The following is a 113,643-nucleotide window of genomic DNA, read 5'->3' as shown; positions in this document are numbered from 1 at the left end:
GAGCCGGGCATCGTGCCCCGGCCGTACGCGAGTGAAACCCTGAGCGGTCGTTAGTCTGCCGGTGAAAAACCGCGAATGACGGCCCGTTGTCCAGCCGTCCGCCTGCTCCATGTCCACTGCCCACGACTGCGGACGCGCCGAGCCGGCACCGGTTCCCACCACTCCGTTCGGTTCCCCGGCTCAGCTGCCGGGGCGCCCACCTCCACCCCAAGGAATGTCCAGATGCCCACCGGCCAGGTCAAGTGGTTCAACGAGACGAAGGGCTTCGGCTTCCTGTCGCGCGACGACGGCGATGACGTCTTCGTCCACAGCAAGGCGCTCCCCGCCGGGGTGAGCGTGCTCAAGCCGGGTCAGCGGGTGGAGTTCGGGGTGGTCGCCGGGCATCGCGGCGAACAGGCGATGTCGGTGACCCTGCTGGACGCGCTGCCCTCGGTGGCCGCCGCACAGCGCCGCAGCGCCGACGACATGGCACCCATCGTGCAGGATCTGATCACCACGCTGGACGGCATCCTGCCCGGGCTCCAGCACGGCCGCTACCCCACCAAGCCGGCCGGCCCGCAGCTCGCCGCCCTGTTGCGCGCGGTGGCGGACCAGTTCGACGTCTGAGGCCGGTCGGTCCCAGACGTCGAACCGGCCTTCCCCCGAGCCGGGCGCTCAGGGGAAGGCCAGCGCGTCCGGTCCGACCGGCGGGACCAGGCCCTCGGCCGCCGCCCTGGTCAGCAGCCCGCGCACGGCGGCGTAGCCGGCCTCGCCCAGGTCGGCGGTGAATTCGTTGACGTAGAGCCCGATGTGCTGGTCGGCGACGGCCGGGTCCATCTCCTGGGAGTGCGCCAGCACGTAGTCGCGGGAGGCCTGCGGGTCCTCCCAGGCGGCCCGCACCGAGTCGCGGATCGTGTCCGCGATCTCCCGCAGCCGGGCCGCGCCCAGCGAGCGGCGGGCGACGATCGCGCCCAGCGGGATCGGCAGGCCGGTCGTCCGCTCCCAGGCCTCGCCCATGTCGGCGAGCTTCTCCAGGCCGTACTGCTGGTAGGTGAAACGGGCCTCGTGGATCACCAGGCCGGCGTCCACCCGGCCGTCCCGGACGGCGGGCATGATCTCGTGGAACGGCAGCACGACGATCTCGCCGAGCCCGCCCGGCACCGCGTCGGCGGCCCAGAGCCGGAACAGCAGGTACGCCGTCGAGCGCTCGCTCGGCACCGCGACGGTCTTGCCGCTCAGGTCCCCGGAGGCACCCGGCCGGGTCAGCACCAGCGGCCCGCAGCCGCGTCCGAGCGCCCCGCCGCAGGGCAGCAGCGTGTACTCGTCCAGCACCCAGGGCAGCGCGCCGTAACTGATCTTCAGGACGTCCAGCTCCCCGCGCTCGGCGAGGCCGTTGGTGACGTCGATGTCGGCGAAGAGCACCTCGGGCGCGTCCGCGCCGGGCACCAGGCCGTGCGCCCAGGCGTGGAAGACGAAGGTGTCGTTGGGGCAGGGGGAGTACGCGATCCGCAGTGGCTCAGCCACCGTCCACCTCCAGGAGCAGCTTCTCGTACGGCAGGGCGGCGAAGGCCCGCTCCAGCGCGCCGAGCGCCTCGCCGATCCGCCAGGCGGAGCGGTCGCGCGGGCCGACGGCGTTGGAGACGGTGCGCAGCTCGCAGGCCGGAACGCCGAACCGGGCGGCGGCCTCGGCGACCCCGAAGCCCTCCATCGCCTCCGCCGCCGCGCCCGGGTGGCGGGCGCTCAGCTCGTCGGCGCGGGCGGCGCTGCCGGTGACCGTGCTGACCGTCAGGACCGGGCCGGTGACCGCGCCGGTGGCGGCCGCGAGCAGCGCGACGGCGGCGGGCGGCGGGGTGTGCAGGACGGTGCCGAAGCCGAGCGCGGCGACGTCCAGGAAGCCGTCCGGGGTCTGCGCCCCGAGGTCGGCGGCGACGATCGCGTCGGCCACCACCACGGCGCCGACCGGCGCCGTCGGGGCGAAGCCGCCGGCGATCCCGGCCGACAGCACCAGCGGGTGGCGCCCGACGGCCAGCGCGCCGGCGGTGGCCGCGGCGGCCGCGGCCGGGCCGACACCGGCGGTCAGCACCTCCACCCGGCCGGCCGGAGCGCCGCGCAGCACCGCCTCGGCCTCGGCCGCAACGGCGACGACGACCAGCAGCCGGGCGTTCGGCTGCTGGTCGTCGGAGGCTGCGAGGCGGTCGGTCACTGCTGCGACGGGTCCTGGCCCTGCGAGGGGTCCTGACCCTGCGACGGGTCCTGCGACAGCGGCGAGGCGGCCGGCAGCGCGTTGTTGCGCAGCGTCACGAACCAGACGGCGATGATGTTCGGCTGCGCCGAGTTGGCGGTCTTCGGGTCGAACTCGACGACGGTGAGCGTGGTGTCGCGGGTCGAGGTGAGGACGTTCACGGCCGGCTGCAGGCCCGAGAAGGTGTTGTCCTTCTGCTGCTTGGCCAGCGGGGTGCCGCCGCCCTGGCTGCTGCTGCCACCGTTGGTGTAGGCCTGCCAGCCGTTCTTGGCGGTGTCGGGGTCGACGCCCACGCCGATCTGGTCGGCGGTCGAGACGTTGATGACCGGGAACTTCCCGATCGACTTCGCCAGCGCGCCACAGGCCTTGTTCGTGGCGTCGTCGAACGGCTTGCCCGCGTTGTAGCAGGAGGGCTCGTACGCGTGGGAGTTGCGGCCGACCGTGACGGTGGCGCGGCTCCCGACCGGAGCGTTCTTGCTGGACGCGTAGGCGATCGAACCGCCGAGCGTGCCGGCGCCGATGACGACCACGGCGCCGAGACCGGCGATGACACGGGTGCTGAGGCTCATGGCACGAAGGCTACCCAACTCTGCCGATCACGCGACGCGGGGGTGCGGTGCGCCGCTGCGAACCCCCGACCGGAGCAGTGCGACGACCGTCCACAGCAGCACGGTGGCGAGGATCGCGGCGGCGATCGACAGACCCAGCGTGCCGTTCAGCGGCAGCAGGATGCCGAGCGTGCCGCCGGCCACCCAGGAGAGCTGCATCAGGGTCTCGGAGCGGGCGAACGTCGAGGTCCGGACCGCTTCGGGGACGTCGCGCTGGATCAGCGCGTCCAGCGCCAGCTTGGCCAGCGAGCCCGCCACCCCGGCGACCGCGGCCACCACCAGCATCGTCACCAGGCCGTACCAGAGGGCGGAGGCGGCCGCCGCGGTGGTGGCCAGCAGCAGCATCGAGGTGATGGTCACCTCCGAGCCGCGGGTGCGCAGCCACGAGCCGAGGACCGAGCCCAGCGCGTTGCCGACGCCCGCCGCGACGGCCACCAGGCCCAGCGCGGCGGTCGGGGCCAGGCCGCCGACCGGTTCGGCGCGCAGCAGGAAGGCCAGAAAGAGCATCAGGAAGCCGGAGAGGCCGCGCAGCGCGGCAACCGCGCGCAGGCCGAGCATCACGGCCGGGCCGACCGTGCGCAGGCTGGCCTTCGGGCGTTTGGCGGGCGCGGCCGACCCGTCCGCGAGCTCCGGCAGCGGGGTGGGAGAGGCGTGCAGCACGGCTCGCTCCTCGCCCTTGGCCGAGTCCACCTGGTGCGGCAGGTGAAAGGCCATCAGGGTGCCGATCACGAAGACCAGGAAGGCCCCGCGCAGCGGCCAGGAGGGTCCCAGGAGGTGTAGCAGGCCGCCCACCGGGGCGGCGATCCCGGTGGCCAGCAGACCGGCCAGGGTGACCCGTGAATTGGCCTTGACCAGGGTCACCCGAGCCGGTTTGAGCCGGGGGACGACCACGCTGCGCACCACGCCGTAGGCCTTGGAGGCGACCAGGCAGCCGAGCGCCAGCGGGTAGAGGGCGAGGTTGCCGCTGGTGATGGTGCCCGCCATCGTCCAGGCGAGGACGGCGCGCCCCAGCATCGACATCGCCATGGCGGCCCGCCGGCCGTGCGGCACGCGGTCCAGCAGCGGGCCGATCACGGGGGCGAGCAGCGCGAACGGGGCCATCGTGATGACCAGGTAGAGCGCCACCCGGCCGCGGGCCTCGCCGGTGGGGACGGAGAAGAAGATGGTCGAGGCGAGGGCGACGGTGATCAGCATGTCGCCGAAGGAGTTCAGCGCGTGCAGCTCGATCAGTTTGGCCAGGCCCGACTCGCCCGCGCCGTCGGCGGAGGTGGCCTTGCGGATCCGGCGGCCGGTGCCGTGCACCACCCGGCCGGTGGTCAGGCCGGCGGCGGAGGCGCCGCGGACCAGGACGTTGCGCCGGGCCTCGACATCGACGGGCGCCGCCGCGAGGTCGGAGTCGGCCGCTGAGTCGGGCGCTGAATCGGCCGCTGAGTCGGGCGTGTCGAGTGGGTCGGATCCGGTCCGGGGCGCCGGGGAGCCGTCCTCCGGCTGTGGATCCGTAGCGTCCACAGGGGGGACCGAGGTCTGCTGTCGCGGCACGGGCACCGGCTCCGCCGCCGGTCCGTCGCCCCCGTCTGCGGGAGCGGCCTGTTCCGACCTGGCAGGCGGTGAAGCGTGCAGGGCGTGCTGCGACGGGGTTTCGTCCGCCACACAGGCAATCCTGCCTGACAATCCCGCGTGCGACGAGAGATTCCGCTTCACTCGGCGCGGCTCGGCCCCTCGGTGCACACCCGGATGCCCTCGAAGACCGCTCCGGGAACGCCCGGAGCCCGGTCGTGGCCTGCCCGTCAGCCGGGTCGCATCCGGGTCGCCCCCGGGTCGTGGGCAGGTCGCGGGCCGGTCGCGGGCGGGTTGCGGAGTGGTCCCGGACTTCCCGGACTGTCGCCGGAGCCGGGGCGACGGGTAGCCTGCACTACGCGTACCGCTGCCTTGGTGATCGCGCAGGGGGACGGACGGTATCGCCCGACGGCGGCGCGGTCGGTCCACGGACCGGTACCGGTTCGCGCAGAATAGGGAGCGGTACCACGAGCGAGTGGTACCAGCGGTTCGTCCGACACGACGCCATGCCCGGGGGGTTTCCCGCACCCGGCGGCGGGCACGTGGGCGACGGCCGCGACTGCCCGGCACCGGCCCGGCCGGGTCGCCGGCGATAGGCTGCAGGTAAGAGACTGGGAGAGAACCGACGCCGTGAGTGCTGCGATGCGAAGCCGTACCCCCGATCGGCTCTGTGCCGAGGCCGTCGAACTCGCCAGGCAAGCAGCGGTCGACTCGGTCGGCGCAGAGGCCGTCGGCGCCCACCTGGGGGTGCAGGCCGAGGGCGAGCGGGTCGTCACCCACACCTTCGAGTGCGTGGACGCCGCCTACCGGGGTTGGAACTGGGCGGTCACCGTGGCGCGCGCGCCGCGCTCCAAGCTGGTGACCCTGGACGAGACCGTGCTGCTGCCCGGACCGGACGCCGTGCTGGCGCCGCAGTGGGTGCCGTGGAGCGAGCGCCTGCGCCCGGGCGACCTCGGCCCCGGTGACCTGCTGCCGACCGACGCCGACGACCTGCGCCTGGAGCCCGGCTGGACCGGCGAGGACGAGCCGGCCCCGAACTCGGCGATCTTCGACGGCGACGACGACCTGGAGGTCTCGGACCCCACGGTCCAGCCCGCCCCGGCCCGCGCGGAGATCGGCGCCATCGCCGCCGAACTGGGGATGTCCCGTCCCCGGGTGCTCTCCCGGCTCGGCCTGCACCTGGCGGCCGACCGCTGGGAGAAGACCCACGGCGCGCAGACCCCGATGGCACAGTCCGCGCCGGCCGCCTGCACCAGCTGCGGCTTCCTGATCGCGATCGGCGGCTCGCTGGGCCAGGCCTTCGGCGTCTGCGGCAACGAGTACGGTCCGGCCGACGGCCAGATCGTCTCGCTGGCGTACGGCTGCGGCGGGCACTCCGAGGCGGTCGTGCTGCCGGCCCCGCCGGTGCCGTCCGAACTGATCCTGGACGAGCTGATGGTCGAGCCGATGCAGCTTCACCCGGACCGCGCCAGCGGCTCGGTGGAGCCCGACGCCCCGGCCGAGGAACTCGGCCACTCCTGACACCCGGGCGCTGCGGGCCCCGTTGGTCGGCCGGCCTGTCCGTTCGAGGGAGAATGCCCCCGACGGCAGGTCAGGTGTGACAGACGGGGAAGGCGGCAATCCAGTGGAGCCTCGCATCATCGGCAGCGGCGACGAACAGGCCGCCGACCACTTCGACACGGCGGCCCTGCGGCGCCGGGTTCTGGACGCCTGGGCGGCCTCCCCGGCGCGCTTCCGCGAGGACGCCAACGCCGAGGAGGAGTTGGCCCTCGGCGGCTACCGCGACCGGCTGGTCGTCGAGCTCGCGCAGAACGCCGCGGACGCCGCCGGCCGGGCCGGCGAGGGCCCGGGCCGGCTCCGGCTGACCCTGCGGGACGGCGTGCTGGCCGCCGCGAACACCGGTGCCCCGCTGGACGCGGCCGCGGTCGAGTCGCTCTCCACCCTGCGCGCCTCCTCCAAGCGCGCCGACGCGAGCCCCACGGTGGGCCGGTTCGGTGTCGGCTTCGCGGCCGTGCTGGCCGTCAGCGACGAGCCCGTACTGCTCAGCACCCAGGGCGGGGTGCGCTGGTCACTCGCCGCGGCGCGCGCGCTGGCCGACCAGCGGGCCGGTGAACACCCGGAGCTGGCCGAGGAGTTGCGCCGCCGCGACGGTCATGTCCCGCTGCTGCGCCTGCCGTTGCCCGCCGAGGGCGAGCCGCCGGCCGGCTACGACACGGTGGTGCTGCTCAAGCTGCGGGACGCCGCCGCCGAGGATCTGACCCGCCGCCTGCTGGACGGCATCGACGACGCGCTGCTGCTCACCCTGCCCGGCATCGCCGAGGTGGTGGTCGAGACCCCGGACGGCCGCAGCCGCACCCTCACCCGTTCGGCCGCCGAGCGGACCGAGCACGGCCTTGGCGTGGTCACCCTGACCGACCAGAGCGGGGAGCGCGACGGGGAGCAGGGTGGCAGGTCCGTCTGGCAGACCGTCACCGCCACCGGCGCGCTCCCCGCCGAGCTGCTGCTCGACCGCCCGGTCGAGGAGCGGGCCCGCCCGTACTGGACGGTCACCTGGGCCGTCCCGGTCTCGGCGGCCGGTACCCCGCAGCCGCTGCCGGTGGCGCCGGTCCTGCACTCGCCCACCCCCAGCGACGAACCGCTCGGCGTCCCGGCCCTGTTGATCGCCTCCTACCCGCTGGACCCGACCCGTCGGCACGTCGCGCCCGGCGCGCTGGCGGACTACCTGACCGAGCGCGCGGCCGACGCCTATGCCGAGCTGCTGCGTGCCCGTGGGGCCGACCTGGGCTCGCTGGCGCTGGTGCCCGGGCCGCTCGGGCAGGGCGCGCTGGACAACGCGCTGCGCGCCGCGATCCTCGGCCGGCTGCCCGGCACCGCGTTCCTGCCGCACCCGGCCCCCGTCGAGGAGGGCACTCCGGCGCTGCGCCCGCGCGACGCCACGCTCGTCGAGGGGGCCGACGGCTCGGTGGTCGAGGCGCTGGCGCCGATCTTCCCCGGGCTGCTGCCGGCCGGTCTGGAGCGCCGCTCGGAGCTGCGCGCGCTCCAGGTGCGGCGCATCGCGCTGGCCGACGTGGTGGACCAGCTCGGCGGCCTGGAGCGCGAGCCGTCCTGGTGGCGCAGCCTGTACGCGGCGCTGCTCGGCGCCGATCCGGAGGCGCTCGGCGCGCTGCCGGTGCCGCTGGCCACCGGCCGTACGGTGACCGGGCCGCGCCGGGTGCTGCTGCCCTCGGACGCCGCCGACTGGGCCGGCTACCCCGGCTACCCCGAGTCGCTGGCCGAGGCGTTGGAACGCCTGGACCTGCGCCTCGCGCACCCCGATGCCGCGCACCCGCTGCTGGCCAAGCTGGGCGCGGTCACCGCGACCCCGGCCGGGATCCTGCAGACCCCGGAGCTGCGGGCCGCCGTGGCGCGCTCGCTGGAGAACGGCGAGGACGACTACCAGGCCGCCGCCGAACTGGCCGACGCCGTCCTGGCGTTGGTGAAGGCGGCGGAGGCCCGGCCGGGCGACCACCCGTGGCTGGCCCGGCTCGCGCTGCTCGACGACGAGGGAGAGCTCTCCCGGGCCGGCGAGTTGATCCTCCCGGACAGCCCGCTGGCCCGGCTGGCCCGCCCGGAGGACGCGCCGTACGTCGACGAGGAGCTGTTGGAGCGCTGGGGCGCCGAAGTCCTCGCAGCGGTAGGCGTGTTGAGCAACTTCGTGCTGGTCAGGGCGGAGGACGTGGTGCTCGACCCGGACGACCTGGAGCGGCTGGACCCGACCGCACCGGCCGACCGGGCGGCCGGCGGCGCGCCGACCGGCCTGCTGGACGAGGCGCCCGACGGCCTCGCGGAGTGGTGCGAGGACGTGCTGGAGGCCCTGCACGCGGACGATGTGGAGTACGGAGTGCCGCCGGTGGCCGCCGAGTTGACGGCCGTGCGGGACCTCGACCTGGTGGACGAGGAGGCCTGGCCCGAGGCGCTCGCCGTGCTGGCCCGCCCGCCGTACCGGGACGCCGTGGTCACCCCCGTCCGGGTCCTGCTGCCGGGCGGCACGTACACCGACCTGCCGCCGTACACCGCCTGGTGGCTGCGCGACCACCCGGTGCTGGACGGCAAGGAGCCCGCCGGGCTGCGCGCGGCCGGCGCCGACCCGCTGCTGCGCGGCCTCTACGACGAGGCGCGCACCACGCTGGACGAGCAGTTCCTGCACGCCCTCGGGGTGCGCACCACCCTCGCCGCGCTGCTGGCCGAGCCGCACGGCCCGGACGAGTTGCTGGACCGGCTGACCGACCCGCAGAGCGAGGTCTCGCACCGCCAACTGCACGGCATCTACTCGGCGTTGGCGGCCGCGGACGATGTCGAATCCCTCGACACCGTCCGGGCGCTGCCGCCGCTGGACGAGCAGAGCGGACGGCGTCCGGCGCACACCGTGCTGGTGGACGCCACCGAGGCGGTCGTCGCCGACGCCCCCGACCTGGTGCAGCTGCTGCACCCGTACCCGTTGCTGCCGGTCGCCCCGGCGTTGGCGGCCGCCCTCGCCGAGCGCCTGCACGTCTCGCTGGCCAGCGAGATCGCGGGCGGCCGGGTGCTCTCGGAGGGCGCGCTGCACCGGGTCCCGGCGTTCGTCCGGGAGTTGCTGCCCGGATGCCCGGCCGCCTACGAGGAGCACGACGAGCTGCTGGTGGTCGGCCCGGACGGCGAGGAGGCGGCGGTGGACTGGCGCTGGGACACCTCGGCCCCGGCCCCCGAGCTGCCGTACGACCCGGAGACTTCCGAAGTAGCGGACGAGGACGACGAGTTCGAGGTACCGCCGGTGCCCGGGCTGCTGCACGCGGCCACCCCCGAGGGGCTGGCGGCCGGGCTGGCCTGGTCGGTCGGGCAGTGGCACCGCAGGTTCGAGGTGCTGGCCGCGCTGACCGAGCCGGACCGCGCCTACGAGCTGTCGGCCGCACGGGACTTCGAGTCCTGAGCACTACTCCTTGAGGCTGCGTCGAATGAAGATCCAGACCAGTTCGAGCAGCAGCCCGGCCGTCACCGCGATGACGACGCCGGTCCACGGGTCCCGGGTGCCGACCAGCTTCAGCTGGAAGAAGTCCGAGAGCCAGGGCACGGTCAGCACCAGGGTGAACAGCCCGCACATGCTGCCGATCAGGGCGAGTCGCCACCAGGTGTACGGCCGGGCCACGATCGCCAGCACCCAGATCGCCACCAGGAAGAGCGTCAGGGTGGCGACGCTGGTGTCGGCGGTCAGGTTGGTGTCGTGGTCGGAGCGGGCCAGCGCGTACGCGGTGAAGGTGGCGGTCCCGGCGATCACGCCGCCGGGCACCGCGATCCGCAGCACCCGCTTCACGAAGCCGGGCTTGGCCCGCTCGGTGTTGGGCGCCAGCGCCAGGAAGAAGGCCGGGATGCCGATGGTCAGCGCGCTCAGCACGGTGGAGTGCCGGGGCAGGAACGGGTACGGCGACTGGGTGAAGACCACCAGCAGTGCCAGCAGCACCGAGTAGACGGTCTTCACCAGGAAGAGGCTGGCCACCCGTTCGATGTTGCCGATCACCCGGCGGCCCTCGGCGACCACCGACGGCAGCGTGGCGAAGCGGTCGTCCAGCAGCACGATCTGCGCGACCGCGCGGGTCGCCTCGCTGCCCGAGCCCATCGCCACGCCGATGTCGGCGTCCTTGAGCGCCAGCACGTCGTTGACGCCGTCGCCGGTCATCGCCACCGTGTGGCCGCGCGACTGGAGGGCGCCGACCAGGTCGCGCTTCTGCTGCGGGGAGACCCGGCCGAAGACGGTGGTGCGCTCCACGGTGTCGGCCAGTGCCTGCCGGTCGTCCGGCAGCGTCCGGGCGTCCACCGGGTGGTCGGCGCCGGGCAGGCCCAAGCCGGTCGCCACCGCGCCGACCGAGACCGCGCTGTCGCCGGAGATCACCTTGGCGTCCACCCGCTGGTCCGCGAAGTAGCGCAGGGTCTCGGCGGCGTCCGGGCGAACCCGCTGCTGGAGCACCACCAGGGCCAGCGGCTGGAGGTCCTTGGCCGGGTCGGGGGCGTCCAGCGCGACGGGTGTGCGGCCGAGCAGCAGCACCCGCAGACCCTGGGCGCCCAGTTCGTCCACCTCGGTCAGCGCCGGGTGGCCGTCGGGCAGTAGGACGTCGGGCGCCCCGAGCAGCCAGCTGGCCTCGGTGCCGCCCGGCTCCAGCAGCTGCACGCCGCTCCACTTGCGGGCGGAGGAGAACGGCGCGGCCTCCAGTACCCGCCACTCCTGGCCGTCCGGCGCGCCCGAGCCGTAGGCGTCGATGACCGCCTGCATGCTGGCGTTGGGCCGGGCGTCCGCGCCGCCCATGGCGCCCAGCGCGCGTTGCAGCACGGCGGGTTCGGCCGGCCGGTCGGCCGCGCTGCCCAGCGGGCGCAGCTCCAGCACGTCCATGCCGCCCTCGGTGAGGGTGCCGGTCTTGTCCAGGCAGACGGTGTCCACCCGGGCCAGGCCCTCGATCGCGGGCAGCTCCTGCACCAGGCACTGCTTGCGTCCCAGTCGCACCACGCCGATCGCGAACGCCACCGAGGTGAGCAGCACCAGGCCCTCGGGGACCATCGGCACGATGCCGGCCACCGTGCGCCGGACCGCCTCGCGCCAGTCGTTGTGCTCCACCGACCACTGGCTGATCACCAGGCCGATCGCGGTCGGCACCAGAAGCCAGGTGATGAACCGCAGGATCGTGTCGATGCCGCTGCGCAGCTCGGACTTGACCAGGGTGAACCGGCTGGCCTCCTCGGCCAGCTGCGCCGCGTACGCCTCGCGGCCCACCTTGGTCGCCGTGAACGCCCCGGCGCCGGCCACCACGAAGCTGCCGGACATCATCGGGTCACCCGGCTGCTTGAGCACCGGGTCGGGCTCGCCGGTGAGCAGCGACTCGTCGATCTCCAGGCCGTCCGCCTCGCTGACCAGGCCGTCGACGATCACCTTGTCGCCGATGCCGAGCAGCACGGTGTCGTCGAGCACGATCTCGGCGACGGCCACCTGCTGCGCCTGCCCGTCCCGGCGGACCTCGGGCCTGGCCTCGCCGATCAGCGCCAGGCTGTCCAGGGTCTGCTTGGCGCGCACCTCCTGGACGACGCCGATCGCGGTGTTGGCGACGATCACCAGGCCGAACAGGCCGTCCTGGATCGGGCCGACCACCAGGATGATGCCGAACAGCACGCCGATGATCGCGTTGAAGCGGGTGAAGACGTTGGCCCGGACGATCTCGGAGATCGACCGACTGGAGCGCACCGGGACGTCGTTGACCTGGCCGCGCGCGACCCGCTCGGCCACCTCGGCGGCGGTCAGGCCGTGCCGCCTGCCCTGGCCGGGACGGCTGGCGTGGGCGCCGGGTTCGCTCCCCGCAGGCGCGCTCGCGTGGGCGGGGCCGGGGTCGGCGGTGTCCTCCGCAGGGTGCGTCATGGCACCGACTCTACGGGCGGCAAATGTCCGGTGCGTGCTACTTGAGTCCGATTTCGGGCCGTCCGAGTGGCCGGGGCTACGGCTCCTCGGTGGCGCCCGCAGCGGTGGCCGCGCGGTCGCGCAGGATCGCCGCCCGGCGGGCGCGGCAGTACCAGAGGCCGATCAGTCCGAGCAGTCCGCCGCTGAGGCAGATCCACTGCCAGTTGCCGTGTCCGTGCCCCTGAGCCTGCAGGGTGCTGTGGAACGGGAGCAGGACGACGAAGCCCAGGAACCAGAGCGCCGTGCCCGCGCCGACGATCGCGACGTCATTGGTTTCCAGCGGCGGGGGCGAGGGGCGCAGCGCGATCTTCGGCATGAGGCCCAAGCGTACGGGGGGCCGCGTCCGGCTGTCCGGCCCGGCTCCGGGTTCTACGCGCGAAGATAGCGCGTGCACGACCCGCAATTCATACTTGGAGACCCCCACCTCGTACACGCGCCCCCTCCTTCTGCGCCCCCACCAGAGGACATCGCATGCCATCCGTGGCCCAGCCGACCACTGAGTCGCCCGAGCCCCACCAGCAGGCGCCCCACACGCCTGCCGGCGTCCTGGACCGCTACTTCAAGATCTCGGCGCGCGGTTCCAGCCTCCCCCGGGAGATCCGCGGCGGTGTCGCCACCTTCTTCACCATGGCGTACATCCTGGTGCTGAACCCGATCATCCTGTCCAGCGCCGTCGACATGCACGGCACGCACCTCGGCACCGGCCAGCTGGTCACCGCCACCGCGCTCACCGCCGGGCTCACCACGCTGCTGATGGGGGTGATCGGCAACGTCCCGATCGGCCTGGCCGCCGGCCTCGGCGTGAACACCATCGTGGCGCTCCAGCTGGCCCCGAAGATGACCTGGCCGGACGCCATGGGCATGGTCGTGCTGGCCGGCTTCTGCATCATGATCCTGGTGGCCACCGGGCTGCGCGAGCGGGTGATGAACGCCGTGCCGCTCGGCCTGCGCAAGGCGATCGCGATCGGCATCGGCTTCTTCATCACCCTGGTCGGCCTCGTCGACTCCGGCTTCGTCAGCCGCATCCCGGACGCCGCGCACACCACCGTCCCGCTGGAGCTCGGCTCCACCGGCCACCTGGTGGCCTGGCCGGTGCTGGTGTTCATCCTCGGCCTGCTGCTCACCATGGTCCTGATGGTCCGCAAGGTGCCCGGCGCGATCCTGGTCTCGATCGCGACCATGACGATCGTCGCGCTGGTCATCGAGAAGCTCGCCCACATCCCCGGCGAAGCCTGGGGACTGACTGTTCCCAAGTGGCCCGGCAACCCGGTCTCCGCGCCGGACTTCTCGCTGGTCGGCAAGGTCAGCCTGTTCGGCGGCTTCCACGAGGTCGGCATCCTGACCGGCGTGCTCTTCGTTTTCACGGTGCTCATGTCGTGCTTCTTCGACGCGATGGGCACCATCCTCGGCGTCGCCGACGAAGCCCACCTGCTGGACGCCAACGGCGACCTGCCCGGCATGAGCCGGGTCCTGATGGTGGACGGCGTCGCCACCGCGCTGGGCGGCGCGACCTCCTCCTCGGCCAACACCTGCTTCGTCGAGTCCACAGCCGGCGTCGGCGAGGGCGCCCGGACGGGCTTCGCCAGCATCGTCACCGGCGCGCTCTTCATGGTCGCGCTCTTCCTCACCCCGCTGGCCACCATGGTCCCCGCCCAGGCCGCCACCCCGGCACTGGTCTGCGTCGGCTTCCTGATCCTGGCGAACTCCATCCGGGAGATCGACTGGAACGACTACACGATCGCGATGCCGGCCTTCCTGACCATGGTCCTGATGCCGTTCACCTACTCCATCACCAACGGCATCGGCATGGGCTTCATCGCCTTCTGCGTCCTGCGCATCGCCACCGGCCGCTGGCGCGAGGTCTCGCTGCCGCTGTACGCGGTGGCGGCGGTGTTCGTCTTCTACTACATGCTCCCGGCCCTGGGCCTGGCCTGACGCATGCCGGTGGCCCCGCACTCCCTCTCGGGGTGCGGGGCCACCGGCGTTTGGGCCTGCGCGTCGTGGTCCGGGGAGTGTCTGGTGTGATGGGGGTCACGGGAACTGGCCTGTGGTGGCCGGACAAGCCTGGGTGTGGACTTTTCGATGCACGAGCGGATCAGAGCCGGGGATCCCGGCGCCTTCCGGCAGTTGTTCCAGGAGCATTCGCGGGCGGTCCTGGCGCATGCGGTCCGGGTGAGCGGGGATCGGGCCGGCGCCGAGGATGTCATGGCGGTGGTGTTCCTGGAGGCGTGGCGGCTGCGGGAGAAGTTGCGCGATGAGGGGACCACGCCGCGTCCGTGGCTGATGGGCATCACCGTCAATGTGCTGCGCAACCGGGCCCGGGCCGCTCGGCGGCATGCGGCCGCGCTGGCCAGGATGCCGGTCGCCGAACCCGCGCCGGACTTCGCCGACGAGCTGGTCAGCCGTCTCGCCGACCATGAGCAGTTGCTGGCCGCCAAGGCGGCGCTGGAGAAGCTGCGTCGGGGGGAGCGCGAGGTGTTCTCGCTGTGCGTGTGGGCCGGGCTGAGTTATCCCGAGGCCGCCGAGGCGTTGGGGATTCCGGTCGGCACCGTGCGCTCGAGGCTTTCCAGGGCCCGCACGCGGTTGCGTGCGCTGGCGGAGAAGGAACTGCGGCAGGCGTCGAGAACTCCTCGGGAACCCCTGCGGGCAGCCGGACAAGTACAGGGTGGCCGGATGGTTCCGGCCCGGTCGGACAAGGAGTGGACCAGATGACCAGCATCCCGAGGCGGCAACAGCCGCTCGACGACGCGGAGTTGAAGCGGCTGCTTCCCGCGGCTGGAGCACCGGCCGCCCCGCTCGGCCGGCAGCGCCAGATGGAGGAGTTCCTGATGAGCGAGATCACCCGTACCCCCGAAACCGCCGCACCGGTCCGGCCCGAGGCCAGGAGCCGCCGCCGGCTGCTGATCGCCCTGCCCGCGACCCTGGCGGCCTTCGCCCTCGCCGCGACCGTGGCGCTCACCACGCAGGGCGGTCACGCGGCCGGCCCCGCGACGGGTGAGCACGTCGCGGCGCCTGTCGTCCAGATCGCGGTCGGCGACACCGCGGCGCTGGCGGGCGCCGTGCAGCGGATCTCCACGGCCGCCCAGGCCACGCCCGACCTCGTCCTGCGCCCGGGACAGTTCGTCTACATCGAGAGCACCGTCTCCTACCTTTCGAGCACCGTCGACGCCGACAGCGGCGCGTCGAAGGTGTGGGTCGACAAGCCACACCAGCGGCAGGTGTGGTTGTCGGCCGACGGCCGCACGGGCTGGCTCACCGAGGAGGGCAAGACCCCGGCGGGAGGTGTGACGCTGGATTCGGGCACCGGCGCCTACCTGAACGCCCCCTCCTACGACTACCTGCGCACCCTTCCCACCGATCCGCAGGTGCTGCTGCAGAAGATCTACGCCGAGACCAAGGGGGCCGGCAACGGGCCGGACCAGGAGGCGTTCGTCACCATCGGCGACATGGTCCGCGAGCAGGCCGTCCCCGGCAAGCTCGCCGCCGCGCTCTACCAGGCCGCCGCCCGCATTCCCGGGGTCGTCCTGGTCGACAGTGCCACCGACGCCGCCGGGCGCACCGGTATCGCCATCGCCCGCACCAACAGCACCACCGGCTCGCGCGACGAGATCATCTTCGACCGCACCTCCTACGCCTTCCTGGGTGAGCGCAGCGTCCAGGTCACCGAGGTCTCGGGAGTCAAGCCCGGCACGGTCACCGCGAACACCGCCGTTCTCAAGCGCGCCGCCGCCGACGCCGCAGGCCACCAGCCCGGCAACGCCCAGGCCTGACGCGCTCTCGCCCGCCGCCCCGACCCACATCGCGGTCGGGGCGGCGGGCGGCTGCGTGTGCGGGCTGGTGTTCAGCGGCAGAGCGAGCCGGGGTACCTGCGCTGTTCGCCTGTGGGCGTCTCGACCACCAGGGACTGCGACTCTGTCCAGAACCGGTGGCCGGCAGGGATGAAGACGGGCCGGTCCAGGTGGAACCAGCCGACCCGCGTGGCCAGCAGGAGGCGGGGGGCGATCGGGCGCCTTCCGTCGAGGTCCATCGGACCATGATGGTGCAACGGGCGGTTCGGCGTCACCCCGGTTCGGCCGGGAAGTGCTGGAGCGCGGCGAGGAGTTGGGCGGCGGTGGCGCGGTGGTTGGTGCGGGCGGCGGCGGACATCGCGGTGGCGGCCTCGGCAGGGGTGGCCCACGGGGGGACGACCAGGAGGAGGAAGTGGTCGTCCAGGCCGCGGGTGATGCTGATGGTGTGCTCGCTGGCGGAGAACCGGCCGATGTGGACGGCCAGTCCGTCGATCGTCAGGCTGCGGGAGATGTCGTCCCAGGCGGCGGTGTCCAGGCCGACGCGCGTGATGTGGCCGAGGTGCGCCGTCAACGCTGTGACCAGGCCCGGAAGTTCGGCATGGATGTCGCGTGAGCGGGGCCACCAGGCGCCGTCGAACATGCCGTTGCGGGCGAGGGTGGGCTCCAGGCTCAGGCGGGGTCGGGGCGGCAGCGGGAAGAGTGGGGACAGGTGGCGGTGGGAATAGCGGTGGGTGGTCCGGTCGGCGCTCTTCGACACCATGCAGTGCCGCCTGTCTCGGCTCCTGCGGGGCCGACTCTGCTGCCCAGGGCGACATCGGCGCTCTCGCCGACATGCGGGAGGTCCTCGGGTGCCCCCAAGGCTACTCCGCCGCGACCCCCGGCGGAGGGGCGGCGTGGGGGACGTGGAGTGCTTCCAGGACGGTCGGTGCGGTCCAGGTGCCGGCGGCGCCCGGGCGGGTGGCGAGGTAGTCGGCGCTGCGGGCGGGGGACCAGCCGTGGGCGTCGTGCAGGCCGGCGGCGAGGTGGCGGAGGTAGCCGGCGGCGGGGGCGTTGAGCGGGGTGGCGGGGCTGGGGGCGGTGAGGGTGAGGACGGGGATGCCGTCCAGGTGGCCCGGGCAGAGCAGCGTTTCGTAGCGGCCGGGGCCGAACTGGTCGCGGCCGGTGGCGAGGACGGTGCGCAGGTCGAGATCGCGGCCGGGCGGGTGGCGCATCTCCTGGGCGGCCAGGTCGGAGAACTGCTCGGCGCTCAGCAGGTAGGCGCGGCCCGGGGTCTCGTCCGGGGCGAGCGGGTCGTGGAAGGCCATGCCGCCGGTCCAGACGCCGGACTCCCCGGCGAAGTACAGCCGGCCGGGCAGGACGACCGCTTCGGTCCTGCGGGGCGGGCGCGGGTCGCGGCAGCCGGGGTTGCGGTGCGCGCCGCCCGGGGGCACGCCGCCGGCCAGGTAGCAGGTCAGCCGGTCGAGGTGCATGTTGGAGCCGTAGGCCGCGTACCAGACGAGTTCGGTTGAGGTGGCTTGAGTTGAGTGATCGTCATCCTGCTTGAAGGGGAGCACGTTTCGTCCAGGGGTGGGCGGGAAATGGCCTTCGCAAACGGAGCTGTGAGAACCACGGGGTGAAGGGCGGGCGCGGCGGCCGGAATTGGCCGTGCGGTGCTCTGCCCATTCTTCGATGTGCGTAGCACAGTGAGGTGCGGGCACTGTGCCCGGTGAAGGTAGCGGGAGGGGGCACGGACTGATGGTGCGATGGGACCCAGCCAGGATCAACGAGGCGGACTTCCTGCCGGAGCCGTTCCAGACGGCCGACCAGGCGTCACTTTCCGGACAGCGGATGACTCTGCGCTGGTACCGGGGACTGATTCTGATGCTGGTCGCGGCCGCCGCGGTCGGAGCGGTCACCGGACCGGGCAAGCTGGGGAAGACCGACCTGGCGCCACTGGTCTCGGTGGCCGCCTTCGCGGTGGCCGGATTCTTCTGGGCCCGGCTGCGGCGGCACAATCCGCAGGCCGGGTGGTACGAGGCGCGCGCGGTCGCCGAGTCGGTGAAGACGCTGGCCTGGAAGTACACCGTCCGGGCGCGTCCGTTCGGCGGCCCCGCGGACTCGGCCGAGGTGGACCAGGAGTACCTGGGCCAGGTGACCGACCTGCTGGAGGCGTTCCAGGACTCCGGTGCGATCCCGCACGGCGCCGTGGCCGAGATCACCGACGGGATGCGGGAGTTGCGCGCGGCCGGGCTGGTTGAGCGGCGGCTGCTGTACATGCAGCTGCGGGTGCAGGGCCAGCGCACCTGGTACCTGGCGAAGGCGGACGCCTGCGAGTCGCAGTCGGTTTCCTGGGGGCTGGGCACGGCGGCGCTCATGATCGTCGGTGGCGCGGCGGCGGTGGCAGAGGCGCTGGGGGCGCTGTCGGTGCAGATCTTCGGGGCCTGCTCGGCGGCAGCGGCGGCGATGATCGCGTGGACGCAGCTCAAGCAACTGCGGCCACTGGTCTCGGCGTACCAGCTGGCGGCCAGGGAACTCGACGTGGTGTACGGCAAGTTGTCCACACTCGACCCGAACGAAGCGGACGCCGAGGCCGGTTGGGCACGGCTCGCGGGCGACGCCGAGGACGCGGTCGCCCGTGAGCACACCAGCTGGCGTGCGCGGCGGGCCTTCCCCCGCTGACAGTGTGGAGGCCGGGGGAGGCCCGCCGGGCGTGCGGGGTTGGTCAGGAGAAGATGACCGAGCGCAGGGTGAAGCGGTCGCTGCGGCTCCTGTAGGGGTTGATCGCGTCGGAGTCGCCGGTGCAGTTCAGGCCGGTCCAGGCCGTGGCCACGGTGTCGGTCTGGTTCTCCGGGTGGAAGGCCGCCGGGTAGGCCTCGTCCATGACCTCGGGGAGGTTGATGCACACCCGGCTGTCCGGGTCGATCAGCTGCCCGATGTGCGGGGCGTCCGGAGAGTCGTACCGGTACTGGAAGGTGCCGTGGGCGCTGGCGGCCGCCGAGGCCGAGCCGGGGATGGAGAGGACGAGGCCGATCGCGCCGAGGGTGGCCACGACGGAGTTGCGCAGACGCATGAGGTGATCCCTTTGAATGGCATACGGGTGAATCGGGATCACCTTAGAGCGGGGCGAATCGGACGAAACGGTTCTGCCGATGAGCACTGCGTGTCGGAATGGTGGACACGGGGTGAGGGGCCCGCAGTGCGATGGAAAGCGCTGACGGGCCCCTCGGGTGTGGCTGCTTAGCTGAGCGCCTTGATGGCGGCGTCGTAGTCGGGCTCCTCGGTGAGCTCGCTGACCAGCTCCGAGTAGATGACCTGGTTCTCGCCGTCCACGACGACGACGGCGCGGGCCGCGACGCCGGCCAGCGGGCCCTCGGCGATGGCGACGCCGTAGGCGCCCAGGAACTCCTGGCCCCGCATGGTGGACAGGGTGACCACGTTGTCCAGGCCCTCGGCGCCGCAGAACCGGCCCTGCGCGAACGGCAGGTCGGCCGAGACGCAGAGCACCACGGTGTTGTCCAGGCCGGCCGCCAGCTCGTTGAACTTGCGGACGGACGCCGCGCAGGTGCCGGTGTCGACGCTGGGGAAGATGTTGAGGATCTTCGTCTTGCCGGCGTAGGCGTCGAGCGACACGTCGGAAAGGTCCTTGGCCACCAGCGAGAAGGCCGGTGCGGTGGTGCCGGGGGCCGGGAAGGTGCCCGTGACGCTCACCGGGTTGCCCTTGAAGTTGATGGTGCTGCTCATGGAGGCTGCTCCTGGAAGAAGTAGAGAAGTGGGGCGGTGGACGCCCACGTGGTCCCGGCGGGAGCCGCGTGCACGCGGTGCGTCCAGGAGCAGCCAATCAGATACCCGTACTGCCTGTGGATGGATGTTCGTATAGTGGCAGTCCCGCACACGGACCCGCCTGATGTGTCGTGCGGACTTTCACTGGTCCCGCTTGGGCACGATGCTGGCCGCCAGCACCACCGCGACCACCGTCCACAGGGCGTAGACCGTCCAGGCGCCGCCGAGCGTGGACGGGTAGGGGGCGCCGATCTCCCGTCCGGGCATCAGCAGCCGGGCCCACGCGTTGAACGGCAGCACGTTGGCGAGGAGCGCGGCGAAGGTGTTCCCCTGCAGCTGGTGATCACGTGCGCGGTGCGAGGAGGTCGACTGCGGCCGGGGGCCCGGTCAGATGGTGCCGAAGACGCCTGCGGCGGTGGCGGAGACGAAAGCGGCCCAGGCGGTGGCGGGGAAGAGGAGGGCGGGGCCGTGCGGGTCCTTGGAGTCGCGGACGGGGGTGAGGTGGGGGATGCCGGTGGCCACCTCGACGCAGTTGCCGCCGTTGTCGCTGCTGTAGCTGCTCTTGTGCCAGGTGACGGGGAGCTTGCTCGCGCTGGTGGTCATCTCAGGTCCTTTGCGGCGGCAGCGATCAGGTCGATCGACGCGTCGGGCGACAGGGCAACGGCTGTGAGCAGATCATAGGTGCGCTCGGCGGCCTTGACGTCGGCGGGATCGGCCAGGATCTGCCCTTGCAGGAAGCCGTCCACGTAGACGACCCCCGGCCCTTCGTCCAGCGTGAGAGCGGAGAACGAGCCAGCCAACCCGGCGTGCACCCCTGAGGCGAAGGGAAGCAGCTGAATCACCGTGCCCGGCTCCTCCGCTGCTGCGATGACGCGTTCCAACTGCTCCCGCATGACCTTGGCCCCGCCGAGCGGTCGGCGCAGGATGAGCTCGTCGAGCACGACCCACAGCTCGGGGCGGTCGTCGCGCGTCAGGATGTGCTGTCGCGCGAGACGAGCGGTCACCTGCTCCTTGACGACGTCGTGGTTCTGCCGACGGGCGCCGAACACCGCTCGTGCGTAGGCCTCGGTCTGAAGCAGTCCGGGGATCACCTGCACCTCGAACGACCGGATCGCCGTCGCCGCCTCCTCCAGGTCCACGAACGGCCGGAACCACGCCGGGTACGCGTACTTGATCACCAGCGGCCACAACCGCTGGAAGTGGTCCTCCAGCCCGAACGTGTCGTCCGCCAGCTTCGACAGTTCCTTCGTCGGCAGCCGCGTCCCCGCCTCGATCTTGTTGAGCAGCGACGGCGCCATCAACGCCTGCTTGGCGAATGCGCGCTGCGAGATTCCGGCCTTCTCCCGCTTGCGTCGCAAGTCGGTTGCGTAGAAAGCGAGTACGGATGACGTCGGGTCAAGAAGGTCTGCCAGAGACATGGTTGCGCCCCTACCTGATTGACGGTGGCGAGGTCAACGGCCACGCCCCCGGAAAGCGTAGACCCGGAGAGCGACTCCTGACATACAGATAGTGAGGGTGGGGTCAAGACGAGTGAACGGACAGGAAGATGACGTCGAAACTGACCAAGCACACGGCCGAAGCGCGGCAGGACGCGGCGGACGCGCTGGAGGAGTTGCTGGACGCGCTGCGGTTCTCCAGCGTCCCGCTGGTGTCGGTCGCGGTGGACTGGCATTCGGCCAAGTTCACCGGCCGGTACCTGATCGACCTGGGGGCCACCCGTCCGGATGTGGCCCGGCGGATGGCGAAGGTTCTCCGGGCGGGTGCCGCACATGTCGAGCCCTGACAGAACGCGCGCCCGGACCAGAGGCGGCCTGGCCGCCTCGCTGCTGCTGATCGTCGCCAGGGCCCGGCTGTCCGGGCCGAAGCCGTGCCCGCTGGCCTGGCCCGACTGCCCGTTGTGCGAGGTGATCTGAGCCGATGAGCCGTAGCAGCTCGATGACCATCCGCACCTACCGGATCACCGGCACCGGCGAGCGGATCGAACTCTCGCCCCGCGAGGAGGTCGACGCCGAGCGGCCGTCGCACGACCCGCTGAACTGGCCGGTCTGCGCGTGCCCCCGGCACCGCGACGAGCCGGTGCAGCAGGGAGCCTGACGCCTGACGTCGAGCGCGCGGACCGGCCGGTCGCGAGGGCGGCCGGTCCGCGCGGGGACGGAAAGCGGGAGTTGATCGCAATGAGTGACGGCCTGCCCGCTGGTGGAACCACCGCGAGCGGCTGCGGGCGTTCATGGAGGCGGAAGAGCGGGCGTAGTCAGCTGGTGGCCGCCGCACCCTGCTGCGCGGTGACGGCGTGGTACGCCTGGAGCGCCAGCGCCGAGACGGTGTCCTTGTCGGGGGTGGCGGGGCTGGCCGTGTAGACGGTGATGACGGTGTTCCCCACCTGAACGTAGATTCGCGCCAGGGCGTTGCCGTACTTGTCGAGCGCCGTCTTCACGAAGACCTTGCTGTTCGGTAGCTGCGGCGCCGAGGAGGTGTTCGCGTCGAAGTTGGCCGCATCCGAGGTCATGCGCGAGTCGTAGAAGCTCTCGGCGCCCTTCGAGGTGGCGAAGCGGATGAGGTAGATGTCGACGAACGCGCTGGTGTCGCTCATCCAGGCGCGTCGGGCCGCGAACTGAAGCCCGCGTGCGGCCTCCGTCGTATGGGCCTTCGCCTGGCTCGCCGGGGAGAAGAGGCCGTCGACGAACTGGTCGGCGGTGAGGGCGCCCTCCGGCTTGCCGTCGTCGAACTGCTTGGAGTCGGCAGGTGCGGGCGGGAGGTCGGCCACCAGTTTCGCGATGTCCGCGCTCGACGGTGCCGCGACGGTGGTCGGCGCAGCGGACGCGGAAGCGGACGTCGGCGCGGAGGCGGCCGCGCTGCCGGCCGGGCTCGGCTCGGCGTGCGTGGCCTGTGCGGTCGCGGTGGTGTGGGCGGCGCTGGTGCAGCCGGCGGCCAGGAGCAGCAGGAGCGCTGACGCGGCGCCGACGAGGGGCTGGTGGAGCGTGGTCGAACGGCGGAGCATGCGGGTGGAGCCTCCGGTGGCGGCGCGCGGTGGGGCGGGACGCCCGAGTCTCCCGCAGGGCAGGGGACGTCCGCCGACCGGGGTGCGTGCACGCACGTGACAGGAGTCACCGCAGGGACACGGGTAATGGATTTTCGTTAGACAGGGTAATGACGTAGTCTAAGGATCATGCCCGCCGAGATGTCCGAGGGCGACCTCGCAGCTGTCAGTCAGCTGAGGTCGTCCGTGATGCGCCTTGCCCGCCGCTTGCGGCACCAGCACGTGGAGCAGTCGCTCAGCCCGACCGAGATGGGTGTGCTGGGCACACTCGCGCGGTGTGGGCGGGCGACTCCCGGTGAGTTGGCGCGGCGGGAGCACGTCCAGCCGCCGTCGATGACCAGGATCATCGCGATGCTGGAGGAGAAGGGCCTGGTGCGGCGTGAGCCGCACCCGGACGACCGCCGGCAGGTGGTGGTCAGCATGACGGAGCAGGCCGAGGAGATCCTCAACGAGAGCCGCCGGCGTCGCAACGCCTGGCTCGCGGAGCTGGCCTCCGGGCTGACCGAGGAGGAGTGGGAGGCGGTCCGAGCGGCCGCGCCCGCGCTGTACAAGCTCGCGCACCTGTAGCGCGGGGGGAGAGAACGACCGAGCAGGGCCGGACAAAGGGGAGACGCATCACCGAAGCAGGACCCAGCAGCAGGACCATGCGCGCGGCACAGGCCGCGCACCGAGGGGAGAAAGACGTGACACCGCCGGCCGCAGCCAGCGCCGCAACCCGTCCCGACGACACCACCGCCCAGACTTCGAACACTCCGGTACCGACGGCCTCCGCCGCGATACCCGCGCCGGTGAATCTGCCCGGCGACGACGACCCCTGCGAACGGGCCGCGACGGCACCCACCGTCGCATCCGGCCCCACCGGGGCTTCGTTCACCCGACCGGGGGGCATGTTCTCCTCGCTGAAGGTGCGTAACTACCGCTATTTCTTCGCCGGTCAGATCGTCAGCAATACCGGCAGCTGGATGCAGCGCATCGCCCAGGACTGGCTGGTGCTGAGCCTCACCGGCAGCCCGCTCGCGGTCGGCATCACCACCGCGATGCAGTTCCTGCCCACCCTGCTGCTCGGCCTCTTCGGCGGAGTCCTCGCCGACCGGATGCCCAAGCGCCGCCTGCTGATCGTGACCCAGGGCCTGATGGGCCTGCTCGCCGCCGGTCTCGCCGTCCTCACCGTGACGGGCGTGGTGACCGAGTACTACGTCTACGCCTTCGCGCTGCTGCTCGGCCTGGTGACGGTGGTGGACACCCCGACCCGGCAGGCCTTCGTCTCCGAGATGGTGGGTCCCAAGGACCTCAGCAACGCGGTCAGCCTGAACGCGGCCAACTTCCAGACCGCCCGGCTGGTCGGCCCGGCGGTCGCCGGTCTGCTGATCGCCGCGGTCGGCAGCGGGTGGGCGTTCGCGCTCAACGCGCTCTCGTTCGTCGCCGTGATCGGCGGACTGCTGGCGATGCGGACCAGCGAGCTGCGTCCGATCGACCGGATCCCGCGCGAGAAGGGCCAACTCCGTGAGGGCCTGCGGTATGTGAAGGAGCGTCCGGACCTGATGTGGCCGCTGGTGCTGGCCGGTTTCATCGGCACCTTCGGCTTCAACTTCCCGACCCTGCTCTCCGGTTTCGCCTACGACACCTTCCACGTCGGCCCGGGCCAGTACGGCCTGCTGAACACCGCGATGGCGCTCGGCTCGCTGGCCGGCGCGCTCTACGCCGCCCGCCGCGGCGCCCCGCGGCTGCGCTGGCTGACCGGTGCGGCACTCGGCTTCGGTGTGCTGGAGGTGCTGGCCTCGGCCGCGCCCGGCTACTGGAGCTTCGCGGTGCTGCTCACCCTGGTCGGGATCTGCGGGCTGACCTTCAACACCGCGGTCAACTCCTATGTGCAGCTGGCCACCGACCCCGAGATGCGCGGTCGGGTGATGGGCCTGCTGGTGCTGGTCTTCACCGGCGGAACGCCGATCGGCGCGCCGGTGGTGGGCTGGGCGACGTCCGTCTACGGTCCCCGGATCGGCATGCTGGCCTGCGGGCTGGTCTCCGCGCTGGCCGCGACGGTGATCGGCCTGGTGCTGGCGCGCTGCGCCGACCTGCGGCTGCGGGTCGACCTGCACCGTCAGCGGACCGGCCGGGTGGTGGCCTTCGTGCCGCGCGGCGAGAGCCGCGTCCGGGAGCTCGCGACCGCCTGCTGACGGCGAAGCACGGTGCGCACAGGGGAGGGGGCTTCCCCTGTGCGCACAACCCGGGGCGGAGAATGACGACATGAAACTCTTCGTGGCGGTGCTGCCGCCCGCCGACGCGGTACGGGAACTCGCCGCGGTGCTCGCCCCGCTGCACGCGCTGCCGGGTGCCGACCGCTGGCGCTGGACGGCGCGCGACGGCTGGCACCTCACGCTCGCCTTCCTCGGCGAGGTCGCGCCCGAGCAACTCCCGGGCCTGGAGGGCGCGCTGTCCCGCGCTGCCGCACTGAACCCGGCGCACCGGCTGCGGCTGGCCGAGGGCGGGCGGTTCGGCGACCGGGCGCTCTGGGCCGGTGTGGCGGGGGAGACCCGGGTGCTGCGGGCGCTGAGCGAGGACGTCCGCCGGGCGGCCGAGGAGGCCGGCTGCGGCCTGCCGCAGGACGAACCCGCGTTCCGTCCGCACCTCACGCTGGCCCGCACGGCGGGCCGCCGGTCGGCGGTCCCGTCCACGCACGGCCGGGTGGCCGAGGCGGCGGACCTGCTGGCCGACTTCCGGGGCGGCGAGTGGACGGCCGACGAACTCCACCTGATGCGCAGCGAGTCGGCCGGCGGACGCTCGCACTACACGACGGTGGCCAGCTGGCCGCTGGGGTGACCGCCTAGCGCCGGGGCGGCCAGGCGCGCATGGCCGCCTCGGCGACGCCCTCCAGCTCCGTCCGGTCCGCGCCGTCGCGGGCCTGCTGGGACATGCCCTGGATCACCGCGCCGGTGAACCGGGCGAGTGCGGCCGGGTCGCTCTCGGCCGGCTCCTCGCCGCACTCGACGGCGGCGGCGATCCGGCGCTCCAGCTCCGCGATGGCGGCGTTGCGGATCTCCCGTAGCGCCAGCCGCACCCCCTGCGACCCGCAGTTGACGGCCGCGCTGACGATCAGGCAGCCGTGCGGCCGGCCGGGCAGCGAGTACTCCCTGGCCGCCTCGCGCAGGAGCCGGGCGATGCCCGCGCGCGTGGTCGGCTCCTCCTCCAGCGCGCGGCTGCTGAACGCCCCGAAGGTCTGCTGGTAGCTCGCCACGACCTCGTCGAAGAGCGCGCGCTTGTCGCCGAAGGCGGCGTACAGGCTGGGCGCCCGGATGCCCATGACCTCGGTCAGGTCGGCGATCGAGGTGGCCTCGTAGCCCTTCTCCCAGAAGAGCGTGGTGGCCTGTGCCAACGCGGCCTCGCGGTCGAAGGACCGGGGGCGGCCGCGCGGGGCTCTCGTCGTCATGTGAGGAGTCTATGCGGGCCGCCCCGCAAATCTGTATCGACCGCTACAGAGATCGTGCTACGGTCTTATCTGTAGCGACCGATACAAAAAAGGGGTGTGGACGCCTGGGCAAGCTCTCCGGCCGTACGGCACTGGTGACCGGCGGCAGCAGGGGGATCGGGCGGGGCATCGCGCTGCGCCTGGCGCAGGACGGCGCGCTGGTCGCGGTCCACTACGGGAGCAACGCGGTGGCCGCCAAGGAGACCGTGGAACAGATCACGGCGGCCGGCGGCGAGGCCTTCGCGATCGGCGCCGAGCTGGGGGTGCCGGGCGACGCAGCGGCGCTCTGGGCGGCGTTCGACGCGGGCCTCGCGCAGGCCGGCGGCCGTCCCGGGCTGGACATCCTGGTCAACAACGCGGGCATCGGGCTGCTCGCCACGATCGCCGAGGTGACCGAGTCCGACTACGACCGGGTCTTCGCGGTCAACGTCAAAGCGCCGTTCTTCGTCATCCAGCAGGGCCTGGGCCGACTGCGGGACGGCGGGCGGATCATCAACATCTCGTCCGGCGTGGCCCGGATCGCCTTCCCGGTGACCAGCGCGTACTCGCTGACCAAGGGAGCGATCAACACCCTGACCCTGACGCTGGCCCAGGAGCTCGGCGCCCGCGGGATCACCGTCAACGCGGTGGCCCCCGGCATCGTCAGGACCGAGATGAACCCCGCTCTCGCCGACCCCGCGACGCTGGCCCAGTACTCCGCCCTGTCGGCCCTCGGGCGGGTCGGCGAGCCGCAGGACATCGCCGACGCGGTGGCGTTCCTGGCCGGCGACGACGGCCGCTGGGTCACCGGGCAGGTCCTGGACGCCACCGGGGGCTCGCATCTGGGCGTCTGAGCCGTGCGGGTACCCTCGTTGACTGTGGACCCCAAGACTCGTATGCGGATCGTGTCCGGCGCGCTGGCGCTGCTGCTGGTGGCTGTGGTGATCGGCGCACTGATCGGCAAGTGACGGCAGCGACGACGACGGGCCGCCGCCTCGGAAGCGAGGCGGCGGCCCGTCGGTACGACGCGAGGCGTCAGAGCTGGTCGACCACGTAGTCGATGCAGGCGGTCAGCGCCTGGACGTCGGCCGGGGTGATCGCCGGGAACATCGCGACGCGCAGCTGGTTGCGGCCGAGCTTGCGGTACGGCTCGGTGTCCACGATGCCGTTGGCACGCAGTGCCTTGGCGATCGCGGCGGCGTCGACCGACTCGTCGAAGTCGATCGTGCCGACCACCTGCGAGCGCTCGGCCGGCTCCGCGACGAACGGGTTGGCGAAGGACGACTTCTCGGCCCAGCCGTAGAGGTGGCCCGAGGATTCAGCCGTTCGGGCGACCGCCCAGTCGAGCCCGCCGTTGCCGTTCAGCCACTCCAGCTGGTCGGCCAGCAGGAAGAGCGTGGAGATCGACGGGGTGTTGTACGTCTGGTCCTTCGACGAGTTGTCGATGGCCGTCGGCAGGTCGAAGAACGGCGGGATGTAGCGGCCGGAGGCGGCGATCTCGGCGGCGCGCTCCAGGGCGGCCGGGGAGAAGGACGCGAGCCAGAGGCCGCCCTCGGAGGCGAAGGACTTCTGCGGCGCGAAGTAGTAGACGTCGGTCTCGGTGATGTCCACCGGCAGGCCGCCGGCGCCCGAGGTGGCGTCCACCAGGACGAGCGAACCGGCGTCCGCGCCCGCCGGGCGGCGGATCGGCATCGCGACGCCGGTCGACGTCTCGTTGTGGGTCAGCGCGTAGACGTCCACGCCGGCCTCGGCGACCGGCAGCGGGTGGGTGCCCGGCTCGGACTTGACGACGGTCGGCTCGGCCAGCCACGGGGCCGCCTTGACGGAGGAGGCGAACTTGGACGAGAACTCGCCGAAGTTCAGGTGCTGCGACTTCTCGCGCACCAGCCCGAAGGCGGCGATGTCCCAGAAGGCGGTGGAGCCGCCGTTGCCGAGCACCACCTGGTACCCGTCGGGGAGCGAGAAGAGGCTGCTCACGCCCTCGCGCACGCGCTTCACCAGGTCCTTGACCGGAGCCTGGCGGTGCGAGGTGCCGAGAAGTGAGGTACCGGTGGCGGCGAGGGCACTCAGGGCCTCGGGGCGCACCTTGGACGGTCCGCAGCCGAAACGGCCGTCTGCGGGCTTGATGTCAGCGGGGATCTGGATCTGGGCCACGACGCGCAGCCTACTGGCTCGCTCGACGACTGTCCGCCGTTTGTCCGCTCGTTGAGATGTGAGATGCGCACGGTCCCGGCTCCTGCGAGTGTCGCGCGAGCCGGGACCGAGTCAGGGCATAGCCGCAGGTCAGTGCGCGATGGACTCGTAGCCCTCGATCTCGCGCGGGCTGCGCGGACCGGGACCGATGTAACGCGCGGCGGGGCGGACCAGGCGGCCCGTGCGCTTCTGCTCCAGGATGTGCGCCGACCAGCCGGCCGTCCGGGCGCAGGTGAACATCGAGGTGAACATGTGCGCCGGAACCTCGGCGAAGTCCAGCATGATGGCGGCCCAGAACTCCACGTTGGTCGCCAGGACGCGGTCCGGGCGACGGTTGTGCAGCTCCTCCAGGGCGGCCTTCTCCAGCGCCTCGGCGATCTCGAAGCGCGGGGCGCCGAGCTCCTTGGCGGTGCGGCGCAGCACGCGGGCGCGCGGGTCCTCGGCGCGGTAGACGCGGTGGCCGAAGCCCATCAGTCGCTCGCCCTTGTCCAGTGCCTGCTTGACCCACTTCGTGGCGTCGCCGGTGCGCTCGATCTCCTCGATCATGCCCAGCACGCGGGAGGGCGCGCCGCCGTGCAGCGGGCCGGACATCGCGCCGACCGCGCCGGAGAGCGCGGCCGCGACGTCGGCGCCGGTGGAGGCGATGACGCGGGCGGTGAAGGTGGAGGCGTTCATGCCGTGCTCGGCGGCGGACGTCCAGTAGGCGTCGATCGCCTTGACGTGCTTGGGGTCCGGCTCACCGCGCCAGCGGATCATGAAGCGCTCGACGACCGTCTCGGCCTTGTCGATCTCGCTCTGCGGGACCATCGGCAGGCCCTGGCCGCGCGCGGACTGTGCGACGAACGAGAGCGCCATGACGGCGGCCCGGGCGAGCTCGTCGCGGGCCTGCTCGGCGGAGGTGTCGAGCAGCGGCTTCAGGCCCCAGACCGGGGCGAGCATGGCCAGCGCGGACTGCACGTCGACACGGATGTCGCCCGAGTGGACCGGGATCGGGAAGGGTTCGGCGGCCGGCAGGCCCGGGTTGAACTTGCCGTCCACCAGCAGGCCCCAGACGTGCCCGAAGGAGACGTGGCCGACCAGCTCATCGATGTCGACACCGCGGTAGCGCAGTGCGCCGCCCTCGCGGTCGGGCTCGGCGATCTCGCTCTCGAAAGCGACGATTCCCTCAAGCCCGGGTACGAAATCGGACATCAGGCGGCTCCTCAGTGACGCGACAGGCCACCCGCCGTGGTGGGGGCGGGCATGGCCAGTGACCGTTGGTGGATGGCACTCGGTGCCAGAGTGACAGGCACTGGGTGCATTGCGCCATACACCACCACGGTGATGTTCCCCAAAGGGCCGCTTTCTCAGCCTCCGGACCCGGTTTCGACCGGGGATCTTCCGGTGCGAAACGGGCTGTTCCGGACAACTCCCCTGGGGGTGGGCGGTCGAGCGGTGGCGAGACACCATATCTCTCGATGTCGAGATTCCATAGGCGGAGCGCCGCCCGCTGCTTGTCGTACGGGATGATGTTGGCGTGCAGACCCCGGAACGCGCCCAGCCCGCGCCCCTGAGTACCGTGCCCGACCTCGATGCGATGCGCCGTCAGTACGCCTTGGCCGGCCTGGCCGAGGAGGACCTGGCGGCCGACCCGATCACCCAGTTCGCCCGCTGGTTCGCCGAGGCGGAGCAGGTCGCCATGGTCGAGCCCAACGCCATGGTGCTCTCCACCGCGGACGCCGAGGGCCGGCCCAGCTCGCGGACCGTGCTGCTCAAGGGGCTCGACGAGCGGGGCTTCGTCTTCTTCACCAACTACGGCAGCCGCAAGGGCGTCGAACTCGCGGCCAACCCGAACGCCGCGCTGCTCTTCCCCTGGCACTCGATCGACCGTCAGGTGATGATCACAGGTTCGGTCGAGCGCACCGGGCGGGATGAGACGGCGGCGTACTTCCGGACCCGGCCGCACGGCTCCCAGCTCGGGGCCTGGGCCAGCGAGCAGTCCAGCCCGGTGGCCTCCCGGGAGGTGCTGGAGCAGCGCTTCGCCGAGCTGGTCACGCGCTACCCCGAGGGCGAGGGGGTGCCGGTGCCGCCGTTCTGGGGCGGCTACCGGGTGGTCCCGCGTACCGTCGAGTTCTGGCAGGGCCGACTGAACCGGCTGCATGACCGGCTGCGGTACACCGCGACCCCCTCCGGCTGGGAGGTGGAGCGGCTCTGCCCGTAGGCCTGCCGTTGGGCCTACCCTCAGAGCCCGTCGAGACACGAGCTCCCGAGAGCGCTCGAACCCCTGCGCAAACGCCGCAGCCCGGTCCACACTGGGGTCGGTGGTCCGTGCGAGCGGGGGGCAACTGTGGAGCCTTACTTCTTTCTGAGCTACGCGCGGGCCGACGACGTCGGGCCGGAGATCGGTGCCTTCTACCAGGACCTGCGGACGGAGCTGGCCCGCCGGGATCCACAGGCGGCCGCGCAGCCCAGCTTCCGTGACGTGGAACGGATCCGCCTGGGGGCGGACTGGGAGCGGGTGCTGGCCGGCGCGATCGCGGGCTGTCGGTCCATGGTGGCGCTCTACTCGCCGTCCTACTTCGCCAGCGTCTTCTGCGGCAGGGAGTGGACGGCGTTCCGCTCGCGGGTCACCGCGTTCGGGGAGGAGACCGGCTGGGACCCCCAGGCGCTGGTCCCGGTCCTCTGGGAGCCGATCCCGGCCGAGCTTCCGGCGCCTGTGGCCGAACTCCAGTACAGCGAGCCGGCGATGGGCGAGCGCTACGCCGCGCTCGGCCTGCGTGCCCTGATCCGCGAGGATCCGCACGGCGAGGACTACCGGCGGGTGATCGACGTGCTCGCCGGCCGGGTTCGCCTGGCGGCGAGCAGGGCACGGCTGCCGGGCCTGCCGGGCCTGAACCTGAGGGAGTATCAGGGCGTGTTTCCGGTGGGCGCCCCGGACGTGCCCCGACAGGTCTTCGTCAGCTACGCGCCCGCCGACCGGCTCTGGGCGGACTGGGCGGTGGCCGAACTCGCCACGCTCGGCTACCAGGCCTCGCTGAACAGCGTCGCGGCGCCGGTGGCCGACGGGCTGCCCGAGCTGGGCCGGGTGCTCGACTGCCGGGGCCGGGTGCTGGCCCTGCTCTCCCCGGACTACCTCCGATACCCTCGATCGGGTGAACTCTGGCGGGCGCTGGGCGACCACCACCAGGCTCCGGGCCTGCCCTCGTTGATCCCGATGCTGGTCCGGCAGATCAGGGGACCGCTGCCCGAGCCGTTCGCGGGTCGGGCGATCACCGATCTGTTCCCGCCCTCGTCCGCGCAGGCGCCCGACCGGCTCGTCGAGGCTGTCGGTCGGCTGTCCGCCAAGCCCGCGGCAGGCGGACCGGCTCCCACCCGGGCGGGCCTGCCCGGCGACCTTCCGGCGGCCTTCGACGGTCCGGCGCGCAACCCCGCCTTCACCGGTCGGGACGAGGTGCTGGAGTCGCTGCGGGACGGGTTTCTCGCAGAGGGCGCGCCGGCGGTCCAGGTGCTGCTCGGCATGGGCGGTGTGGGCAAGACCCAGACCGCGACCGAGTACGCGCATCGTTTCGCGGCCGCGTACGACGTGGTCTGGTGGATCGCCGCCGAGCAGCCCGAGTTCATCGCACCCCGGCTGGCCGAACTGTCGCCCGAACTCGGCCTGGGGAGCCCGACCGACAGCGCCGACGCCGCGAGCCGGGTAGTGGAAGCCCTGCGGGCCGGCCGCCCGCACGGCCGGTGGCTGTTGATCTTCGACAACGCCGGCCCCCCGGAGGAGCTGAAGCACTGGCGTCCGGCCGGGCCGGCCGGCGGCCACATCCTGGTCACCTCGCGGGACCGGGCCTGGGCACGAAAGGACGGCTCGCTCGAACTCGGCGTCCTCAGGCGGCAGGAGAGCCTGCGGTTGCTGGGACGGCTGCATCCGGGACTGGCCCCCGACGCCGCCGAGGCGCTGGCCGCGGGCCTGGGCGACCTGCCGCTGGCGATCGTCCCGGCGGCCGCCTGGCTGCAGGAGAGCGGCATGCCGGTGTCCGGCTACCTGGAACTCCTGGAAGCCACCGCGACCGAAATACTGGAGCGCACCTGGCTGCCGGACGGCGACTATCCGCGCTCGGCGGCCGCGACCTGGCTGCTCTCCCTCGAGGAGCTCCGGCGCGCCAACCCCCCGGCCGCCGAACTGCTCGAACTCTGCGCCCACTTCGGGCCCGATCCGATCCCCACCCGACTGCTCTTCGGCTCGCTGCTGGCCCGCACACTGCGGCAGGGGACCGACGACGCGGGCTCCCGGATGAACATCGGTGAGCTGGTCAAGGCGATCCACCGCAGCGGCCTGGCCAGGGCCGCCCCGCGCAGTGAGACGCTCACTGTGCACCGCCTGGTGCAGGGGGTGATCAGGGGTCAGGTCAGCGGCGAGCGGCGGGCGGAGTTGCGTCGCACCGTGCAGTCCGCGCTTGCCGAGGCGTGCCCCTCCGACCCGGACCTGCTCGACAACTGGCAGGCGTACGCGGAGCTTCTGCCGCACCTGTGGCCCTCCGGCGCGGCGGACAGCGCCGACCCCGAGGTGCGCCAGTGGGTGGTCGACGCGGTTCGCTACCAGTACAAGCGCAGTCTCCTCGGACAGGCGCGCCAGCTGGCCGAGCGGACCCTGGCGCGGTGGGAGCAGACGACGGACCAGGGCCCGCAGGCCGCCGATGAGCCGCACGTTCTCCGACTCCGGGTACAACTCGCCAATGTGCTGCGCTCGTTGGGGAAGTACCAGGAGTGCTATGCGATGGATCAGGACGCCGTCGAGCGGATGCGCCGGGTGCTGGGACCACAGCACCCGCAGACCCTGTTCGCGCAGGGGAGTCTCGGTGCGGACCTTCGGGCGCTCGGCAGGTTCCAGGAGGCGAGGGAGCTCGACCGGGCCACCCTGCCCGCCATGCGGGAGGCCCTGGGCGTCGAGCATCCACGAGTCTGGGTGATGGTCAACAACCTTGCCGTGGCGGAGGATCTGGTCGGTGAACGGAAGGCCGCGCTGGAGCTCTTCGAGCTGTCCTTCCGCCATCAGGTCCGGTCGTCCGGTGCCGCGAGCCTCAACTCGCTCAGTGTGGCCTGTAACTACGGGCGGGCGCTGCGTGAGAGCGGTCGGCTGCGGGAGTCGCTGAGCCTGCTGCAGGAGACGGAGGAGACCTGTCGCCAGACCGTCGGCGAGCGGAACCTCACAGCACTGCACGCCCGCCGCCACCTCGCCGCGACTCTCTACCGGCTCGGGCGGTTGGCGGAGGCCGCCGAGTTGGGGAGCGAGGCCTACCGCAGCAGCACCGAGGCCCTCGGAGCGGGCAGTCCCGAGGCGCTGACCGCCGCCGGGATCTTCGCCGCGGTCCTGCGCGCGCAGGGCGAGAGTGGCCGCGCCGCGGTGATCGCGGACCTGTCCTACCGGCAGTGCCGGTCCCAGTTCGGTGAGTCGCACCTGCTGACCTCGGTGATCGCCGTGAACCTCTCGGTGCACCTGCGAGCCACCGGGCGAGCCGCGGAGGCCAGGGAACTCTCCCGGCAGGCCATGGAGCAGCTGCGGGTGGAGATCGGTCCGGAGCATCCCTACCTCGGTGCGGTGATGGTGAATCACTCCACCGACCTGGCCCTGGCGGGCGACCGGGTCGCGGCGGCCCGGCTCGGCGGCCGCGCGGCCGACCTGTTGACCAGCGTGCTCGGACCGGACCACTACGACGCCCTGACGGCGACCTCGAACCTCGCGCTCGACCTGGCCGAGACAGGTCACTCGGACCGGGCCGACGGCCTGCGGGAGGACTGCCTGCGGCGGGCCCGCGCGGCACTGGGCGAGTATCACCCGATCACCCTGGCCGTGGCCGCTCGGACCCGCCTCGACATCGAGATCGAACCCTGCGCGATCTGAGGGGAGGACGCACGCGACGAGCGGCGCGCGGACACCGGCGAGCCGCGAGCTGATCATGTCTACGCCGGATGGCGGAGGGCCGCGTCACCCCGCTGGGTGATTTCCACCGCTACCCCGCGCGGGTACGGTGTGCTGGCCCGGCTCGACGGTGCAGCTCGAAGCGACGAGCGCGCCCGGAGTGTCAGGAATTGCCCCGATGCGGTGAGTGGCTATCCCGTGGCTGGCAGCTACTTTGATGTTCAGGTGCTGCGGATCATCCTGGCACCCTTGGCTCTACCCGCGCCCGATGCCTTCGAAGCGCATCAGTTCTGAGAGGAACTCAGATATGCCAACCATGCTGGACGTCAAGCCCGTGGACCAGTCCCTGCAGCCGGCCGTCCGGATGCCACTGGTCGAGCTGTCGGCACTGGGCGCCGACCGGATCACTGCCGCTCTCCACCGCGCCCTGCCGAGCGCCGAGGAGAGCCGGGCCGACGTGGCGGCCTTCAACTCCTCGATCTGACCGGGTCGAGGGACGCGGCGGCCTGACCGGCGCTTCCGCGGTGCTGTCCGCACCGTCCAGACGACACGTCATCTCCTCCTAGTGGACGCTCATATGACGCTCTATCCGGTGCCGTTCTCGCAATTCGTGTTGAAGGTCCACAGTCGATGCGATCTGGCCTGTGACCACTGCTACGTCTACGAGCATGCCGACACCAGCTGGCGTGGCAGGCCTAGGGCGGTCGCTGCGGAGGTGCTCGATCGAACGGCCGAGCGGATCGCGGAGCACGCGGCCAGACACCGACTGCGAACCGTCCACGTCGTCCTGCACGGCGGGGAGCCCCTGCTCGCCGGCCCGGTGCTGCTGCGCCGGGCCGCCGAGAGTCTGCGTGCCGCCCTGCCCTCCGGGTGTGCGCTCGACCTGCGGATCCACACCAACGGGGTCCAGTTGGACCAGGCGTTCTGCGAACTCTTCGACGAGCTGGGCATCCGCGTCGGAGTATCCCTGGACGGCGGTGCGGCTGCGAACGATCGCCATCGCCGCTATGCCGACGGTCGCAGCAGCTACTCCCAAGTAATCGCAGCGGTTGGCCTGTTGCGTCGCCCCGAGTTCCGTCATCTGTACGCGGGCCTGTTGTGCACCATTGACGTCGAGAACGATCCCGTCGAAGTGTACGACGCACTAGTGGAGTTGGAACCGCCTCGGATCGACTTCCTGCTCCCGCACGGAACGTGGGAGAACCCGCCCGCACGCCCGACAGGTGCCGGCCCGCATCCCTATGCGGACTGGCTGCTGGCCGTCTACGACCGCTGGGAGGCGCAGGGTCGTCCGGTGCCGGTGCGGACTTTCGACTCCGTTCACCGAACGCTGCGCGGGAAGTCCAGTCTCACCGAGTCGCTCGGTCTTGACCCGTCGGACCTGGTCGTCATCGAGACCGACGGTACCTTCGAGCAGGCGGACAGCCTCAAGACGGCCTACGACGGCGCTGCGGGCACTGGCTTCGATGTCTTCGCGCACAGTCTGGACCAGGTCGCCGAACACCCCGGCATGATGAAGCGCCAGTCGGGCCTGGCCGGGCTGAGTGAGACGTGCCAGGCGTGCCCGGTGGTGCGCAGCTGCGGCGGCGGCCTCTACGCCCACCGTTGGCGCGCCGAAACGGAGTTCGACAACCCGTCGGTGTTCTGTCCGGACCTCCTGGCGCTGATCACCGCGATCCGCGACCGGACCGACCGCACGCCGGTGCTGCCCGCTCAGGCCGCCGCGCCGGAGGGTCTGCGGCCGCCGGTGCTCACCGAGCGCCAGCTCGACCAGCTGGCCCACGGCCACGGCGACGGGGCGACCGTACGTGCCCTGGCAGGGGCCCAACTCGGCCTCAGTCGAGGGCTGCTGGCGGCCGTCGCCGATCGCGCCGGGGCCGCCGCGCCGGCCGGCGCCTGGGAGCTGCTCACCGCACTGGACGCCGAGGCGCCACAGGCCGTGGACACCGTCCTCGCCCACCCGTACGTACGGGCCTGGGCGAGCCGTTGTCTCGTCGGTGAGGCCGGCGCGGACCCGGGGGGACTGGCCGAGATCGCCGCCGCCGCCGCGCTGCGGGCAGGCACCCCCGGCTCTCTGCGCGTGCCGATCCGCGACGGCGCGGTGCACCTGCCCACGCTGGGCCGGGTGATCACCGGTGGCAGCGGTCGGGCCCTGGTCGAGTTCCGGCAGGCGGACGGGCAGGTGGACGAGCGAGCGGGCGGACGGGTGCGCTTCAGCGTCTGGACGCCGGACGGCACGGCCGTCCACGTCGCCCCGGACGGGGTGGGCGAGGAGCGCTGGCAGCCGCTGCGGCGCGTGCGGGTGCTCGACGACTGGACGGTCGCTCTGGAGGACGTCGATCCGCAGCGGGACAGCCACCTGCGACCTGTGGAGCAGCGGATCTCGGCTGCCGCGCTGGCCGACTGGACGGGCGCCCTGCGGGAGGCATGGGAGCTTCTCGGCCGGGACATGCCCGACTACGCCGTCGGCATCGGGGCGGGCCTGGGAACGATCACCCCGCTCGTGCCCGGACCCGCAGGCCGGGAGGTCAGCGCCGCCGCCCGACAGGCGTTCGGCGCGGTCGCCATCGCCCGGCCCGCCACCTCGCCGATTCTGGCCATGTTGCTCGCGCACGAGTTCCAGCACGTCAAGTTGGGAGCGGTGCTGGACCTCTACGATCTCTACGATCCGGCCGATGCAGGTCGGTACTACGCCCCCTGGCGCTCCGACCCGCGCCCGCTGGAGGCCCTGCTGCAGGGCACCTACGCGCACCTGGCGGTCACCGAGTTCTGGGGGACCAGGGTCGCCGCCTACGACGGTGTCTCCGGTGAGGCGGCCGAGCGCGCCCGCAGCAGCCTGGCCGTCTCGCGCGCCCACACCGACCGTGCGATCGACAGCCTGCTCGACTCGGGGGCGCTCACCGACCTGGGGCAGAGGTTCACTACCGGCATGCGGGCAACCGTGGCACCCTGGTTGGACGTTCCGGTCGGGCACGAAGCGCAGGCGCAGGCCCGTCGAGCGGCGGCGAGTGTGGCCGAGTGGCAGGGCGGGCGGATCGCTCCGGCGGCGGCCGGGAGCTGAGACACGGGCTCTGAGAAGGGGGCGTCGATGTACTCCGTCGAACAACTGGCCGAGCAGCTGTGTGCGTTGGGCCTGTCCGAGGACACCGGGATCGTTCAGGTGCATGCCTCGCTGCGGGCGGTCGGTCCGGTGGCGGGTGGCTCTGCCGGCGTGCTGGCCGCACTGCGGTCCGCGCTGGGCCCGCGGGGAACCGTCACGGCCTTCGCCGCGACACCGGAGAACTCCGAGACCTCCCGGCTGGACGCGGGGGTGACCGGTGGCCTGAACGAGGCCGAACTGGAGGCCTACCGCGAGGCGATGCCGGTCTTCGACCCGCTGACCTCTCCTTGTTCGCCGACCATGGGGCGACTCTCGGAGGAGATCCGCACGACGCCGGGCTCACTGCGCAGCAGCCATCCGCAGACCTCGTTCACAGCGGTCGGGCCGATGAGCGCCGAGCTCCTGGCGGACCACCCGCTCGACTGCCACCTCGGGGAGCGCTCGCCGGTCGGGCGGCTCTACAAGGAGGGGGCCTGGGTACTGATGCTCGGAGCCCCGCTGACCCGGTGCACCGTCTTCCAGCTCGCCGACTACCGCACGCCGGGGGCGCGTACGAAGAGTTACGGCTGCAAGATGCGGGGCGCGGACGGCGTACCCGCCTGGGTGCGCTTCAAGGCACTGCACCTGGACGACCGGCACTTCCCGCAGATGCTGGAGACGACCCGCGCGGAGTTGACCGAGGCCAGGGAGGGCCGGGTCGGGGATGCCGCGTGCGTGCTGCTGCCGGTCGTCCAGGCGGTGGACACGACGGCGCGGTGGCTGGATCACCACCCGGAGGTCTTCGGCGCTTGACCGGATGGTGCCAATGGGCTGACACCTGCCCGGTGGGTGACGCATGATCAGAGGGTGGGACTGGTCCGGGTATTCCGCCGGGGAAGCCGACCTTCCTACACTGTAGGCCCCTCGAGCGGTACTCGGTTCGTTCGACGGGTCCAGGGGGAGGCGTGTGTGAACAACGCTGTGGGCGGACAGAAGGCCTCGGCGAAGCCGCACTTCTTTCTGAGCTACGCGCACATGCCGGCGGTCGGATCGCGCAACCCCAACCTGCGGGTGGCCCGGTTCTACCAGGACCTCTGTGAGGCGGTCCTCCAGCTGACACCGCTGCCGACCGCCGATCCGGTGGGTTTCATGGACGAGACCATGCACCAGGGCGACAACTGGGCGGCGATGATCTCCGACGCGCTCGCCACCTGCCGGGTCTTCGTCCCGCTGTACCATCCGCGGCTCTTCCGCAGCACGCCCTGCGGCCAGGAGTGGTACACCTTCGCCCAGCGCTCGACCGGCCCCTCCGGTGGCCCGGCGCTCAACTCGGCGATCGTCCCGGTGCTCTGGGTCGGGATGCGCGAGGAGGCGCTGCCGCCGGTGGCCGGGGCCGTGCAGTTCAAGCACTCCAGCTTTCCCCAGGAGTACGTCGAGGACGGGCTCTACGCATTGATGGCGCAGCGCCATCACCGGGAGAAGTACGAGCAGGTGGTCTACAAGCTGGCCCGCCGGATCGTCGAGGTGGCCCTGGAGACCGTGGTTCCCGTGGTGGAACCGGTCGACTTCACCACCAACCCGTCGGCCTTCCCCGGTCAGTCGGCGGCCGATCAGCTCACCATCGCCGTGCTGTCGTTCAAGGACACCGAACTTCCCGGCAACCGCGACCCGGCGTACTACGGCGCGGGCCGCACCGACTGGCAGCCGTACCAGCGGGGGGCCGCCACCGCGCTGGCCGAGCAGGCCGCGCAGCTTGCCCGGCAGTGCGACCTCAACCCCACCATCCACGAGTTCGACGCCGCGGCCGGCCGGTTGATGGATCTGGACCGGCCCGGCGGGCCGGGCGTGGTGCTGGTGGACCGCTGGGTGCTGTACGACCCGGTCCGTCGCGAACTGGTACGGGAGTTCGCGCGCCGCAACCCGTCCTGGGTGACTGTCATAGAGCCGTGGAACCGGGACGACCCGCAGTGCGTGGCGGAGAACGCGGTCCTGGCCGCCCTCAGTGACGAGGTGCTGCGCCAGCGTGGTCGCCCTGCCAAACCCTCCTTCCGGCCGCCGGTGGCGGACGACGGTGAGTGGGAGGGGATCCCCACCGCACGGGAGTTCGGCGTGGCCTTCCAGCACGCCGCGTTCAGAGCACAGAAGGCCTTCAAGGAGCGCGCCCTGCCGCGACCCTCCAGCAGTACCAGCAGGTCCCGCCCACGACTGCGGGACGCCTTCGGGCCGGTCCCCAGACCGGCCCTGGGCAGGCTGCCTGAGACCGAGACCGACGAGGACGACAACGGAGGAAACCATGACGTCTGAACGGACCCGCAACCTCCGGGTGGGTGGGCGGAGTTCGGCATCGCCGCTGCGCACACCCGGTTCCTCCGTCCCGGCCGAGGAGGACCGTCAGGGGCGGATTATCACGTTCTACTCCTACAAGGGTGGCACCGGGCGCACCATGGCCCTGGCCAACACCGCGTGGATCCTGGCCGCCAACGGGTTCCGGGTGCTGACCGTGGACTGGGACCTGGAAGCGCCCGGGCTCGCCAAGTTCTTCCACCCCTTCCTGGACGCAGCGGAGTTGGAAGAGGCGTCCGGGGTGATGACCCTGATCAACGACTACCGCGAGGAGGCGCTGCGGGAGACCGAACTGCACGCCGACCCCCTCTCCGAGCCGGAGCGCTACCAGCAGGAGCTCGACGACATAGGCCACCACCCCGGCTGGCATCTGGACTTCGCCAAGGTCGCCGGGCACACACTGCCACTGTCCTGGGGCGGCTTCCCGGCCGGCGGCAGCATCGACTTCCTGGCGGCCGGCCGGCAGGACCGCGACTACTCCGGCACGCTCGGGAGCCTGGACTGGGACCTCTTCTACGAGCGCTTCGACGGCGGCCAGTTCTTCGACGCACTGCGCGCCGACATGCGCAAGCGCTACGACTACGTGCTGATCGACAGTCGGACCGGTCTCTCCGACACCGCCGAGATCTGCACCGTGCAGATGCCGGACGACCTGGTCGTCTGCTTCACCCTGAGCGACCAGAGCATCGACGGTGCATCGCGGATCGCCCAGCACATCGCGGACCGCTACCGGGACCGCGGCATCCGGATCCTGCCCGTCCCGATGCGGATCGACGACTTCGAGAAGGACAAGGCGGACGCCGGGCGTGCCCTGGCCCGGGTGCGCTTCGACGGGCTGCCCTCCGGCCTCACGGACGAGGAGCTGGTGCACTACTGGGGATCCGTGGAGATCCCGTACCGGCCGTTCTACGCCTACGAGGAGATCCTGGCCACCTTCGGCGACAAGCCCGGTACGCCGACCACGATGCTCTCCGCCTGCGAGCGGCTCACCGACATGATCGCCCAGGGCCGGGTCTCCTCGCTGCCGCTGATGGACGAGGAGGTGCGGCTGCGCTACATCGAGGCGTTCACCCGGCGTCGTCCGGCGGTGCTCGCCGACATCTACCTCAGCTATGTGCCCGAGGACCGGATGTGGGCGGACTGGATCGAGCACGTGCTGACCGCCGCCGGCTTCCGGGTGCTGCCCCGGGATGTCGGGGCGGGCTCCGACACCCGGGCCGAGACCGAGCGGTCGGTGGACGCGGCGTTCCGCACCGTCGCAGTGCTATCGCCGGCCTACCTGCGCTCGCCGCAGGCCCGCGCGCTCTGGGAGTCGGTGGTCGGTTCGGACCCCTCCGGCACTCGCCGTCAGCTGATCCCGGTCCGGGTCGGCTCCACCTCGCTGACCGCGCCGTTCAGCAGCCGCAACCCGGTGGACATGGTCAACCTCAAGGAACCTCAGGCCCGTTCGGCACTGGTGAAGGCGCTCGGGCGGGAGGAGGCGCCGAATATCGACCCGACCAGCGGGCCGAGATTCCCCGGCACCCAGCCGGCGATCTGGAACGTCCCGCCGCGCAACAGCTTCTTCACCGGCCGGGCCGAGGTGCTGGAGCGGCTGCGCAACCAGCTCGACGGCCGGACCACCGCCGTGCTGCCGGTGCCGCAGACGCTCTACGGGCTCGGCGGCGTCGGCAAGACCCAGGTGGCCCAGGAGTACGCGCACCGGTTCATGGCCGACTACGACCTGGTCTGGTGGATCTCGGCCGAGCAGGAGGAGGAGATCCAGGGTCAGCTGGCCGAACTCGCCCGCAAAATGGGCAAGGCCACCAATGAGCCGGTGCAGCTCGCCGCCGACATCGCGCTGGAAGCGCTGCGCCGCGGGGACCGGGCCGAGCGCTGGCTGCTGATCTTCGACAATGCCGACGAACCCTCGGAAATCCGGCGGTACTTCCCCGGCAGCTCCGGCCACATCCTGGTCACCTCGCGCAACCAGGCCTGGTCGACCCACGCCGACGCGCTCACCATGGACGTCTTCACCCGTGGCGAGAGCATCGACCACCTGACCCGGCGCACCGACGGGGCGCTCAACCGCGTCGACGCCGAGGCGGTCGCGGAGGCGGTCGGTGACCTGCCGCTGGCCGTCGAGGTGGCCGGCGCCTGGCTCAAGGCGACCGGCACGCCGGTCGCCGAGTACATCTCGGCCCTGCAGACCGAGGCTGCCCGGGTGCTGGAGCTCGACCGCCCGGCCGGCTACCCGATGACGGTCGGCGCCACCTGGCGGGTCTCCATCGCCCGGCTGCGCGGACAGTCCCCGGCCGCCGCCCGGATGCTGCAGCTCTGCGCGTACTTCGCGCCGGAGCCGATCTCGATGAACCTCTTCTACAGTGACCAGATGATCCGGGCACTGGTGCCCTACGACCCGGGTCTGAGCGACAAGTTCCTGCTCGGCCGGGTGATCCAGGCGATCGGCCGCTACGCGCTGGCCAAGGTGGACGCCGGGGCCAACAGCATCCAGGTGCACCGACTGGTCCAGGAGGTGATCCGCTCCGAGATGACCCCCGAGGAGCAGACCGACACGGTCCACGAGGTCCACCGGATCCTGATCGGGGCCCGCCCGGTGGTCGGTGACACCGACGACCCCGCCAACTGGCCGACCTTCGAGGAGATCTGGCCGCACCTCTCGCCCTCCCGCGCACACGACTGCGACGAGTCCGACACCCGGCAACTCATGATCGACCGGGTCCGTTACCTCTGGAAGCGCGGGGAGTTCGCACAGGCCCGGCGGACCGGCCATCTGCTGGACGAGGCCTGGACGGCCAAACTCGGCGAGGACGACCGGCAGACCCTACTGCTGCGGTTCCAACTCGCGAACGTGATGCGCTCGCAGGGCCAGTACGCCGCTGCCCTGGAACTGGACGAGAACACGCTGGAGCGGCAGAAGCGGGTGCTCGGCGACCAGCACCCGTACACGCTGATGACGGCGGGTTCACTCGCGGCCGACCTGCGGGCGCTCGGCGACTTCGACCGGGCGAGGTCGCTCGACCAGGAGACGCTGGAGCGGTTCCGCGAGCAGTTCGGCGAGGACAACCCGCGCACGCTGTCCTGCGCCAACAACCTCGCCATCGACTACCGGTTGGTCGGCGACAGCGGGGCTGCCCAGGAGCTGGACCAGGACACCCTGGACCGCCGCTCCCTGGTGCTCGGGCCGCGCCACCCGTACACCCTCTCCAGCAAGTCGAACCTGGCCCGCGACCTGCGCGAATCCGGTGACTACGAAGGCTCGGTGACGATCCACCGGGAGGTCGCCGAAACCTTCGCCGAGGTGCTGGACATCGACGTGCCGGAGATCCTGCGCAACGCCAAGTCGCTGGCCGTCTCGCTGCGCAAGGCGGGCCGGCAGGCGGAGGCGCGCCGGCTCACCAAGGAGACCTACGAACGCTACCTGGAGCGCTACGGGGAGAACGCGCCGGACACCCTGGCCTGCGCGCTCAACCTGGCCGCCGACTACAGCGCGGGCGGCGACAAGGACGCGGCCCGTGACCTGGCCCGCCAGGTGTACGTGGGGCACCAGCAACTCTTCGGCGAGCAGCATCCGTTCACCCTCGCCTGCGCCAACAACCTGGCGATCTACCTGCGCGGCAGCGGCAGCGTGCACGAGGCGGTCGAGCTCGGCCTGGAAACGGTCGGCACGCTGCGGCGGGTGCTCGGGCCGGATCACCCGTTCACCCTGAACAGCATGATCAACCTGGCGAACGCGCACGGTGACCTCGGCCACTTCGCGGAGGCCGAGGAGCTGGAGCAGGCCGCCTACCGCGGGCTCTGCGACCGCTACAGCCCGCGCCACCCCGACGCGGTCGCCTGTCAGGCCAACCTCGCCATCACCCTGCGCGGGGCCGGCCGCGGCAACCAGGCGGCCGAACTGCGCTCGCGCGCGGTGGCCGAGCTGATCCGCCAGCTCGGGGAGGAGCACCCCAACACCATCTCCGCCCGGGGGTGGAAGCGGATCAACCGGGACCTGGAGCCACAGCCGGTGTAACGCTGTGACGGTGCAACGCTGTTATCCCGCCGCCCACTTCAGGGCGGCGGTCAGCACCCGCAGGGAGCCGAAGTGGGCGGCGCCGGGCTCCAGGAAGAGCGTGGCGTCGGGGATGTGGGCGGCCAGCCAGCGGGAGTGGCCGACCGGGGACCACATGTCGTCGGCGCCGTGCCAGAGCCAGGTGGCGGCGGCGACGTCCTGCACCTTGAAGCCCCAGTCGGTGGTGAAGGCGAGGATGTCGTCGATCCAGCCGTCGGCGTTCTGCCGGAACGCCTCGCGGTAGTTGCTCTGCAGCATCCGGCGGATCCCCGCGTCGGAGACCACCAGCCGGTCGGTGCTGGAGAGTTCGCGGCGCAGGCCGGCCAGCAGGGCGGCCGGGTCGTCGAGGATCCGGCGGGCCCGCAACTGGATGGTGGCGGCGATCCGCTGGTGGTCGCGTTCGGCGGCGCGGTAGTCGCGGACGTTGGAGGCGGTCATCCCGGCGTACCAGTCGAGGTCCTCGGCGTCCCAGGGGGCGAGGCTGACCAGCGCGGCCACCCGGTGCACCCGCTCGGGCAGCAGGGCTCCGCAGGCGAGCGCGTGCGGGCCGCCGCCGGAGCGGGCCACCACGGCGAACCGGCCGAGCCCCAACTCGTCCGCGATGGTCTGCACGTCGACGGCGGCCGCGGCGACCTGGCGGCCCCGCAGCCGGTCCGAACTGCCGTAGCCGGGGCGATCGAAGGCGATCAGCCGGACGCCCAGGTTGTAGAGCACGGTGCTGCGCGGGGTCGGGCCGAGCCTGCTGCCGGGAGTGCCGTGGAGCAGGAAGACCGGCTTGCCGGTCGGATTGCCGAAGGTCTGTACCGCGAGGGTGCGGCCGTCGGCGGTCTTGACCAGTTGCGGCTGCACGCCGGGGACCTCCAGAGCTCGGAAACGGGGGAACGGTCGGTTCAGTGGTCGAGGCCGCGGACCTCGCGGCGGGCCTGCCAGGTGGTGTGCTCCCGGGAGACCGCGTCCTCGGCGTCCCGGGCCAGCCGGGCCCAGACCTCCTCGGCGTCCTCGCCGGCCAGGTCGAGCTGGGCCAACTGGGCCCGGACCAGTTCGAGTTCGTCGGCGGCCAGCCGGTAGGCGACGGCCAGCGGGCGGTACTGGCGCAGCTGCGACCAGGCGGTGATCGAGGCGGCGACCGCCGAGACGGTGCCCAGCGCGTCGTAGCCGAACCAGCCGAGCGCGCGCAGCACCGCCAGCCCCAGGCCGAGCAGCGGCAGCACGATGCCGAGCAGCCCGGTGAGCCGGCCGGCGTTGTCGCAGTACCGGGCCTTGGACTGGTACCAGTCGTGCTGGACCTGGACCCGCTCGCGCAGGTACACGTCGCGCCGCACGGCGAGCGGCTGGTCGCGCAGACTGCGCATCCCCACGGTGACCTCGGGCTGCGCCGCGGCCGTCGCGGGCACCGCCCTGCTGTGCTCGAACCCGCGCAGGATGCCGCGCAGTTGGAGCCCGTAGAGGCCCTCGGCATCCGGCAGGGTGGTCGGCGGTGGCTGATAGGCGTCGGCTCGGACGGCGAACTTCCAGGCCAGCGTCTTCACCGACTCGGCGGCGGCCCGGCCCTCGTACCAGAGGCCCTGCGGGTTCTGCCGGCTGATCACCACGGCCACCGCGACGGTGGCCAGGTAGGCCACGGCGGCCGCCCAGGCGTAGGGCCGGCCGTCGGCCGAGCCCGCCGCCGCGGCCGCGGTGAGCAGGATGAGCTCCCAGCGGGCCAGCGCGACCGAGCGCCGCTGGCCCTGCAGGGCGGCGGCGTCGGCGGCGCGGAAGACCGCGGGCAGTAGCTCCGCCTCGCTGACGAAGCCTGTGGATCGTGCGCCGGCTGCCATCCGGACCCCCCGTTGCGCGTCGTGTGTCTCGACGCAGACGTACTGCCCTCGGCGGAGGGCGGGTACGCCTGGCGCCCGGCCAGTATGGGCGCTCGGCGGCCGCGCGCACAGACCTGTACGCGCCGTTCTGCGGACTCCCGGGGAGCCCGGGCGGGGAGTGCGGTCGGGCGGTCGGGAGAGGCTCGGGAGGGCGGCCGGGAGGGCGATCGGACGGCGGGTCAGAAGGTGTAGAAGATCCGGTCCGCGTTGTCGGCCATCAGCTTGGCGTTCCAGTCCGTGCCGCCGTCCACGTTCCCGGACCGGAACAGCGGGGGAGCGCCACCCTCGCCGGCCAGTGCCCGGTCGGCCAGCCGGCCGACCGCCGAGGCGACCACGGCCTGCATCAGCGCGCTGGTGACGATGGTGGAGACCGGGCCGAAGCTCGTCTCGGCGCCCGGGTGCGTCAACTCGCCGTCGCCGACCGCGATCTTGTTGTCGAGCACCACGTCGCAGTGGTCCTTGAGGAAGGTCCCGGACGGGTGCTGGGAGGTGACCTGGCCGGGATAGGCGAGGGAGGTCACGCCCACCACGTGCAGGCCGCGGGCGCGGGCGTGCGCGGCCAGCTCGACCGGCATGGTCTGGCGGCCGGAGAGCGAGATCAGGAAGAGCAGGTCGCCGGCGCGCGCCGGGGTGAGGTCCAGGGTGGCGGTGGCCAGGCCGGAGACCCGCTCCAGGGCGCTGCCCAGCGGCGCGGGCATCACGTTGACGCCGGTCATCCCGGGGACGTTCAGCAGATTGATCGGGACCAGTCCGCCGGCCCGGTACACCACGTCCTGGGCGGCCAGTGAGGAGTGTCCGGCACCGAAGGCGAAGATCCGGCGGTCCTCGGCGACCGCGTCGGCCAGCAGAGCGGCGGCCCGCTCGATGTTCCCGGCCTCCTCGGTGCGGACCCGCCGGAGGTGGGACACCGCGGCGTCGAAGTACTGTTCGACGAGGTCACTCATGAGGAATTTCCCTACCGCCAGTGGAGAAAGCTACGGCGAGCACCGTGAGGCCTGGAGCGTCCCGCTGTCAACAGGGACGAAACGGCCCGGGAACAAGCCCGCGCGGCTTCTGTTGTCAGTGCGGTACGTCAGAATTGGCGGTGAGGACACCGAGGAACGGAGCCAGCGGCGATGTCTGGGCTGATCGACACGACTGAGATGTACCTTCGCACCATTCTGGAGCTGGAGGAAGAGGGCATCAACCCGATGCGCGCCCGGATCGCCGAGCGCCTGGAGCAGAGCGGCCCCACGGTCAGCCAGACCGTGGGCCGGATGGAGCGCGACGGCCTGCTCCAGGTCGCGGGGGACCGTCACCTGGAGCTCACCGAGGAGGGCCGGCGGCTGGCCGTGCGGGTGATGCGCAAGCACCGCATCGCCGAGTGTCTGCTCGTGGACGTGATCGGCCTGGAGTGGGAGCAGGTGCACGAGGAGGCCTGTCGCTGGGAGCACGTGATGAGCGAGACGGTGGAGAAGAAGGTGCTGGCGATGCTCGGGCACCCCACCCAGTCGCCGTACGGCAACCCGATCCCCGGCCTCGACGAGCTCGGCGACACCAAGGCCGAGGGCGAGGGCTTCGACTCCGCGCTGGTGACCCTGGACGCGCTGCAGCCCGGTGGCGAGGGCGCCGACGTGGTGGTGCGCCGGATCGGTGAGCCGATCCAGACGGACGAGGCGCTGATGCTGCGGCTGCGGCAGGCCGGGATCCGTCCCGGAGCGACCGTCCGGGTCTCGGCGGCCGTCGGCGGCGTGCTTGTGGGCAGTGGCGAGAGTGCGGCGGAGCTCGGCAAGGACATCGCGGCGCACGTCTTCGTCGCCCAGTGCTGATCGCCCAGTGCTGATCCCCTAGGGCGTTACGCGGCACTGGCACGGCTTCGGCATGGCAGCGGAGCCCGGCACGTCCCCACGTGCCGGGCCCCGCGTTTCCCACCCCGCCCCCCCGTTCCCTCCCGTCCCCCCGCATCCCCTCCGTGCCACGCCCGGCTTCCCCGTCCTGGCGTCCCCTCCGGCTCCCCCGGCCCCTGTTTCCCCCCGCTCTCGCCGACTCCCTGACTGCCCCTTTCCTGTGCTTTTGCGCCGTCCCCTCTCGGAGCAATTCATCCCCTCGGTCGATCATGGCAATCCTTGAGTGCTGTCACTCGTACGAGCGGCTTGCCCGGCCGAACGCCGGGTACATCGGTGTCTTATCCGGAGGTGTGCCGTCCGGGTGGGCCGGAAGCGGGCATGCCGACGGTGGACCTGGAGGCCAGGTCCACCGTCGGAGGCGGCTGATGACGCCGCGTCAGCGCACCGCGGCCGGCTGGGAGGGCGGGGCGGGCTGGGCGATCCGCGAGGCGGGCGCCTCCCGTCCGCAGGCGTAGGCCAGCGGGCGGATCAGCTCGGCGGTGTCCGGCAGCCAGCGGTTCAGCTCGGACGGCGCCAGCGCCCACTGCGCGAAGCTGTACGGGCCGACCCGGGACGGCGGCGCGACGATCCAGTCGCCCTCGCCGCGCGCCAGCAGGTCCAGCCGGCCGGGTCCCCAGCCGAGGCCGCGGAGCATGTCCGGAAGCTTGGCCAGCACCCCGGGCAGCACCAGGAAGAGCAACCGGCGCCCGGTCTGGCCGTGCGGTCCGGCCAGACCCGGTGCGGGCGGGGCGGCGACCACCGGGCCGAGCTGCAGGCCCATCCGCTCCATCCGGGCCAGCGCGAGGCAGCCGGCCATCTCGGGCACGTCCAGCACGTCGAACGAGCGCCCGGTCGGCAGCAGGATCGAGGCCTGCGGGTTCTCCGTCCACCAGCGGCGGACCACGCCGGGGCCCGCGCTGGCCCGGCGGCGCCAGTCCTCGGTGGTGGGGTGGGCGCCCGGCAGGGGGCAGTGCGGATCGCCGCAGGAGCAGCGCAGCGGGCCGTCGTCGTCGATCAGCCAGCTGCCGGGCACGACCTCCCAGTGCCGCTCCTCCGCGTATCTGACCGCCTCGGTCAGGAGCTGGGGGATCGGTTTGCCGTCACTGCCCTGTGCCGGGGCTCCGGGGGTCTCTTCCACGTGCTGCTCAACTACCGGCCGTGGAGCGGGTTACGGGCGGGCGCCGGGTGGTCTGCCGCGAGCGCGGAATGTCACCCGAACCGGTGAGCGGCGGGTGGGCCGGGAACTCCCCGGGGGGATGGCGCGACCTGGCGCGCAACCTGGCGTACGCCGGGCGTTGGGACTGCGTCGGGGTGGCGTTCGGCAGCTGCCGGACGGTGGGCGCAACGGGGGCGCACAGAAGCATTTTTGAGGGCGCGCATGGGGAACAGGTCGTCCGCATGGGTATCCCGATGGTGTTGTTGATCGCTAACCTGGCCTCAAGTTCCTGCACTGGCCGGGTAGTCGGCGCGCCGCGAGTCTGCCGGACATCGGACTTCGGACGACAGGCGGTCGGCATCAGAGCAGCAGAATCGACGCCCGACGGCCAGAGCCGGCGGGCGCTGGGGAGGCGAAGCCCATGGCCGCGAGACCACTCGTCGCACGACAGCCCAACGAGCGTCTGCAGTCGCTGATCCAGGAGGCGAGCTGCTCCAACGCGGGACTCGCCCGCCGGGTCAACCTCTGCGGAGCCGAACACGGGCTCGACCTGCGCTATGACAAGACCTCGGTCGCGCGCTGGCTGCGCGGCCAGCAACCGCGCGGCCAGGCGCCGTCGGTGATCGCCGAGGCGCTCGGCCGCAAACTCGGCCGGGGTGTCACCGTCGACGAGATCGGGATGGCCGACGGCAAGAACCTCACCTCGGGCGTCGGACTCCAGTTCGCCGCCACGCTGAGCGGTGCGCTGGAACAGGTCTGCGAGCTCTGGCGCAGCGACGTCAGCCGCCGCGACTTCCTCAACGGCGCCACGGTGGCGGCCTCCGCGCTGGTGGAACCCAGCCGGGACTGGCTGATCACCCCGCCCGACCCGGTGGTGGCCCGCACCGGCGGCCCCCGGGTCGGCCTGTCCGACGTCGCCGCGATCCGGGCGACCACCGAGATGCTGGTCGACCTCGACCACCGGTTCGGCAGCGGGCACGTCCGGCCGGTGGTGGTGCACTACCTGAACAGCGTGGTCTCCGGCCTGCTCGGCGGCGGCTACCGGGAGGAGACCGGGCGTCAGTTGTTCGCCGCGGTCGCCAGGCTGACCGAACTGGCCGGCTACATGGCGGTGGACACCGGGCAACCCGGCCTCGCCCAGCGCTACTACATCCAGGCGCTGCGCCTGGCCCAGGCGGCCGACGACCGCGGCTACGGCGGGTACGTCCTGGCGGCCTCGATGAGCCACCTGGCGGCCACCCTCGGCAACCCGCGCGAGATCGCCCAACTGGCCAGGGCGGCCCAGGAGGGCGCCCGTTCGGTGGCCACCCCGACGGCGATGGCGATGTTCTACGCCGCCGAGGCGCGCGGCCACGCGCTGCTCGGCGACGCGCGCTCCTGCGAGCTGGTCGCCGCGCGGGCCGTGGAGGCGATGGAGCAGCGCAAGCCCGAGGACGATCCGGACTGGATCGCGCACTTCGACGAGGCCTACCTGGCCGACGAGTTGGCGCACTGCTACCGCGACCTCGAACAGGGCAGGCAGGCCGAGCGGCAGGCCCGGATCGCCCTGGACCTGCACCCGGTGACCCGGGTCCGGCGGCGGGCGGTGGACCTGGTGCTGCTCGCCACCGCGCAGCTCCAGCAGCGCGAGATCGAGCGGGCCTGCGAGACCGGGGCGCAGGCGGTCCGGCTGCTCAACGGGCTGCGCTCGAACCGTGGCGTGGAGTACCTGGACGAGTTCCGGCGCAGGTTGGAGCCGTTCCGGGACCACCGGGTGGTCCGCGAGTTCCAGCAGCGGGCGGACGCGGAGGCGGCGTGAGCGAGTGCTGAGCGGGTGCTGAGCAGGCGCTGGGCGTCCGACCGGCGTCCGCTGAGCGTCCGCTGAACGGACGCCGGTGACCGGGTGGCGACGACGGGGGCCCGGTGACCGGAGGTTGACTGGTTGTCGACCGGATGCGACGAGGGGAACACCTGCCCGCGTAGTCACCCGTGACGGTGAACCGGTAGCGTGGGTAGGACGTTCCGAAGAAACCAGCAGCAGTGGTCCGCCGTCACAGCGAGCGCGCGGAAGAACCGAGGAAGGCCCGGGTGCGGATACCGGAAAGACAGGGCAGGCGGCGAAAGGCCGTTCGGTCGTCCCTGGCTGTCCTGGTGTGCTCGCGGCCGTGCACAGGTGAGGAATCGCGTTGAGCCAGCGCCGCTCGTATCCCAATTCCGGTGACTTCAACCTGGACGACCTGTTCCGGCCGGAACCGGCGTCCGGGGAGTCCCCGGCCCAGCAGCCGCCCCCGTTCGCCCCGCCGGGCCCCCCGCCGGGCGCCCAGGGCAGCCAGGGCACCCAGAGCGGACCCGAGTACTACGGTCCGGGACCCGGCACGCCGGCCCAGCCCGCAGGCGGCGCGCCGTGGGGCGAGCAGCCCGCGGCGTACGGCACCGGGGGAGCCGTCCCCGAGCCGGCACCGGAGACCCAGTACCTGCCGCCGTACCCGACCGGCGACCCCGGCGCCGGGGCCGGTGGCGGGCATCCGTTCGGCGAGCAGCAGCAGCCCCCGCCGCCGTCCTACGGCGGGCAGCAGAGCTTCGGCGGCCAGTCCTTCGGGGGCCAGCAGTCCTACGGCGAGCAGCCGCAGCAGTCCTATGAGCCGCAGCAGTCCTACGAGCACCAGTCGTACGGCGGCCAGCAGCAGCCCCCGCCGCCGTCCTACGGCGGGCAGCAGGGCTTCGGCGGCCAGTCGTACGGGGGCCAGCAGCCCTTCGCGGAGCAGACCGCGCAGCTGGGCCGGTACCCCGGCCAGGGCGCGGGCGAGCGGGGCGGCGAGGGCCGTCCCTCGCGCAAGGTGGTCATCGGCGGGGTGGTGGCGGCCTGCGCGCTCGGCGGCATCCTGGTCGGCGTGCTGCTGAGCGGCGGGAGCAGCAGCCCGGGCAAGAGCCACCCGGCCGCCAGCGGCTCCCCGAAGACGTCCGCGAGCAAGTCCACGGGCACCGGCAGCCCGTCCGCGCTGAGCCCCGAGGCGACCACCCAGGCGCAGGCGCTCTCCACCTTGCTCGGTACGGCGAACGCCAGCCGTCAGGCCGTGATCGGGGCGGTCTCCTCGATCAAGAACTGCGACAAGCTGCCGGACGACCAGACGGCGCTCACCCAGGCCGCCGCCCAGCGCCGTCAGCTGCTGACCAGCCTGGCCGCGCTCAAGGTGGACAAGCTGCCGACCGGGTCGCAGCTGGTCGACCAGCTCAACCAGGCCTGGCAGGCCTCGGCGAGTGCCGACGACGCGTACGCGGCCTGGGCCGGCGACCTGGTGGCGGGCTGCGACCCGGCCAAGCCGCAGGACAACGCCCACCACACGGCGGGTGACCAGGCGAGCGGCACCGCGAGCACGGCGAAGAAGCAGGCCTCCACGCTGTGGAACGCGATCGCGAGCCAGGCGGGCCTCCAGTCGCTGGGCGACACCCAGCTCTGAGCGCACGGACAGCGCGCTGTACGAAGCCGTACGGCGCGCTGCGCGGGTGTTACCGGCCGGGTGCCACCGGCCGCGTGCTACCGGATGGTGTCAGGACCCGGCCGGGGGCTTGCCGCCGGTCAGCACCCAGCGGACGTCCACGAACCCCGGCTGCTGGGCGACCAGCCGGCCGCCCTGCACCTGCTGGAAGGTGACCGAGGTGTTCACCAGCCGCGGCGCGCTCGCGCTCGCGAGCATGTTGGTGAGCCCCCAGTTCAGCGGCGGGGTGGCGCCGCCGGTGGTGAACTGGTCGCCGCTGTCCAGCACGCCGCGCAGCGCCTTCGGGGTCACCGGCTGCCCGGACAGCTTGTCGATCGCCTGCTGGAAGACCTGGTAGGCGACCCAGGTGGTCTGCACGCCCGGGTCCGCGTCGTCGACCTGGGCCTGGCCGTCCGCGTACTTCAGCAGCGTGGTGCGCAGCGGGGCCCAGACGGTGGACGACTCCGGCGGGTACCAGCCGGTCACGTACGCGCCGCCCAGCGGGCCGCCGTCGCCGCCGGTGGAGTCCACCACCGACTGCTGGACGCTCCCCACCACCGAGGCCAGCCGGGTGTCGGTGTGCGGCATCCGGCGGAACGAGTCCAGCAGGGTCTGGGTGGGCACCGGGCTCAGGGCGGCGGTGACGCAGTTGCCGGCCCGGTCGTCGCCGATCGCCTTCTGCGCGGTCCCGGTGTAGTCGGTGGACTTCTCCTGGGCCGGTACGTCCAGCAGCTTGACGCCTGCCGGCTTGAGCGCGCCGGCCAGCACGCCGACCAGGCCGTCCCCGGCGGGGGTGTCCGGGCGGATCAGCGAGACGCCGTGGCAGCCCGCCGCGACCAGCTGCCGTCCGCTGCCCGCGACCAGCGCGGGCAGGCCGCCGTCCACGGGGTAGGAGACCGGGCTGGTGAACTCGGGGGAGGAGAGGCCGTAGCCGCCCAGGTAGGGGATGCCGGCGCCCTCCAGCGCGGGCATGAAGCTGTCGCCGAACTGGCTGTAGGAGCCGATCACCGCGACCACGTTCGCGTCCACCGCCTGCTTGGCGCACGCCGTGGCGCCGTCGGCGGTGTTGTGTTCGTTACAGGTGAGCACCTTGATCTGGTGGCCGGCCAGGCCGCCCTGGTCGTCGATGCCGCGGCCGATCGCCTGGGCCAGCTCTGTCATGCCGGGCCGGTCGGCGGTCCCGGTGTCGGACGGGGACCAGGTCATCACGGTGACGTCCCCCCTGCCGCTGGCGGCGTCCGCGGGGCCGCCACAGGCGGAGGTGGAGAGTAACGCGGGGAGCAATACGGCCGCGGCGGCGAGCGAGGCGGCGGTGCGGTGGCGCGGAACGGGCGTCATCTCGGCCTTCCCTGCTGAGCTGGGCCCCCTCGGCAGCACCAGCGAAGGCTCCAGCCTTGACGCGGCGCTGCACGGCCGGAGGGCGGCCAGGCGAACGGGCGGACAACCCGTCGGGAACTCCAGGGGTGGACGCGTGTAGAACTCGCACTCGACCGGAACGTACGATCCCTTGCCATGGCGTTCAGCACAGAATCTTCGGACAGGTCTGCTCGAAACCCTTCTCGTACGGGGCGCCGCTCCAGCACGATGGGCGGCATGCCGCTCAACGATCTGCCCTGGTGGCGCTGGCGCGCCCGGTTGCGCTCCGCCCTGCACATGCTTGCCGACCCGGTCTTCCAGCAGGACTACTGGGTGGCCGGCCGGGACGGCTTCGGTGACGTCACCGATGCCGTCTACCGCCTCGTCGAGGACAGCTGGCTGGACCGCTGGTCGGCCGAGAAGTACATCGGCACGGTGGTCCGCGACGCGGACGAGGCCGCGCTGGTCGACGCCGCGGTGCTGCGAGTGCTGCGCATCCTGCACGAGGTGGGGGCGGACGCCCCGGCCACCACCTACCTCGCGCACCCCGACTGGCCGGAGGCGGTGCGCGCCGCCGCCGACGCGCACCGCCTGCTGGCGGCCAACGACGGCGAGGACCCCGCGGCGCCGCCGCGCTCGCTGGAGGTGCTGCGGATCCTCACCCAGGTCGGCTGAGGAGAGCGGGTGTCCGGGGGTTGACATGGCGGTGAGGGCCGGGTCCGCCGTGTGGCAGGCTTGGCCAATGTCAATGCAGCAGGCCCCGGCGGAGCCCACCCAGTACGTGCTGACCCTCTCCTGTCCCGACAAGCAGGGGATCGTCCACGCGGTCTCCAGCTACCTGTTCATGACCGGCTGCAACATCATCGACAGCCAGCAGTTCGGCGACCGGGACAGCGACAGCGGCCTGTTCTTCATGCGGGTGCACTTCTCGGCCGAGCAGCCGGTCAGCGTCGACAAGCTGCGGGCCAGCTTCGCCGCGATCGGCGCCTCGTTCCGGATGGACTGGGCGATCCACCCGAGCGCGGAGCGGATGCGGGTGGTGCTGATGGTCAGCAAGTTCGGGCACTGCCTGAACGACCTGCTGTTCCGCACCCGGATCGGCGCGCTGCCGGTGGAGATCGCCGCGGTGGTCTCCAACCACGAGGACTTCGCCGAGCTCACCGAGTCCTACGGGGTCCCCTTCGTGCACCTGCCGGTCACCCGGGACACCAAGGCGCAGGCCGAGCAGCAGCTGCTCGACCTGGTCGAGGCGCAGGGGGTGGAGCTGGTGGTGCTGGCGCGCTACATGCAGGTGCTGTCGGACACCCTGTGCAAGGCGCTCTCCGGCCGGGTGATCAACATCCACCACTCGTTCCTGCCGAGCTTCAAGGGCGCCAAGCCGTACCACCAGGCGCACGCCCGGGGCGTGAAGCTGATCGGTGCGACCGCGCACTACGTGACGGCCGACCTGGACGAGGGGCCGATCATCGAGCAGGAGGTCGCCCGGGTGACGCACGACGTGTCGCCGGACCAGCTGGTCGCACTGGGCCGGGACGTGGAGTGCCAGGCACTCGCCCGCGCGGTGAAGTGGCACAGCGAGCACCGGGTGCTGCTGAACGGGTCCCGTACCGTCGTCTTCGCCTGAGGCCTGAGGCCTGAGGCCGGTCCGAGTCCTACGGCCGGGAGAGCAGCGGTACGGCCGTGAGCACCTCGCGGATGGCCGCCCGGTCGCCGTACTCGCCGACCGGGAGCCGCTCGGGATCGCGGTGCGCGGCGGCCAGCTGGCAGAACTCGATACCGTCCATCACCAGTTCGGCGACGAGCTCCGGGTCGGGGTTCGGGTCCGGGTTCGGGTCGGGTTCCGGGCGGCGCTCGGCGTCCAGCGGGATCAGCCACTCGCCGGCCGCCGGACCCTCGATCACCAACTTCAGCAGCCGGGCCGCCGGTTGCGGCCGGCCCCCGGCACCGGCGTACGCGGCCGTCCGCAGCCCGGCGAGGACGGTGGGCAGCATCCGGGCGGCCAGGTCCACCATCTGCCGCAGATGCTGCGGCGCCGGTCCGGCGTACGGGTAGTCGACAGCCCGCGCCACGTCCTCGCCGTGGATCCAGCACTCGAAGGCGCGGTCGACGAAGGCGTCCCGGACCGGCAGCTCGGCGCCCGGGCCGTACCGGACCAGCGCCGAACTGCCCGGCTGCACGGTGCGGATGACCGCCAGGCTCTGCTGGCGCCAGAGGGTGCGGACGGCGTCCGGGCTCAGGTCGGAGCGGGCCTCGGCCAGCAGGTCGCTGCGCTCCAGCAGATGGTCCCAGGGGTCGGCCGAGGACCGGGCCTGCGCGGGTACCCGGGGGAACGGATCGACCGGGCCGTGCGGATCCGCCGGCGCGGCCGAGCCGGCCGGTTCGACCGGATCGGGCAGTCCGAGTGCGACGGCCAGCAGCCCGTCCACCGCCGCCAGGTGGCAGAGCACCGCGGCCGGGTTGCGCCGCAGCACCCCGCCGTGCCAAGGCAGTTCGACGCTCTCCTGCCACTCGGAGCGGCCCAGGTCGCGCAGCAGGGCGTCCAGCTTGGCGGTCTCGGCGGCGTACGGTCCCACCCACGGCGCCAGCGGCAGTTCGGGTGCCCGGCGGGCCAGGCAGAAGTCCAGGACCTGCTGGCGCAGCCCGTCCGGGCGGTCCAACGGGTCGTCGGTGGAGAGCCGCGCGGCGGCGTGCCGCAGCCGGGCGCCCTCCTCGGCGCAGTCGGGGCACACGTCGAAGTGCCGCTCCAGCTCGCCCGCCTCGTCGGAGAGGCAGGCCCGCAGAGCCCACGCGCCGAGCAGGCCGCGCAGTGCCTCGTGTTCCAGCTCCGTCATCACGAGCCGAACTCCAGTTCCGATGCCAGCAGTTGCAGCCCGAGCCGGAGCCGTTGCTTGGCGACCTGCTCACTGATGCCCAGTTGACGGGCGGTCTCCTGATACGTCCGGCCGTCGGACCAGGCGGTTTCGATGGTCTGGCGCAGGGTGGGCGGCAGGGCGGCGACCACGTACTGCACCTGGGCGGTCGCCACCCGCTCGCTGATCTCCTCCGCGTCCAGCGCGCCCCGGCGCAGCCGCTGCACGGCACGCTGATGGGTGAGTTCACCTATCCAGGAGCGCAACGAACGCTCCGTCGGGTCGAACTCCTCCGGATGCGCCCAGAGATGGCCGAAGACCTCCCGGGTGAGCTGGGCCGCCGCACTCTCGTCCGCCAGGATGCGGCCGGCCAGGCCGTGCACCAGCGGTGACAGTTGGTCGTACAGCTCGCCGAGGGCGGACTCCTCACCCCGGGCCAGCCGGGAGCGCATCTGCTGGTCCCAGTCGGGGGCGGTCATGGCTCCACGGTATAGCGGGGAGCGGCCGCAGGGAGGCTATTCATACGAAGAGCAGCCACGGGCGTTCGAGCACACTGGACATATGTCGGACGGGTGGTTCGTCGCGTGGCCGCCACCGCACAGCAGGTCCGGAGCGGTACTTTCGTCACGCCCGTGCGGAGCTCACGAAGGTGAGCAGGCCAGTATGCACCGGCTTGTCCCCCGATCGCTGGAATATGCCCGAAGCACTTGCCGCACTGGTCCCCCCGGATCATCCTGGGCCGTATTGGTGCCGAAGCCATGACAGTCCGACCGGTAGATCGTCTCGCGGGTGGTGGAGCGGTGCAGGTGCTTCAGGTACAGCTGGCAGTGTCCGCCGACCCCGCTGAGGTCGGCCGGGCCCGCCGATGGGTGCGGACCAGGTTGCTCGCCCGCGGACTCGACACGGACGCGCCGTTCGCCGAGACGCTGGTGCTGGTGGTCTCCGAGCTGGTGACCAACGCCGTGGTGCACACGGGTTGTCCGGCCGTGCTGCGGCTGGTCTGGCCGGAGGGGCCCGGTCCGCTGCGGGTGGAGGTCGCGGACGCGAGCTGCACCGCACCGGCGCCGCGCTGCGCGGGCGGTGAGGCGACCAACGGGCGCGGCCTGGAGCTGGTCGAGCTGCTCTGCGAGCGCTGGGGCTGGTACCCGGACGGCTCGGGCAAGCGGGTCTGGTGCGAGCTGGACCACGGCGAGCCGGCCGCGCTGCCGGCGCGCGACCGCGCCGTGCTGACGGCCTGACCGGCTGTGGAGCCGGGAGCCGTTCGGGGCCTTTCGGGGCGGCTCGATGGCTGGTCCGAGCCGGTGTCAGGCCGAAAGTGAGTGCAACCATTCCGAATTTCGGACAAACCATTGACGTGACGTAGGCAGCTGATCACTCTTGGGTGCAGCTCTCCGACGCGAGGGGACGCCAAGGAACTGACGGTCAGGGGGATCGGAGCGCTCTCCGGTCGACCGCGGTGGCCTTGGCGAGTGCGGAGCGCCGCAGGACGGGTCAGGGCCCGTACCTGGCGGCCGCGCCGGTCCGTGCCCGGCGCGGCCGTTCTCCACCGGGGGCCTCCCGCCGTCGGCCCGCGAACGCACCGTCAACCCGGGACCGCACCGTCAGTCCGCGGCCGCACCGTCAGCCCGCGACCGCACCGTCAGTCCGCGGCCGCGCGGAAGGTGCGCCGATAGGTGCTCGGTGGCACGTCCAGCCGGCCGCGCAGCTGGGAGCGGAGCGAGGCCGCCGTGCCGAACCCGGACTGCCGTGCCACCTGGTCGATGCTCAGATCGGTCAGCTCCAGCAGCTCCCGGGCCCGCGCGGTCCGCTGCACCGTCAGCCACTGCCCCGGGCTGCTGCCGGTCTCCTCGCGGAACCGCCGGGTGAAGGTCCGCACGCTCATCCCCGCCCGGTCCGCCAGTTCGCGCAGCGCCGGCGGCTCGGCCAGGTGCTCCAGCGCCCAGGAGCGCGCGGCCGCGGTGCTGCCGGTCGGCGCCGCCGGGGGGACGGGCAGGTCCACGTACTGGCGCTGTCCGCCCTCGCGCCACGGCGGTACCAGGCAGTGCCTGGCCACCTGGTTGGCCACCGCGCCGCCGTGGTCGCGCCGGACCATGTGCAGGCAGAGGTCGACCCCGGCCGCCACCCCGCCGGAGGTCAGCACGTCGCCGTCGTCGGTGTAGAGGACGTCCGGGGCCAGCCGGACCTGGGGGAAGAGCTCGGCGAACCGGTCGGTGTAGCGCCAGTGGGTGGTGGCGGGACGGCCGTCCAGCAGGCCGGCCGAGGCCAGTACGAAGGCGCCGGTGCAGATCGAGGCCACCCGGGCGCCGGGCCGGATCCGCGCCAGGGCCGCGGCCAGCTCCGGCGTCAACCGGCCGTCCAGGTACGGCGGTCCCAGGTCGCGGGCGGCGGGCACCAGCACGGTGTCGGCCTGTTCCAGCAGTTCGGGGCCGTGGTCGACGGCGATCCGGAAGTCGCTGCTGGTGGCCACCGGGCCGCCGTCCATGGTGCACGTCTGCACCTGGTAGAGCGGGGAGCCGTCCGGAGCCGTGGCCGACCCGAAGATCCGTGAGGGGATGCCCAGTTCGAACGCGATCACCCGGTCGAGCGCGAGTACCGCGACGCGATGCAGTGCCGTCATAGCCACATTGTGATCCCAAAACCACTGGATATCCGCAGTGGTCTACACCAAAACTGCTGCCTGTGACTGATCAGGAGACCACCCGGCACGCCGATCGCCCGCTCCTCCCCGGACCGCCGCCGCCCGCCGGACCCGCCATCTGGTCCGGCGCGTTCCGGCTCTACTTCACCGCCCGCAGTTCGGGCCTGCTGGGCGACGCGATGCTGCCGGTCGCCGTCTCGGCCGGGCTGATCGGCTCCGGCCACGGCGTCGGCACGGTCGGCTACGCGCTGGCCTGGTGGCTGGGCCCGTTCGCCGCACTGATCCTCTTCGGCGGGGTGCTGGCCGACCGGTTCACCGCGCGCCGGATGATGATCGGCGCGGACTGCGCGAACCTGGTCACCCGGATCCTGCTGGCCGTGCTCTTCTTCCAGGGCATCGGCCACACCTGGCAGCTCTACGGACTGCTGGCGGTGGCCGGCGCCGCGGGCGCGATGTTCCAGCCCGGTGCGGCCAGCACCGTCCCGCTGGTGGCCCGCGACGTGCAGGGCGCCAACGGCGTGCTGCGGACGGCGGAGGCGGTCACCGCGCTGGTCGGCCCGGCGCTGGCCGGCGCGCTGGTCGGCGCGGCGGCCACCGGCTGGGTGATGCTGATCGCCGCGGCGACCTTCGGCCTCAGCGCGGTCTGCCTGCTGAGCCTGCGGCTCGGCCCGGTGCCCGCGCCGCCGCCCGGCGACAGCCTCTGGCGCAACCTGGTGGTCGGCTGGCACGAGTTCCGCTCGCGCAGCTGGATGTGGGGCGTGATCGTGATCTGGATGGGCTTCAGCGTGCTCGCGTACGGGCCGCTGATCCCGCTGACCGCGAGCCTGGTGGTGCCCGCGCACGGCTCGGCGGTGTACGGGCTGCTCAGTTCGGCGTTCGGGGTCGGCACCGTGCTCGGCGGCCTGCTGGCGATCCGCTTCAAGCCGGTCCACCCGCTCGCCGTGGGCGGCCTGGCGATGCTCACCTTTCCGCTCTACCCGATCGGGATCGCGCTGGACCTGCCGCTCCCGCTGCTGGTGCCGGCCTTGGTGGTGTGCGGCGCGGGCAACACCTTCTGGGGCGTCATGTGGGCCACCAGCGTGCAGACCCAGGTGCCGGGCGAGGTGCTGAACCGGATCCACGCCTACGAGGTGGCCGGCTCGGTCTGCATGGTCCCGCTCGGCAGCGCGCTGGCGGGACCGGCCGCCGGTGCCTTCGGGGCCCGGGCGGTCCTGTACGGCGGTGCGGTGGTCGGGCTGCTGGTGGTGGCCGCACTGCTGCTCACGCCGCCCATTCGCGGCCTGCGTCGGGCGGGCAGCTGAAGGCGTCGGCCAAAACCAACCGGGGGGTGTGGCCGGATCCTTGCGGAAGATGGCAGTCAGGCCACTCGTCCGGGCGGCGGCGGCCCGTGAGACTCGGCCGGGTGACCGAACTGAGCACGGCCCCCCACCGGCAGGACCAGCGCCCCGACCGCCCGCCGCGGCTGCACTACGCGTGGGTGGTGGCCGCCGTGGCACTGCTCGTCCTGGTCGGCTCGGCCGGTTTCCGGTCCGCCCCCAGCCTGATGATGGACGCCTGGAACAGCCAGTTCGGCTGGTCCCGGGCCACGATCGGCAGCGCCGTCTCGGTCAACCTGGTGCTGTACGGGCTGACCGCGCCGTTCGCCGCCGCGCTGATGGACCGGTTCGGCGTCCGGTTGGTCACCGTCTGCGCGCTGCTGACCATCTCGATCGGCTCCGGGCTGACCGTCCTGATGACGCAGAGCTGGCAACTGGTGCTCTGCTGGGGTGTGCTGGTGGGCCTGGGCAGCGGTTCGATGGCGGGGGCCTTCGCCAGCACCATCAGCGGCCGCTGGTTCCAGGCCCGCCAGGGGCTGGTGACCGGTGTGCTGACGGCGGCCGGCGCGGCCGGGAACCTGGTCTTCATGCCGGTCCTCGCCTGGCTGGTGCAGGCGCAGGGCTGGAAGGCCGCGGTGGTGGTGGTCTCGCTCTCGGCGACCGTGGTCTCCGTCCCGGTGCTGCTGCTGATGCGCGAGCGGCCGGCCGACCTCGGCCTGCTGCCCTACGGCGCCCGCCCGGGCGATCCGGTGCCCGCCCGGCCAGACGGCAGCGCGCTGGCCCGTACCCTGCGAGTGCTGCGGACGGCCGCCCGGCACCGCGCGTTCTGGCTGCTCGCCGGGTCGTTCGCGATCTGCGGGGCGACCACCAACGGACTGGTCGGGACACACTTCATCCCCGCCGCGCACGACCACGGCCTGCCGGAGACCACGGCGGCGAGCCTGCTCGCGCTGATCGGCCTCTTCGACGTGGTCGGCACGGTCGCGAGCGGCTGGTTCACCGACCGGGTGGACTCGCGCCGGCTGCTGATCGTCTACTACACGCTGCGCGGCATCTCGCTGGTCCTGCTGCCGCAGCTGTTCGCCGGCACGCTCAAGCCGCCGATCCTGGCCTTCGTGATCTTCTACGGCCTGGACTGGGTCGCCACCGTCCCGCCCACCGTGGCGCTCTGCCGCCGGCACTTCGGCGAGGACGCCCCGATCGTCTTCGGCTGGGTGCTGGCCTTCCACCAGATCGGCGCCGCGGTGGTCGCCACGCTGGCCGGCCTGGTGCGCGACAAGCTGGGCGACTACACGCTCGCCTGGTACGGCGCGGGCGGACTGTGCGCGGTCGCGGTGCTGCTCTGCCTGGCGCTGCGGTCGGGCCGCCCGGGCGCGGAGGCGGCCGCGGCCGCCTGACGGCCGTGGCCGAGAATGGCCCGATGAGCCTGCACTTCGCGCTGGACCCCGACCTGACCGACGAGCTGGGCGCGGAGATCCTCACGCTCTGGACCGACGCCAGCAACGCCGGCGGCGCCGTCGGCTTCGTCCCGCCGGTCACCGAGGACGACGTCCGGGCCACCGCGGCCAAGCAGCTCGCCGCCGTCGGCACGGCCGAGGACCCCTGGGCCGACCGGCTGCTGGTCGCTCGGGAGACGGCGGACGGCCGGCTGGCCGGGGTGCTCTTCTTCGAGTCGATGCGCTTCGGCCTGATGGACCACTGGCGGCTGCTCGCGCGGGTCATGGTCCACCCCGACTTCCAGGGCCGGGGTTACGGCGGGCAGCTGATGGCCCAGGCGGAGCGGGTCGCCCGGGACTGGGGGCTGGCCGGGCTGCGGCTGACGGCACGCGGCGGCCAGGGCCTGGAGCGGTTCTACCAGCGCTGCGGCTACCGGGAGGTGGGCCGGGTGCCCGGCGCGATCCGGATCGGGGCGGGGGACGACCGGGACGAGATCACCTTCTGGCTGGAGCTGCGCCCGTAGGGCCTGTCGGTGCTCGGTGGCGGGCATGCTTCACTGGGAGGCCGGTCCGCCCCGTCCGGTCGGGCCGGTCACCGCACAGCCGTCCGCCCCGCAGCCCCACCGCCGTACCCGTGAAGAAGGAAGCCTTCCGTGAGCACGAAGTCGCACGCCACGCTCCGATACACCTCCCTGCGGGCCAGCATCTTCCTCGCCTGCCTGCTGATCGCCACGCTGCTGGGCCACTTCGGGATCATCCCGGTGGCGGGCCCGGCCGGGGTGATCTTCCTGGTCCTGCTCGCGGGCCTGGTCTCGGCCCCGATCAGCTACGTGGTGCTGAGCAAGCAGCGCGACGAGATGTCGGAGCAGATCGTCGGCAAGGTGGAGGGGCTGCGCACCCGCACCAGTCGGCGGATCGCGGCGCAGAACGCCGAGGAGGACGCGGCCGACGACGCCGCGCGGGCGCAGTAGGCGCAGGTCCGGCACCGAGGTGAAGCAGCCGTCCGCCCCCCAGGAGCACAGGTCCACGCCGCGTCGCCCGACCGGGCGCGACGTGGCGCAGCTGGCCGGTGTCTCGCAGGCCACCGTCTCGCTGGTGTTCTCCGGCTCCGAGGCGGGCCACCGGGTTTCCGAGACCACCCGGCAGCGGGTGCTGGACGCGGCGCGCGGCCTCGGCTACCGGCCGCAGGCGGCCGGCCGGCAGCTGCGGCTGGGTCGCAGCGGCATGGCGCTGCTCGCGGTGCCGAACCTCCAGGGACCGTTCTTCGGCCGGGTGCTGGCGGGCGTGCACGAGGAGGCGGCGCGGCACGGGCTGGCCGTGGTGGTCAGCTCCGGGTGGAACGCCGCGACGCTGGCCGAGGCGGCCACCACCAGCCGGTTCGACGGCCTGCTGATCTGCTCCCCGGACGACGGCCAGCTCGGCGCGCTGCCGCCCGGCACCCCGGCGGTCTTCCTGGACGCCGACCCGGCCACCGCCGGCGGCGCCCCCACCGTCGAGCTCGACCTCGCGGGCGGCATGCGGGCGGTCGTCGCGCATCTGGTGGGGCTCGGCCACCGGCGGATCGGACGGCTGCGCTCGTCCCACGCCGCGTACACCTTCCGGGTCCGGCAGGCCGCCTTCGAGCAGGCCGCCCGGGGCCTGGAGGTGCTGGAGCTCGGGGTCCGGCTGAACAACGGGGCAGCCGCGGCCCGGCTGGCCGGGCTCGAACTGCTGGACCGGCCCGACCGGCCGCGGGCCGTGGTCTGCGACGACGACGTGGTGGCCTCCGGGCTCTACCAGGCGGCGGCCGAGCTGGGGTTGCGGATCCCGGCGGACGTCTCGGTGGTCGGCATCGACAACGTCGCGGTGGCCGGACTGCTCACCCCGCCGCTGACCACGCTGGACCTGCCGGGCGAGCGGTTGGGCCGGGCCGGGATCGCGGCGCTGGCCGGGCTGCTGCACGGGGAACCGGTGCGGGAGGTCGAGCCGCTGACCACCTCACTGGTCGTCAGATCGTCGACCGTGGCGGTCTGCTGACCCGGGTGACGATCGGCTGAGCCGATCGTGTGAAACGTCGTCCGATCAGATCGCGTCGACGCGTCGGTGCGGCGGTGGTCGGTTGAACTGCTGATCATGCGGACGAATCACAGTCGGCCCCGGCCCGGACCCCGGCTCAGAGCAGCCCGGTTCGGCGTGGCCCTGGGCCTGCTAGCAGGCTCACTCTTCACTGGCGCGGCGCTGGCCCCGCCCGCTCAGGCAGCCGTCACCTTCAGCAAGACCGTGGACAAGGCCACCGTGGCGCCGGGCGAGAACGTCACGTTCACCCTCCGGTACACCTGCTCGGTCACCGACTGCGCCAACGGCGTGATCACCGACAGCCTGCCGCCCGACATGGAGTTCGTCGGCTGGACGCCGGACGCCTCCTCGGTGGACGTGCCGGGGTCGAGCGTGCCGGCCGTCGGGTCCAAGGGCGGCACGCTGAAGATCAAGCTGCTCGACCTGACGCCGGGCACCACGGCCGGCATCCAGGTGGTGCTGAAGTACCCCAACTTCAGCACCGCCAACGGCACCAAGGACACCAACTCGGCCACCCTGACCGCCGACGGCGAGCCCGTGCAGACCGGAACGGCGAGCACCATGGCCGTGGTCCAGCCGCAGTACACGGTGACCAAGGGGGTGCAGAACACCAGCCAGGACGGCCGGACGGTCACCTACCAGTTCAGCGCCTGCTCCAAGGACCGGGTGCCCAACGTCGACCTGGACGCCTCCCACCTGACCGACACCCTGCCGGTCGGCGCCGTCGTCGACACCGCGCGCTCGCCCGGCTGGTCGCAGGTCAGCACCGACCCGAACGTCTGGACGTATGACATCGGGGCCTTCCGCTCCGGCAACGGCCAGGCAGGCTGTCGCACCCCCGGCGTGATGGTGGTCGACTACCCCCTCCCCACCTTCCCCAACGGCACCACCTCCACCAACCGGGTGACGCTCAGCGGTGACCCGCTGGGACCCGACGCCGACCGGGAGCTCTCCAGCGCGGACGCCACCACCAGTCCGTTCCAGCCGCCCGTCACCGGCGTCCAGGTCCAGGCCCGCAAGACCTGGCCGTCCGGCGCGACCTCCGGTGACGTCGCCGGGTTCAGCCTCTTCGCCACCAACCTGGCCGCTCCGGCCACCAGCCTGGTGATGACCGATCCGGGCAACGGCACCACGGCGGGCCTCTACAACTGGTTCGCCCCGCAGTCCGTCCAGCTCGACGCCTGGAACCCGAGCAGCATCGCGCTCACCCTGGAGTACCGGCTCGACGGCGATCCGGCCTGGCACGCCTTCACCCCCGGGACCGCCTTCAACGGCGCCGCCGCCCGCCGGATCACCTTCGCCGAGGGGGCCGGCGACCCCGCGAACGACGTGCTCGGCATCCCGGCCGGCCGCTGGCTGGACGGCCTGCGGTTCAGCTGGAACGGCCCCATCCCCACCGGCTGGAGCCCGGGCAACTCGGTGCAGGTCCTGGTGCAGGTGCTGGCCACCGGACACGACGGCCGCAGCGCGCCGAAGCCGCTGACCAACTGCGTCGACGTGGCCGGCACCGACGGCAGCAACACCTCCATGTCCAACGCCTGCGCCGACCTGACGGTCACCGACGGCACCAACCTCGGCGCCGCCAAGACCACCACGGCCGGCGCGGTGCTGGCCCCCGGCGCGACCGCGACCTTCCAGGTGATCCCCTACAACCGCACCGGCCGGGTGCTGGACAAGCCGCTGGTCCTCTTCGACCTGCTGCCGCCCGGGCTGGTCTACGTCGAGGGGTCCGCCCGGCCCGACCCGGCCTACCCCGAGGCGAAGGGCCCGCAGGAGGTCGTGGTGCTGCCCGGCCGGGACGGCCGCCAGCTGCTGCGGATGACCTGGCCGGCCGGCAGCCCCGACATGATGTACCTGCACGACAGCCGCGCCTACCGGACGCTGATCGACGCCCAGGTGGCCGGCAGCGCCTCGGCCGGGACGCTGACCAACGACATCTACGTGACCGTCGACGGCCCGTCCGTGCCGGTGACCTGCATGAACTTCGGCACCGACACCGGCGTCCCCGACACCACGGACCTGAACGGCAACGGCGACACCACCGAGAAGCTCTGCCACGCCTCCTCGCAGGTCGAGGTGCAGGTGCCGAAGGTGCTGCGGGCGTTCAAGGAGGTCAAGGGCGACCTGGACGCGGATTACGGCAGCGTGGGCACCACCTCGCCGGGCGGCTCGCTGTCGTACCGGATGACCGTGCGCAACGACTCGGCGGAGGCGGTCACCGACTTCGTCGCCTACGACCGGCTGCCCGGCCCGGGCGACGGGTACGTGCTGCGTCCGGACATCGCGCGTGGCAGCGGCTGGACGCCCTCGCTCACCCAGCCGCTGGTCAGCAGCGATCCGACGGTGGTGATCGAGTACACCACCGACCCCAACCCGTGCCGGCCGGCCGAGCTGCCCGCGCCCGGGCCGTGCAACGCCGGGGCGGCCTGGAGCACGACCTTCCCCGGGCCCGGGGCCGCCACCTGGTTCCGGATCCACCGGCCCGGCAGCCTGCCGCCGGGCGGGGTCTTCACGCTGAGCTGGCCGATGGTCGCCTCGATCGATGCGCCGGACCAGAGCTTCGCGTGGAACAGCTTCGCCTACACCGCCACCGACTCGACCGGGAGCCCGCTGCTGCCCGCCGAGCCGGCCAAGGTCGGCATCGCGGTCAAGCGGCCGGACCGGCCGTTCAACGCGCTGGGCGATCTGGTCTGGGACGACGTCAACCAGGACGGTCTGCAGCAGCCCGGTGAGCCGGGCGTGCAGGGCGTGACCGTTCACTTGTTGGACGGAACGGGAATGGTGATCCGAAACAAGAGCGGTGCTCCGGTCACGACAGTCACTGACGCCAACGGGCACTACCTCTTCGCGGACCTCCCGGACGGCAGCTACTCGGTCCGGTTCGACCTGGCCATGCTGCCGAAGGGGGCCACGGTCACCCGGCGGCACGTGGGCGCCGACCCGGCGCTGGACTCCGACGCCGACCCGGCCACCGGGGTGACGCAGACGGTCGCGCTGAGCGGCGGGATGCGGTACCTCGACCTGGACATGGGGCTGATCCTGCCGGTCCCGCCGACGCCCCCGACGCCGCCGCCGACGCCTCCCACCCCGCCGCCGACGCCTCCCACCCCGCCGCCGACGCCCCCGACGCCGCCGCCGACGCCTCCCACCCCGCCGCCCACGCCGCCGACCCCGCCGGTGCCGTCGCACTCCTGGCACCCGTGGCACCCGGACGGTGAGCTGCCGCACACCGGTGCCGGCGCTCCGGTCACGCTGTTCGCCGCCCTCGCGGCGATCCTGACGGCCGGTGGCACGGTCCTGTTCCTGGCGACCCGCCCACGCCGGGGCCGCCACGGCTGACGACCACCGCGCGCGTGAACGGCAGCGCGCCACCACCCGTCGTGGGTGGTGGCGCGCTGCCGTCTGCGGGGAGCGGGAGCGGGCCCGGCCGTCGTCCGGTTCAGGCGGCGGTGACCAGCCCGGCGACCTGGCTGCCGTCGTCGCCGCCGACCGGAGCCGTCCCGAACAGGCGGCGGGCGCCGAACAGCAGCAGGGCGCCCAGCGAGATCCCGCCGACCGAGCACCAGGCCACCGCCGTCAGCGAGTTCGCGACCAGCGAGCCCGAGACCGCGTAGCCCAGCGCGTTCCCGGTGGCGAAGAGGGTGACCAGCCAGGCGAACGCCTCGGTCACCGTGCCGGTCGGCGCCAGCTCGGCGACCAGGACGAACGCGGCCGCCAGCAGCGGCGCCAGGCCGATGCCCGAGAGCAGCGCCAGCCCGGCCATCGGCCCGGCGCCCGGAAGCAGCAGCAGCGGCAGGTAGGAGAGGGCCATCGCGAGCGCCAGCACCCAGGTGCGGGTGGCGGTGCTGCTGCGCCACTGGACCGCGCCGTACCCGAGCGCGCCGACCAGCCCGCCGAGGGCGGCCAGCGCCAGCAGGGTCCCCGCGCCGCCGACGAGTTGGCCGTGGTGGCGCTCGGCGTACGCGATGAAGAGGACGTTCTGCGAGCCGACCGTCCAGCCCGCGCCGGCCAGGCCGACCAGCAGCAGCACCAGGCCGGGGGAGCGCAGCGGCCCGAGCAGTCCGGCGCCGTGCCCGCGCGGCGGCGCCTGCCAGGCGCGGGCCGGGGCGGCGGTGGCCACCACCAGGGCGCCGAGCAGGCCGAGGCCGGCCGCTGTCCAGAGCGCGGCGACCGGGCTCAGCCAGCCGGCGATGCCGGCCACCGCTAGCGGCCCGGCGACGTAGAGGATCTGCTGGGAGGCCGAGTCGAAGGCGTAGGCGGTGTCGAGCTGCTCCTCCTCGACGACGACCGGCCAGAGCGCGCGCAGGCACGGCTCCAGCGGCGGCATCGCGAGTCCGGCGATCGCGGCTCCGACCGGCGCGCCGATCGGGCTGCCGGGCGTCAGGGCGAGGAGCGCATAGCCGAAGCCGGCCACCACGGCGGCGCAGAGCAGCACCCGGGGTTGGCCGGTGCGGTCGACGATCCGTCCGAGCACCGGTCCGCCGACCGCTGCGGCGATCGCGTAGGCGGCGGTGGCCAGGCCGATCCTGCTGTAGGGCGCGCCGGCCTCGCGCAGTGCGAGGGCGATGACCAGGGCGGTCATGCCGGCCGGGAGGCGGCCGAGCAGGGTGCCGAAGAGCAGCCGGGTGACGTGCGGGGCGCGGAGCAGGGCGAGGTAGCCCACGGGGTGTCTCCCGGGCGGCAGGGGTGCTGGACCCTATGAAGTTATACGTATAACCGATCGCCGGTCAATCCGATATGCCTGAGAGTGGGTGGGGTGGAGATGGGTCGTTCGTGCCCGCATCTCAAACAAGTACTTTGAACATCTCAAATCTTTACTGCTAACGTGTCGCTCATGACCACCTCAGGCGCACCCCGGCAGCAGGACATGAGCGGCCCGCTCATGCCGTGCGCGCTGCCGTCGATGCCGTGCCGCCTGACCGCCGGTGGTGCCGTGGACAGCCGCGGCGCGTGTCGCCCCCCGCGTCGCAGCTGTAGCTAGGCGGTACGAAGCTCCGCTCCACCGAACACCCGGGTTTCTCCCTGTCCGGGTGGGTTTGCGTCGTCGTGCCGCCCGCTCCCCTCCCCTCTCCTTCTGCTTTCTCCTCGCCCGCCACGCCCTTCCCCGGAGCCGTCCCGCCATGTCCGCAGCACCAGCCGCCCAGCCGTCCTCCACCGCGCCGCCCTCGGCGCTCGCCCGGATCCGCCGCACCCCGTTCTGGGTGCAGATCGTCGCCGGGCTCGTGCTCGGCGTGCTGCTGGGCTTCGTCGCCCGGCAGAACGACGTCTCCTGGCTCACCACCACGCTGGACACCATCGGCAAGACCTTCGTCCAGCTGCTGAAGCTGGCCGTCCCGCCGCTGGTGTTCACGGCGATCGTGGTCTCCATCGCCAACCTCCGCAATGTCACCAACGCCGCCCGGCTGGCGGCGCGAACACTGCTCTGGTTTCTGATCACCAGTCTCATCGCGGTCTCCATCGGCCTGACGATCGGTCTGGTCACCAATCCCGGCCGCGGCACCCACCTCTCCACCACCGGCCTCAAGGCCCCCGCGGACTCCGGCTCCTGGGTCGACTTCCTGACCGGGATCATCCCGACCAACATCGCGGACGCCTTCCTCAAGGTGAACGTCCTGCAGATCGTCTTCCTCGCCGTGGTGGCCGGTGCCGCGATCCTGAAGGTCGGCGAGAAGGCCGCGCCGATCCTCCGGTTCAACGAGTCGCTGCTCGAACTCGTGCAGACCGCCCTGTGGTGGGTGATCCGGCTCGCCCCGCTCGGCACCCTCGGCCTGATCGGCAAGTCGGTCGCCGTGTACGGCTGGGACCTGCTCCAGCCGCTGGCCACCTTCACCGCCGACATCTACCTCGGCTGCGCCCTGGTGCTGTTCGGCGTCTACTCGCTGCTGCTGCGCTTCGTCGGCGGACTCAACCCGCTCAACTTCTTCAAGGGCGCCTGGCCCGCCATCCAGTTGGCCTTCGTCTCACGCTCCTCGGTCGGCACCCTGCCGGTCACCCGCCGGGTCACCGAGCGCCTCGGCGTCCCGAGCGAATACGCCAGCTTCGCCGTCCCGTTCGGCGCGACGACCAAGATGGACGGCTGCGCCGCGATCTACCCGTCGATCGCCGCGATCTTCGTGGCCCAGGTCTACGGCATCCACCTCGGGATCGGCGACTACCTGCTGATCGCCTTCGTCTCGGTGATCGGCTCCGCCGCCACCGCGGGCCTCACCGGCGCCATCGTGATGCTGACCCTGACCCTCTCCACCCTCGGCCTCCCGCTGGAGGGCGTCGGCCTGCTGCTCGCCATCGACCCGATCCTGGACATGATGCGCACGGCGACCAACGTGGCCGGCCAGTCGGTGGTCCCGATCCTGGTCGCGGCCCGCGAGAAGACCCTCGACCTCGCCGCCTACAACAGCCCGACCGGCGACCTCGACCCGGGCAAGGCGGTCGAGAGCAGGACGGCCGCGACCGAGAAGGTTCTGACTGCCGCCTGATGAACGGCGCGAGCCCCTCCCCCTTCAGATGATCACCTGAGGGAGGAGGGGCTCGCGGGTCGGGTCGAGCGGTGCCGTCGGTCCAGCTGGAGCGAGGAGGCCTGGTCGTTGAACGAGGCCGGTACATCCGTGCAGTGGCCGGATGCGACGGTGAACGCGGTGCCCTGGTAGCCGGGCGGGGAGTCACCAGCCAACGGCAGGGGGCCCGCCGGTCGTGTGACGCGGCGGGCCCCCTTGGTACTGCAAGTCATGCTCTGCGGCCCTGGGGAGGGCCGACGAGGGACCCGGCACGGGGCGAGGTCCTGAGCGATCAGGTCATCCGGAGGATGATCAAACGACGCTGACGTTCTCCGCCTGCGGGCCCTTCGGGCCCTGGGTGACGTCGAACGAGACCGCCTGGTTCTCCTCCAGCGAGCGGAAACCGTTCGCGTTGATGGCGGAGTAGTGGACGAAGACGTCGGGGCCGCCGCCGTCCTGGGCGATGAAGCCGAAGCCCTTCTCAGCGTTGAACCACTTGACGGTTCCCTGAGCCATGCCGTTCTCCTTGCGAGGGACGTGGTGGACACCACACCGTGTGGCATCCGGTCCGCTGCGCTGATCGCCCCGCCTCCGGGCGGGCCCGGAGTTTTTCGCAAACATGCTGAAAAACTACAAAAAGCCCGCGGGTTACATGCTCCGCAGGCTTCAAGTACTGCAAGGGGAATCAAACTGCAACTGGGTGGAACGGTAGCACGCAGGCGCGGCCTCGACCAGAGGTCTCCTGAGCCGCCCGAGTGGTGTCCGACCGGTCTGTCAGCGGTCCGCGGGTGGTCCGGCGGTGGAGCGTCGATGGTGTGTCGGGGAGGGGGGTGGAGGGGCTGCGGCCAGGCACGGGCATACCCTGCGAAGACAGGACGAACGGGCAAGGGAGCGCGCGGTGGCTGGTCTGGTGGAAGGCTCTGGGATCTCGGGCGGCGCGAGCCGTACGGACGTCGAGGCGGGGCAGCGGGCGGTGCGCCCCCGAGTCGGCCACATTCAGTTCCTGAACTGTCTGCCGCTCTACTGGGGGCTGGCCCGCACCGGCAGCCTGCTCGACCTCGACCTCGCCAAGGACACCCCCGAGAAGCTGAGCGACCGCCTGGTCGACGGCTCGCTCGACATCGGTCCGATCACCTGCGTGGAGTACCTGCGGCACGCCGACGAGTTGGTGGTGCTCCCGGACATCGCGGTCGGCAGCGACGGGCCGGTGATGTCCTGCGTGATCGTCAGCAAGGTCCCGCTCGCCGAACTGGACGGCCGCCCGGTCGCGCTGGGCTCGACCAGCCGGACGTCCGTCCGGCTGGCCCGGCTGCTGCTGGAGGAGCGCGAGGGGGTCCGTCCCGAGTACTTCAGCTGCCCGCCCGACCTGGACGCGATGCTCGCGCAGGCCGACGCCGCGGTGCTGATCGGCGACCCGGCGCTGCGGGCCACCCTGGAGTCCACGCCGGAGAGCGGCCTGACGGTCCACGACCTCGGGCTGATGTGGAAGGAGTGGACCGGGCTGCCGTTCGTCTTCGCGGTCTGGGCGGCCCGGCGGGACTTCGCCGACAGCCGGCCCGGGACGGTGGCGGAGGTGCACCGGGCGTTCCTGGAGTCCCGGGACCTCTCCATGGCCGAGGTCGGGCAGGTGGCCGCGCAGGTGGCGCGCTGGGAGAACTTCGACGCGGCGGTGCTGGAGCGCTACTTCGGCGAGGCGCTGGACTTCTCGCTGGGCGAGCGGCAGTTGGCCGGGATCGCCGAGTTCGCCCGCCGGGTGGGCCACGACAGCGGGTTCGCGCCCGACGTGGTGGTCCGACTGCTGGAGCCGGCCGTCCCGAACTAGTGCCCGCGGAGGGCCCTGCGGAGGGCTCCGGGCGTGGCGGGCGAACTGCCCCGAGCGGCCCCGGGGCCCTGGCGTAGGCTGGTCCGGTCATCTCTCCGGACAGAAAGTAGGCCCCCAGGTGTCCGAGCCCGCAGCGACCTCCGACGCGCCCAGCACCGATCTGCAGGCCGTCCTCGACCGGGCCGCGGCCGGGGGCCGGATCTCCGCGGAGGAGGCCCTGGAGCTCTACCGCTCCGCCCCGCTGCACGCCCTCGGCGCGGCCGCCGACGCGGTGCGCCGCCGCCGCTACGCCGGTACCGAGCACATCGCGACGTACATCATCGAGCGCAACATCAACTACACCAACGTCTGCGTGACGGCCTGCAAGTTCTGCGCGTTCTACGTGGCGCCGAAGAGCGACAAGGGCTGGTCCCGCGACCTCGACGAGATCCTGCGCCGCTGCGCGGAGACGGTCGAGCTGGGCGGCACCCAGATCATGTTCCAGGGCGGCCACCACCCGGACTACGGCGTCGAGTACTACGAGCGCGCCTTCTCCGCCATCAAGGCCGACTTCCCGCAGCTGGTGATCCACTCGCTGGGCGCCTCCGAGGTCGAGCACATGGCGCGGCTCTCCAAGGTGTCGGTCGAGGAGGCGATCACCCGGATCCACGCGGCCGGCCTGGACTCGTTCGCCGGCGCCGGCGCCGAGCTGCTGCCGGAGCGTCCGCGCAAGGCGATCGCGCCGCTCAAGGAGTCCGGCGAGCGCTGGTTGGAGATCATGGAGATCTCGCACGGCCTGGGAGTGGAGTCCACCTCCACCATGCTGATGGGCACCGGCGAGACCAACGCCGAGCGGATCGAGCACCTGCGGATGATCCGCGAGGTGCAGGACCGGACGGGCGGCTTCCGCGCGTTCATCCCGTACACGTACCAGCCGCAGAACAACCACCTCAAGGGCTCCACCCAGGCCACCGTCTTCGAGTACCTGCGGATGATCGCGATCGCACGGCTCTTCCTCGACAACGTGGCGCACATCCAGGGCTCCTGGCTGACCACCGGCAAGGAGGCCGGCCAGCTCTCGCTGCACTACGGCGCGGACGACCTGGGCTCGGTCATGCTGGAGGAGAACGTGGTCTCGGCGGCCGGCGCCAAGCACCGGTCCAACCTCACCGAGCTGATCCACCTGATCCGCACCGCCGGGCGCACGCCCGCGCAGCGCTCCACCACCTACCAGCACCTGCGGGTGCTGGACGACCCGGCGAACGACCCGGTCGACCCGCGGGTCGCCTCGCACATCGCCTCCACCGCGATCGAGGGCGGCACCGCGCACCCGGAGCTGAAGATCCTCAGCACCACCTGATGCTGACCCTGCACCGGGCCACCGTCCTGGTGGCCTCCAGCACCGCCCCGCCGGTCTCCGACGGGGCGGTGCTGGTGCGCGGGGACCGGGTGGCGGCGCTCGGCCGCTACGACGAGCTGGCCGCCGGGTACCCCGAGGCCCGGGTGCGCGCCTGGGAGGGGACGCTGACCCCGGGCCGGGCCCACCCGTACGGCGGGGCCCTGCTGGAGCGGTGCTACCACCCCGACCCGCGTGAGGAGCTGGGCGAGGACCCGTTGGCGCCGCCGCGCGAGCTGACCGACGCCGAGTGGGGCGGCAGTGCCCGGCGCGGACTGCAACGGCTGCTCGCGCACGGGGCGACCGCGCTGGCCGGTCCGTTCGAGCGCACGGCGGTGCGGACGGCGGTGAGCCGCTCCGGGCTGCTGGTGGTGCCGCCGTTCACCGGGCTGACCGAAATCGGTCTCACTCCGACCGATTCGGATCCCTTTGTGGCCGAACTGCTGCTCGGTCCCCAAGCGTTCTCGACGACCGTTCCGCACGGTGCGCTGACCCCCGGGGGCCGGGCCGACTTCGCGGTCTTCGAGCCCGCCGAAACCCCCGCCGACCAGGCCTGTACGGCCACCGTGCTGGCCGGACGGCTGCTGCACCGCCGGCGCTGAGCCGTGCTCCGGGGGATCGTCGGCGTCCGAACTCCGTCCGTGTGCCGACGTCCTGATACCCCCTCGCCGTGACCTGAGGGGGCGCCAGCAGTTACGATCCCGGTCAGTCCCGCGTGGCCCGTCCCGGCGAAGCAGGACACCTCACCGCGCCTTACGGAAGCCAGGTCACCGCTCAGCATGCGATCCCCGTCCGCCACCCCCAGGATCGGCCGAGGTTGGTACCTCGGGGCGGTGCTCAGCGCCGTGCTGGCGCTCGGCATGTGCGTGCTCGGCTGGCGACAGGCCGACCTCGCGGACCGGATCGGCGCGCACCCGGTGCGGGTGCAGGGGACCGTCACCCAGCTGCCGGGCGGCAGCGCCACCTACAGTTCCGTCAGCTACCAGGCCGACGGCGGGCAGCGGCGCGCCACCGACCTCACCCTGCCGACCACCGCCAAGGTCGGCGACCCGATCTGCTTGGAGCACGCCGCCGACGACGCGGGCGCGGTCCGGGTCTGCGACCAGCACTACCCGCAGGCCGCCGGGGTCCGGCTGGCGCAGACCAGCGTGCCGGTCGCGCTGGTGCTCTTCGCGCTCTGCATGGCGCGGATCCTGCGGTTCCGGCGTGCGGAGGGGGTCCGGGTGCGCGGCGAGCGCAGGATCCGCGCCACGATGGCCTTCGCGACCGAGGCGCTGGCCGACGGAATGCCCGCGATCACCCACGGCAAGCGCTCCCGGCGACGGCGCAAGGGCGGCCGCCGCGCGCTGCGCTGAGCGTGCGCCGGGTGCGCTGCGGGACGCCGGGCCGAGCCCGCGCGCGGGACTGTCGTCGCCAGGGTGAAGAATAGGGGCGTGATGACCCGAGCCTCTCTGGACAAGCAGCCGCACGAAGTCGCCGCCATGTTCGACGACGTCGCGGCCAAGTACGACCGGACCAACGACGTGCTCTCGCTCGGCCAGGCCCGCGCCTGGCGCCGCGCGGTGGCCGAGGCGGTCGACGCCAAGCCCGGTGAGCTGGTGCTGGACCTCGGCGCGGGCACCGGCACCTCCTCGCTCCCGTTCGCGGAGGCCGGCGCCAAGGTCGTCCCGTGCGACTTCTCGATCGGCATGCTCGCCGAGGGCAAGCGCCGCCACCCCGAGCTCCCGCTGACCGCCGGCGACGCGACCCGGCTGCCTTTCGCGGACGCCTCGTTCGACGCCGTCACGATCTCCTTCGCCCTGCGCAACGTGCAGGACACCGACGCGGCGCTGCGCGAGATGCACCGGGTCACCAAGCCCGGTGGCAAGGTCGTGATCTGCGAGTTCTCCACCCCGACCTGGACGCCGCTGCGGACCGTCTACACCGAGTACCTGATGCGCGCCCTGCCGCCCGTCGCGACCCGGGTCAGCAGCAACCCCGACGCCTACGTCTACCTCGCCGAGTCGATCCGCGCCTGGCCCGACCAGCCCGAGCTGGCCGTCAAACTCCAGCAGGCCGGCTGGACGAAGGTCGCCTGGCGCAACCTCACCGGCGGCATCGTCGCCCTGCACCGCGGGACCCGCTGAGCGGCGGAGTTCTTTGTGGCGCAGCCGGTCGGCGGCTCCCGCCAGGACTTCGAGGCGGCGGCGGGAGCGTAGCGGTGGGTGCGCCGTAGACTGCTCGGGACCGTCAGCCCGTGCCCTGCCGCTGTGTTCAGGAGTGTGCCCACCGTGACCGAGACTGCCGTCGAGAGCGCTGCTGACGTCATCGTGGTGGGAGCCGGCCCGGCGGGGGCGACCACGGCGTACTACCTCGCCCAGGCCGGGCTCGACGTGCTGCTGTTGGAGAAGACCGAGTTCCCGCGCGAGAAGGTCTGCGGGGACGGGCTGACCCCCCGGGCCACCAAGCAGCTGGTGGACATGGGGATCGACGTCTCCACCTCCAACGGCTGGCTGCACAACAAGGGGCTGCGGATCATCGGCGGCGGGGTCCGGCTGGAGCTGGACTGGCCGGAGTTGTCCGCGTTCCCGGACTACGGACTGGTGCGCAAGCGGGCCGACTTCGACGAGCTGCTGGCCCGTCAGGCCGAGAAGGCCGGCGCCCGGCTGTACGAGCGCTGCAACGTCTCCGGCCCGGTGCTCGACGAGCGCACCGGGCGGATCGTCGGGGTGAGCGCGAAGCTCGGCGCGGAGAAGCGCGAGGTCACCTTCCGCGCCCCGCTGGTGGTCGCCGCCGACGGCAACTCCACCCGGCTCTCGCTCGCGATGGGCCTGCACCGCCGCGAGGACCGTCCGATGGGCGTCGCCTACCGGACGTACTTCACCTCGCCGCGGCACGACGACGACTACCTGGAGTCCTGGCTGGAGCTCTGGGACACCCGTGGTGGCGACAAGAAGCTGCTGCCCGGCTACGGCTGGATCTTCGGGATGGGCGACGGGACCTCGAACGTCGGCCTCGGCATCCTCAACTCCTCTCCCGCCTTCGGGGAGTTGGACTGGCGTGAGGTCCTCAAGGCGTGGTGCGCGAACATGCCCGAGGAGTGGGGCTACACGCCCGACAACATGACCGACCCGATTCGCGGCGCGGCCCTCCCGATGGCGTTCAACCGTCAGCCGCACTACACCCGCGGTCTGTTGCTGGTCGGCGACGCGGCGGGCATGGTCAACCCGTTCAACGGCGAGGGCATCGCCTATGCGATGGAATCCGGCCAGATCGCGGCCCGCACCATCGTCCAGGCCAACGCCCGGGTCACCCCCGCAGGGCGCGAGCGCGCGCTGCACGCCTACCCGGCGACCCTCAAGGACGTCTACGGCGGCTACTACACGCTGGGGCGCGGCTTCGTGAAGCTGATCGGCAACCCGAAGATCATGCAGCTCGCCACCCAGCGCGGGCTCACGCACCCGATGCTGATGAAGTTCGTGCTGAAGATGCTGGCGAACCTGACCGACCCGCAGGGCGGCGACGCGATGGACCGCATCATCAACGGGCTGGCCAAGGTCGCCCCGAACGCCTGAGCCCGAACGCCCGCCCTCCACGGCGGAGCCGGCCGGGGACCACGCCTGTGGTCCCCGGCCGGACGCGTCAGCGGCTGTTGCTGATCTTCACGTGCTTGATGTTGACCGGGAGGGTCGGGAAGCCGTCGCCCGGACCGTTCTGGTCGTCCTCGCCGCCGGCGGCGATCTTCTGCAGGACGTCCAGTCCGGCGGTGATCTTGCCGAACGGGGTGTAGGCGGGGGACAGCTTGGTGTCCTTCCAGACGAAGAAGAACTGGCTGCCGTTGGTGTTCGGGCCCGCGTTGGCCATCGCGACGGTGCCGGCGGGGTAGGTGGCGCCGGTCAGGTTCTCGTCGTTGAAGGAGTAGCCGGGGCCGCCGCTGCCGGTGCCGGTCGGGTCGCCGCACTGCAGGACCCACAGGCGCTGGGTGGTGAGCCGGTGGCAGTGGGTGTCGTCGAAGTAGCTGTGGTCGGCGAGGAAGCGGAACGAGAAGGTGGTGCAGGGCGCCTGCGCGGTCAGCGCCTGGAAGGTGATCGAACCCTGGCTGGTCTTCAGCGTCGCGCTGTAGGGCTTGGCGGCCTTCTTGGCGTCGAAGACCGGGATGCCCTGGAAGTTGTCGGCGGGCACCGAGGCCGTGTAACCGCAGGAGGCCGTGGGGGTGGTGGCCGCCGGGGCCGCCTTGGCGTCGGGGGAGACGGTGGCGGCGGACGCGGCGCTGGTGGCGCCGAGGACCAGGGCGGCTGCGGCAGCGGCGGTGACGAGACGCTTGCGGGGCATGGGTGGGGCCTCCGGGGAAGACGAGCCTGGCATGTCCACCCCATCGTGCCCAGGGGGCACTTGAATCATGTCTAAAGCCGTTGATCATACGGCTGGCGCTCGACGAGGATGACTGATTCGCCGTCCTGCCTCGGAGGTAACGCCCGCATGAGAACGCCTTCACAAGCCGCGCCCCGCGGGATCGTCGCCGACCTTCCCGTCCTGCTGGTCGCGGTGGTCTGGGGTTCCAGCTACCTCGCGGTCAAGCATCTGGCGACGCCGTCCACCGTGCTGGCGACGCTGGTGCTGCGCTTCGGCCTGGTGCTGCCGCTGCTCGCGGTGCCGGCCTGGCGGGGTCTGCGCGGACTGAACCGTCGCGAGTGGCTGGGCGGTGCGTTGCTCGGCGGCATCCTCGGCGCGATCTTCCTGGTGGAGACCTACGGCGTGCTGCACACCTCGGCGACCAACGCCGGGCTGATCATCAGCCTGACCATGGTCCTCACTCCGCTCGCGGAGAGCCTGGTCGGCCGCTCACCGCTCCCACGCGCCTTCGTCGCCGCAGCCGGGACCTCGGTGCTCGGGGTCGCCCTGCTCACCGAGGGCGCGGGCCTGCGCGCCCCCTCGGCCGGCGACCTGCTGATGCTCGGCGCGGCCGTGATCCGCACCGTGCACCTGCTGACGATGTCGCGCAGCAGCGCGCTGCGGGACACCGACTCGACAGCCCTGACCTGGGTCCAACTCGCCACGGCAGGAATGGTGTTCGCCGTCGCGGCGCCGTTCGCCGGCCCGAGCCCGTGGGCGCTGGCGGCCTCCTACGGCGCCGCGCAGTGGGCCGACCTGCTCTACCTCGCACTGTTCTGCACGCTGCTCGCGTTCCTGGTCCAGATGTGGGCGGTGCGGTCCACCTCGCCGTCCCGGGTCAGCCTGCTGCTCGGCACCGAGCCGCTCTGGGCGGCGGTGGTCGGCGTCGCGCTGGGCGGCGACCGGTTGGTCCCGCTCGCGTTCCTCGGCGGCGTGCTCGTGCTGGCCGGCACCGCGTGGGGCCGCCGCGCGCTGCACCCGGGCGCGCTGGAGCCGCTGCCGGCCTAAGACCGACCCTGATCCCGAACGGGCCCCCGATCCCCGAACAGGCCCCCGCGCACCGACCGGTGCACGGGGGCTTTCGTGCGCTTGTGAACGAAAGGTCAAGCGAGGGCGCCGGGGTGGCCACCCGGGAGGGTGAGGGCTCTTAGCACGTCAACCTGAGGCCCGTAAATTTGCGATGGGCGCGCGATAGTTGATATAGACGCACGGCTCTGACCAGTCACTTCGCCGATGAATATGACACTTTGTGACCATTTGGGTTCGTTGTGTTCATATCTCGCGACTAGCCGCCATTGCGACCGGTTCGCGAGGTGGCGTAGATCACAAAGATCCCCATGAACTGCGTGTCGCAGATCACAAGTCGACGGGCATAGGATGCGCTCGATCCAGGCTTTGTGAACTGCCTCACATGAGGTGGATCTCGGGAACTGGATCACGGGTTCACCCCACAGTGACCCGGCAGTTCCGATCTGCAGTCAAGGACGACTGGACGGAGGGAGCGGCGGTACATGAATGCCTACGCACCGATCCTCGTACTCGGTGCCATCGCGGCGGCGTTCGCGGTCGGCTCCGTCGTGATGGCTTCGCTGACGGGCCCGAAGCGCTACAACCGGGCCAAGTTGGAGGCGTACGAGTGCGGTATCGAACCGACCCCGCAGCCGGTGGGCGGCGGACGGTTCCCGATCAAGTACTACCTGACGGCGATGCTCTTCATCGTCTTCGACATCGAGATCGTCTTCCTCTACCCGTGGGCGGTCACCTTCGACGCCCTGGGGATCTTCGGGCTGGTCGAGATGCTCCTCTTCATCGCCACCGTGTTCGTCGCCTACGCGTATGTCTGGCGACGTGGCGGCCTGGAGTGGGACTAAGTACAACTGCATTGCAGTCAGCCGGATTTGAGGCCACTGAGAGGGATGGGTAGATGGGAATCGAGGAGAAGCTGCCGAGCGGCTTTCTACTCACCAGCGTGGAGACCGCTGCGGGGTGGGTGAGAAAGGCCTCGCTCTTCCCGGCCACCTTCGGGCTGGCCTGCTGCGCCATCGAGATGATGACGACCGGCGCCGGCCGCTACGACCTGGCCAGGTTCGGGATGGAGGTCTTCCGGGGCTCGCCCCGGCAGGCCGACCTGATGATCGTGGCCGGCCGGGTGAGCCAGAAGATGGCGCCGGTGCTCCGGCAGGTCTACGACCAGATGGCCAACCCGAAGTGGGTCATCTCGATGGGCGTCTGCGCGTCCTCGGGCGGCATGTTCAACAACTACGCGATCGTCCAGGGGGTCGACCACATCGTCCCCGTGGACATCTACCTGCCGGGGTGCCCGCCCCGCCCGGAGATGCTGATGGACGCGATCCTCAAGCTGCACGACAAGATCCAGCACGAGCCGCTCGGCGTGAACAAGCGGCGGGCCGAGGAGCTGGCCGAGGAGCTGGCCCTGGACGCCCTCCCGACCAGCGAGATGCGGGGGCTGCTGCGATGAGCGACGGCGACATCCCCGCGACCCGCACCGAGATCCCCATCGAGGTGGTCGGCAGCCGCCAGGGCATGTTCGGCGGCCGTGGCACCGGTGACACCTCGGGTTTCGGCGGCCTGGTCTCCCCGATCGTGCTGCCCGGCCCGAGCAGCCGGCCGTACGGCGGCTGGTTCGACGAAGTGGCCGACGAGCTGGAGGGGGCACTGGAGGAACAGGGCCTCGACCCGGCCGACGCGATTCTGAAGACCGTCGTCGACCGTGCCGAGCTGACCTTCCACGTCCGCCGCGAGCACCTGCTCCAGGTGGCCCGGACGCTGCGCGACGACCCGGCGCTGCGGTTCGAGCTGTGCCTCGGGGTCAGCGGCGTGCACTACCCGTCCGACGCGGGACGGGAGCTGCACGCGGTCTACCACCTGCGGTCGATCACCCACACCCGGCTGATCAGGGTCGAGGTCACCGCACCGGACGCCGATCCGCGCATCCCGTCGGTGGTCAGCGTCTATCCGACCAACGACTGGCACGAGCGCGAGGCCTACGACTTCTTCGGCATCGTCTTCGACGGACACCCGGGGCTCACCCGGATCATGATGCCGGACGACTGGCTGGGGCACCCGCAGCGCAAGGACTACCCGCTGGGTGGCATCCCCGTCGAGTACAAGGGTGCCCAGATCCCGGCGCCCGACCAGCGGAGGTCGTACACATGACCACTCACTACGAAGAAGCGGGCACCCGTGAGACCACCGAGGGCCGGGTCTTCACGGTCACCGGTGGCGACTGGGGCGAGGTGGTCGAGGCCGTCGCCAAGGCCGACGACGAGCGCATCATCGTCAACATGGGTCCCCAACACCCTTCCACCCACGGTGTGTTGCGGCTGATCCTGGAGATCGACGGCGAGACGGTGACCGAGGCCCGGTGCGGCATCGGCTACCTGCACACCGGTATCGAGAAGAACATGGAGTTCCGCAACTGGGTCCAGGGCACCACCTTCGTGACCCGGATGGACTACCTGACTCCGCTCTTCAACGAGACCGCGTACTGCCTGGCGGTGGAGAAGCTGCTCGGCATCACCGACCAGATCCCCGACCGGGCGACCGTCATCCGGGTGTTGATGATGGAGCTCAACCGGATCTCCTCGCACCTGGTGTGCCTCGCCACCGGCGGCATGGAGATCGGCTCCACCACGTTGATGATCTACGGCTTCCGGGACCGTGAACTCATCCTGGACATCTTCGAGTTGGTCACCGGCCTGCGGATGAACCACGCGTACGTCCGCCCCGGCGGGCTGGCCCAGGACCTGCCCCCGGGCGCGGTGGACCAGATCCGCGAGGCGGTGAAGCTGTTCCGCTCGCGGATGCACGAGTACGACAAACTCGCCACCGGCAACCCGGTGTTCAAGGCCCGGCTGGTCGACGTCGGCTTCCTGGACCTGGCCGGCTGCCTGGCGCTCGGCGCCACCGGCCCGATCCTGCGGGCCACCGGGCTGCCGAACGACCTGCGCAAGAGCGACCCGTACTGCGGCTACGAGAACTACGACTTCGAGGTCGCGATCGCGGACACCGCGGACTCCTACGGGCGGTTCCTGATCCGCCTGGAGGAGATGCGCCAGTCGCTGCGGATCGTCGAGCAGTGCCTGGACCGGCTGCGTCCCGGACCGGTCATGGTGGCCGACAAGAAGATCGCCTGGCCGGCCCAACTGGCGGTCGGCCCGGACGGTATGGGCAACTCGCTCGACCACATCCGGCAGATCATGGGCACCTCGATGGAGTCCCTGATCCACCACTTCAAGCTGGTCACCGAGGGCTTCCGGGTCCCGGTCGGCCAGGCGTACGCGGCGGTCGAGTCGCCCAAGGGCGAGCTCGGGGTCCATGTGGTGAGCGACGGCGGGACGCGCCCCTACCGGGTGCACTTCCGCGACCCGTCGTTCACCAACCTGCAGTCGATGGCGGCGATGTGCGAGGGCGGCCAGGTCGCCGACGTGATCGTCGCGGTGGCCGGGATCGACCCGGTGATGGGAGGCGTGGACCGGTGAGCAATGTCGAACTCGGCCTGCCGGCGCTGCCGGCCAAGCCGTACCCGGCCGAGGTGTACGAACGCCTCGCCGCCGACGCCAGGGAGCTGATCGGCCGCTACCCGGTGGCCCGTTCCGCGCTGCTGCCGCTGCTGCACCTGGTGCAGGCCGAGGAGGGCTGCGTCACCGCGACCGGAATCCGGTTCTGCGCGGAGCAGGTGGAGCTGACCACCGCCGAGGTGACGGCGGTCGCGACCTTCTACACGATGTACCGCCGCCGCCCGGCCGGGACGTACCACGTGGGCGTCTGCACCAACACGCTCTGCGCGGTGCTCGGTGGCGACCAGATCTTCGAGGAGCTCCAGCAGCACCTGGGGATCAAGAACAACGAGACCACCGCCGACGGCGAGATCTCGCTCGAACACATCGAGTGCAACGCGGCCTGCGACTACGCCCCGGTGGTGATGGTCAACTGGGAGTTCTTCGACAACCAGACGCCCGAGAGCGCCCGGCAGCTGGTCGACGACCTGCGCGCGGGCGCCGAGGTCGAGCCGACCCGCGGCGCCAAGCTCTGCTCGTTCAAGGAGACCGCCCGCATCCTGGCCGGCTTCCCCGACGAGCGGCCGGGCGCGCTGGACGCCTCCGGCGCGGGCGGCGCGCCCTCGATGGCGGGCCTGCGGCTGTCCAAGGGCGAGGCCCTGCCCGGCACGCCGGGAGCCCGCGTGGTCTCCCCGCGCAACGAAGGGACCGAGGCGTGATGACCGCGACCGAGCCGGCCGAGAAGCTGCTCAGCCCCGTACTGTCGGCCTCCTGGGACGACCACCGCCCGTGGACGCTGGAGACCTACCGGCGCCACGACGGTTACCAGGGCCTGCGCAACGCCCTCGCCATGGACCCGGACGCGCTGATCGCCCTGGTCAAGGAGTCCGGACTGCGCGGCCGCGGCGGCGCCGGCTTCCCGACCGGCCTCAAGTGGCAGTTCATCCCGCAGAACGACGGCAAGCCGCACTACCTGGTGGTCAACGCCGACGAGAGCGAGCCGGGCACCTGCAAGGACATCCCGCTGCTCTTCGCCAACCCGCACGCGCTGATCGAGGGCATGATCATCGCCTCGTACGCGATCCGCTGCGACCACGCGTTCATCTACCTGCGCGGCGAGACCGTGCCGGTGCTGCGCCGGCTGCACGCGGCCGTCGCGGAGGCGTACGCGGCCGGCTACCTCGGCAAGGACATCCTGGGCTCCGGCATCGACCTGGACATCACCGTGCACGCGGGCGCCGGCGCCTACATCTGCGGTGAGGAGACGGCGCTGCTGGACTCGCTGGAGGGGCGCCGCGGCCAGCCCCGGCTGCGGCCGCCGTTCCCGGCCATCGCGGGCCTGTACGCCTGCCCGACGGTGGTCAACAACGTCGAGTCGATCGCCTCGGTGCCGCCGATCCTGGTCCGCGGCAAGGAGTGGTTCACCTCGCTGGGCACCGAGAAGTCCCCGGGCTTCACGCTCTACTCGCTCTCCGGGCACGTCACCAACCCCGGTCAGTACGAGGCCCCGCTCGGTGTGACGCTGCGTCAGCTGCTCGACATCAGCGGCGGGGTGCGCTCCGGTCACCGGCTCAAGTTCTGGACGCCGGGCGGCAGTTCCACCCCGATGTTCACCGACGAGCACCTCGACGTCCCCCTCGACTACGAGGGCGTAGGGGCGGCCGGCTCGATGCTCGGCACCAAGGCCCTGCAGATCTTCGACGAGACCACCTGCGTGGTCCGCGCGGTCACCCGGTGGACCGAGTTCTACGCCCACGAGTCCTGCGGCAAGTGCACGCCGTGCCGCGAAGGGACGTACTGGCTGGTCCAGTTGCTCAAGCGGATCGAGGCCGGCGAAGGCCTCGAAGGCGACCTGGAGAAGCTGCTCGACATCGCCGACAACATCAACGGCAAGTCGTTCTGCGCGCTCGGCGACGGTGCGGCCAGCCCGATCGTCTCCTCGCTCCAGCACTTCCGCGCCGAGTACGAGCAGCACCTGGCCGAGCGGCGCTGCCCGTTCGACCCGGCCGCCGCCACCGTCTGGGCCGACAGCCGCCGGTCCTCCAGCCCCCAGCCCGCCACCGAGAGGGAGGTGCACGCATGACCATCACCGAGCCGGCCCAGAAGACTGCCACCGACCTCGTCACGCTCACCATCGACGGCGTCGAAGTCCAGGTCCCCAAGGGGACGTTGGTGATCCGGGCGGCCGAGCAGATCGGCACCCAGATCCCCCGCTTCTGCGACCACCCGCTGCTCGACCCGGTCGGCGCCTGCCGGCAGTGCATCGTGGAGATCGAGGGCCAACGCAAGCCGGTCGCTTCCTGCACCATCCCGGTGGCCGAGGGCATGGTGGTCCGCACGCAGCTCAGCTCCCCGGTGGCCGAGAAGGCCCAACGCGGGGTCATGGAACTGCTGTTGATCAACCACCCGCTGGACTGCCCGGTCTGCGACAAGGGCGGCGAGTGCCCGCTGCAGAACCAGGCGATGTCCACCGGTGGGGCGGACTCCCGCTTCGACGGCCTCAAGCGGACCTACGAGAAGCCGATCCCGATCAGCAGCCAGGTGCTGCTGGACCGCGAGCGCTGCGTGCTCTGCGCGCGCTGCACCCGCTTCTCGCAGCAGGTGGCCGGCGACCCGTTCATCGAGCTGCTGGAGCGCGGCGCGCTGGAGCAGGTCGGCATCGGCGAGGGCGACGACTTCCAGTCGTACTTCTCCGGCAACACCATCCAGATCTGCCCGGTGGGCGCGCTGACCTCGGCCGCCTACCGCTTCCGCTCCCGCCCGTTCGACCTGGTCTCCTCGCCGAGCGTCTGCGAGCACTGCTCGTCGGGCTGCTCGCTTCGCACCGACCACCGGCGCGGCAAGGTGCTGCGCCGGCTGGCCGGCGACGAGCCCGAGGTGAACGAGGAGTGGAGCTGCGACAAGGGCCGCTTCGCCTTCCGCTACGCCCAGCAGCGCGACCGGATCGGCTCGCCGCTGGTCCGTGATCGGGAGAGCGGCGAGCTGGTCCCGGCGTCCTGGCCGGAGGCGCTGGCGGCCGCCGCCGAGGGGCTGACCGGCGCGCGCGGCGCGGTGCTGACCGGCGGCCGGGTGACGGTGGAGGACGCCTACGGCTACGCCAAGTTCGCCCGGGTGGTGCTCGGCACCAATGACGTCGACTTCCGGGCCCGCCCGCACAGCGCCGAGGAGGCCGACTTCCTGGCCGTCGCGGTGGCCGGGCGCGGGGTGGACCTCGATGGCAAGGGGGTCACCTACCGGGCGCTGGAGAGCGCGCCGGTGGTGCTGCTCGCGGGCTTCGAGCCCGAGGAGGAGTCGCCGATCGTCTTCCTGCGGCTGCGCAAGGCGAGCCGCAACGGCCTGAAGATCTACTCGGTCGCCACCCACCGCTCGCGCGGCCTGGTGAAGCTGGGCGGCCGGCTGCTGCCGGCCGCGCCCGGCACCGAGGCCGAGTGGCTGGGTGCGCTGGCGGCCGAGGAGCCGCTCAGCGACGACGCCGGCCGCGCCGCCGAACTGCTCCGGCAGCCCGGCGCGGTGATCCTGGCCGGTGAGCGGCTGGCCGCCGTCCCCGGCGCGCTGACCGCCGCGCTGCGGCTCTCGCACGCGACCGGTGCCCAGCTCGCCTGGGTGCCGCGCCGGGCGGGGGAGCGCGGCGCGGTCGAGGCCGGCGCGCTGCCCGGACTGCTGCCCGGCGGCCGGCCGGTCACCGTGCCGGCCGCCCGCGCCGAGACGGCCGCCGCCTGGGGCGTCGCCGAACTGCCCGCCCGGCTCGGCCGGGACACCGGCCAGATCCTGGCCGCGGCCGCGCACGGCGACCTGGACGCCCTGGTGGTCGGCGGCGTCGAGCTGGACGACCTGCCGGACCCCGCCCTCGCCGAGGAGGCGCTCACCCGGGTCGGCTTCGTCGTCTCGCTGGAGCTGCGGCCCTCGGCCGTCACCGCGCACGCCGACGTGGTGCTGCCGGTGGCCGCGGTGGCCGAGAAGGCCGGCACCTTCCTGGACTGGGAGGGCCGGGTTCGCCTCTTCGAAACCGCACTCAAGGCCGATCAGATGACGCAGCGTCATCTGACCTCCGACGTCCGGGTACTGAACATGCTCGCGGACGCGCTCGGCCGCGGCCTCGGCCTGCCCGACGTCCGGGCGGCCCGGCTGGAGTTGGACACCCTCGCCCCCTGGACCGGCGACCGCCCGGCCGCGCCCGCCGGACACCCGGCCGCGCTGCCCCGGCCGGAAGCCGGCCAGGCGGTGCTGGCGGGCTGGCGCCAACTGCTGGACAACGGCTCGATGCAGCAGGGCGACCCGCACCTCGCGGGCACCCGCCACCCCGCCGTCGCCCGCCTCTCGCCGGCCACCGCCGCCGAGATCGGCGTCGGCGCCGGCGGCCGGCTGCGGGTCACCGGCCCGGCCGGCTCGCTGACGCTGCCACTGGAGATCACCGCAGAACTCCCGGACCGCACGGTCTGGATTCCGCTCAACTCTCCCCCAGCCTCCGGCCGGGAGGTACCCACTCCGAGCGCGAGCGCCCACCGCACGCTCGGTACGACGGTCGGCCACCTGGTGGCCGTCGCCCCGGCAGGGGAGGAGGAGCGATGACGCAGTTCAGCCTCGCCGCCGGTCAGGCCGTCGGCTATGAGACCCTCGGCTACTTCGGCCGGGACCCGTGGTGGCTGGTCGTGATCAAGGCGGTGTTCTGCTTCGCCTTCCTGCTGATCACCGTGCTGGTCTCGATCGTCTGGGAGCGCAAGGTCGTCGCCTGGATGCAGCTGCGGATCGGCCCCAACCGGCACGGTCCGTGGGGCCTGCTGCAGTCGCTGGCCGACGGCGTGAAGCTCGCGCTGAAGGAAGACCTGGTGGTCACCGGCGCCAGCAAGGTGGTCTACATCCTGGCCCCGGTGATCTGCGCGATCCCGGCGTTCATGGCGATCGCGGTGATCCCGTTCGGCCCGGCCGACAACGAGGTCTCGATCTTCGGCACCCGGACCCCGATGCAGCTCACCGACCTCCCGGTCGCGCTGCTCTACATCCTGGCGACCGCCTCGATCGGCATCTACGGCATCGTGCTGGCGGGCTGGTCCTCCGGCTCGACGTACCCGCTGCTCGGCGGCCTGCGCTCGTCGGCGCAGATGATCTCCTACGAGATCGCGATGGGCCTCTCGTTCGCCGCGGTCTTCATCTACTCCGGTTCGATGTCGACCTCGGAGATCGTCGGCCAACAACACTCCACCTGGTTCGCGGTGCTGCTGCCGGTCTCGTTCATCGTCTACATCATCTCGATGGTCGGCGAGACCAACCGGGCGCCGTTCGACCTCCCGGAGGCCGAGGGCGAGTTGGTCGGCGGATTCAACACCGAGTACAGCTCGCTGAAGTTCGCGATGTTCATGCTGGCGGAGTACGTCAACATGGTGACCGTCTCGGCGGTGGCCAGCACGCTCTTCCTGGGCGGCTGGCGGGCCCCGTGGCCGATCTCGACCTTCTGGGCCGGCGCCAACCACGGCTGGTGGCCGATGCTCTGGATCATCGTCAAGATCCAGCTGCTGCTCTTCTTCTTCATCTGGCTGCGCGGCACGCTGCCCCGGCTGCGCTACGACCAGTTCATGAAGCTCGGCTGGAAGGTGCTGATCCCGGTCTCGCTGGTCTGGCTGGTGCTGGTGGCCAGTGTCCGGGCGCTGCGCAACGAGGGCCACGGCTTCGGCCAGGTGGTGCTGTACGTCGGCGCGCCGGTCGCGGCCGTGCTGCTGCTCTCGCTGGTCTGGGACGCCTTCCGGGACAAGGCCGCCGACGCCGCCAAGGCTCAGCAGGCCGAACCGAGCGGTGAGTTCGACCCGATGGCCGGCGGGTACCCGGTGCCGCCGCTGCCCGGCCAGGAGCTGCCGCCGGTCCCGCGCCGGCCCAGCCGCGCCCCGCGGCAGCCGCAACTCCAGGACGCGCTCAACGGCGCCAACCATTCCGAAGGGAGCTGAACCGAGATGCCAGAACCGGACGACAAGCCCTCACTTCTGGGGCCGGCCGCAGGCTTCGGCGTGACCTTCACGGCCATGTTCAAGAAGCGGCTCACCGAGCAGTACCCGGAGCAGAAGAAGCCCACCGCCCCCCGCTTCCACGGCCGTCACCAACTCAACCGGCACCCGGACGGGTTGGAGAAGTGCGTCGGCTGCGAGCTGTGCGCCTGGGCCTGCCCGGCCGACGCGATCTACGTCGAGGGCGCGGACAACACCGACGAGGAGCGCTACTCCCCGGGCGAGCGGTACGGCGCGGTCTACCAGATCAACTACGCCCGCTGCATCCTCTGCGGGCTCTGCATCGAGGCCTGCCCGACCCGCGCGCTCACCATGACCAACGAGTACGAACTCGCGGACTCCTCGCGCGCGGACCTGATCTTCACCAAGGAGCAGCTGCTCTCGGGCCTGACCGAGGGCATGGTCGAGGCGCCGCACTCGATCTTCCCGGGGGCCGACGAGGGCGCCTACTACCGCGGCGAGATCACCGCGGCGGCGCCCGGCACGGTCACCCAGGAGCGGCACGACCGCGAGAAGGAGGAGCAGTCATGACCTCCACCGGCGAGGCGGTCCAGTTCTGGGTGCTCGCGGTCATCGCGGTCGGCGGCGCGCTGGGCATGCTGCTGATGCGCAAGGCCGTGCACAGTGCCCTCTGTCTGGCCGCCACCATGCTGTCGTTGGCGGTCTGTTACCTGGCCGAGGGCGCGGTGTTCCTGGGCGTGGTGCAGATCGTCGTCTACACCGGCGCGATCATGATGCTCTTCCTCTTCGTGGTGATGCTGGTCGGCGTCACCTCCGAGGACTCCTTGAAGGAGCAGCTGAAGGGCCAGCGGGTCGCCGCGGTGATCTGCGGCCTCGGTTTCGGCGTCCTGCTGATCGCGGGCATCGCCAACGCCAAGCTCTCGGCCTTCACCGGACTGTCCGAGGCCAACGCCGAGGGCAACGTCCAGGGTCTGGCCCGGCTGATCTTCACCAAGTACGTCTGGGCCTTCGAGGTCACCGGCGCGCTGCTGATCACCGCCGCGGTGGGCGCCATGGTGCTCACCCACCGCGAGCACGTGAAGGCGCCGGCCACCCAACGCGAGCTGGCCGCCCAGCGGGTGAGGGACAACGTCCAGCTCCCGCCGCTGCCCGCCCCGGGTGTCTACGCCCGGCACAACGCGGTGGACATCCCCGGCCTGCTGCCGGACGGCTCCATCGCCGAGGACTCGGTGATGGGGACGCTGCGCGAGCGCGGCCAGATCCGCGACGTCAGCCAGGACATGCTGCGCAGGATGGCCGAGTTGGAGGCCGACACGGCCGACTGGCTGGGCCGTCCGCCGTCCGCCCGGCCGACCCCGCCCAGGCCCCGCCAGGAGCTGACCCCGGTACCCGGGCATGAGGAGGACGCGGAGTGAACCCCGTCAACTACCTGTATCTCGCAGCCCTGTTGTTCACCATCGGGGCCAGCGGGGTGCTGATCCGGCGCAACGCGATCGTGCTCTTCATGTGCGTCGAGCTGATGCTCAACGCCTCCAACCTCGCCCTGGTCACCTTCTCCCGGCTGCACGGCAACCTGGACGGCCAGATCATCGCGTTCTTCACCATGGTGGTCGCGGCGGCCGAGGTCGTGGTGGGCCTGGCCATCATCGTGAGCATCTTCCGTACCAGGCACTCGGCTTCGGTCGACGACAGCAACCTGATGAAGCTGTAGGGGCCCAGGGTGAACTCTCTCATTCCGCTGCTCGTGGCGGCTCCGCTGGCAGGCGCCGCCCTGCTGCTGCTCGGCGGCCGCGCGTTGGACCGTTTCGGTCACTGGCTCGGCACCTTCGCCGCCGCCCTCTCGTTCGTCTTCGGGCTGGTCCTCTTCTTCTCGATGCTGGGCCGCAGCGCTGCCCAACGTCCGGTCCAGGAACACCTGTTCAGCTGGGTGCCGGTCAACGGCTTCCAGGCCGACGTGTCCTTCCAGCTCGACCAGCTGTCGGTCACCTTCGTGCTGCTGATCACCGGCGTCGGCACGCTGATCCACCTCTACTCGGTGGGGTACATGGCGCACGACGAGCGCCGGCGCCGCTTCTTCGGCTACCTCAACCTGTTCCTGGCCGCCATGCTGCTGCTCGTGCTGGCGGACAACTACCTCCTGCTGTACGTCGGTTGGGAGGGTGTCGGACTCGCCTCGTATCTGCTGATCGGTTTCTGGCAGCACAAGCCGAGCGCCGCCACCGCCGCCAAGAAGGCCTTCCTGGTCAACCGGGTCGGCGACGTCGGCCTGTCGATCGCGATCATGCTGATGTTCACCGACTTCGGGAACGTCACCTTCAACGGGGTCTTCGGCGCGGCCGACCAGGCGAGCAAGAGCCAGCTGACGGCGATCGGCCTGATGCTGCTGCTGGCCGCCTGCGGCAAGTCGGCCCAGGTACCGCTGCAGTCCTGGCTCGGTGACGCGATGGAGGGCCCGACCCCGGTCTCGGCCCTGATCCACGCGGCCACCATGGTCACCGCCGGCGTCTACCTGATCACCCGCTCCGGTGCGATCTTCAACCTCGCGCCCCAGGCGCAGACCGCGGTGGTCTGCGTGGGCGCGGTGACGCTGCTCTTCGGTGCGATCGTCGGGTGTGCCAAGGACGACATCAAGAAGGCGCTGGCCGGCTCGACCATGTCGCAGATCGGCTACATGATCCTGGCCGCGGGCCTGGGCCCGATCGGCTACGTCTTCGCGATCATGCACCTGGTCACCCACGGCTTCTTCAAGGCCGGGCTGTTCCTGGGCGCCGGGTCGGTGATGCACGGCATGGACGACGAGGTGAACATGCGTCACTACGGCGGCCTGCGCAAGCTGATGCCGATCACCTTCGTCACCTTCGGCCTCGGCTACCTGGCCATCATCGGCTTCCCGGGCCTGTCGGGCTTCTTCTCCAAGGACAAGATCATCGAGGCGGCGTTCGCCAAGGGCGGCACCGAGGGCTGGATCCTCGGCGCGGTCACCCTGATCGGCGCCGCGGTCACCGCGTTCTACATGACCCGGGTGATGATCCTGACGTTCTTCGGCGAGAAGCGCTGGCAGCCCGACGCCGAGGGCCACCAGCCGCACCCGCACGAGTCGCCGGCCACCATGACGACGCCGATGATCGTGCTGGCCTTCGGATCGGTCTTCGCGGGCGGCCTGCTCGCCTTCAACAGCTCGTTCCTGAAGTGGCTGGAGCCGATCACCGGGCACTCCGAGGGCAACTCGCCGCTCTCCTCCACCGTGGTCACGCTGCTCACGATGGCCTGCATGCTGGCCGGCGTCGGCCTCGCGTACGCCGTCTACGGGCGCAGCCCGGTGCCGGTCACCCCGCCGGTCGGCTCGGTCCTCACCCGGGCGGCCCGCCGCGACCTGCTCCAGGACGACTTCAACCACGCCGTGCTGGTCCGGCCCGGCTCGGCGCTGGCCGCCGCGCTGGTCTACTTCGACAGCAAGGGCCTGGACGGCTTCGTCAACGGCCTGGCCGCCACCATCGGCGGGATCTCCAGCCGCCTGCGGCGGGTGCAGAACGGCTACGTCCGCAGCTACGCCCTCTCCATGTTCGGCGGCACGCTGGTGCTGGTCGCCACCACTCTCCTGATGAGGTCGGTCTGATGCGTGTGACTCACCCCACGACAGCTCAGGAGGACCAGCCATGAGCTACCTGCTGACGGCCACCTGCGCCGTCCCGGCGGCCGGGGCGGTCCTGACCGCCGCGCTGCCCGCCGGCTCCACCGAGGCCCGCCGACGGACCACCAAGCTGACCGCGCTGACCGTCTCGGCGGTCACGCTGGCGCTGGCCGCGCTGGCCGCCGCCCGGTTCAAGCCGGGCGGCGCCCGCTACCAGCTGACCGAGTCCTACAGCTGGATCCGCTCGTTCGGGATCAGCTTCTCGCTGGGCGTGGACGGCATCGGCGCGGTGCTGGTGCTGCTCACCGCCGTGCTCGTCCCGATCGTGATGCTGGCCTCCTGGCACGACGCCGATCCGGCGCCGGCCCCTGACGGCACGTCCGACTCCGCCACCTTTGAGGGGCGCCGCCGTACCCAGGGCTTCTTCGCCCTGATCCTGGCGGTCGAGGCGATGGTGATCGTCTCCTTCCTGGCCACCGACGTCTTCCTGTTCTACGTCTTCTTCGAAGCCATGCTGATCCCGATGTACTTCCTCATCGGCGGCTTCGGGGACCGGGCCGGCGGCCCCGAAGCGGCCCGCCAACGCTCGTACGCGGCCGTCAAGTTCCTGCTCTACAACCTGCTCGGCGGGCTGGTCATGCTGGCCGCCGTGATCGGTCTCTACGTGATCGCGCAGCAGCAGGGGCAGGCCACCTTCGACCTCCAGTCGCTCACCTCCGCCATCGCGGACGGCAAGCTGGTGATCGACCCGACCGCCGAGCGGGCGCTCTTCCTGGGCTTCTTCTTCGCCTTCGCGGTGAAGGCCCCGCTCTGGCCGCTGCACACCTGGCTGCCGAACGCGATGGGGGAGTCGACCGCCGGAACGGCCGTGCTGATCACGGCCGTTGTGGACAAGGTCGGCACCTTCGCGATGCTGCGGTTCTGCCTGGGTCTGTTCCCGGACGCCTCGAAGTTCTTCGCCCCGGCGATCCTGGTGCTCTCGGTGATCGGGATCATCTACGGCGCGCTGCTGGCGGTGGGCCAGAAGGACATCAAGCGGCTGATCGCCTACGCGTCGATCTCGCACTTCGGGTTCATCATCATGGGCATCTTCGCGATGACCAGCCAGGGCCAGAGCGGTGCCACGCTCTACATGGTCAACCACGGCATCTCCACCGCCGCGTGGCTGCTGGTGGCCGGCTTCCTGATCTCCCGCCGGGGCTCGCGCCTGATCGCCGACTACGGCGGCGTGCAGAAGGTCGCCCCGGTGCTGGCCGGCACCTTCCTGATCGGCGGCCTGGCCACCCTCTCGCTGCCCGGTCTCGCGCCGTTCGTCAGCGAGTTCCTGGTGCTGGTCGGCACGTTCAGCCGCTACCCGGTGATCGGCGTCATCGCCACCTTCGGCATCGTGCTCGCCGCGCTGTACGCGCTGGTGCTCTACCAGCGCACCATGACCGGCCCGGTCAGGGACGGCGTGCGCGGTATGGCCGACCTCAAGGTCCGCGAACTCGCGGTGGTGACACCCCTGGTGGCGCTGACCATCTTCCTCGGCGTCTACCCGAAGCCGCTCACCGACCTGGTGAACCCGGCGGTCAACGACACCCTCTCCCAGGTCCACCGGACCGACCCGGCCCCGGCCCATCCGGTGGCCGGCCCCGCAGGAGGTGAGCAGAAGTGAGTGCTGTCCACAGCCTGTGGATGGAAGCGGCGGGCGCCAACACCGCCAGTATCCCGGCTCCCAAGATCGAGTACGGCCAGCTGTCCCCGATGCTGATCGTCTTCGGCGCGGCCCTGCTGGGCATCCTCGTCGAGGCCTTCCTGCCCCGCCGGAGGCGCTACGGCGTCCAGGTGGCGCTGGCCCTGACCGGCCTGATCGGCTCCTTCGTCGCCGTGGTGGTGCTGGCCGCCGACGGTTACGGCACGACGAAGAGCGGCCTGCTCGCGATGGGTTCGGTGGCCCTGGACGGCCCGGCGCTCTTCCTGCAGGGCGTGATCCTGCTGGCCGCCGTGGTCTCCGTGCTGATGTACGCCGAACGGCGGCTGGACGCCCGGGTGGAGGGCGTCGCCTCCGACGCCTTCACCGCCCAGGGCGCCGCCACCCCCGGCGGCGAGCAGGAACGGCAGGCCACCAAGGCCGGCTTCGCGAGCACCGAGGTCTACCCGCTGACGCTCTTCGCGGTCGGCGGCATGCTGCTCTTCCCGGCGGCCAACGACCTGCTGACGATGTTCGTGGCGCTGGAGGTCTTCTCGCTCCCGCTCTACCTGCTCTGCGCGCTGGCCCGCCGGCGCCGGCTGCTCTCCCAGGAGGCGGCGGTCAAGTACTTCCTGCTGGGCTCCTTCGCCTCGGCGTTCTTCCTGTTCGGCACGGCGCTGCTGTACGGCTACGCGGGCACCGTGCGGTTGCCGGAGATCGCCGACGTGATCTCGGGCGTCGCTCCGAGCACCCCGGCGCTGGCGAACAGCACCCAGAACGACGCGCTGCTGCTGATCGGCCTGGCGATGCTCGCGGTCGGCCTGTTCTTCAAGGTCGGCGCCGTCCCGTTCCACTCCTGGACCCCGGACGTCTACCAGGGCGCCCCGACGCCGGTCACCGGCTTCATGGCCGCCGCCACCAAGGTGGCCGCCTTCGGCGCGCTGCTGCGGCTCTTCTACGTGGCCTTCCCGGGCCTGCGCTGGGACTGGCGGCCGGTGATGTGGGGCGTGGCGATCCTCACCATGGTGGTCGGCGCGATCCTGGCGGTGACCCAGCAGGACGTCAAGCGGCTGCTGGCCTACTCGTCGATCGCGCACGCCGGCTTCATCCTGACCGGGGTGATCGCCACCAATCGGCAGGGTCTGGGCGCGGTCCTCTTCTACCTGCTGTCGTACTCCTTCGTCACCCTCGGCGCCTTCGCCGTGGTGACCCTGGTGCGCGACTCCAAGGGCGAGGCGACCCACCTGTCCAGCTGGGCGGGTCTGGGGCGGCGTTCGCCGCTGGTCGCGGCGGTCTTCGCGCTCTTCCTGCTGGCCTTCGCCGGTATCCCGCTGACCAGCGGCTTCACGGGGAAGTTCGCGGTCTTCCAGGCCGCGGCGGCCGGCGGGGCGACCCCGCTGGTGATCGTCGGTGTGCTGAGCTCGGCGGTCGCGGCGTTCTTCTACATCAGGGTGATCGTGCTGATGTTCTTCTCCGACCCGCAGCCCGGCGGGCCGGCGGTCGCGGTGCCGAGTGTCTTCACCGGCACCGCCATCGCGGTCGGAGTGCTGGTGACGGTGGGTCTGGGTGTGCTCCCGCAGTACTTCCTGGACCTGGCGTCGAAAGCCTCGATGTTCGTACGGTAGTTCCGTCCTACCGGTCCGGGTCGGGGGCACAGCCCTCGACCCGGACCGCTCTTCGGGCCCGTACCCGCACGCCCGTGCAGTGATCCACTCCCGACCGGATACGCTGCTGGGGAACGGCAGCGGCGGCAATCAGGGACCGGACCGCATGATCGACCGGCGACAGGAGTGGTCTTCGTGACCGTCGTGGGACCCTTCGGGCTCAGCGTGCAGGACCGCGATCTGACCCGCGACGTCCAGGCCGGGATGAAAGCGGTCGAGGCCGCCCTCGCCGAGACGGTGAAGAGCGAGGTGCCGTTCATCACGGTCACCGCGAGCCATCTCATCGAGGCCGGCGGCAAGCGCTTCCGCCCGCTGCTGGTGATGCTCGGCGCCCAGTTCGGCGACCCGAACGCCCCCGGCGTGGTGCCCGCGGCGGTGGTCGTGGAGCTCACCCACCTCGCCACGCTCTACCACGACGACGTGATGGACGACGCGCCCGTGCGGCGCGGCGCGCCCAGCGCCAACGCCCGCTGGGACAACTCGGTGGCGATCCTCACCGGTGACTTCCTGTTCTCCCGGGCCTCCCAGGTGCTCGCCGACCTCGGCCCGGAGGCCGTCCGGATCCAGGCCGACGCCTTCGAGCGGCTGGTCACCGGTCAGATCCTGGAGACCGCGGGCCCCCGCCCGGGCGACGACCCGCTGCAGCACTACCTCGACGTGATCGCCGGCAAGACCGGCTCGCTGATCGCCGTCTCCGGCCGCTTCGGCGCGCTGATGGCCGGCGCCGAGGACTGGGTGATCGAGATCCTCACCCAGTACGGCGAGCGGATGGGCACCGCCTTCCAGCTGGCCGACGACGTCCTGGACATCGCCAGCGACGGCCACGAGTCCGGCAAGACCCCCGGCACCGACCTGCGCGAGGGCGTGCCGACGCTGCCCGTACTGCTGCTCGAGTCGATGCCGGTGGACGACAGCGACCCCGAGGACGCCCGGCTGCGTGAGCTGCTCCAGCTCGACCTGACCGACGATCAGCTGCACGCCGAGGCGCTGCGCCTGCTGCGCCGCCACCCGGCGCTGGAGCGGGCCCGCCGGGAGACCCTGCGCTACGCCGAGGAGGCCCGCGCGCTGCTGGCCCCGCTGCCCGAGTGCCCGGCCAAGGCGGCCCTGCAGGGGCTCTGTGACGCGGTGGCGATCCGCACCATGTGAGCCGATCCGTACCATGTGACCTGGATCAGCCAAGGTCGCACCAGTCGGGGGAAGCCACCATGTTGCGTGTCGTCATCGCCGAGGACTCCGTCCTGCTCCGGGAGGGCCTGACCAGGCTGCTCACCGACCGCGGCCTGGAGGTGGTGGCGGGCGTCGGCGACGGTGAGGCGCTGCTGCGCACCATCCACGAGCTGGCGGCCGCCGACGCCCTGCCGGACGTCGTGGTGGCGGACGTCCGGATGCCCCCGACGCACACCGACGAGGGCGTCCGCGCCTGCGTGACGCTGCGCGGCCTCCACCCGCGCCTGGGGGTGCTGGTGCTCTCCCAGTACGTCGAGCAGCAGTACGCCGCCGAGCTGCTGGCGGGCTCCACCCGGGGCATCGGCTACCTGCTCAAGGACCGGGTGGCGGAGGTGCGTGAGTTCGTCGACGCGGTGGTCCGGGTGGCCGGCGGCGGCACGGCGCTGGACCCGGAGGTGGTGCAGCAGCTCCTGATCCGCAGCCGGAAGAGCGACGTGCTGGCCGGTCTGACGCCGCGCGAGCGCGAGGTGCTGGCCCTGATGGCCGAGGGGCGGACCAACGCGGCGGTGGCCAAGCAGCTGGTGGTCTCGGACGGCGCGGTGGAGAAGCACGTCAGCAACATCTTCCTCAAGCTCGGGCTGGCACAGAGCCCGGAGGACCACCGGCGGGTACTCGCGGTGCTGCGCTATCTCAACTCGTGAACCCGGATTTCCGGCCTTCGGACGATCGGAAATAGCCACTCCACGCGGCTTGCTCTAGTTACCGCGCAGGGATTCACCACACGCATAGGATGCGAACGGTGCACCAGGCGGACGGGGGCACACGGCTCACGCCCGCGGCTGGTACCCCTGAGGGAGGTCCGCGGCAGTGACCAGCGAGGTCGATCAGGTAGAGGCAGTGGGCGACGGATCGGACGGCCCGCTCGGCCGCCAGGGCCCGTCCGCGCCCAGACGGGCCAAGCCGATCCGGCGCTTGGACCGAGTGATCATCCGCTTCGCGGGCGACTCCGGCGACGGGATGCAGCTGACCGGTGACCGGTTCACCTCGGAGACCGCCTCCTTTGGAAACGATCTCTCCACGCTGCCGAACTTCCCCGCCGAGATCCGGGCACCCGCGGGAACGTTGCCGGGCGTCTCCAGCTTTCAGCTGCATTTCGCCGACCACGACATCCTGACTCCGGGGGATGCGCCGAACGTGCTGGTGGCGATGAATCCGGCGGCGCTGAAAGCCAATATCGCCGACCTTCCGCGTGGTGCGGAGATCATCGTCAACACCGACGAATTCACCAAGCGCGCGCTGAGCAAGGTCGGCTACGCGCTGGACCCGCTCTCGGACGGCTCGCTGGAGGCGTACCACCTGCACAAGGTGCCGCTCACCACGCTGACCCTGGAGGCCCTCAAGGAGAGCGGGCTGGCCCGCAAGGACGCCGAGCGCGCCAAGAACATGTTCGCGCTGGGCCTGCTCTCCTGGATGTACCACCGGCCCACCCACGGCACCGAGGGCTTCCTGCGGCAGAAGTTCGCCAAGCGCCCGGAGATCGCCGAGGCCAACATCAGCGCCTTCCGGGCGGGCTGGAACTTCGGCGAGACCACCGAGGACTTCGCGGTCTCCTACGAAATCCCGCCGGCCAGGCTGCCCGCCGGCCGCTATCGCAACATCTCCGGCAACCTGGCGCTGTCCTACGGCCTGATCGCCGCCTCCCGCCGCTCGGGGCTGCCGCTCTTCCTCGGCTCGTACCCCATCACCCCGGCCTCCGACATCCTGCACGAGCTGTCCAAGCACAAGAACTTCGGCGTGCGGACCTTCCAGGCCGAGGACGAGATCGCCGGCGTCGGCGCGGCGCTCGGGGCGGCGTTCGGCGGCGCGCTGGGCGTGACCACCACCTCGGGCCCGGGTGTGGCGCTGAAGTCGGAGACCATCGGGCTGGCCGTCTCGCTCGAACTGCCGCTGCTGGTGGTCGACATCCAGCGCGGCGGGCCGTCCACCGGGCTGCCGACCAAGACCGAGCAGGCCGACCTGCTGCAGGCGATGTTCGGCCGCAACGGCGAGGCGCCGGTGCCGATCGTCGCCCCCGCCACACCCGCCGAATGCTTCGCCGCGGCACTGGAGGCGGCCCGGATCGCGGTCACCTACCGGACCCCGGTGCTGCTGCTCTCGGACGGCTACCTGGCCAACGGCTCGGAGCCCTGGCTGATCCCCGAGGTCGACGAACTGCCGGAGATCAAGCCGGGTTTCGCCACCGGACCGAACACCCCCGACGGCTCCTTCTGGCCCTACCTGCGCGATCCGCAGACGCTGGCCCGACCCTGGGCCGTCCCCGGCACCCCCGGCCTCGAACACCGGATCGGCGGGATCGAGAAGCAGGACGGCACCGGCAACATCTCCTACGATCCGGCCAACCACGACCTGATGGTCCGCACCCGGCAGGCCAAGGTCGACGGCGTCGCGGTCCCGCCGCTGGAGGTCGACGACCCGGACAAGCTGGCCCGGGTACTGGTGCTCGGCTGGGGCTCGACCTACGGGCCGATCACCGCGGCGGTGCGCCGACTGCGCGCGGACGGCGCGCACATCGCCCAGGCGCACCTGCGCCACCTCAACCCGTTCCCGGCCAACCTCGGTGCGGTGCTGGGCAGTTACGAGCGGGTGATCGTCCCGGAGATGAACCTGGGCCAGCTGGCGCTGTTGCTGCGCGCCAAGTACCTCGTGGACGCCCAGTCCTACAACCAGGTCCGTGGACTGCCCTTCAAGGCACAGCAGTTGGCCGACGTCCTGTGGGCCGCGATCGGAACCCTCGAAGGGAACGACGGCGATGAGTGACCAGCATGCCTTCCCCTCGCTGAGCCTGGTCCCCAAGGCCCAGGCCGCGCAGAGCGCCAAGGACTTCAAGACCGACCAGGAGGTCCGCTGGTGCCCCGGCTGCGGGGACTACGCGATCCTGGCGGCGGTCCAGGCGTTCATGCCCGAGCTCGGCATCCGCCGGGAGAACACCGTCTTCGTCTCCGGCATCGGCTGCTCCTCGCGCTTCCCGTACTACATGAACACCTACGGGATGCACTCGATCCACGGCCGCGCCCCGGCCATCGCCACCGGCCTGGCCGCCTCCCGCGCGGACCTGAGCGTCTGGGTGGTCACCGGTGACGGCGACGCCCTGTCGATCGGCGGCAACCACCTGATCCACGCGCTGCGCCGCAACGTCAACCTGAAGATCCTGCTCTTCAACAACCGGATCTACGGCCTCACCAAGGGGCAGTACTCGCCCACCAGTGAGCTCGGCAAGATCACCAAGTCCACCCCGATGGGCTCGCTCGACGCACCGTTCAACCCGCTCTCGCTGGCGATCGGCGCCGAGGCCACCTTCGTCGCCCGCACCATCGACTCCGACCGCAAGCACCTGCAGTCGGTGCTGCGCGCGGCCGCCGAACACCGCGGCACCGCGCTGGTGGAGATCTACCAGAACTGCAACATCTTCAACGACGGCGCCTTCGAGGTCCTCAAGGACGCGACGACGGCCCAGCGCGCGCTGATCCGGCTCGAACACGGCCGGCCGATCCGCTTCGGCCCCGACCTCGGTGAGGGGGTCTTCCGGGACGCGCTCACCGGAGAGCTGCACACCGCCCCGGTCACCCCCGACAACGAGGACCGCGTCCTGGTCCACGACGCCCACGCCCCCAACCCCGTCACGGCCTTCGGGCTGAGCCGGCTCGCGGACAACGACACCCTGCACCACACGCCCATCGGTGTCCTGCGCAGCGTCGAACGGCCGGTCTACGACACCCTGATGGCCGAGCAGCTGGCCACCGCCGTCGAGCAGCGCGGCGAGGGCGACCTCGCCACCCTGCTGGCCGGCGCGGACACCTGGACGGTCGAGTGAGCTAGTGCGGCACCAGTGCCGCTAGCGGCACCGGCGATCCGCGGGGGTGGCGCAGCTGCCACCTCCGCGGACGTCGCGTCCTCCGGGCCCGGTGTCGGCACTGCTCAGCGGCCGTCGTACCGGGTAGCCTCTGTGCGATCGTCAGATCTCTGGATCGTCATTCGCGGGGGGAACCGTGCTGGGCGTCTTCACGTTTCTGCTGGGCTGTCTGGTCACGGCGTTGATCCTGCGCCGCCGTCCGGCCGATGCCGCGACCAGGGCGGCGCTGGAGGCGCTGGCGGCCGCGACCGAGGCCGCGCTGGCCGCAGCCGCCTCGGCCGACGCCGCCCGGGCCGCCCTCGGGTCATCCACGTCCGCCTCCGCTCCCGTGCAGCTGGGCAAGCCCGCCGCCAAGCCCAGGGCTGCGGCGAAGCCTAAGCCGGCCGCCAAGCCGGTGACCAAGCCCGCCGCCAAGAAGGTGGCGAAGAAGGCTCCGGCCAAGCCCGCCCCCGTCGACCGGGTGCCCGTCCCGGCCCGGACGCGCCGCGCCCCGGTGGCGGGCGTTGCCGAGGTCCTGCTGCCGCCGGCGGCCGCCCGGATCGCGCTGCTGTCCTCGTTCCACTCGGCCGCCGTCCAGCTGGAAGAGCGCCGCCGGGACACCGAGCCCGCCCCCACCCCCGTCGACCGGGTGCCCACCGCAGCGGCCCCGGCGCCCGTCCCGGTGTCGGACGACGACGGCCTGCTCCGGCTGCCCACGCCCGCCGGCCCGCGCGACGTCGTCCGGCCGGTCCCCGAGTCGGACCAGGGCGACCCGTTCCTCCTCACAGGCCGGCAGGACGGCGAGGAGACCGAGGAGGAGTTCCGGATCGAGTGGCCCGAACCGGGCGCCGTCGCGGTGGCCGAGGTCGCCAAGCGGGGCAGCGGCTACTTCGCGATCCATCCGATGACCCGCACCAGGACCCAGGTGGACACGCACTCCACGCTGGCCGCCGGCTGGGGTGACCAGCAGAGCCGCGGACTGCTCACGCCCGACATGACCCATCTGAAGGTCGCCGGCATGCAGGGGCCGCGCGAGTGGTCGGTGCGGCTGGTCGGACCGTCCGACCTCGACGAGCTGGACCAGGAGCGGCAGGGCACGGGAGACGTGTTCCTGCGGGTCCAGCGGGGCAACCGGGTCGAACTCGTCGCGCACGTCAAGTCGGAGGGGTGGTCCCTGACGTTCGTCTGCGGCTGCTGGGCGGGCGACAAGTGCGCCTGCCGCAAGCCGCAGGCCTACCTGCCCGGGTCGGTCTCCAGCAGCGGGGAGGCCACGAAGGTCCTCACCATCTCGCGCCGCGGGCTGGTGATCCTGAAGGTCGCCAAGGTCACCGACCCCTGGCGGCTGCGCCTGCGGGCCGCCGGCTCCGAGCGCGACGCAGACTGATCGCGCCGAGGGCTGATCGCCGAGGGCTGACCGCGCCGAGAGCTGACCGCGCCGAGGGCTGACCGCGACGAATCCCGGGCGGCCCGGCTGTTCCCCGCTCAGCGCTCGCGGCCGTCGTACTCCACGCGGGCCGCGAGGACCGTGGGCATCTGCCGCTCGACCCAGTGCGCCAGGCCGCTCACCAGCTCGGCCGCCTCGACGCCGGACGCGGTCAGGCTGTAGTCCACCCGGGGAGGGATGACCGGGTACGCCTCGCGCCGCACGAACCCGTCGCGCTCCAGCGCCTGCAGGGTCTGTGCCAGCATCTTCTCGCTCACTCCGGCCACCCGGCGGCGCAGCTCGCTGAAGCGGTATCCGCGCTCCAGCAGTGCCACCAGCACCAGCACCCCCCAACGGCTGGTGACGTGCTCCAGCACCCCGCGCGAGGGGCAGTTCCGGTCGTTGATGTCGCCGATCCGGTCGAGCAGGCCCGGCTCCTCGATTACCTTCATGTAAGTACCATACTTCAAAGTGGGTACTTTCGAATAGTGAGTGATGCTCGTACGGTGGAACCAACGAACCACTGAGGGAGTAGCAAATGATCGTCGTCACCGGTGCCACCGGACAGCTCGGCCGCCTCGTCGTGGAGGGTCTGCTCGGCGCCGTCCCCGCGAGCGGGATCGCGGTCGTCGTGCGCTCGGCCGAGAAGGCCGCCGACCTCGCCGCCCGCGGCGTCGAGGTCCGGACCGCCGACTACAACCGCCCCGAGACGCTGGCTGGGGTCTTCGGAAGCGGGGACAGGGTGCTGCTCATCTCCGGCAGCGAGATCGGCAGCCGGGTCCCGCAGCACCAGGCCGTGATCGACGCGGCGAAGGCGGCCGGCGTGGAGCTGCTCGCGTACACCGGCGTGCTGGGCGGCGACGCGGCCGGGTTCCGCCTGGCGGACGAGCACAAGGCGACCGAGGCCGCGATCCTCGCCTCCGGCCTGCCGTACGTCTTCCTGCGCAACGGTTGGTACAGCGAGAACTACACCGCCCACGCGGCCGACGCGGTCGAGCGCGGCGCGCTGGTCGGCAGCAGCGGCGAGGGTCGGATCGCCTCGGCCGCCCGCCAGGACTACGCCGCCGCCGCTGTCGCCGTCCTGACCGGCGAGGGCCACGAGGGCCGCACGTACGAGCTGAGCGGCGATGTGGCGTGGAACTTCGCCGAGTACGCCGCCGAGCTGTCGGCGCAGTCGGGCAAGGAGGTGGCGTTCCACAACGTGGCGCCGGACGAGCACCTCAAGGTGCTGGTCGGTGCCGGGCTGCCCGAGGGCTTCGCGGCGATCCTGGTGGACGTCGACGCCGGCATCGTCCGCGGGGAGCTGGCCGGGACCAGCGGCGACCTCGCCGCATTGATCGGCCGTCCCACCACCCCGCTGGCCGCGTCCGTGCAGGCCGCCCTGCAGGCCTGACGGCCGCGCTCGGCGAGCTCCACACGCCGGGGAACTGCCCCACGCGCCCGACCGCGAGCCCCTCGCGACCCCGGGCGTTCCGGCGACCCCCCACTGTCATGACCAAAGGGTGGGAACAGAGATGACAACCCCCTCCTCGCCCGCTACCGTCGGCTCGACCGACGTGCCACCGGGTGGAGGAGAGGGTCGATATGCCGCAGGGACCACAGGGGGAGGCCGGAGCGGTGGCGCGCGGCGCCGGAACCGAGAGCGGCGCGGAAGCCGCCCGCGGCTTCTGGCTCGGCACCGCCGCCTACGGCATGTGGGGTCTGTTCCCGCTCTACTGGCCACTGCTGGAGCCGGCCGGGTCCGGCGAGATCCTGGCCAACCGGATGGTCTGGTCGCTGGTCGTGGTGGTGGCGATCCTCGGCGCCCGTCGGCACTGGTCGTGGATCCGCCCGCTGCTGCGCCAGCCGCGCCGGATCGCGCTCTCCGGGCTCGCGGCCGCCGCGGTCTCGGTCAACTGGGGTGTGTACATCTGGGGAGTGAATTCCGGGCACGTCGTCGAGACCAGCCTGGGCTACTTCATCAACCCGCTGGTCACCATCGCCTTCGGCGTCCTGCTGCTGCACGAGCGGCTGCGCAGAACCCAGTGGGTGGCGGTCGGCGTCGGCGCGCTCGCGGTGGTCGTGCTGACCATCGGGTACGGGCGGCTGCCGTGGATCGCGCTCACTCTCGCGTTCAGCTTCGCGGTGTACGGGCTGCTGAAGAAGAAGGTCGGCCTCAGCGGGCTGGAGAGCTTCGCGATGGAGACCGCGTTCCTCTTCCCGTTCGCCCTGGGCTACCTGGTCTATCTGGGGGTGCGCGGCCAGGCGACCCTGGGGCACGGCGCCGGTCACTCCGGTCTGCTGATGCTCAGTGGGGTGATCACCGCGATTCCGCTGCTCTGCTTCGGCGCGGCGGCGATCCGGGTCCCGCTCTCCACCCTCGGCCTGCTGCAGTATCTGGCGCCGGTCTTCCAGTTCCTGATCGGCATCACGGTCTTCCACGAGTCGATGCCGCCGGCCCGCTGGGCCGGCTTCGCGCTGGTCTGGGCCGCGCTCGCGCTGCTGACCTGGGACGCGCTGCGCCGGGTCCGCGCGGACCGGGCCCAGCTCGCCGTGCTGCGCGAGGCGGCCGCCGCGGACCCGGCGGCCGTCGCAGCCGCTGCTGCGGCCGGCACCGATTCGGCGCCGGCCACAGCTCAGGTCACGCGCTGACGCCTGCCCGGGGCGTCACGCGGTGATGTCGCGGCTGGTGAGACGGGCCCAGGCGGCCGAACCGAACACCGCCAGGTAGAGGGCCTGCAGACCCAGGTTGTGCAGCACACCGTCCCAGTACATCGGCTCGCGCAGCAGGTCGGCAAAGGTCAACCAGTGGTCGGTGAACAACCACGGCTGGATCGCCTGCAACTGCGGCAGGCTGTCCAGGATCTGCACCAGGATCACCAGCCCGACCGTGGTGGCCATCGCGGCGATGCCGCTGCCGGTCAGCGTGGAGACGAAGAGCCCGATCGCCACCAGCCCGGCCAGCGACAGCGCCACCACCCCGGCGATCAGCACGGCACGCAGCAGCGCCCCGCCCAGGCCGATGGTGTCACCGGAGAGCAGCGTCATGCCGCCCATCGGGAACAGCGCGGCGCCGGTGGCCAGTGCGGAGAGCGCCACCGCGAGCGTCGCCGCCCAGCAGAACGCCATCGCGGCCGCGAACTTGGCGGCCAGCAGCCTGGTCCGCCCGGCCGGGGCGACCAGCAGGTAGCGCAGCGTGCCGGTGGCGGCCTCGCCGGCGATCGAGTCGCCGGCCACCACCCCCACCGTCATGGGCAGGAAGACCGGCAGCGCGACGGTGATCGCGGCGAAGACCAGGAAGAGCCCGTTCTGCGTGACCTGGGCGATGAAGGCCGGCCCGCCCGGGCCGCCGTGCAGGTTGCCCGTCTGGATCTTCACCACGACGCCGAGCAGCACCGGCAGGGCGGCGAGCAGCCCGAGCAGGGCGATCGTCCTGGTCCGCCGGAAGGTCAGCGTGATCTCGTTGCGGAACAGGGCCAGGAACCCGGCCGCCGTCTGCGGCCGCACGCCCGCCACCATCGACGCTGCCATCGGCTCCATCACCGGCTCCATCACCGGCGCTGCCACCGTCGTTGACACGGGCGCCGCTTTGGGCGCCGACACCGTGGGCGCCGGGGGCGCCACCTCAGCCTGCGACATCGAATCCCTCTCCGGTCAGTGCCACGAAGGCGTCCTCCAGCGTGCCCCGCTCGACGCCGAAGCCGCTCACCCGTACGCCGGCCTCGACCAGCGCCGCGCACAGCCCGGGCAGCGGATCGTCCCCCGCGGTGGCCGGCTCGCCGTCCACCCGGCTCTCCGCCACCCGGATGTCGCTCACCCCGCGGGCCGCCAGCACCTCGGCGGCCCGCGCGGCGTCCGGTGTACGGACCACCAGACGGCCCTGGGCCCGCGCCGCAAGCTCGCGGACGGTGCCCTGGACCAGCAGTCGGCCCTTGGACATCACGGCTGCGTGCGTGCAGACCTGTTCGATCTCGTCGAGCAGGTGGGAGGAGAGGAAGACCGTGGTGCCCTCGCCCGCCAGCTCGCGGATCAACGCCCGGATCTCCCGCATCCCCTGCGGGTCGAGACCGTTGGTGGGCTCGTCCAGGACCAGCAGTTCGCGCGGCTGGAGCAGCGCCGCGGCCAGTCCGAGGCGCTGCTTCATGCCGAGCGAGTACGCCCGGGCCTTCTTGCCGGCCGCCGCCGTCAGCCCGACCCGGTCCAGCGCCTCGCTCACCCGACGCGCCCGGGTGCGTGGATCGGCGGTCGGGTCGGCGCAGTCGTACCGCACCAGGTTGTCGCGCCCGGAGAGGAACCCGTACAGCGCCGGGCCCTCGATCAGTGCCCCCACCCGCGGCAGCACGCTGCCCACCGACTGCGGCATCGAGGCGCCGAGCACCGTTGCCACGCCGGACGTCGGGGCGATCAGGCCCATCAGCATCCGGATGGTGGTGGTCTTGCCCGAGCCGTTCGGACCCAGGAAGCCGAACACGCTGCCGCGCGGGACCGTGAGGTCCAGCCCGTCCACCGCCAGCTGGCCGCCCGCGAAGCGTTTGGTCAGACCCTGGGTTCGGATCACCGCGGGAGAGTCGGCGCGGGTCGGTCCCGCCGCAGTGGCCGGACCACCCACCGGGGTCTCCTCGGTGTCGACGCTGTCGATGCTCTCGACGACTGGGGACTGGGTCACTACTTCACCCCGGCCGCAGTCTGCAGGACCGGCAGGGTCACAGCTCCGGCGTAGACCCGGCCGTCGTCGGTGACCAGGATGTTCAGCACCTTGGTGCTGATCAGCTCGCCGCCGGCGACCGGCTTGCCGAGCGACTTGACCAGCGACGACGCGCTGAGCCCGCTCAGCTTGCGGCCCTTGGCACCCTGCGCGGTGCCGGTGACGGCCGCGCTGCCCTCGTCGGACGGGAGGTGGAAGGAGAGCACCGTCGTCCAGTCCGAGCCGATCAGCTGCGGAGCGGCCTTGTCCAGCGGAGCCCGCTGGCCCTTCGGCGTGTCCTTCGGAGAGTTCTGCGGCTTCGCCGCCCCGCCGACCGCTGCCTTCTGGCCGGCCCGCTGGTCCGTCACCGTCGCGCCGGGCGGCGGGGTGAAGGTGAAAGTCTTGGCGGCGGGTTGACCGAGCGAGACATCGCTGAAGTGCACGTCGAGGATGGTGTTGCCGCTGGTGCCGGTGGCCACCACGGCCAGCGGGGTACCGGTCGCGGAGTCCACCGCGATCCGCACCTCGCCGATGGTCGAACCGGTCTGCTTGGGCTTGAGGCTCAGCTCGTACGCGCTGCGCCCGGCGACCGTGGCCGTGCCGCTCACCGCGACGGTGGAGCTGGCGGCGCTCTGTGCCAGGAACTGCCGGGCAACCTCCTGCGGGGTCGTCGGCAGGCCGGTGAGCGGCGCCGAGGACGGGTGCTTCGCTTCGGCGCCCTGCGGGGCGGACAGGTGCAGCGCCGAGTTGCTCGAGCTGTCCCAGGCCCAGAGCTGGTCGCCGTTGTGGATCACGTCGTACTCGGCCAGGCTCTCGACCAACGCGATGCGCTGCTTGTCCGGGCCGTCCACGGCCACCCGAAGGGTGTGGCTGCCGGCCAGCAGGGCGGTCAGCCGGGACTCCGGTGAGGCCGCCGAGCCGTTGGCCTCCTTGGCCTGCCCGCTGCCGCCGGCCGCGCCCGCGGTGCCGGTCACGGCCGCCGCCGCGCCGCCGTGGCCCGTCAGGGAGAGCAGCTCGGACGGGATGCCCAGGTCGGCCGAGACCTGGACCGTGCCGCTGAGCTGCTGGGTGTCCGATCCGAGCGCCTTGCCGATCAGCTGCTCGGCCGTCAGCTGGGGCAGCGTCGGTGATCCGTCGCTGGCCAGCGCCGGCACCAGGTTCACCCCCGCCACCGCGACCGCGGCGACCGCCACCGGCACAAGCAGCCGCAGCGCCGCCCGCCTCCGCGACCGGTAGACCTCGCCGTTCTTCTCGCCTTCGAAGCCCGCGTACTCCGTCATGGTGTCCAACCCCTCGGTAGCCGTCCTCAGGTCCTCCACCGCTATTAGAGACCCCGGCCCGCACCCTGACATCGCCCTGTGGGGGCACAGTGAAGTACACCTACAGGGGCACGTGACCCTGATCCCACCTCAGGGTCAACGGGCGTGGCGGGTCGTCCTGCTGGCGTAGGGTCACGACATGCACGTCACGCGCCCGTCGGAGCACCCCGCTGATGCCCCCACCGCCAACGCGATGCGCAGGGCGCTGCGGCGGGCCCGCGACGGGGTGGCGGTGGACGTCGGAGAGGCGGCCGTGCTGCTCCAGGCCCGCGGGGACGACCTGCGCGACCTGTGTGCGACGGCAGCCCGGGTGCGCGACGCGGGCCTGGAGGCGGCCGGCCGCCCCGGAGTGATCACCTACTCCAAAAAGGTGTTCATCCCGCTCACCAGGCTCTGCCGGGACCGCTGCCACTACTGCACCTTCGTCACCGTCCCCGGCAAGCTGCGCAAGGACGGCCACGGCCTCTACCTCTCCCCGGACGAGGTCCTGGAGATCGCCCGTCAGGGTGCCGCGCTGGGCTGTAAGGAGGCGCTGTTCACGCTGGGCGACCGCCCCGAGGACCGCTGGCCCGAGGCCCGCGAGTGGCTGGACGCGCACGGCTACGACGACACCCTCGCGTACGTCCGGGCGATGTCGATCCGGGTACTGGAGGAGACCGGTCTGTTGCCGCACCTCAACCCGGGGGTGCTGAGCTGGACCGACTTCCAGCGCCTGAAGCCGGTCTCCCCGTCGATGGGGATGATGCTGGAGACCACCGCCACCCGGCTCTGGTCCGAGCCCGGCGGCCCGCACCACGGCTCGCCGGACAAGGAGCCGGCCGTCCGGCTGCGGGTGCTGGAGGACGCCGGGCGCAGCGCCGTCCCGTTCACCACCGGCATCCTGATCGGCATCGGCGAGACGTACGAGGAGCGGGCCGACTCGCTCTTCGCGATCCGCCGGGTGGCGCGGCAGTACCACGGCGTCCAGGAAGTCATCGTGCAGAACTTCCGGGCCAAGCCGGACACCGCGATGCGCGCCATGCCGGACGCCGAGCTGGAGGAGCTGGCCGCCGCCGTCGCGGTGGCCCGGGTGGTGCTCGGCCCGTCCGCGCGGGTCCAGGCGCCGCCGAACCTGGTCGACGGGGAGTATCAGCTGATCATCGACGCGGGCATCGACGACTGGGGTGGCGTCTCACCCCTGACGCCCGACCACGTCAACCCCGAGCGCCCCTGGCCGCAGATCGACGACCTGACGGCCCGTACCGCGGCCGCCGGCTTCGAGCTGCGCGAGCGCCTGACGGTCTACCCCGAATACCTGCTGCGCGGCGAGCCCTGGCTCGACCCGCGGATCCTGCCGCACGTCACCGCGCTGGCCGACCCGGTCACCGGCCTCGCCCGCCCGGACGCGCTGCCGGTCGGCCGCCCCTGGCAGGAGCCCGAGGACCTGCCCGCCGCCTCGGGCCGCACCGACCTGCACCGCACCATCGACACCGACGGCCGCACCGGCGACCGCCGGGCCGACTTCGAGGACGTCTACGGCGACTGGGAGGCGCTGCGCGAGCAGGTCGGCGCGATGGCCCCCGAACGCCTGCCCGGGGACGTCCGCGCGGCCCTCGCGGTGGCCGCCGACGACCCGACGAAGCTGACCGACGACCAGGCCCTGGCCCTCTTCCACGCCGACGGCCCGGCCCTGGACGCGCTCTGCGCGATCGCCGACGCGGTGCGCCGCGACGCGGTCGGCGACACCGTCACCTACTGCGTGACCCGGAACATCAACTTCACCAACGTCTGCTACACCGGCTGCCGTTTCTGCGCCTTCGCCCAGCGCCGCACCGACGCCGACGCCTACACCCTCTCGCTCTCCCAGGTCGCCGACCGCGCCGCCCAGGCCTGGGACGTCGGCGCCACCGAGGTCTGCATGCAGGGCGGCATCCACCCCGACCTGCCCGGCACCGCCTACTTCGACATCGCGCGGGCGGTGAAGCAGCGCGTCCCCGGCATGCACGTGCACGCGTTCTCCCCGATGGAGGTCGTCAACGGGGCGACCCGGACCGGGCTCTCGATCCGCGACTGGCTGGCAGCGGCCCGGGAGGCGGGCCTGGACACCATCCCCGGCACGGCCGCCGAGATCCTCGACGACGACGTCCGCTGGGTGCTCACCAAGGGCAAGCTGCCGGCCGCGACCTGGATCGAAGTGGTCACCGCGGCACACGAGTTGGGCATCCGTTCGTCCTCCACCATGATGTACGGCCACGTGGACACCCCGGCGCACTGGCTCGGCCACCTGCGGCTGCTCGCCGAGATCCAGCAACGCACCGGCGGCTTCACCGAGTTCGTCACCCTCCCGTTCATCCACACCAACGCCCCGGTCTACCTGGCCGGCATCGCCCGCCCGGGCCCCACCCAGCGCGACAACCGCGCGGTGATCGCGATGGCCCGCCTGCTGCTGCACACCCACATCCCCAACATCCAGACCAGCTGGGTGAAGTTGGGCGCCGAGGGCGCCGCCGAGATGCTCCGCTCCGGCGCCAACGACCTGGGCGGCACCCTGATGGAGGAGACCATCTCCCGGATGGCCGGCTCCGCCTACGGCAGCTACAAGTCCGTCCGCGACCTGGAGGCCATCGCCGAGAGCGCCGGCCGCCCCAGCCGCCAGCGCACCACCACCTACGGCGAGGTCCCGGCGGAACGCCGCGCCGCCGCCCTCGCCTCCGACGGACACCTCCCGGAGCTGCTGCCGGTTCTGGAGTAGACAGCGCCCAACGGCCGCCTGGTCGGCCAGATCAGGCGGCCCTCGGGAACGGATTCTCAATCCCGCCGTTCCGTTGGGGGCGGGACCACGCTCCACACCCGCTTGCCGACCCCGTCGCGAGGACCGAGTCCCCAGGACACAGAGAGCTCCTGTACGAGCAGGAGTCCGCTGTGGCTCGGCCCTCGGTCGTCTTGGTCCTGATCGAGGGGCGAACTGGCCTTGACGTCAGGGGCAAGGTCTACCGTCAATGGACAGCGACGGGACAGCGACGGGACGGCGGCCGGGTGTCGCCGGGCGGGAGGCGGGCGGATGCGGATCGGCGAGCTGGCCGAGCGGGCGGGGACGACCACGCGGACGTTGCGGTACTACGAGTCGCGTGGCCTGCTGACCGCGCGGCGGACCGGGAACGGCTACCGGGCGTACGGGGAGGAGGACGTCCACCTGGTGCGCCAGATCCGGCTGTTGCAGGATTTCGGTTTCGAGCTGGAGGACACCCGCCCGTTCGTGGAGTGTCTGCGGGCCGGCCACCCGGCCGGCGACTCCTGCGCGGCGTCGCTGGACGTCTACCGTCGCAAACTGTCCGAGCTGGACGACTGCCTGGCCCGTCTGGGCGCCGTGCGCGACCAGGTCGCGGCCCAGCTGGCGCGGGCCGAAGAGGCCAATCCGCGCTGCGAACTCACCGAGGAGACACCGTCATGAGTACTGCCCTGACCGCCGTGACCGACGCGACCTTCGCCGCGGAGGTGCTGAACTCCGAGATGCCCGTCCTGGTCGAGTTCACCGCATCGTGGTGCCCGCCGTGCCGGATGATCGAGCCCGTGCTGGTGGCGGTGGCGGAGGAGGAGGCCCACCGCCTGCGGGTGGTCAGCCTGGACGTCGACAGCAACCCGGAGATCACGGCCGCGTACGCCGTCCTCTCGATGCCGACCCTGATGGTCTTCCGTGGCGGCGAGCCCGTGAAGTCCATGGTCGGTGCCCGCGCCAAGGCCAAGCTGTTGCGCGAACTGGCCGACGTGGTCTGAGCTGCGAAAGCCCTCGGAGAAAGCCCTCAGACGGCCCGCTGCTGTCGCCGCTTCCACCAGCGGCGCAGCGGCGTGGGGTAGCGGATCTCCACGCTGCCCCTGTCGATGACGCCCGTCAGCTGGAGGACCGGACTGCCGGGAGCGGGCGCCACGGTGGCCTTGTTCTGGACCATGCCGCGGTCGACCTTCGCGCCGTGGGTGGTCACCGACCAGCCGAGCGGGACCAGGATGTCGATGCTGCCCTTGCGTACGTCGACCTCCAGCGTGACCTCGCGGTGCCGGCAGGTGGCGTCGGTGAAGTCGATGACGATGCTGCCCTTGTCGGAGATCGCGCTGATCAGCCGCGGCACGGCCCAGTGGCCGACCTGCTGGATGGCGCCCGCGCGCGTCTCCAGGACCAGCGGCTCCTCCGGGCGCAGGTCGACGGCCCCGGCCAGGTCCGCGGTCAGTGGCACCAGCTCCGCGTGGGTCTTGGCCGTGAGGGCGATCGCCAGCCGCTCGTCCAGCTCGGCGAGGTCGAGCAGCCCGTTGCCGGCCGCCTCCCGCAGTTGCTCGGCGACCTGCTCGCGGTCGTCGTGCGACGCGCGCTGGGCGGGGGCGGTGGCGGGGGTGTGGCGGTGCGCGGGCAGCTGCTCCTCGGTCATCGGGCCAGTGTACGAGCAGCCCGTGCCCATGTCCCCGGTGGCGTAGGACTATTGAGCGTCCCGCGCCTGTCGCCCGCCGGTGCGGTGCCGGGCGACAGGCGCGTCGGACGTCGTCGGTGTTCACATCGGTGTTCATGTCGATGTTGCGGGGGACCTGACATCTCCCTCCGGCATTCGAATAAAGTCGCGGAGTCGCTCGAACTTCTCCTGAGACGCCCGGCGAAAGGCTCCCCTCCGTGATGCCCCTGTGGTCCCGTGCCCAGCAGCAGGACTACCGCAGCCGGGTGCGCGGCGCGCTGCTCGGCGGCGCGATCGGCGACGCGCTGGGCGCGGGCATCGAGTTCGACTCGATCGAGAAGATCCGGGCCGCGCACGGCCCGCAGGGCGTCACGGGCTACGTCCCGGCGTACGGCCGGCGCGGCGCGGTCACCGACGACACGCAGATGGCCCTTTTCACCGTCGACGGACTGATCCGCGCCCACGTCCGGCGGGACACCGGCGGCTGGCACCCGCCCACCGACGTGCACCGCGCCTACCTGCGCTGGGCCGCCACCCAGCGCGACTGGGGACCGGACGAGCGCCGCCCCGACCTCGGCTGGCTGGGCCGCGAGGAGTGGCTCTACGCCCAGCGCGCGCCCGGTTCGGCCTGCCTCTCCGGGCTTTCCGGCCCGGACGCCGAGCGGCTCGGCACCCTGGACGCCCCCAAGAACCCGCACTCCAAGGGCTGCGGCACGGTGATGCGCGCCGCGCCGTTCGGACTGCTGCTCGGCTGGGAGCCCGGACTGGTCTTCCAACTCGCGGTGGAGTGCTCGGTGCTGACCCACGGGCACCCCACCGGTTATCTCTCGGCGGGATCGCTCGCGGTGATCGTGCACACCGTGCTGCGCGGCGGCGCGCTGGAGGAGGGCGTCCAGCTGGCGCTGGCGCAGCTCGCCGAGCGGCCCGGGCACGAGGAGACCACGGCGGCCCTGTGCGGGGCCCTGGAGGCTGTTCGGGCGGGGGCGCCGTCGGCCGAGCGGGTGGCCGCGCTGGGGGAGGGCTGGGTGGCCGAGGAGGCGCTGGCGATCGGGCTCTATTGCGCGCTGGTGGCCGAGGACGTCCGGTCCGGGCTGCTGCTGGCGGTCAACCACTCGGGGGACAGCGACTCCACCGGGACGGTCTGCGGGAGCCTGCTGGGAGCGCTGCACGGGGAGACCGCGCTGCCCGCCGAGTGGGTGGCCGAACTGGAGGGGCGCGGAACGGTGTTGCAGCTGGCCGACGACCTGGTGCTGGAGCTCGTGCACGGGCTGGAACTGCACGGCCCGGACGCCGGTGACGGCTGGCGCGAGCGCTACCCCGTCTGAACGCGCGCCGCCCGGTCCGCCGCGCGCCGTCCGGCACCTGTGGTGGACACTCCGTGGCGCGGAGCGCCCACCACGCGGACGGTGGTCAGACGGTGCCGAACGCCCCGCTGCCGGCCGCGATCGCGAACGCGGCCCAGGCGGTGGGTGAGAAGTGCAGCTGGGGACCCTCGGGGTCCTTGGAGTCACGCACGGCCACCGTGGCCGACTCCGGGACCGCGACCTCCACACAGGCGCCGTTGCCGCCGCTGTGGCTGCTCTTGCGCCAGGCCGGGTTGACGGTCAGGGTCTTGATGCTCATTTCTGGTACGCCTCCGCATAATCGGTGATCAGTGACCGGGTCTCCGCGACGCTGAGGGCCGCAGCCCTCAAGTGGTCATACAGTCCGGTATAGCGGCGGACGTCCACGTCCTTCTCCAAGTAGAGGTCGCTCGTCACCCCTTCGAAGTAGACGACCGTGGAATCGGCTGACTCCGGGAACTCCATCAGGGAGAATGTCCCGGTCATTCCGGGGTGCGCCCCGCGGACGAACGGGATCA

The 113,643-nt window shown here is 72.0% G+C and carries 103 protein-coding genes (1 of these 103 cut by a window edge); 67 read left to right on the top strand and 36 right to left on the bottom strand.

The genetic code is table 11. The features are described from left to right. Window positions 1-222: 222 nt before the first annotated feature. Window positions 223-606: a cold-shock protein gene (locus BS80_RS43565; RefSeq protein WP_035798746.1), complete on the top strand. Its 384-nt coding sequence runs from the start codon at window positions 223-225 to the stop codon at window positions 604-606. 48 nt (window positions 607-654) lie between these two features. On the opposite strand, the gene BS80_RS18320 is transcribed toward BS80_RS43565, so the two are convergent. From BS80_RS18320 to BS80_RS18305, 4 genes are read right to left on the bottom strand one after another with little or no spacing between them, the layout of a single operon-like run. After that, window positions 655-1,503, bottom strand: coding sequence for a 1,4-dihydroxy-6-naphthoate synthase (locus tag BS80_RS18320; RefSeq protein ID WP_035798744.1), 849 nt, complete (start codon window positions 1,501-1,503; stop codon window positions 655-657). Further along, a complete protein-coding gene (locus BS80_RS18315; RefSeq protein ID WP_051966758.1) occupies window positions 1,496-2,182 on the bottom strand; it encodes a futalosine hydrolase in 687 nt (228 codons plus the stop codon). The genes BS80_RS18320 and BS80_RS18315 overlap by 8 nt, the downstream gene beginning before the upstream one ends. Continuing rightward, a complete protein-coding gene (locus tag BS80_RS37820) occupies window positions 2,179-2,790 on the bottom strand; it encodes a hypothetical protein (protein WP_051966757.1) in 612 nt (203 codons plus the stop codon). The genes BS80_RS18315 and BS80_RS37820 overlap by 4 nt, the downstream gene beginning before the upstream one ends. 27 nt (window positions 2,791-2,817) lie before the next feature. Further along, window positions 2,818-4,176, bottom strand: a complete 1,359-nt coding sequence (locus BS80_RS18305; RefSeq protein WP_408607429.1) for an MFS transporter — start codon at window positions 4,174-4,176, stop codon at window positions 2,818-2,820. 852 nt (window positions 4,177-5,028) lie between these two features. On the opposite strand from BS80_RS18305, the gene BS80_RS18300 reads away from it, so the two are divergent. Together BS80_RS18300 and BS80_RS18295 are read left to right on the top strand one after the other, a co-directional pair. Continuing rightward, window positions 5,029-5,907 carry a DUF3027 domain-containing protein gene (locus BS80_RS18300; protein ID WP_035798742.1) on the top strand — a complete coding sequence of 293 codons (879 nt, stop codon included), beginning with the start codon at window positions 5,029-5,031 and terminating at the stop codon, window positions 5,905-5,907. Window positions 5,908-6,010: 103 nt separating this feature from the next. Then, window positions 6,011-9,331, top strand: coding sequence for a sacsin N-terminal ATP-binding-like domain-containing protein (locus BS80_RS18295; RefSeq protein ID WP_157536362.1), 3,321 nt, complete (start codon window positions 6,011-6,013; stop codon window positions 9,329-9,331). A 3-nt stretch (window positions 9,332-9,334) separates the two neighbouring features. Here the strand turns inward: BS80_RS18295 and BS80_RS18290 are convergent, their stop codons facing one another. Further along, window positions 9,335-11,797 carry a cation-translocating P-type ATPase gene (locus tag BS80_RS18290; protein ID WP_035798740.1) on the bottom strand — a complete coding sequence of 821 codons (2,463 nt, stop codon included), beginning with the start codon at window positions 11,795-11,797 and terminating at the stop codon, window positions 9,335-9,337. A 76-nt stretch (window positions 11,798-11,873) separates the two neighbouring features. Further along, complete coding sequence (locus BS80_RS18285; RefSeq protein WP_035798738.1) at window positions 11,874-12,152, bottom strand: DUF2530 domain-containing protein; 279 nt, start codon at window positions 12,150-12,152, stop codon at window positions 11,874-11,876. Window positions 12,153-12,307: 155 nt separating this feature from the next. Between BS80_RS18285 and BS80_RS18280 the strand changes: the two genes are divergently transcribed. From BS80_RS18280 to BS80_RS18270, 3 genes are all read left to right on the top strand, one after another. Continuing rightward, complete coding sequence (locus tag BS80_RS18280; RefSeq protein ID WP_035798736.1) at window positions 12,308-13,771, top strand: NCS2 family permease; 1,464 nt, start codon at window positions 12,308-12,310, stop codon at window positions 13,769-13,771. 147 nt (window positions 13,772-13,918) lie between these two features. Beyond that, window positions 13,919-14,548, top strand: a complete 630-nt coding sequence (locus BS80_RS18275; RefSeq protein ID WP_035801775.1) for an RNA polymerase sigma factor — start codon at window positions 13,919-13,921, stop codon at window positions 14,546-14,548. After that, window positions 14,545-15,606, top strand: a complete 1,062-nt coding sequence (locus tag BS80_RS18270; protein ID WP_051966755.1) for a CU044_5270 family protein — start codon at window positions 14,545-14,547, stop codon at window positions 15,604-15,606. Before BS80_RS18275 ends, BS80_RS18270 begins: the two co-directional genes overlap by 4 nt. Window positions 15,607-15,677: 71 nt before the next feature. On the opposite strand, the gene BS80_RS18265 is transcribed toward BS80_RS18270, so the two are convergent. The 3 genes from BS80_RS18265 to BS80_RS18255 all read right to left on the bottom strand — a co-directional run bounded on the left by BS80_RS18265 (window position 15,678) and on the right by BS80_RS18255 (window position 17,093). Beyond that, window positions 15,678-15,863: a hypothetical protein gene (locus BS80_RS18265; RefSeq protein ID WP_035798734.1), complete on the bottom strand. Its 186-nt coding sequence runs from the start codon at window positions 15,861-15,863 to the stop codon at window positions 15,678-15,680. Between the two features lie 32 nt (window positions 15,864-15,895). Beyond that, window positions 15,896-16,384, bottom strand: a complete 489-nt coding sequence (locus tag BS80_RS40870) for a DUF5994 family protein (protein WP_051966754.1) — start codon at window positions 16,382-16,384, stop codon at window positions 15,896-15,898. Window positions 16,385-16,484: 100 nt separating this feature from the next. Then, a complete protein-coding gene (locus BS80_RS18255; RefSeq protein WP_157536588.1) occupies window positions 16,485-17,093 on the bottom strand; it encodes a histone deacetylase in 609 nt (202 codons plus the stop codon). A 265-nt stretch (window positions 17,094-17,358) separates the two neighbouring features. Between BS80_RS18255 and BS80_RS18250 the strand changes: the two genes are divergently transcribed. After that, window positions 17,359-18,282, top strand: a complete 924-nt coding sequence (locus BS80_RS18250; RefSeq protein ID WP_035798731.1) for a DUF4231 domain-containing protein — start codon at window positions 17,359-17,361, stop codon at window positions 18,280-18,282. Between the two features lie 43 nt (window positions 18,283-18,325). Here the strand turns inward: BS80_RS18250 and BS80_RS18245 are convergent, their stop codons facing one another. The 5 genes from BS80_RS18245 to BS80_RS18230 all read right to left on the bottom strand — a co-directional run bounded on the left by BS80_RS18245 (window position 18,326) and on the right by BS80_RS18230 (window position 20,801). Beyond that, window positions 18,326-18,673, bottom strand: coding sequence for a hypothetical protein (locus tag BS80_RS18245; RefSeq protein WP_035798728.1), 348 nt, complete (start codon window positions 18,671-18,673; stop codon window positions 18,326-18,328). A gap of 167 nt (window positions 18,674-18,840) precedes the next feature. Then, the gene (gene tpx, locus BS80_RS18240) at window positions 18,841-19,344 is read right to left on the bottom strand and encodes a thiol peroxidase (protein WP_035798726.1); all 504 of its coding nucleotides are present in this window, start codon (window positions 19,342-19,344) and stop codon (window positions 18,841-18,843) included. Window positions 19,345-19,524: 180 nt separating this feature from the next. Then, entirely contained in the window at window positions 19,525-19,683 is a 159-nt protein-coding gene (locus BS80_RS40865) for a hypothetical protein (RefSeq protein WP_157536360.1), read from the bottom strand. An 87-nt stretch (window positions 19,684-19,770) separates the two neighbouring features. Continuing rightward, a complete protein-coding gene (locus BS80_RS18235) occupies window positions 19,771-19,986 on the bottom strand; it encodes a DUF397 domain-containing protein (protein ID WP_035798724.1) in 216 nt (71 codons plus the stop codon). Next, window positions 19,983-20,801 (bottom strand): helix-turn-helix domain-containing protein, encoded by an 819-nt coding sequence (locus tag BS80_RS18230; RefSeq protein ID WP_035798722.1) that lies wholly within the window; start codon window positions 20,799-20,801, stop codon window positions 19,983-19,985. Before BS80_RS18230 ends, BS80_RS18235 begins: the two co-directional genes overlap by 4 nt. Window positions 20,802-20,929: 128 nt before the next feature. Here BS80_RS18230 and BS80_RS18225 point away from each other — a divergent pair, with 128 nt between their 5' ends. The 3 genes from BS80_RS18225 to BS80_RS40855 are packed head-to-tail and all read left to right on the top strand — an operon-like array spanning window position 20,930 to window position 21,477. Next, window positions 20,930-21,166 carry a hypothetical protein gene (locus BS80_RS18225; RefSeq protein WP_035798720.1) on the top strand — a complete coding sequence of 79 codons (237 nt, stop codon included), beginning with the start codon at window positions 20,930-20,932 and terminating at the stop codon, window positions 21,164-21,166. Next, window positions 21,153-21,296, top strand: a complete 144-nt coding sequence (locus BS80_RS40860) for a hypothetical protein (protein WP_157536358.1) — start codon at window positions 21,153-21,155, stop codon at window positions 21,294-21,296. The genes BS80_RS18225 and BS80_RS40860 overlap by 14 nt, the downstream gene beginning before the upstream one ends. A gap of 4 nt (window positions 21,297-21,300) precedes the next feature. Further along, window positions 21,301-21,477, top strand: a complete 177-nt coding sequence (locus BS80_RS40855) for a hypothetical protein (protein WP_157536356.1) — start codon at window positions 21,301-21,303, stop codon at window positions 21,475-21,477. A 157-nt stretch (window positions 21,478-21,634) separates the two neighbouring features. On the opposite strand, the gene BS80_RS18220 is transcribed toward BS80_RS40855, so the two are convergent. Next, entirely contained in the window at window positions 21,635-22,381 is a 747-nt protein-coding gene (locus BS80_RS18220) for a hypothetical protein (protein WP_035798717.1), read from the bottom strand. Window positions 22,382-22,549: 168 nt separating this feature from the next. Here BS80_RS18220 and BS80_RS18215 point away from each other — a divergent pair, with 168 nt between their 5' ends. From BS80_RS18215 to thpR, 3 genes are all read left to right on the top strand, one after another. After that, the gene (locus BS80_RS18215) at window positions 22,550-22,987 is read left to right on the top strand and encodes a MarR family winged helix-turn-helix transcriptional regulator (RefSeq protein WP_035798715.1); all 438 of its coding nucleotides are present in this window, start codon (window positions 22,550-22,552) and stop codon (window positions 22,985-22,987) included. Window positions 22,988-23,064: 77 nt separating this feature from the next. Next, window positions 23,065-24,594: an MFS transporter gene (locus tag BS80_RS18210; RefSeq protein WP_083974878.1), complete on the top strand. Its 1,530-nt coding sequence runs from the start codon at window positions 23,065-23,067 to the stop codon at window positions 24,592-24,594. Between the two features lie 70 nt (window positions 24,595-24,664). Then, window positions 24,665-25,237, top strand: coding sequence for an RNA 2',3'-cyclic phosphodiesterase (gene thpR, locus BS80_RS18205; RefSeq protein WP_035798712.1), 573 nt, complete (start codon window positions 24,665-24,667; stop codon window positions 25,235-25,237). A 4-nt stretch (window positions 25,238-25,241) separates the two neighbouring features. On the opposite strand, the gene BS80_RS18200 is transcribed toward thpR, so the two are convergent. Further along, entirely contained in the window at window positions 25,242-25,844 is a 603-nt protein-coding gene (locus BS80_RS18200) for a TetR/AcrR family transcriptional regulator (RefSeq protein WP_035798710.1), read from the bottom strand. 104 nt (window positions 25,845-25,948) lie between these two features. Between BS80_RS18200 and BS80_RS18195 the strand changes: the two genes are divergently transcribed. Next, window positions 25,949-26,716: an SDR family oxidoreductase gene (locus BS80_RS18195; RefSeq protein ID WP_035801762.1), complete on the top strand. Its 768-nt coding sequence runs from the start codon at window positions 25,949-25,951 to the stop codon at window positions 26,714-26,716. A 181-nt stretch (window positions 26,717-26,897) separates the two neighbouring features. Here the strand turns inward: BS80_RS18195 and serC are convergent, their stop codons facing one another. Beyond that, the gene (serC, locus tag BS80_RS18190; RefSeq protein ID WP_035798709.1) at window positions 26,898-28,016 is read right to left on the bottom strand and encodes a phosphoserine transaminase; all 1,119 of its coding nucleotides are present in this window, start codon (window positions 28,014-28,016) and stop codon (window positions 26,898-26,900) included. Window positions 28,017-28,145: 129 nt separating this feature from the next. Next, window positions 28,146-29,246: a citrate synthase 2 gene (locus tag BS80_RS18185; protein WP_035798707.1), complete on the bottom strand. Its 1,101-nt coding sequence runs from the start codon at window positions 29,244-29,246 to the stop codon at window positions 28,146-28,148. Between the two features lie 385 nt (window positions 29,247-29,631). On the opposite strand from BS80_RS18185, the gene pdxH reads away from it, so the two are divergent. From pdxH to fxsT (BS80_RS18155), 8 genes are all read left to right on the top strand, one after another. Further along, window positions 29,632-30,255: a pyridoxamine 5'-phosphate oxidase gene (pdxH, locus tag BS80_RS18180; RefSeq protein WP_035801759.1), complete on the top strand. Its 624-nt coding sequence runs from the start codon at window positions 29,632-29,634 to the stop codon at window positions 30,253-30,255. Window positions 30,256-30,381: 126 nt separating this feature from the next. Then, entirely contained in the window at window positions 30,382-33,927 is a 3,546-nt protein-coding gene (gene fxsT / locus BS80_RS18175) for an FxSxx-COOH system tetratricopeptide repeat protein (protein ID WP_051966752.1), read from the top strand. Between the two features lie 96 nt (window positions 33,928-34,023). After that, on the top strand, window positions 34,024-34,239 hold the full coding sequence (locus BS80_RS41915; RefSeq protein WP_198045556.1) for a hypothetical protein: 216 nt from the start codon (window positions 34,024-34,026) through the stop codon (window positions 34,237-34,239). A gap of 13 nt (window positions 34,240-34,252) precedes the next feature. Then, a complete protein-coding gene (fxsA, locus tag BS80_RS41910; RefSeq protein WP_198045555.1) occupies window positions 34,253-34,429 on the top strand; it encodes an FxSxx-COOH cyclophane-containing RiPP peptide in 177 nt (58 codons plus the stop codon). Window positions 34,430-34,522: 93 nt separating this feature from the next. Next, window positions 34,523-37,006, top strand: a complete 2,484-nt coding sequence (locus tag BS80_RS18170; RefSeq protein WP_035798706.1) for an FxsB family cyclophane-forming radical SAM/SPASM peptide maturase — start codon at window positions 34,523-34,525, stop codon at window positions 37,004-37,006. 27 nt (window positions 37,007-37,033) lie between these two features. Continuing rightward, the gene (locus BS80_RS18165) at window positions 37,034-37,837 is read left to right on the top strand and encodes an aminoglycoside N(3)-acetyltransferase (protein WP_035798704.1); all 804 of its coding nucleotides are present in this window, start codon (window positions 37,034-37,036) and stop codon (window positions 37,835-37,837) included. 156 nt (window positions 37,838-37,993) lie between these two features. Beyond that, the gene (locus tag BS80_RS18160; RefSeq protein ID WP_051966751.1) at window positions 37,994-39,328 is read left to right on the top strand and encodes a TIR-like protein FxsC; all 1,335 of its coding nucleotides are present in this window, start codon (window positions 37,994-37,996) and stop codon (window positions 39,326-39,328) included. Continuing rightward, complete coding sequence (fxsT, locus tag BS80_RS18155) at window positions 39,318-43,382, top strand: FxSxx-COOH system tetratricopeptide repeat protein (protein ID WP_083974874.1); 4,065 nt, start codon at window positions 39,318-39,320, stop codon at window positions 43,380-43,382. Before BS80_RS18160 ends, fxsT (BS80_RS18155) begins: the two co-directional genes overlap by 11 nt. Before the next feature lie 21 nt (window positions 43,383-43,403). Here fxsT (BS80_RS18155) and BS80_RS18150 read toward each other — a convergent pair whose 3' ends face one another. The 3 genes from BS80_RS18150 to BS80_RS18140 all read right to left on the bottom strand — a co-directional run bounded on the left by BS80_RS18150 (window position 43,404) and on the right by BS80_RS18140 (window position 46,221). Further along, complete coding sequence (locus BS80_RS18150) at window positions 43,404-44,270, bottom strand: alpha/beta fold hydrolase (protein WP_035798703.1); 867 nt, start codon at window positions 44,268-44,270, stop codon at window positions 43,404-43,406. Between the two features lie 41 nt (window positions 44,271-44,311). After that, window positions 44,312-45,238, bottom strand: coding sequence for a DUF4231 domain-containing protein (locus BS80_RS18145; protein WP_035798701.1), 927 nt, complete (start codon window positions 45,236-45,238; stop codon window positions 44,312-44,314). Between the two features lie 218 nt (window positions 45,239-45,456). Continuing rightward, window positions 45,457-46,221, bottom strand: coding sequence for an SIS domain-containing protein (locus BS80_RS18140; protein ID WP_035798699.1), 765 nt, complete (start codon window positions 46,219-46,221; stop codon window positions 45,457-45,459). Between the two features lie 171 nt (window positions 46,222-46,392). On the opposite strand from BS80_RS18140, the gene BS80_RS18135 reads away from it, so the two are divergent. Further along, complete coding sequence (locus BS80_RS18135; RefSeq protein ID WP_035798697.1) at window positions 46,393-47,085, top strand: metal-dependent transcriptional regulator; 693 nt, start codon at window positions 46,393-46,395, stop codon at window positions 47,083-47,085. Window positions 47,086-47,539: 454 nt separating this feature from the next. Here the strand turns inward: BS80_RS18135 and BS80_RS18130 are convergent, their stop codons facing one another. Further along, entirely contained in the window at window positions 47,540-48,280 is a 741-nt protein-coding gene (locus BS80_RS18130) for a bifunctional DNA primase/polymerase (RefSeq protein ID WP_035798693.1), read from the bottom strand. A gap of 439 nt (window positions 48,281-48,719) precedes the next feature. Here BS80_RS18130 and BS80_RS18125 point away from each other — a divergent pair, with 439 nt between their 5' ends. Next, complete coding sequence (locus BS80_RS18125; RefSeq protein ID WP_035798690.1) at window positions 48,720-50,096, top strand: hypothetical protein; 1,377 nt, start codon at window positions 48,720-48,722, stop codon at window positions 50,094-50,096. Between the two features lie 367 nt (window positions 50,097-50,463). Then, window positions 50,464-51,735: a hypothetical protein gene (locus tag BS80_RS37815; RefSeq protein WP_051966750.1), complete on the top strand. Its 1,272-nt coding sequence runs from the start codon at window positions 50,464-50,466 to the stop codon at window positions 51,733-51,735. Between the two features lie 90 nt (window positions 51,736-51,825). On the opposite strand, the gene BS80_RS18115 is transcribed toward BS80_RS37815, so the two are convergent. Beyond that, window positions 51,826-53,091 (bottom strand): ABC transporter substrate-binding protein, encoded by a 1,266-nt coding sequence (locus BS80_RS18115; RefSeq protein WP_035798687.1) that lies wholly within the window; start codon window positions 53,089-53,091, stop codon window positions 51,826-51,828. 174 nt (window positions 53,092-53,265) lie between these two features. On the opposite strand from BS80_RS18115, the gene BS80_RS18110 reads away from it, so the two are divergent. Then, window positions 53,266-53,784: an SCO4402 family protein gene (locus tag BS80_RS18110; RefSeq protein ID WP_083974872.1), complete on the top strand. Its 519-nt coding sequence runs from the start codon at window positions 53,266-53,268 to the stop codon at window positions 53,782-53,784. Window positions 53,785-53,851: 67 nt separating this feature from the next. Beyond that, window positions 53,852-54,733 carry a formyltetrahydrofolate deformylase gene (gene purU, locus BS80_RS18105; protein ID WP_035798682.1) on the top strand — a complete coding sequence of 294 codons (882 nt, stop codon included), beginning with the start codon at window positions 53,852-53,854 and terminating at the stop codon, window positions 54,731-54,733. Between the two features lie 28 nt (window positions 54,734-54,761). Here purU and BS80_RS18100 read toward each other — a convergent pair whose 3' ends face one another. Together BS80_RS18100 and BS80_RS18095 are read right to left on the bottom strand one after the other, a co-directional pair. Beyond that, window positions 54,762-55,940 (bottom strand): hypothetical protein, encoded by a 1,179-nt coding sequence (locus BS80_RS18100; protein WP_035798680.1) that lies wholly within the window; start codon window positions 55,938-55,940, stop codon window positions 54,762-54,764. Further along, a complete protein-coding gene (locus BS80_RS18095) occupies window positions 55,940-56,437 on the bottom strand; it encodes a sigma-70 family RNA polymerase sigma factor (RefSeq protein ID WP_035798677.1) in 498 nt (165 codons plus the stop codon). The genes BS80_RS18100 and BS80_RS18095 overlap by 1 nt, the downstream gene beginning before the upstream one ends. Window positions 56,438-56,758: 321 nt before the next feature. On the opposite strand from BS80_RS18095, the gene BS80_RS18090 reads away from it, so the two are divergent. Further along, window positions 56,759-57,196: an ATP-binding protein gene (locus BS80_RS18090; protein WP_035798667.1), complete on the top strand. Its 438-nt coding sequence runs from the start codon at window positions 56,759-56,761 to the stop codon at window positions 57,194-57,196. A 401-nt stretch (window positions 57,197-57,597) separates the two neighbouring features. On the opposite strand, the gene BS80_RS18085 is transcribed toward BS80_RS18090, so the two are convergent. Then, complete coding sequence (locus tag BS80_RS18085; protein ID WP_035798656.1) at window positions 57,598-58,575, bottom strand: GlxA family transcriptional regulator; 978 nt, start codon at window positions 58,573-58,575, stop codon at window positions 57,598-57,600. Window positions 58,576-58,637: 62 nt separating this feature from the next. Between BS80_RS18085 and BS80_RS18080 the strand changes: the two genes are divergently transcribed. The 6 genes from BS80_RS18080 to BS80_RS18055 all read left to right on the top strand — a co-directional run bounded on the left by BS80_RS18080 (window position 58,638) and on the right by BS80_RS18055 (window position 66,742). After that, on the top strand, window positions 58,638-59,897 hold the full coding sequence (locus BS80_RS18080) for an MFS transporter (protein WP_232246521.1): 1,260 nt from the start codon (window positions 58,638-58,640) through the stop codon (window positions 59,895-59,897). A gap of 101 nt (window positions 59,898-59,998) precedes the next feature. After that, a complete protein-coding gene (locus BS80_RS18075) occupies window positions 59,999-61,309 on the top strand; it encodes an MFS transporter (RefSeq protein ID WP_157536352.1) in 1,311 nt (436 codons plus the stop codon). A 23-nt stretch (window positions 61,310-61,332) separates the two neighbouring features. After that, window positions 61,333-61,872: a GNAT family N-acetyltransferase gene (locus BS80_RS18070; protein WP_035798653.1), complete on the top strand. Its 540-nt coding sequence runs from the start codon at window positions 61,333-61,335 to the stop codon at window positions 61,870-61,872. Window positions 61,873-62,001: 129 nt separating this feature from the next. Next, a complete protein-coding gene (locus BS80_RS18065; protein ID WP_035798652.1) occupies window positions 62,002-62,319 on the top strand; it encodes a DUF4229 domain-containing protein in 318 nt (105 codons plus the stop codon). 19 nt (window positions 62,320-62,338) lie between these two features. Continuing rightward, entirely contained in the window at window positions 62,339-63,364 is a 1,026-nt protein-coding gene (locus tag BS80_RS18060) for a LacI family DNA-binding transcriptional regulator (RefSeq protein ID WP_035798649.1), read from the top strand. Window positions 63,365-63,460: 96 nt separating this feature from the next. Next, window positions 63,461-66,742 (top strand): SdrD B-like domain-containing protein, encoded by a 3,282-nt coding sequence (locus BS80_RS18055; RefSeq protein WP_157536350.1) that lies wholly within the window; start codon window positions 63,461-63,463, stop codon window positions 66,740-66,742. 100 nt (window positions 66,743-66,842) lie between these two features. Here BS80_RS18055 and BS80_RS18050 read toward each other — a convergent pair whose 3' ends face one another. Then, window positions 66,843-68,066, bottom strand: coding sequence for an MFS transporter (locus BS80_RS18050; RefSeq protein ID WP_063772005.1), 1,224 nt, complete (start codon window positions 68,064-68,066; stop codon window positions 66,843-66,845). A gap of 457 nt (window positions 68,067-68,523) precedes the next feature. Between BS80_RS18050 and BS80_RS18045 the strand changes: the two genes are divergently transcribed. Next, entirely contained in the window at window positions 68,524-69,879 is a 1,356-nt protein-coding gene (locus BS80_RS18045) for a dicarboxylate/amino acid:cation symporter (RefSeq protein WP_035798643.1), read from the top strand. Window positions 69,880-70,209: 330 nt separating this feature from the next. On the opposite strand, the gene BS80_RS18040 is transcribed toward BS80_RS18045, so the two are convergent. Further along, window positions 70,210-70,413, bottom strand: a complete 204-nt coding sequence (locus BS80_RS18040) for a cold-shock protein (RefSeq protein WP_035798641.1) — start codon at window positions 70,411-70,413, stop codon at window positions 70,210-70,212. A gap of 409 nt (window positions 70,414-70,822) precedes the next feature. Between BS80_RS18040 and BS80_RS18035 the strand changes: the two genes are divergently transcribed. The 6 genes from BS80_RS18035 to BS80_RS18010 all read left to right on the top strand — a co-directional run bounded on the left by BS80_RS18035 (window position 70,823) and on the right by BS80_RS18010 (window position 76,648). Continuing rightward, a complete protein-coding gene (locus BS80_RS18035) occupies window positions 70,823-71,719 on the top strand; it encodes a menaquinone biosynthetic enzyme MqnA/MqnD family protein (protein ID WP_035801733.1) in 897 nt (298 codons plus the stop codon). Window positions 71,720-71,837: 118 nt separating this feature from the next. Further along, window positions 71,838-73,058, top strand: a complete 1,221-nt coding sequence (gene mqnC / locus BS80_RS18030) for a cyclic dehypoxanthinyl futalosine synthase (protein ID WP_051966748.1) — start codon at window positions 71,838-71,840, stop codon at window positions 73,056-73,058. Continuing rightward, window positions 73,058-73,696: an imidazolonepropionase-like domain-containing protein gene (locus BS80_RS18025; protein WP_035798639.1), complete on the top strand. Its 639-nt coding sequence runs from the start codon at window positions 73,058-73,060 to the stop codon at window positions 73,694-73,696. The genes mqnC and BS80_RS18025 overlap by 1 nt, the downstream gene beginning before the upstream one ends. 177 nt (window positions 73,697-73,873) lie before the next feature. Further along, the gene (locus BS80_RS18020) at window positions 73,874-74,449 is read left to right on the top strand and encodes a hypothetical protein (RefSeq protein ID WP_157536349.1); all 576 of its coding nucleotides are present in this window, start codon (window positions 73,874-73,876) and stop codon (window positions 74,447-74,449) included. Between the two features lie 81 nt (window positions 74,450-74,530). After that, complete coding sequence (locus BS80_RS18015) at window positions 74,531-75,220, top strand: demethylmenaquinone methyltransferase (protein ID WP_035798636.1); 690 nt, start codon at window positions 74,531-74,533, stop codon at window positions 75,218-75,220. A gap of 144 nt (window positions 75,221-75,364) precedes the next feature. Continuing rightward, window positions 75,365-76,648 carry a geranylgeranyl reductase family protein gene (locus BS80_RS18010; RefSeq protein ID WP_035798634.1) on the top strand — a complete coding sequence of 428 codons (1,284 nt, stop codon included), beginning with the start codon at window positions 75,365-75,367 and terminating at the stop codon, window positions 76,646-76,648. A 67-nt stretch (window positions 76,649-76,715) separates the two neighbouring features. Here BS80_RS18010 and BS80_RS18005 read toward each other — a convergent pair whose 3' ends face one another. Then, complete coding sequence (locus tag BS80_RS18005; protein WP_035798633.1) at window positions 76,716-77,405, bottom strand: peptidylprolyl isomerase; 690 nt, start codon at window positions 77,403-77,405, stop codon at window positions 76,716-76,718. Between the two features lie 147 nt (window positions 77,406-77,552). On the opposite strand from BS80_RS18005, the gene BS80_RS18000 reads away from it, so the two are divergent. The 20 genes from BS80_RS18000 (at window position 77,553) to BS80_RS41905 (ending at window position 101,346) form a co-directional block, all read left to right on the top strand. Beyond that, the gene (locus BS80_RS18000) at window positions 77,553-78,473 is read left to right on the top strand and encodes a DMT family transporter (protein WP_035798631.1); all 921 of its coding nucleotides are present in this window, start codon (window positions 77,553-77,555) and stop codon (window positions 78,471-78,473) included. 503 nt (window positions 78,474-78,976) lie between these two features. Beyond that, window positions 78,977-79,336, top strand: a complete 360-nt coding sequence (locus tag BS80_RS17995; RefSeq protein WP_030060100.1) for an NADH-quinone oxidoreductase subunit A — start codon at window positions 78,977-78,979, stop codon at window positions 79,334-79,336. Between the two features lie 53 nt (window positions 79,337-79,389). After that, entirely contained in the window at window positions 79,390-79,944 is a 555-nt protein-coding gene (locus BS80_RS17990; protein WP_035798622.1) for a NuoB/complex I 20 kDa subunit family protein, read from the top strand. After that, on the top strand, window positions 79,941-80,642 hold the full coding sequence (locus tag BS80_RS17985; protein ID WP_035798620.1) for an NADH-quinone oxidoreductase subunit C: 702 nt from the start codon (window positions 79,941-79,943) through the stop codon (window positions 80,640-80,642). Before BS80_RS17990 ends, BS80_RS17985 begins: the two co-directional genes overlap by 4 nt. Beyond that, the gene (locus BS80_RS17980; RefSeq protein WP_035798618.1) at window positions 80,639-81,967 is read left to right on the top strand and encodes an NADH-quinone oxidoreductase subunit D; all 1,329 of its coding nucleotides are present in this window, start codon (window positions 80,639-80,641) and stop codon (window positions 81,965-81,967) included. The genes BS80_RS17985 and BS80_RS17980 overlap by 4 nt, the downstream gene beginning before the upstream one ends. Next, window positions 81,964-82,704, top strand: coding sequence for an NADH-quinone oxidoreductase subunit NuoE (nuoE, locus tag BS80_RS17975; protein WP_035798616.1), 741 nt, complete (start codon window positions 81,964-81,966; stop codon window positions 82,702-82,704). Before BS80_RS17980 ends, nuoE begins: the two co-directional genes overlap by 4 nt. Continuing rightward, window positions 82,704-84,068, top strand: coding sequence for an NADH-quinone oxidoreductase subunit NuoF (nuoF, locus tag BS80_RS17970; RefSeq protein ID WP_035798614.1), 1,365 nt, complete (start codon window positions 82,704-82,706; stop codon window positions 84,066-84,068). The genes nuoE and nuoF overlap by 1 nt, the downstream gene beginning before the upstream one ends. Beyond that, the gene (locus BS80_RS17965) at window positions 84,065-86,554 is read left to right on the top strand and encodes an NADH-quinone oxidoreductase subunit G (RefSeq protein ID WP_051966747.1); all 2,490 of its coding nucleotides are present in this window, start codon (window positions 84,065-84,067) and stop codon (window positions 86,552-86,554) included. Before nuoF ends, BS80_RS17965 begins: the two co-directional genes overlap by 4 nt. Beyond that, the gene (gene nuoH, locus BS80_RS17960; RefSeq protein WP_035798604.1) at window positions 86,551-87,921 is read left to right on the top strand and encodes an NADH-quinone oxidoreductase subunit NuoH; all 1,371 of its coding nucleotides are present in this window, start codon (window positions 86,551-86,553) and stop codon (window positions 87,919-87,921) included. Before BS80_RS17965 ends, nuoH begins: the two co-directional genes overlap by 4 nt. Before the next feature lie 6 nt (window positions 87,922-87,927). Continuing rightward, the gene (nuoI, locus tag BS80_RS17955) at window positions 87,928-88,509 is read left to right on the top strand and encodes an NADH-quinone oxidoreductase subunit NuoI (protein ID WP_035798600.1); all 582 of its coding nucleotides are present in this window, start codon (window positions 87,928-87,930) and stop codon (window positions 88,507-88,509) included. Further along, window positions 88,506-89,354 (top strand): NADH-quinone oxidoreductase subunit J, encoded by an 849-nt coding sequence (locus BS80_RS17950; RefSeq protein WP_035798597.1) that lies wholly within the window; start codon window positions 88,506-88,508, stop codon window positions 89,352-89,354. The genes nuoI and BS80_RS17950 overlap by 4 nt, the downstream gene beginning before the upstream one ends. Continuing rightward, entirely contained in the window at window positions 89,351-89,650 is a 300-nt protein-coding gene (gene nuoK, locus BS80_RS17945; RefSeq protein ID WP_035798594.1) for an NADH-quinone oxidoreductase subunit NuoK, read from the top strand. Before BS80_RS17950 ends, nuoK begins: the two co-directional genes overlap by 4 nt. A gap of 9 nt (window positions 89,651-89,659) precedes the next feature. Next, window positions 89,660-91,555: an NADH-quinone oxidoreductase subunit L gene (gene nuoL / locus BS80_RS17940; RefSeq protein ID WP_035798592.1), complete on the top strand. Its 1,896-nt coding sequence runs from the start codon at window positions 89,660-89,662 to the stop codon at window positions 91,553-91,555. A gap of 40 nt (window positions 91,556-91,595) precedes the next feature. Next, on the top strand, window positions 91,596-93,227 hold the full coding sequence (locus tag BS80_RS17935; protein ID WP_035798590.1) for an NADH-quinone oxidoreductase subunit M: 1,632 nt from the start codon (window positions 91,596-91,598) through the stop codon (window positions 93,225-93,227). Between the two features lie 20 nt (window positions 93,228-93,247). Further along, window positions 93,248-94,867, top strand: coding sequence for an NADH-quinone oxidoreductase subunit NuoN (gene nuoN, locus BS80_RS17930; protein ID WP_035798589.1), 1,620 nt, complete (start codon window positions 93,248-93,250; stop codon window positions 94,865-94,867). 174 nt (window positions 94,868-95,041) lie between these two features. Continuing rightward, entirely contained in the window at window positions 95,042-96,052 is a 1,011-nt protein-coding gene (locus BS80_RS17925; protein ID WP_035801725.1) for a polyprenyl synthetase family protein, read from the top strand. Between the two features lie 59 nt (window positions 96,053-96,111). Continuing rightward, window positions 96,112-96,774, top strand: a complete 663-nt coding sequence (locus tag BS80_RS17920; RefSeq protein WP_035798585.1) for a response regulator transcription factor — start codon at window positions 96,112-96,114, stop codon at window positions 96,772-96,774. Window positions 96,775-96,970: 196 nt separating this feature from the next. Continuing rightward, a complete protein-coding gene (locus BS80_RS17915) occupies window positions 96,971-98,890 on the top strand; it encodes a 2-oxoacid:acceptor oxidoreductase subunit alpha (RefSeq protein WP_408607428.1) in 1,920 nt (639 codons plus the stop codon). Next, complete coding sequence (locus BS80_RS17910; RefSeq protein ID WP_035798580.1) at window positions 98,883-99,944, top strand: 2-oxoacid:ferredoxin oxidoreductase subunit beta; 1,062 nt, start codon at window positions 98,883-98,885, stop codon at window positions 99,942-99,944. Before BS80_RS17915 ends, BS80_RS17910 begins: the two co-directional genes overlap by 8 nt. 175 nt (window positions 99,945-100,119) lie before the next feature. Next, window positions 100,120-101,346, top strand: a complete 1,227-nt coding sequence (locus BS80_RS41905; RefSeq protein ID WP_035798578.1) for a hypothetical protein — start codon at window positions 100,120-100,122, stop codon at window positions 101,344-101,346. A gap of 98 nt (window positions 101,347-101,444) precedes the next feature. Here BS80_RS41905 and BS80_RS17900 read toward each other — a convergent pair whose 3' ends face one another. Then, window positions 101,445-101,837, bottom strand: coding sequence for a winged helix-turn-helix transcriptional regulator (locus BS80_RS17900; protein WP_035798576.1), 393 nt, complete (start codon window positions 101,835-101,837; stop codon window positions 101,445-101,447). A gap of 86 nt (window positions 101,838-101,923) precedes the next feature. Here BS80_RS17900 and BS80_RS17895 point away from each other — a divergent pair, with 86 nt between their 5' ends. Further along, window positions 101,924-102,778 carry an SDR family oxidoreductase gene (locus BS80_RS17895; RefSeq protein WP_035798574.1) on the top strand — a complete coding sequence of 285 codons (855 nt, stop codon included), beginning with the start codon at window positions 101,924-101,926 and terminating at the stop codon, window positions 102,776-102,778. 191 nt (window positions 102,779-102,969) lie between these two features. Next, window positions 102,970-104,016, top strand: coding sequence for an EamA family transporter RarD (rarD, locus tag BS80_RS17890; RefSeq protein WP_051966746.1), 1,047 nt, complete (start codon window positions 102,970-102,972; stop codon window positions 104,014-104,016). A gap of 15 nt (window positions 104,017-104,031) precedes the next feature. On the opposite strand, the gene BS80_RS17885 is transcribed toward rarD, so the two are convergent. From BS80_RS17885 to BS80_RS17875, 3 genes are all read right to left on the bottom strand, one after another. Continuing rightward, on the bottom strand, window positions 104,032-104,904 hold the full coding sequence (locus BS80_RS17885; RefSeq protein WP_408607388.1) for an ABC transporter permease: 873 nt from the start codon (window positions 104,902-104,904) through the stop codon (window positions 104,032-104,034). Between the two features lie 85 nt (window positions 104,905-104,989). After that, the gene (locus BS80_RS17880; protein ID WP_051967133.1) at window positions 104,990-105,973 is read right to left on the bottom strand and encodes an ABC transporter ATP-binding protein; all 984 of its coding nucleotides are present in this window, start codon (window positions 105,971-105,973) and stop codon (window positions 104,990-104,992) included. Between the two features lie 56 nt (window positions 105,974-106,029). Next, window positions 106,030-107,328, bottom strand: coding sequence for a LolA family protein (locus tag BS80_RS17875; protein ID WP_063772060.1), 1,299 nt, complete (start codon window positions 107,326-107,328; stop codon window positions 106,030-106,032). A 178-nt stretch (window positions 107,329-107,506) separates the two neighbouring features. Here BS80_RS17875 and BS80_RS17870 point away from each other — a divergent pair, with 178 nt between their 5' ends. The 3 genes from BS80_RS17870 (at window position 107,507) to trxA (ending at window position 111,120) form a co-directional block, all read left to right on the top strand. Then, complete coding sequence (locus BS80_RS17870) at window positions 107,507-110,098, top strand: bifunctional FO biosynthesis protein CofGH (protein ID WP_083974862.1); 2,592 nt, start codon at window positions 107,507-107,509, stop codon at window positions 110,096-110,098. Between the two features lie 309 nt (window positions 110,099-110,407). Further along, window positions 110,408-110,797, top strand: coding sequence for a MerR family transcriptional regulator (locus BS80_RS17865; RefSeq protein WP_035798572.1), 390 nt, complete (start codon window positions 110,408-110,410; stop codon window positions 110,795-110,797). After that, the gene (gene trxA / locus BS80_RS17860; RefSeq protein ID WP_035798570.1) at window positions 110,794-111,120 is read left to right on the top strand and encodes a thioredoxin; all 327 of its coding nucleotides are present in this window, start codon (window positions 110,794-110,796) and stop codon (window positions 111,118-111,120) included. Before BS80_RS17865 ends, trxA begins: the two co-directional genes overlap by 4 nt. Window positions 111,121-111,146: 26 nt before the next feature. Here the strand turns inward: trxA and BS80_RS17855 are convergent, their stop codons facing one another. Continuing rightward, on the bottom strand, window positions 111,147-111,764 hold the full coding sequence (locus BS80_RS17855; RefSeq protein WP_051966744.1) for a DUF1707 SHOCT-like domain-containing protein: 618 nt from the start codon (window positions 111,762-111,764) through the stop codon (window positions 111,147-111,149). 239 nt (window positions 111,765-112,003) lie between these two features. On the opposite strand from BS80_RS17855, the gene BS80_RS17850 reads away from it, so the two are divergent. Next, complete coding sequence (locus BS80_RS17850) at window positions 112,004-113,107, top strand: ADP-ribosylglycohydrolase family protein (RefSeq protein ID WP_035798568.1); 1,104 nt, start codon at window positions 112,004-112,006, stop codon at window positions 113,105-113,107. An 85-nt stretch (window positions 113,108-113,192) separates the two neighbouring features. On the opposite strand, the gene BS80_RS17845 is transcribed toward BS80_RS17850, so the two are convergent. Both BS80_RS17845 and BS80_RS17840 read right to left on the bottom strand, forming a co-directional pair. Beyond that, entirely contained in the window at window positions 113,193-113,405 is a 213-nt protein-coding gene (locus BS80_RS17845) for a DUF397 domain-containing protein (protein ID WP_035798565.1), read from the bottom strand. Then, window positions 113,402-113,643 carry the 3' portion of a helix-turn-helix domain-containing protein gene (locus BS80_RS17840; protein ID WP_063772004.1) on the bottom strand. 616 nt of this gene lie beyond the right edge of the window, so only the last 242 of its 858 coding nucleotides appear in the window; the start codon falls outside the window, past its right edge; the stop codon is at window positions 113,402-113,404. The genes BS80_RS17845 and BS80_RS17840 overlap by 4 nt, the downstream gene beginning before the upstream one ends.

Origin of the sequence: Kitasatospora mediocidica KCTC 9733, from assembly GCF_000744225.1 — a bacterium.
In the GTDB taxonomy this organism is placed as follows: Bacteria; Actinomycetota; Actinomycetes; order Streptomycetales; family Streptomycetaceae; genus Kitasatospora; species Kitasatospora mediocidica.
The sequence above is the reverse complement of the archived record's forward strand: the minus strand, read 5'-3'. Positions and strand labels throughout refer to the sequence as shown.

Coding starts and splice junctions, on each gene's coding strand:
- BS80_RS43565 (WP_035798746.1), top strand. CDS start 223: ATGCCCACCGGCCAGGTCAAGTGGTTCAACGAGACGAAGGGCTTCGGC.
- BS80_RS37820 (WP_051966757.1), bottom strand. CDS start 2,790: ATGAGCCTCAGCACCCGTGTCATCGCCGGTCTCGGCGCCGTGGTCGTC.
- BS80_RS18300 (WP_035798742.1), top strand. CDS start 5,029: ATGCGAAGCCGTACCCCCGATCGGCTCTGTGCCGAGGCCGTCGAACTC.
- BS80_RS18290 (WP_035798740.1), bottom strand. CDS start 11,797: ATGACGCACCCTGCGGAGGACACCGCCGACCCCGGCCCCGCCCACGCG.
- BS80_RS18285 (WP_035798738.1), bottom strand. CDS start 12,152: ATGCCGAAGATCGCGCTGCGCCCCTCGCCCCCGCCGCTGGAAACCAAT.
- BS80_RS18280 (WP_035798736.1), top strand. CDS start 12,308: ATGCCATCCGTGGCCCAGCCGACCACTGAGTCGCCCGAGCCCCACCAG.
- BS80_RS18275 (WP_035801775.1), top strand. CDS start 13,919: ATGCACGAGCGGATCAGAGCCGGGGATCCCGGCGCCTTCCGGCAGTTG.
- BS80_RS18270 (WP_051966755.1), top strand. CDS start 14,545: ATGACCAGCATCCCGAGGCGGCAACAGCCGCTCGACGACGCGGAGTTG.
- BS80_RS18265 (WP_035798734.1), bottom strand. CDS start 15,863: ATGGACCTCGACGGAAGGCGCCCGATCGCCCCCCGCCTCCTGCTGGCC.
- BS80_RS40870 (WP_051966754.1), bottom strand. CDS start 16,384: ATGGTGTCGAAGAGCGCCGACCGGACCACCCACCGCTATTCCCACCGC.
- BS80_RS18255 (WP_157536588.1), bottom strand. CDS start 17,093: ATGCACCTCGACCGGCTGACCTGCTACCTGGCCGGCGGCGTGCCCCCG.
- BS80_RS18250 (WP_035798731.1), top strand. CDS start 17,359: ATGGTGCGATGGGACCCAGCCAGGATCAACGAGGCGGACTTCCTGCCG.
- BS80_RS18245 (WP_035798728.1), bottom strand. CDS start 18,673: ATGCGTCTGCGCAACTCCGTCGTGGCCACCCTCGGCGCGATCGGCCTC.
- tpx (WP_035798726.1), bottom strand. CDS start 19,344: ATGAGCAGCACCATCAACTTCAAGGGCAACCCGGTGAGCGTCACGGGC.
- BS80_RS18235 (WP_035798724.1), bottom strand. CDS start 19,986: ATGACCACCAGCGCGAGCAAGCTCCCCGTCACCTGGCACAAGAGCAGC.
- BS80_RS18230 (WP_035798722.1), bottom strand. CDS start 20,801: ATGTCTCTGGCAGACCTTCTTGACCCGACGTCATCCGTACTCGCTTTC.
- BS80_RS18225 (WP_035798720.1), top strand. CDS start 20,930: ATGACGTCGAAACTGACCAAGCACACGGCCGAAGCGCGGCAGGACGCG.
- BS80_RS40860 (WP_157536358.1), top strand. CDS start 21,153: ATGTCGAGCCCTGACAGAACGCGCGCCCGGACCAGAGGCGGCCTGGCC.
- BS80_RS40855 (WP_157536356.1), top strand. CDS start 21,301: ATGAGCCGTAGCAGCTCGATGACCATCCGCACCTACCGGATCACCGGC.
- BS80_RS18220 (WP_035798717.1), bottom strand. CDS start 22,381: ATGCTCCGCCGTTCGACCACGCTCCACCAGCCCCTCGTCGGCGCCGCG.
- BS80_RS18215 (WP_035798715.1), top strand. CDS start 22,550: ATGCCCGCCGAGATGTCCGAGGGCGACCTCGCAGCTGTCAGTCAGCTG.
- BS80_RS18210 (WP_083974878.1), top strand. CDS start 23,065: ATGCGCGCGGCACAGGCCGCGCACCGAGGGGAGAAAGACGTGACACCG.
- thpR (WP_035798712.1), top strand. CDS start 24,665: ATGAAACTCTTCGTGGCGGTGCTGCCGCCCGCCGACGCGGTACGGGAA.
- BS80_RS18200 (WP_035798710.1), bottom strand. CDS start 25,844: ATGACGACGAGAGCCCCGCGCGGCCGCCCCCGGTCCTTCGACCGCGAG.
- BS80_RS18185 (WP_035798707.1), bottom strand. CDS start 29,246: ATGTCCGATTTCGTACCCGGGCTTGAGGGAATCGTCGCTTTCGAGAGC.
- pdxH (WP_035801759.1), top strand. CDS start 29,632: ATGCGCCGTCAGTACGCCTTGGCCGGCCTGGCCGAGGAGGACCTGGCG.
- fxsA (WP_198045555.1), top strand. CDS start 34,253: ATGCCAACCATGCTGGACGTCAAGCCCGTGGACCAGTCCCTGCAGCCG.
- BS80_RS18170 (WP_035798706.1), top strand. CDS start 34,523: ATGACGCTCTATCCGGTGCCGTTCTCGCAATTCGTGTTGAAGGTCCAC.
- BS80_RS18165 (WP_035798704.1), top strand. CDS start 37,034: ATGTACTCCGTCGAACAACTGGCCGAGCAGCTGTGTGCGTTGGGCCTG.
- fxsT (WP_083974874.1), top strand. CDS start 39,318: ATGACGTCTGAACGGACCCGCAACCTCCGGGTGGGTGGGCGGAGTTCG.
- BS80_RS18145 (WP_035798701.1), bottom strand. CDS start 45,238: ATGGCAGCCGGCGCACGATCCACAGGCTTCGTCAGCGAGGCGGAGCTA.
- BS80_RS18140 (WP_035798699.1), bottom strand. CDS start 46,221: ATGAGTGACCTCGTCGAACAGTACTTCGACGCCGCGGTGTCCCACCTC.
- BS80_RS18135 (WP_035798697.1), top strand. CDS start 46,393: ATGTCTGGGCTGATCGACACGACTGAGATGTACCTTCGCACCATTCTG.
- BS80_RS18125 (WP_035798690.1), top strand. CDS start 48,720: ATGGCCGCGAGACCACTCGTCGCACGACAGCCCAACGAGCGTCTGCAG.
- BS80_RS18115 (WP_035798687.1), bottom strand. CDS start 53,091: ATGACGCCCGTTCCGCGCCACCGCACCGCCGCCTCGCTCGCCGCCGCG.
- BS80_RS18110 (WP_083974872.1), top strand. CDS start 53,266: ATGGCGTTCAGCACAGAATCTTCGGACAGGTCTGCTCGAAACCCTTCT.
- purU (WP_035798682.1), top strand. CDS start 53,852: ATGTCAATGCAGCAGGCCCCGGCGGAGCCCACCCAGTACGTGCTGACC.
- BS80_RS18100 (WP_035798680.1), bottom strand. CDS start 55,940: ATGACGGAGCTGGAACACGAGGCACTGCGCGGCCTGCTCGGCGCGTGG.
- BS80_RS18095 (WP_035798677.1), bottom strand. CDS start 56,437: ATGACCGCCCCCGACTGGGACCAGCAGATGCGCTCCCGGCTGGCCCGG.
- BS80_RS18085 (WP_035798656.1), bottom strand. CDS start 58,575: ATGACGGCACTGCATCGCGTCGCGGTACTCGCGCTCGACCGGGTGATC.
- BS80_RS18070 (WP_035798653.1), top strand. CDS start 61,333: ATGAGCCTGCACTTCGCGCTGGACCCCGACCTGACCGACGAGCTGGGC.
- BS80_RS18055 (WP_157536350.1), top strand. CDS start 63,461: ATGCGGACGAATCACAGTCGGCCCCGGCCCGGACCCCGGCTCAGAGCA.
- BS80_RS18045 (WP_035798643.1), top strand. CDS start 68,524: ATGTCCGCAGCACCAGCCGCCCAGCCGTCCTCCACCGCGCCGCCCTCG.
- BS80_RS18040 (WP_035798641.1), bottom strand. CDS start 70,413: ATGGCTCAGGGAACCGTCAAGTGGTTCAACGCTGAGAAGGGCTTCGGC.
- BS80_RS18025 (WP_035798639.1), top strand. CDS start 73,058: ATGCTGACCCTGCACCGGGCCACCGTCCTGGTGGCCTCCAGCACCGCC.
- BS80_RS18020 (WP_157536349.1), top strand. CDS start 73,874: ATGCGATCCCCGTCCGCCACCCCCAGGATCGGCCGAGGTTGGTACCTC.
- BS80_RS18015 (WP_035798636.1), top strand. CDS start 74,531: ATGACCCGAGCCTCTCTGGACAAGCAGCCGCACGAAGTCGCCGCCATG.
- BS80_RS18005 (WP_035798633.1), bottom strand. CDS start 77,405: ATGCCCCGCAAGCGTCTCGTCACCGCCGCTGCCGCAGCCGCCCTGGTC.
- BS80_RS18000 (WP_035798631.1), top strand. CDS start 77,553: ATGAGAACGCCTTCACAAGCCGCGCCCCGCGGGATCGTCGCCGACCTT.
- BS80_RS17995 (WP_030060100.1), top strand. CDS start 78,977: ATGAATGCCTACGCACCGATCCTCGTACTCGGTGCCATCGCGGCGGCG.
- BS80_RS17990 (WP_035798622.1), top strand. CDS start 79,390: ATGGGAATCGAGGAGAAGCTGCCGAGCGGCTTTCTACTCACCAGCGTG.
- BS80_RS17985 (WP_035798620.1), top strand. CDS start 79,941: ATGAGCGACGGCGACATCCCCGCGACCCGCACCGAGATCCCCATCGAG.
- BS80_RS17980 (WP_035798618.1), top strand. CDS start 80,639: ATGACCACTCACTACGAAGAAGCGGGCACCCGTGAGACCACCGAGGGC.
- nuoF (WP_035798614.1), top strand. CDS start 82,704: ATGACCGCGACCGAGCCGGCCGAGAAGCTGCTCAGCCCCGTACTGTCG.
- BS80_RS17965 (WP_051966747.1), top strand. CDS start 84,065: ATGACCATCACCGAGCCGGCCCAGAAGACTGCCACCGACCTCGTCACG.
- nuoH (WP_035798604.1), top strand. CDS start 86,551: ATGACGCAGTTCAGCCTCGCCGCCGGTCAGGCCGTCGGCTATGAGACC.
- nuoI (WP_035798600.1), top strand. CDS start 87,928: ATGCCAGAACCGGACGACAAGCCCTCACTTCTGGGGCCGGCCGCAGGC.
- BS80_RS17950 (WP_035798597.1), top strand. CDS start 88,506: ATGACCTCCACCGGCGAGGCGGTCCAGTTCTGGGTGCTCGCGGTCATC.
- BS80_RS17935 (WP_035798590.1), top strand. CDS start 91,596: ATGAGCTACCTGCTGACGGCCACCTGCGCCGTCCCGGCGGCCGGGGCG.
- nuoN (WP_035798589.1), top strand. CDS start 93,248: ATGGAAGCGGCGGGCGCCAACACCGCCAGTATCCCGGCTCCCAAGATC.
- BS80_RS17920 (WP_035798585.1), top strand. CDS start 96,112: ATGTTGCGTGTCGTCATCGCCGAGGACTCCGTCCTGCTCCGGGAGGGC.
- BS80_RS17910 (WP_035798580.1), top strand. CDS start 98,883: ATGAGTGACCAGCATGCCTTCCCCTCGCTGAGCCTGGTCCCCAAGGCC.
- BS80_RS17900 (WP_035798576.1), bottom strand. CDS start 101,837: ATGAAGGTAATCGAGGAGCCGGGCCTGCTCGACCGGATCGGCGACATC.
- BS80_RS17895 (WP_035798574.1), top strand. CDS start 101,924: ATGATCGTCGTCACCGGTGCCACCGGACAGCTCGGCCGCCTCGTCGTG.
- rarD (WP_051966746.1), top strand. CDS start 102,970: ATGCCGCAGGGACCACAGGGGGAGGCCGGAGCGGTGGCGCGCGGCGCC.
- BS80_RS17885 (WP_408607388.1), bottom strand. CDS start 104,904: ATGGAGCCGATGGCAGCGTCGATGGTGGCGGGCGTGCGGCCGCAGACG.
- BS80_RS17875 (WP_063772060.1), bottom strand. CDS start 107,328: ATGACGGAGTACGCGGGCTTCGAAGGCGAGAAGAACGGCGAGGTCTAC.
- BS80_RS17870 (WP_083974862.1), top strand. CDS start 107,507: ATGCACGTCACGCGCCCGTCGGAGCACCCCGCTGATGCCCCCACCGCC.
- BS80_RS17865 (WP_035798572.1), top strand. CDS start 110,408: ATGCGGATCGGCGAGCTGGCCGAGCGGGCGGGGACGACCACGCGGACG.
- trxA (WP_035798570.1), top strand. CDS start 110,794: ATGAGTACTGCCCTGACCGCCGTGACCGACGCGACCTTCGCCGCGGAG.
- BS80_RS17855 (WP_051966744.1), bottom strand. CDS start 111,764: ATGACCGAGGAGCAGCTGCCCGCGCACCGCCACACCCCCGCCACCGCC.
- BS80_RS17850 (WP_035798568.1), top strand. CDS start 112,004: ATGCCCCTGTGGTCCCGTGCCCAGCAGCAGGACTACCGCAGCCGGGTG.
- BS80_RS17845 (WP_035798565.1), bottom strand. CDS start 113,405: ATGAGCATCAAGACCCTGACCGTCAACCCGGCCTGGCGCAAGAGCAGC.